General features: G+C 65.7%; 103 protein-coding genes (1 of these 103 running past the window's edge). 48 read left to right on the top strand and 55 right to left on the bottom strand.

The window, feature by feature from the left end:
• Together AvAM_RS13830 and AvAM_RS13835 are read right to left on the bottom strand one after the other, a co-directional pair.
• Positions 1–1,348, bottom strand: partial view of an MFS transporter gene (locus AvAM_RS13830; RefSeq protein ID WP_137747598.1) — the 5' portion only. It extends 233 nt beyond the left edge of the window; only the first 1,348 of its 1,581 coding nucleotides appear in the window; the start codon lies at positions 1,346–1,348; the stop codon falls past the left edge of the window.
• 127 nt (positions 1,349–1,475) lie between these two features.
• Complete coding sequence (locus AvAM_RS13835) at positions 1,476–2,027, bottom strand: MarR family winged helix-turn-helix transcriptional regulator (RefSeq protein WP_137747599.1); 552 nt, start codon at positions 2,025–2,027, stop codon at positions 1,476–1,478.
• 117 nt (positions 2,028–2,144) lie between these two features.
• Here AvAM_RS13835 and AvAM_RS13840 point away from each other — a divergent pair, with 117 nt between their 5' ends.
• From AvAM_RS13840 to AvAM_RS13855, 4 genes are all read left to right on the top strand, one after another.
• Positions 2,145–3,098 carry a Bug family tripartite tricarboxylate transporter substrate binding protein gene (locus tag AvAM_RS13840; protein WP_137747600.1) on the top strand — a complete coding sequence of 318 codons (954 nt, stop codon included), beginning with the start codon at positions 2,145–2,147 and terminating at the stop codon, positions 3,096–3,098.
• A complete protein-coding gene (locus AvAM_RS13845; protein WP_137747601.1) occupies positions 3,095–4,423 on the top strand; it encodes a sulfatase in 1,329 nt (442 codons plus the stop codon). Before AvAM_RS13840 ends, AvAM_RS13845 begins: the two co-directional genes overlap by 4 nt.
• An 84-nt stretch (positions 4,424–4,507) precedes the next feature.
• Positions 4,508–5,479, top strand: a complete 972-nt coding sequence (locus AvAM_RS13850; RefSeq protein ID WP_137747602.1) for a helix-turn-helix domain-containing protein — start codon at positions 4,508–4,510, stop codon at positions 5,477–5,479.
• Between the two features lie 182 nt (positions 5,480–5,661).
• On the top strand, positions 5,662–6,390 hold the full coding sequence (locus tag AvAM_RS13855) for an alpha/beta hydrolase (RefSeq protein WP_137747603.1): 729 nt from the start codon (positions 5,662–5,664) through the stop codon (positions 6,388–6,390).
• Positions 6,391–6,468: 78 nt separating this feature from the next.
• On the opposite strand, the gene AvAM_RS13860 is transcribed toward AvAM_RS13855, so the two are convergent.
• Positions 6,469–7,371 (bottom strand): LysR family transcriptional regulator, encoded by a 903-nt coding sequence (locus AvAM_RS13860; protein ID WP_137747604.1) that lies wholly within the window; start codon positions 7,369–7,371, stop codon positions 6,469–6,471.
• Between the two features lie 160 nt (positions 7,372–7,531).
• On the opposite strand from AvAM_RS13860, the gene AvAM_RS13865 reads away from it, so the two are divergent.
• The 3 genes from AvAM_RS13865 to AvAM_RS13870 are packed head-to-tail and all read left to right on the top strand — an operon-like array spanning position 7,532 to position 9,262.
• The gene (locus AvAM_RS13865; RefSeq protein WP_137747605.1) at positions 7,532–8,512 is read left to right on the top strand and encodes a TerC family protein; all 981 of its coding nucleotides are present in this window, start codon (positions 7,532–7,534) and stop codon (positions 8,510–8,512) included.
• A gap of 16 nt (positions 8,513–8,528) precedes the next feature.
• Positions 8,529–8,690: a hypothetical protein gene (locus AvAM_RS25675; RefSeq protein WP_171012227.1), complete on the top strand. Its 162-nt coding sequence runs from the start codon at positions 8,529–8,531 to the stop codon at positions 8,688–8,690.
• A gap of 11 nt (positions 8,691–8,701) precedes the next feature.
• A complete protein-coding gene (locus AvAM_RS13870; protein ID WP_249368136.1) occupies positions 8,702–9,262 on the top strand; it encodes a DUF2062 domain-containing protein in 561 nt (186 codons plus the stop codon).
• Position 9,263: 1 nt separating this feature from the next.
• On the opposite strand, the gene AvAM_RS13875 is transcribed toward AvAM_RS13870, so the two are convergent.
• From AvAM_RS13875 to AvAM_RS13895, 5 genes are all read right to left on the bottom strand, one after another.
• Positions 9,264–9,692 (bottom strand): hypothetical protein, encoded by a 429-nt coding sequence (locus tag AvAM_RS13875; protein WP_137747606.1) that lies wholly within the window; start codon positions 9,690–9,692, stop codon positions 9,264–9,266.
• A 79-nt stretch (positions 9,693–9,771) separates the two neighbouring features.
• A complete protein-coding gene (locus AvAM_RS13880) occupies positions 9,772–10,740 on the bottom strand; it encodes a tripartite tricarboxylate transporter substrate binding protein (RefSeq protein WP_137747607.1) in 969 nt (322 codons plus the stop codon).
• 101 nt (positions 10,741–10,841) lie between these two features.
• The gene (locus AvAM_RS13885; RefSeq protein ID WP_137747608.1) at positions 10,842–11,099 is read right to left on the bottom strand and encodes a DUF2783 domain-containing protein; all 258 of its coding nucleotides are present in this window, start codon (positions 11,097–11,099) and stop codon (positions 10,842–10,844) included.
• A gap of 26 nt (positions 11,100–11,125) precedes the next feature.
• Complete coding sequence (locus tag AvAM_RS13890) at positions 11,126–12,778, bottom strand: FAD-dependent oxidoreductase (protein ID WP_137747609.1); 1,653 nt, start codon at positions 12,776–12,778, stop codon at positions 11,126–11,128.
• A 27-nt stretch (positions 12,779–12,805) separates the two neighbouring features.
• Positions 12,806–13,765, bottom strand: a complete 960-nt coding sequence (locus AvAM_RS13895) for an MBL fold metallo-hydrolase (RefSeq protein WP_137747610.1) — start codon at positions 13,763–13,765, stop codon at positions 12,806–12,808.
• 142 nt (positions 13,766–13,907) lie between these two features.
• Between AvAM_RS13895 and AvAM_RS13900 the strand changes: the two genes are divergently transcribed.
• Positions 13,908–14,705, top strand: a complete 798-nt coding sequence (locus tag AvAM_RS13900; RefSeq protein ID WP_137747611.1) for an IclR family transcriptional regulator — start codon at positions 13,908–13,910, stop codon at positions 14,703–14,705.
• Between the two features lie 47 nt (positions 14,706–14,752).
• Here the strand turns inward: AvAM_RS13900 and AvAM_RS13905 are convergent, their stop codons facing one another.
• On the bottom strand, positions 14,753–15,640 hold the full coding sequence (locus tag AvAM_RS13905) for a LysR substrate-binding domain-containing protein (RefSeq protein ID WP_137747612.1): 888 nt from the start codon (positions 15,638–15,640) through the stop codon (positions 14,753–14,755).
• A 159-nt stretch (positions 15,641–15,799) separates the two neighbouring features.
• Between AvAM_RS13905 and AvAM_RS13910 the strand changes: the two genes are divergently transcribed.
• The 4 genes from AvAM_RS13910 (at position 15,800) to AvAM_RS13925 (ending at position 19,855) form a co-directional block, all read left to right on the top strand.
• Positions 15,800–17,020 (top strand): CaiB/BaiF CoA-transferase family protein, encoded by a 1,221-nt coding sequence (locus tag AvAM_RS13910; RefSeq protein ID WP_137747613.1) that lies wholly within the window; start codon positions 15,800–15,802, stop codon positions 17,018–17,020.
• Between the two features lie 66 nt (positions 17,021–17,086).
• Positions 17,087–17,947, top strand: a complete 861-nt coding sequence (locus AvAM_RS13915) for a MaoC family dehydratase N-terminal domain-containing protein (protein WP_137747614.1) — start codon at positions 17,087–17,089, stop codon at positions 17,945–17,947.
• Positions 17,948–18,030: 83 nt separating this feature from the next.
• Entirely contained in the window at positions 18,031–19,023 is a 993-nt protein-coding gene (locus tag AvAM_RS13920) for a tripartite tricarboxylate transporter substrate binding protein (protein ID WP_137747615.1), read from the top strand.
• A gap of 4 nt (positions 19,024–19,027) precedes the next feature.
• Positions 19,028–19,855: a CoA ester lyase gene (locus tag AvAM_RS13925; RefSeq protein ID WP_137747616.1), complete on the top strand. Its 828-nt coding sequence runs from the start codon at positions 19,028–19,030 to the stop codon at positions 19,853–19,855.
• A 20-nt stretch (positions 19,856–19,875) separates the two neighbouring features.
• Here AvAM_RS13925 and AvAM_RS13930 read toward each other — a convergent pair whose 3' ends face one another.
• The 6 genes from AvAM_RS13930 to AvAM_RS13955 form a co-directional block, all read right to left on the bottom strand.
• Positions 19,876–21,192 (bottom strand): O-acetylhomoserine aminocarboxypropyltransferase/cysteine synthase family protein, encoded by a 1,317-nt coding sequence (locus AvAM_RS13930; protein WP_137747617.1) that lies wholly within the window; start codon positions 21,190–21,192, stop codon positions 19,876–19,878.
• Between the two features lie 63 nt (positions 21,193–21,255).
• Positions 21,256–21,771, bottom strand: a complete 516-nt coding sequence (locus tag AvAM_RS13935) for a CoA-binding protein (RefSeq protein ID WP_137747618.1) — start codon at positions 21,769–21,771, stop codon at positions 21,256–21,258.
• A 40-nt stretch (positions 21,772–21,811) separates the two neighbouring features.
• Positions 21,812–22,426 carry a thioredoxin family protein gene (locus AvAM_RS13940; RefSeq protein WP_137747619.1) on the bottom strand — a complete coding sequence of 205 codons (615 nt, stop codon included), beginning with the start codon at positions 22,424–22,426 and terminating at the stop codon, positions 21,812–21,814.
• Between the two features lie 47 nt (positions 22,427–22,473).
• Entirely contained in the window at positions 22,474–24,723 is a 2,250-nt protein-coding gene (locus AvAM_RS13945) for a protein-disulfide reductase DsbD (protein ID WP_249368138.1), read from the bottom strand.
• Positions 24,724–24,838: 115 nt separating this feature from the next.
• Positions 24,839–28,669, bottom strand: coding sequence for a DUF748 domain-containing protein (locus tag AvAM_RS13950; protein WP_137747621.1), 3,831 nt, complete (start codon positions 28,667–28,669; stop codon positions 24,839–24,841).
• A gap of 290 nt (positions 28,670–28,959) precedes the next feature.
• Entirely contained in the window at positions 28,960–29,712 is a 753-nt protein-coding gene (locus tag AvAM_RS13955) for an alanyl-tRNA editing protein (RefSeq protein WP_137747622.1), read from the bottom strand.
• Positions 29,713–29,776: 64 nt separating this feature from the next.
• On the opposite strand from AvAM_RS13955, the gene AvAM_RS13960 reads away from it, so the two are divergent.
• Positions 29,777–30,628: a creatininase family protein gene (locus AvAM_RS13960; RefSeq protein ID WP_137747623.1), complete on the top strand. Its 852-nt coding sequence runs from the start codon at positions 29,777–29,779 to the stop codon at positions 30,626–30,628.
• Between the two features lie 126 nt (positions 30,629–30,754).
• On the opposite strand, the gene AvAM_RS13965 is transcribed toward AvAM_RS13960, so the two are convergent.
• The 12 genes from AvAM_RS13965 to AvAM_RS14020 all read right to left on the bottom strand — a co-directional run bounded on the left by AvAM_RS13965 (position 30,755) and on the right by AvAM_RS14020 (position 41,451).
• Positions 30,755–31,426, bottom strand: a complete 672-nt coding sequence (locus AvAM_RS13965) for a histidine phosphatase family protein (protein WP_137747624.1) — start codon at positions 31,424–31,426, stop codon at positions 30,755–30,757.
• A gap of 108 nt (positions 31,427–31,534) precedes the next feature.
• A complete protein-coding gene (locus tag AvAM_RS13970) occupies positions 31,535–33,355 on the bottom strand; it encodes a hypothetical protein (protein WP_137747625.1) in 1,821 nt (606 codons plus the stop codon).
• A 72-nt stretch (positions 33,356–33,427) separates the two neighbouring features.
• The gene (locus tag AvAM_RS13975) at positions 33,428–34,414 is read right to left on the bottom strand and encodes a threonine dehydratase (RefSeq protein ID WP_137747626.1); all 987 of its coding nucleotides are present in this window, start codon (positions 34,412–34,414) and stop codon (positions 33,428–33,430) included.
• Positions 34,411–35,052 carry a LysE family translocator gene (locus tag AvAM_RS13980; protein ID WP_137747627.1) on the bottom strand — a complete coding sequence of 214 codons (642 nt, stop codon included), beginning with the start codon at positions 35,050–35,052 and terminating at the stop codon, positions 34,411–34,413. Before AvAM_RS13980 ends, AvAM_RS13975 begins: the two co-directional genes overlap by 4 nt.
• Positions 35,053–35,058: 6 nt before the next feature.
• Positions 35,059–35,745, bottom strand: a complete 687-nt coding sequence (locus tag AvAM_RS13985; RefSeq protein ID WP_249368140.1) for a VOC family protein — start codon at positions 35,743–35,745, stop codon at positions 35,059–35,061.
• A gap of 23 nt (positions 35,746–35,768) precedes the next feature.
• Positions 35,769–36,644, bottom strand: coding sequence for a PhzF family phenazine biosynthesis protein (locus tag AvAM_RS13990; RefSeq protein WP_137747628.1), 876 nt, complete (start codon positions 36,642–36,644; stop codon positions 35,769–35,771).
• A gap of 168 nt (positions 36,645–36,812) precedes the next feature.
• Positions 36,813–37,676 carry a PhzF family phenazine biosynthesis protein gene (locus tag AvAM_RS13995; RefSeq protein ID WP_137747629.1) on the bottom strand — a complete coding sequence of 288 codons (864 nt, stop codon included), beginning with the start codon at positions 37,674–37,676 and terminating at the stop codon, positions 36,813–36,815.
• Positions 37,677–37,682: 6 nt separating this feature from the next.
• Positions 37,683–38,309, bottom strand: coding sequence for a glutathione S-transferase (locus AvAM_RS14000; protein ID WP_137747630.1), 627 nt, complete (start codon positions 38,307–38,309; stop codon positions 37,683–37,685).
• 6 nt (positions 38,310–38,315) lie between these two features.
• Positions 38,316–39,521, bottom strand: a complete 1,206-nt coding sequence (locus tag AvAM_RS14005) for a PLP-dependent aminotransferase family protein (protein WP_137747631.1) — start codon at positions 39,519–39,521, stop codon at positions 38,316–38,318.
• A gap of 72 nt (positions 39,522–39,593) precedes the next feature.
• Positions 39,594–39,923 carry a DHCW motif cupin fold protein gene (locus AvAM_RS14010; RefSeq protein WP_137747632.1) on the bottom strand — a complete coding sequence of 110 codons (330 nt, stop codon included), beginning with the start codon at positions 39,921–39,923 and terminating at the stop codon, positions 39,594–39,596.
• Positions 39,920–40,840, bottom strand: a complete 921-nt coding sequence (locus tag AvAM_RS14015; protein ID WP_137747633.1) for a DMT family transporter — start codon at positions 40,838–40,840, stop codon at positions 39,920–39,922. Before AvAM_RS14015 ends, AvAM_RS14010 begins: the two co-directional genes overlap by 4 nt.
• Entirely contained in the window at positions 40,837–41,451 is a 615-nt protein-coding gene (locus AvAM_RS14020) for a LysE family translocator (RefSeq protein ID WP_137747634.1), read from the bottom strand. The genes AvAM_RS14015 and AvAM_RS14020 overlap by 4 nt, the downstream gene beginning before the upstream one ends.
• Positions 41,452–41,588: 137 nt before the next feature.
• Here AvAM_RS14020 and AvAM_RS14025 point away from each other — a divergent pair, with 137 nt between their 5' ends.
• On the top strand, positions 41,589–43,070 hold the full coding sequence (locus AvAM_RS14025) for a PLP-dependent aminotransferase family protein (protein ID WP_137747635.1): 1,482 nt from the start codon (positions 41,589–41,591) through the stop codon (positions 43,068–43,070).
• Between the two features lie 22 nt (positions 43,071–43,092).
• On the opposite strand, the gene AvAM_RS14030 is transcribed toward AvAM_RS14025, so the two are convergent.
• From AvAM_RS14030 to AvAM_RS14085, 12 genes are all read right to left on the bottom strand, one after another.
• On the bottom strand, positions 43,093–44,337 hold the full coding sequence (locus tag AvAM_RS14030) for an HDOD domain-containing protein (RefSeq protein WP_137747636.1): 1,245 nt from the start codon (positions 44,335–44,337) through the stop codon (positions 43,093–43,095).
• Between the two features lie 72 nt (positions 44,338–44,409).
• Entirely contained in the window at positions 44,410–45,663 is a 1,254-nt protein-coding gene (gene flgL, locus AvAM_RS14035; RefSeq protein WP_137747637.1) for a flagellar hook-associated protein FlgL, read from the bottom strand.
• 27 nt (positions 45,664–45,690) lie between these two features.
• The gene (gene flgK / locus AvAM_RS14040; protein WP_137747638.1) at positions 45,691–47,667 is read right to left on the bottom strand and encodes a flagellar hook-associated protein FlgK; all 1,977 of its coding nucleotides are present in this window, start codon (positions 47,665–47,667) and stop codon (positions 45,691–45,693) included.
• Positions 47,668–47,683: 16 nt separating this feature from the next.
• Positions 47,684–48,610, bottom strand: coding sequence for a flagellar assembly peptidoglycan hydrolase FlgJ (flgJ, locus tag AvAM_RS14045; protein WP_137747639.1), 927 nt, complete (start codon positions 48,608–48,610; stop codon positions 47,684–47,686).
• Positions 48,611–48,625: 15 nt separating this feature from the next.
• Positions 48,626–49,768 (bottom strand): flagellar basal body P-ring protein FlgI, encoded by a 1,143-nt coding sequence (locus AvAM_RS14050; protein ID WP_137747640.1) that lies wholly within the window; start codon positions 49,766–49,768, stop codon positions 48,626–48,628.
• A 428-nt stretch (positions 49,769–50,196) separates the two neighbouring features.
• Positions 50,197–50,874: a flagellar basal body L-ring protein FlgH gene (locus AvAM_RS14055; protein WP_137747641.1), complete on the bottom strand. Its 678-nt coding sequence runs from the start codon at positions 50,872–50,874 to the stop codon at positions 50,197–50,199.
• Positions 50,875–50,894: 20 nt separating this feature from the next.
• A complete protein-coding gene (flgG, locus tag AvAM_RS14060) occupies positions 50,895–51,677 on the bottom strand; it encodes a flagellar basal-body rod protein FlgG (protein ID WP_063461631.1) in 783 nt (260 codons plus the stop codon).
• 37 nt (positions 51,678–51,714) lie between these two features.
• The gene (gene flgF, locus AvAM_RS14065) at positions 51,715–52,455 is read right to left on the bottom strand and encodes a flagellar basal-body rod protein FlgF (RefSeq protein ID WP_137747642.1); all 741 of its coding nucleotides are present in this window, start codon (positions 52,453–52,455) and stop codon (positions 51,715–51,717) included.
• 49 nt (positions 52,456–52,504) lie between these two features.
• A complete protein-coding gene (gene flgE, locus AvAM_RS14070; protein WP_137747643.1) occupies positions 52,505–53,785 on the bottom strand; it encodes a flagellar hook protein FlgE in 1,281 nt (426 codons plus the stop codon).
• 38 nt (positions 53,786–53,823) lie between these two features.
• Positions 53,824–54,474, bottom strand: a complete 651-nt coding sequence (locus AvAM_RS14075) for a flagellar hook assembly protein FlgD (protein ID WP_137747644.1) — start codon at positions 54,472–54,474, stop codon at positions 53,824–53,826.
• A gap of 18 nt (positions 54,475–54,492) precedes the next feature.
• Entirely contained in the window at positions 54,493–54,897 is a 405-nt protein-coding gene (gene flgC / locus AvAM_RS14080; protein WP_137747645.1) for a flagellar basal body rod protein FlgC, read from the bottom strand.
• 33 nt (positions 54,898–54,930) lie between these two features.
• On the bottom strand, positions 54,931–55,404 hold the full coding sequence (locus AvAM_RS14085) for a flagellar basal body protein (RefSeq protein ID WP_137747646.1): 474 nt from the start codon (positions 55,402–55,404) through the stop codon (positions 54,931–54,933).
• A 222-nt stretch (positions 55,405–55,626) separates the two neighbouring features.
• Here AvAM_RS14085 and flgA point away from each other — a divergent pair, with 222 nt between their 5' ends.
• From flgA to AvAM_RS14100, 3 genes are all read left to right on the top strand, one after another.
• Positions 55,627–56,424 carry a flagellar basal body P-ring formation chaperone FlgA gene (gene flgA / locus AvAM_RS14090; RefSeq protein ID WP_375708157.1) on the top strand — a complete coding sequence of 266 codons (798 nt, stop codon included), beginning with the start codon at positions 55,627–55,629 and terminating at the stop codon, positions 56,422–56,424.
• Positions 56,425–56,517: 93 nt separating this feature from the next.
• Positions 56,518–56,841 (top strand): flagellar biosynthesis anti-sigma factor FlgM, encoded by a 324-nt coding sequence (flgM, locus tag AvAM_RS14095; protein WP_137747647.1) that lies wholly within the window; start codon positions 56,518–56,520, stop codon positions 56,839–56,841.
• 42 nt (positions 56,842–56,883) lie between these two features.
• Positions 56,884–57,258 (top strand): hypothetical protein, encoded by a 375-nt coding sequence (locus tag AvAM_RS14100; RefSeq protein ID WP_137747648.1) that lies wholly within the window; start codon positions 56,884–56,886, stop codon positions 57,256–57,258.
• Between the two features lie 73 nt (positions 57,259–57,331).
• Here the strand turns inward: AvAM_RS14100 and AvAM_RS14105 are convergent, their stop codons facing one another.
• The 9 genes from AvAM_RS14105 to motA all read right to left on the bottom strand — a co-directional run bounded on the left by AvAM_RS14105 (position 57,332) and on the right by motA (position 66,799).
• Positions 57,332–58,048, bottom strand: coding sequence for an RNA polymerase sigma factor FliA (locus AvAM_RS14105; protein ID WP_137747649.1), 717 nt, complete (start codon positions 58,046–58,048; stop codon positions 57,332–57,334).
• Positions 58,049–58,075: 27 nt separating this feature from the next.
• Positions 58,076–58,873, bottom strand: a complete 798-nt coding sequence (locus AvAM_RS14110) for a hypothetical protein (RefSeq protein WP_137747650.1) — start codon at positions 58,871–58,873, stop codon at positions 58,076–58,078.
• Positions 58,866–60,389: a flagellar biosynthesis protein FlhF gene (flhF, locus tag AvAM_RS14115; RefSeq protein WP_137747651.1), complete on the bottom strand. Its 1,524-nt coding sequence runs from the start codon at positions 60,387–60,389 to the stop codon at positions 58,866–58,868. Before flhF ends, AvAM_RS14110 begins: the two co-directional genes overlap by 8 nt.
• On the bottom strand, positions 60,386–62,464 hold the full coding sequence (flhA, locus tag AvAM_RS14120) for a flagellar biosynthesis protein FlhA (protein WP_137747652.1): 2,079 nt from the start codon (positions 62,462–62,464) through the stop codon (positions 60,386–60,388). Before flhA ends, flhF begins: the two co-directional genes overlap by 4 nt.
• Entirely contained in the window at positions 62,461–63,615 is a 1,155-nt protein-coding gene (locus tag AvAM_RS14125) for a flagellar biosynthesis protein FlhB (RefSeq protein ID WP_137747653.1), read from the bottom strand. Before AvAM_RS14125 ends, flhA begins: the two co-directional genes overlap by 4 nt.
• A 231-nt stretch (positions 63,616–63,846) precedes the next feature.
• Positions 63,847–64,467: a protein phosphatase CheZ gene (locus AvAM_RS14130; RefSeq protein ID WP_137747654.1), complete on the bottom strand. Its 621-nt coding sequence runs from the start codon at positions 64,465–64,467 to the stop codon at positions 63,847–63,849.
• 4 nt (positions 64,468–64,471) lie between these two features.
• Positions 64,472–64,858 carry a chemotaxis response regulator CheY gene (cheY, locus tag AvAM_RS14135; RefSeq protein WP_137747655.1) on the bottom strand — a complete coding sequence of 129 codons (387 nt, stop codon included), beginning with the start codon at positions 64,856–64,858 and terminating at the stop codon, positions 64,472–64,474.
• A 72-nt stretch (positions 64,859–64,930) separates the two neighbouring features.
• Positions 64,931–65,863, bottom strand: a complete 933-nt coding sequence (gene motB / locus AvAM_RS14140) for a flagellar motor protein MotB (protein ID WP_137747656.1) — start codon at positions 65,861–65,863, stop codon at positions 64,931–64,933.
• A 75-nt stretch (positions 65,864–65,938) separates the two neighbouring features.
• Positions 65,939–66,799, bottom strand: coding sequence for a flagellar motor stator protein MotA (gene motA / locus AvAM_RS14145; RefSeq protein ID WP_137747657.1), 861 nt, complete (start codon positions 66,797–66,799; stop codon positions 65,939–65,941).
• A gap of 399 nt (positions 66,800–67,198) precedes the next feature.
• On the opposite strand from motA, the gene rfbF reads away from it, so the two are divergent.
• Genes rfbF through AvAM_RS14180 form a run of 7 tightly spaced genes read left to right on the top strand, consistent with a single transcriptional unit; the run spans position 67,199 to position 73,362 of the window.
• Positions 67,199–67,969, top strand: coding sequence for a glucose-1-phosphate cytidylyltransferase (rfbF, locus tag AvAM_RS14150; protein ID WP_137747658.1), 771 nt, complete (start codon positions 67,199–67,201; stop codon positions 67,967–67,969).
• A gap of 5 nt (positions 67,970–67,974) precedes the next feature.
• Positions 67,975–69,042, top strand: coding sequence for a CDP-glucose 4,6-dehydratase (gene rfbG / locus AvAM_RS14155; protein WP_171012228.1), 1,068 nt, complete (start codon positions 67,975–67,977; stop codon positions 69,040–69,042).
• Positions 69,039–69,599 (top strand): dTDP-4-dehydrorhamnose 3,5-epimerase family protein, encoded by a 561-nt coding sequence (locus AvAM_RS14160; protein WP_137747659.1) that lies wholly within the window; start codon positions 69,039–69,041, stop codon positions 69,597–69,599. The genes rfbG and AvAM_RS14160 overlap by 4 nt, the downstream gene beginning before the upstream one ends.
• On the top strand, positions 69,596–70,837 hold the full coding sequence (locus tag AvAM_RS14165) for a class I SAM-dependent methyltransferase (RefSeq protein WP_137747660.1): 1,242 nt from the start codon (positions 69,596–69,598) through the stop codon (positions 70,835–70,837). Before AvAM_RS14160 ends, AvAM_RS14165 begins: the two co-directional genes overlap by 4 nt.
• Before the next feature lie 54 nt (positions 70,838–70,891).
• Complete coding sequence (locus AvAM_RS14170) at positions 70,892–72,016, top strand: DegT/DnrJ/EryC1/StrS aminotransferase family protein (RefSeq protein ID WP_137747661.1); 1,125 nt, start codon at positions 70,892–70,894, stop codon at positions 72,014–72,016.
• Between the two features lie 10 nt (positions 72,017–72,026).
• Positions 72,027–72,677, top strand: coding sequence for a GNAT family N-acetyltransferase (locus AvAM_RS14175; protein ID WP_137747662.1), 651 nt, complete (start codon positions 72,027–72,029; stop codon positions 72,675–72,677).
• A gap of 37 nt (positions 72,678–72,714) precedes the next feature.
• Positions 72,715–73,362, top strand: a complete 648-nt coding sequence (locus AvAM_RS14180; protein WP_137747663.1) for a hypothetical protein — start codon at positions 72,715–72,717, stop codon at positions 73,360–73,362.
• A 32-nt stretch (positions 73,363–73,394) separates the two neighbouring features.
• Here the strand turns inward: AvAM_RS14180 and AvAM_RS14185 are convergent, their stop codons facing one another.
• Positions 73,395–75,593, bottom strand: coding sequence for an acetylglucosamine transferase (locus AvAM_RS14185; RefSeq protein WP_137747664.1), 2,199 nt, complete (start codon positions 75,591–75,593; stop codon positions 73,395–73,397).
• A 123-nt stretch (positions 75,594–75,716) separates the two neighbouring features.
• Positions 75,717–77,213, bottom strand: coding sequence for a flagellin (locus AvAM_RS14190; RefSeq protein ID WP_137747665.1), 1,497 nt, complete (start codon positions 77,211–77,213; stop codon positions 75,717–75,719).
• A gap of 320 nt (positions 77,214–77,533) precedes the next feature.
• Between AvAM_RS14190 and AvAM_RS14195 the strand changes: the two genes are divergently transcribed.
• From AvAM_RS14195 to AvAM_RS14210, 4 genes are all read left to right on the top strand, one after another.
• Positions 77,534–79,030 (top strand): flagellin, encoded by a 1,497-nt coding sequence (locus tag AvAM_RS14195; RefSeq protein ID WP_137747666.1) that lies wholly within the window; start codon positions 77,534–77,536, stop codon positions 79,028–79,030.
• Between the two features lie 201 nt (positions 79,031–79,231).
• Positions 79,232–80,665: a flagellar filament capping protein FliD gene (gene fliD / locus AvAM_RS14200; RefSeq protein ID WP_137747667.1), complete on the top strand. Its 1,434-nt coding sequence runs from the start codon at positions 79,232–79,234 to the stop codon at positions 80,663–80,665.
• Between the two features lie 65 nt (positions 80,666–80,730).
• On the top strand, positions 80,731–81,189 hold the full coding sequence (fliS, locus tag AvAM_RS14205; protein ID WP_137747668.1) for a flagellar export chaperone FliS: 459 nt from the start codon (positions 80,731–80,733) through the stop codon (positions 81,187–81,189).
• A 3-nt stretch (positions 81,190–81,192) separates the two neighbouring features.
• Positions 81,193–81,492 carry a flagellar protein FliT gene (locus AvAM_RS14210; protein WP_137747669.1) on the top strand — a complete coding sequence of 100 codons (300 nt, stop codon included), beginning with the start codon at positions 81,193–81,195 and terminating at the stop codon, positions 81,490–81,492.
• A gap of 281 nt (positions 81,493–81,773) precedes the next feature.
• Here the strand turns inward: AvAM_RS14210 and fliE are convergent, their stop codons facing one another.
• Positions 81,774–82,085, bottom strand: coding sequence for a flagellar hook-basal body complex protein FliE (fliE, locus tag AvAM_RS14215; protein ID WP_137747670.1), 312 nt, complete (start codon positions 82,083–82,085; stop codon positions 81,774–81,776).
• Positions 82,086–82,260: 175 nt separating this feature from the next.
• Between fliE and fliF the strand changes: the two genes are divergently transcribed.
• The 13 genes from fliF (at position 82,261) to fliR (ending at position 93,454) form a co-directional block, all read left to right on the top strand.
• Complete coding sequence (fliF, locus tag AvAM_RS14220; protein WP_137747671.1) at positions 82,261–83,955, top strand: flagellar basal-body MS-ring/collar protein FliF; 1,695 nt, start codon at positions 82,261–82,263, stop codon at positions 83,953–83,955.
• A 24-nt stretch (positions 83,956–83,979) separates the two neighbouring features.
• Positions 83,980–84,975, top strand: a complete 996-nt coding sequence (fliG, locus tag AvAM_RS14225) for a flagellar motor switch protein FliG (RefSeq protein ID WP_094290251.1) — start codon at positions 83,980–83,982, stop codon at positions 84,973–84,975.
• Positions 84,959–85,693: a flagellar assembly protein FliH gene (locus tag AvAM_RS14230; RefSeq protein WP_137747672.1), complete on the top strand. Its 735-nt coding sequence runs from the start codon at positions 84,959–84,961 to the stop codon at positions 85,691–85,693. Before fliG ends, AvAM_RS14230 begins: the two co-directional genes overlap by 17 nt.
• Entirely contained in the window at positions 85,683–87,077 is a 1,395-nt protein-coding gene (gene fliI / locus AvAM_RS14235; protein WP_137747673.1) for a flagellar protein export ATPase FliI, read from the top strand. Before AvAM_RS14230 ends, fliI begins: the two co-directional genes overlap by 11 nt.
• 19 nt (positions 87,078–87,096) lie before the next feature.
• Positions 87,097–87,561 (top strand): flagellar export protein FliJ, encoded by a 465-nt coding sequence (gene fliJ, locus AvAM_RS14240; protein WP_137747674.1) that lies wholly within the window; start codon positions 87,097–87,099, stop codon positions 87,559–87,561.
• Between the two features lie 2 nt (positions 87,562–87,563).
• Positions 87,564–88,895, top strand: a complete 1,332-nt coding sequence (locus AvAM_RS25910) for a flagellar hook-length control protein FliK (RefSeq protein ID WP_249368142.1) — start codon at positions 87,564–87,566, stop codon at positions 88,893–88,895.
• Between the two features lie 208 nt (positions 88,896–89,103).
• A complete protein-coding gene (gene fliL, locus AvAM_RS14250) occupies positions 89,104–89,685 on the top strand; it encodes a flagellar basal body-associated protein FliL (RefSeq protein WP_171012229.1) in 582 nt (193 codons plus the stop codon).
• Positions 89,686–89,703: 18 nt separating this feature from the next.
• Positions 89,704–90,708 (top strand): flagellar motor switch protein FliM, encoded by a 1,005-nt coding sequence (gene fliM, locus AvAM_RS14255; protein WP_137747675.1) that lies wholly within the window; start codon positions 89,704–89,706, stop codon positions 90,706–90,708.
• Positions 90,698–91,141 (top strand): flagellar motor switch protein FliN, encoded by a 444-nt coding sequence (gene fliN, locus AvAM_RS14260; protein WP_137747676.1) that lies wholly within the window; start codon positions 90,698–90,700, stop codon positions 91,139–91,141. The genes fliM and fliN overlap by 11 nt, the downstream gene beginning before the upstream one ends.
• Before the next feature lie 7 nt (positions 91,142–91,148).
• Positions 91,149–91,532, top strand: a complete 384-nt coding sequence (locus tag AvAM_RS14265) for a flagellar biosynthetic protein FliO (RefSeq protein ID WP_137747677.1) — start codon at positions 91,149–91,151, stop codon at positions 91,530–91,532.
• The gene (gene fliP, locus AvAM_RS14270; RefSeq protein WP_249368144.1) at positions 91,525–92,322 is read left to right on the top strand and encodes a flagellar type III secretion system pore protein FliP; all 798 of its coding nucleotides are present in this window, start codon (positions 91,525–91,527) and stop codon (positions 92,320–92,322) included. The genes AvAM_RS14265 and fliP overlap by 8 nt, the downstream gene beginning before the upstream one ends.
• Positions 92,323–92,336: 14 nt before the next feature.
• Positions 92,337–92,606: a flagellar biosynthesis protein FliQ gene (gene fliQ, locus AvAM_RS14275; RefSeq protein ID WP_137747678.1), complete on the top strand. Its 270-nt coding sequence runs from the start codon at positions 92,337–92,339 to the stop codon at positions 92,604–92,606.
• A gap of 77 nt (positions 92,607–92,683) precedes the next feature.
• On the top strand, positions 92,684–93,454 hold the full coding sequence (fliR, locus tag AvAM_RS14280; RefSeq protein WP_137747679.1) for a flagellar biosynthetic protein FliR: 771 nt from the start codon (positions 92,684–92,686) through the stop codon (positions 93,452–93,454).
• A 35-nt stretch (positions 93,455–93,489) separates the two neighbouring features.
• Here fliR and AvAM_RS14285 read toward each other — a convergent pair whose 3' ends face one another.
• Both AvAM_RS14285 and AvAM_RS14290 read right to left on the bottom strand, forming a co-directional pair.
• Positions 93,490–94,119 (bottom strand): response regulator transcription factor, encoded by a 630-nt coding sequence (locus AvAM_RS14285; protein WP_137747680.1) that lies wholly within the window; start codon positions 94,117–94,119, stop codon positions 93,490–93,492.
• Complete coding sequence (locus AvAM_RS14290) at positions 94,116–95,225, bottom strand: ATP-binding protein (RefSeq protein ID WP_137747681.1); 1,110 nt, start codon at positions 95,223–95,225, stop codon at positions 94,116–94,118. The genes AvAM_RS14285 and AvAM_RS14290 overlap by 4 nt, the downstream gene beginning before the upstream one ends.
• A gap of 185 nt (positions 95,226–95,410) precedes the next feature.
• Here AvAM_RS14290 and AvAM_RS14295 point away from each other — a divergent pair, with 185 nt between their 5' ends.
• The 7 genes from AvAM_RS14295 to AvAM_RS14325 all read left to right on the top strand — a co-directional run bounded on the left by AvAM_RS14295 (position 95,411) and on the right by AvAM_RS14325 (position 101,891).
• Positions 95,411–95,857, top strand: a complete 447-nt coding sequence (locus AvAM_RS14295; protein ID WP_063461672.1) for a hypothetical protein — start codon at positions 95,411–95,413, stop codon at positions 95,855–95,857.
• A gap of 49 nt (positions 95,858–95,906) precedes the next feature.
• On the top strand, positions 95,907–96,269 hold the full coding sequence (locus tag AvAM_RS14300; RefSeq protein ID WP_015015796.1) for a response regulator: 363 nt from the start codon (positions 95,907–95,909) through the stop codon (positions 96,267–96,269).
• 40 nt (positions 96,270–96,309) lie between these two features.
• On the top strand, positions 96,310–98,451 hold the full coding sequence (locus AvAM_RS14305; protein WP_137747682.1) for a chemotaxis protein CheA: 2,142 nt from the start codon (positions 96,310–96,312) through the stop codon (positions 98,449–98,451).
• Between the two features lie 55 nt (positions 98,452–98,506).
• Positions 98,507–98,995, top strand: coding sequence for a chemotaxis protein CheW (locus tag AvAM_RS14310; protein ID WP_137747683.1), 489 nt, complete (start codon positions 98,507–98,509; stop codon positions 98,993–98,995).
• Positions 98,996–99,101: 106 nt separating this feature from the next.
• Positions 99,102–100,007 carry a CheR family methyltransferase gene (locus AvAM_RS14315; protein ID WP_137747684.1) on the top strand — a complete coding sequence of 302 codons (906 nt, stop codon included), beginning with the start codon at positions 99,102–99,104 and terminating at the stop codon, positions 100,005–100,007.
• A gap of 63 nt (positions 100,008–100,070) precedes the next feature.
• Positions 100,071–100,781 (top strand): chemoreceptor glutamine deamidase CheD, encoded by a 711-nt coding sequence (cheD, locus tag AvAM_RS14320; protein ID WP_137747685.1) that lies wholly within the window; start codon positions 100,071–100,073, stop codon positions 100,779–100,781.
• A 15-nt stretch (positions 100,782–100,796) separates the two neighbouring features.
• The gene (locus AvAM_RS14325) at positions 100,797–101,891 is read left to right on the top strand and encodes a chemotaxis response regulator protein-glutamate methylesterase (RefSeq protein WP_137747686.1); all 1,095 of its coding nucleotides are present in this window, start codon (positions 100,797–100,799) and stop codon (positions 101,889–101,891) included.
• 135 nt (positions 101,892–102,026) lie between these two features.
• Here the strand turns inward: AvAM_RS14325 and AvAM_RS14330 are convergent, their stop codons facing one another.
• Complete coding sequence (locus tag AvAM_RS14330; RefSeq protein WP_137747703.1) at positions 102,027–103,937, bottom strand: ATP-binding cassette domain-containing protein; 1,911 nt, start codon at positions 103,935–103,937, stop codon at positions 102,027–102,029.
• Positions 103,938–103,984: 47 nt separating this feature from the next.
• Positions 103,985–104,280, bottom strand: a 296-nt coding sequence (locus tag AvAM_RS25805; protein ID WP_212742273.1) for a hypothetical protein, incomplete at its 5' end; no start/stop codon positions are given.

Genomic DNA, 104,280 nt, shown 5'->3' on the forward strand with positions numbered 1-104,280 from the left:
TGGTGTCGAGGAAGGCGGCGTCGGTGCCGGGGGCGATGCGGTAGCCCACTTCCACCGCCACGGGGCCCGCCTCGGGCAGCGGCTCGGCCTCGATGAAGAGTTCGTCCCAGGGCGTGGCCTGGGTCACCTCGTGCAGCGCACCCATGCGCAGCGGCATGGGGCGGGCCAGCAGCAGGCCCACGCCCATGAGCGCGGCGGCCACACACAGCGTGGGTGTGAGGCCCAGGATGTCCGACGCCGCACCCCAGAAGGCCGAGCCGATAGCAAACGCGCCCAGCGCCGCCACCATGTGCATGGCCACGGCGCGTGAGCGCACCCACTGCGGCGCGCTGGCCTGGGTGGCGGTGTTGAAGGTGGACATGGCCGACATCCAGGCCGCGCCCGCAAACAGCATGGCGATGTAGACCACCCCCGTGATCTTGGTGAGGGCCGCCACCAGCATGGCCGCGCCAAACACGATGCCGCCGGTGCCCACGATGACTTCCATGCCAAAACGCGCGCGCAGCCGTCCCAGCACCAGGCCCACGGCCACCGCGCCCGTGCCCAGGCAGCCCATCAGCAAACCGAAGCCCGGTGCCCCGGTGCCCAGGCGCTGGGCAATCACCGGCAGCAGCGCCCACAGGGCCGAGCCTGCAGCGCTGAACGCCATCACGCGCACCAGCTGCGCGAGGATCATGCGCGAATGCCAGGCAAAACGCAGGCCGCTCAGGGTGCCGCCCCACAGGCGCTCGGCGGGCAGCTTGGAGGGTGGGTGTGCCTTGGGCGGCCAGCGGCGGATGGAGTCCCACATCACCAGCGTGGTGGTCACCGTAACGGCAAACACCCACCCGGCGCCCAGCTGGGCAAACACCAGCCCCGCCAGCGTAGGCCCGATGGCGCGCGCCGCGTTGTAGGCAATGCTCACGGCGGTGATGGCCTGGGGCCATTCGTCGCGCGGCACCGGGTCGATGACCGAGGAGTTCCATGCGGGCGTGAGCACCGCCGTGCAGCAGCCGCACACAAACACCAGGAACAGCACCGAAGCCGACCCGCCCCAGCCGCCCAGCACCAGCAGCGTGAGCAGCGCACTGGCCCCCGCCTGCGCCAGCAAAGCGCCTGAGATCAGGCGCCGCCGGTCCGTGGTGTCGGCCAGCACACCGGCAGGCAACGCCAGCAGGAACATGGGCATGAACACGGCTGTCTGCACCAGCGCGGCCAGAAAGGACGACCCCGTCAGCTCGACCATGAGCCAGGCGGCTGCCATGGTCTGCATGCCACTGCCTACAAAAAAGATGCCGCCACAAATCCACAGGCCCCGGAACGCGGGTTGGCGCAGAGGGCTCCACAAAGAGGTCGAGTGCTGGGACATGAGGGCGGGTGGTAGGGCGTGGGTCGTGGTCGGACGGAAAGCGCGGGCGGACCTGCAGGGGTGTTACGAGGCGTCTTGGAGGATATCGCCGTCTCCCCGTTTTGGGGCGCACTGCGGGGGATGTCCCTCAATCCACATGCCGTCCGCCCCGCAGCCGGTAGGTGCGCGGCACATCGGTGCGGGTGGCGACCAGCGCTTCGGCGCGCTGCTGCATGTCGGCCAGGGCCTGGTCCAGGCCCGACACGGCCTCGGGTTCGAGCCCGGCCAGCAACTCCTGGTTGAGCGCCTTGACCTGCGGGAACAGGCCATCGTGCACCGCCTGGCCTGCGGGCGTGAGGGTCAGCACGGCCTGGCGCCGGTCGCCGGGCATGGCGTCGCGGGTGATGAGCTTCTTGGCCAGCAGCGAGGTGATGGCGCGCGAGGTGCGTGCCCGGTCCAGCCCCAGCCGTTGGGCCAGCTCGGCCGGTGGCATGCCCGGGTGTTGCGCCAGCATCATCAGCAGGCCCCACTCCCGCCGGGTGATTCCGTAGCCACCTTCACACAGCCGCACCACCAGGCTGCCCGCCACGGCCAGCAGGCGGTTGAGGCGGTACATCAGCAGGTCGTTGGCGGCCTGCGGGTGGGCCAGCCGGTGGCCGGGCGGGGTGGGTGGTGAGGGGGCCGGTGCAGGCGCGGGCATCAGGGTATTTCCGGGCAATGATTGATTAGATCAATTGATTGTGTGCCCAATACAGTCCGGCCATCCACCCCCCGCGCGGCTGCGCGGGCCCTGCCATCGCCCCTGGAGATTTCGACCATGCGCAAACCCCTTGCTTTTGTGCTGACCGCCACACTCGCCCTGTGCGCCACCCTGGCCCAGGCGCAGGAGACCCCCTTGCGCATCGTGGTGGGTTACGCACCCGGCGGCGCGACCGACCGCGTGGCCCGCATCGTGGCCGACAAGCTGGGCAGCAAGCTTGGCACGCCCGTGATCGTGGAGAACAAGACCGGCGCGGGCGGCCGCCTCTCGGCCCAGGCCGTCAAAGCCGCGCCCGCCAACCAGCCCACGCTGCTGCTGGCCAACCCCGCCGTGATGCTGGTAGCGCCGCTGGTGTTCCCTGACGCGGGCTACGACCCCGAGCGCGACTTCCGCCCTGTGAGCCACGTGAACAGCTACGAATTCGGCGTGGCCGTGGGCAGTGCCGTGCCGGTCAAGGAGCTGCCGCACCTGATGGCCTGGCTGAAGGCCAACCCGGACAAGGCCAACTTCGGCGTGCCCGCCACCGGCAGCCTGCCGCACTTTTTTGGCCTGATGGTGGGCGACGCCGCCAAGGTGCGCGCCGAGGTGGTGGGCTACCGGGGCTCGGCGCCGCTGCTGAATGACCTGCTGGGCGGCCAGGTGCCCGTGGCGTTCGACACGTTTGACACCCTGTTGCCCCAGCACGAGGCGGGCAAGATCCGCATCCTGGCGGTGTCGGGCGCCAAGCGCAGTGCGCTGGACCCCAAGATCCCCACGTTCAAGGAAAGCGGTTTGGACCTGGCCGCCACCGGCTGGAACACCTTTTTTGCCCCCATGGGCATGCCCAAGGCGCAGGCCGAGCGCCTGGCCAGTCTGATCCATGAGGTGATGAAGGACCCGGACACCCAGCGCAAGTTCGAAGCCGCCAAGATGGAGCCCGTTGTGGCAACCATGGCGCAGACCGAAGCGATGCTCAAGGCCTACCGCGCGCAATGGGCGCCGGTCGTGCAGCGCTCGGGCTTCAAACCATGACCACCCGCCCCAACATCATCTTCATCGTCGCCGACGACCTCGGCTATGCCGACCTGGGCTGCTATGGCGGCCGCGATGCAGCCTTTGGCCCCGTGTCGCCGGTGCTCGACCAGCTGGCGGCCGAGGGCCTCAAGCTCACGCAGGGCTACTCCAATTCGCCCGTCTGCTCGCCCACACGTTTTGCGCTCATGACCGCGCGCTACCAGTACCGCCTGCGCGGCGCGGCCGAGGAGCCCATCAACAGCAAGAGCCGGGGCAGCACCACCCTGGGCCTGCCGCCCGAGCACCCCACGTTGCCTTCGCTGCTGCGCGCATCGGGCTACCGCACGGCGCTGATGGGCAAGTGGCACCTGGGCTACCCGCCCGCGTTCGGGCCGCTGCGCTCGGGCTATGAAGAGTTCTTTGGACCCATGTCGGGCGGGGTGGACTATTTCACCCACTGCAGTTCCAATGGCACGCACGACCTGTACCTGGGCGAGGAAGAAAAGCAGCAGGACGGCTACCTCACCGACCTCATCACCGACCACGCGCTCGACTATGTGCAGCGCATGGCTGAGGGCGCACAGGCCGGCACGCCGTTCTTCCTGAGCCTGCACTACACCGCGCCCCACTGGCCGTGGGAGACCCGCGACGACGAGGCGCTGGCGCAGGAGGTGAAGACGAACCTGTTCCACCTGCACGGCGGCAACATCGAGACCTACCGCCGCATGATCCACCACATGGACGAGGGCATCGGCCGCATCATGGCCGCGCTCCAGCGCCACGGCATCGACCGCGACACGCTGGTCGTGTTCACCAGCGACAACGGCGGCGAGCGCTTCTCGGACAACTGGCCGCTGGTGGGCGGCAAGATGGACCTGACCGAAGGCGGCATCCGCGTGCCCTGGATCGCCCGCTGGCCTGCGGTGATTGCCCCCGGCGGCGTGAGCGCGCAGACCTGCATGACCATGGACTGGTCGGCCACCATGCTCGACGCCGCAGGGGCCGCCGCGCATGCGGATTACCCGCTGGACGGCCGCTCGCTGATGCCGCTGCTGCGCGATGCCAACATGATTGACGAGCCCCCGCTGTTCTGGCGCATGAACCACCGAGGCCAGCGCGCCATGCGCCAGGGCGTGTGGAAGTACCTGCACGTGGATGGCAACGACTACCTGTTCAACCTGGCCGACGACGAACGCGAGCGCGCCAACCGTGCGCCCGTGGAGCCCGACCGCCTGAAGGCCATGCGCGCCGCGTGGGAGGCGTGGAACGCATCCATGCCCGCCATTCCTGACGACGCCACGGTGAGCCTGGGGTACTCCGTCAAGGACATGCCGCAGCGCTGAACCCGGCGGGCATGCAAGTTAGCGGGCGGACGGCAGGGCTTGCCCTGTTGCCCGCCAGACACCCTTGCCGGTAGATTGGGCGCCATGCCCGCCTTCGCCCCCGCGCCCTCGTCCCCCACTGCTCTGCGCCAGTGGACCACCGACGTGGTGGCGCCGCCCGCGCGCCTGGACTACTGGGTGGGCGCGATCTGCGAGGCGTTTCTGGAGATGGATTGCAGCTCCCGCGAGGCGCCGCTGTTTGGCGGCGAGCTGCAAAGCCTGCCGGTGGAGACGCTGTCCATCAACCGCGTGCGGGCCTCCACCCAGGATGTGTTTCGCACGCCCGCCGGCATTGCGCGCAGCCGCCAGCTGCCCTTCTACCTGATCGGCCAGGCCGAGACCGCATGGCATGTGCGCCAGGATGGCCATGTGGCCCACCTGCGGCCGGGCGACGTGGTGCTGCTGGATTCGGCCCGGCCGTACGAACTGCACTTTCCCGACGGCGTGCACTGTGTGTCGCTGCAGCTGCCGCGCGCCTGGGTAGGGCAGTGGCTGCAGCAGGCCGAGGCGCCCGGCCCGCGTGTGGCCTGGCGCGACCAGGGCTGGGGCCAGAGCCTCGGGGCGCTGGCCGTGCAACTGGCACGCGACCCGGCCTCGGCGCAGGCCCTGCCGCCCGCCTTGCTGTCCGACCACCTGGGCGCGCTGCTGTGCGCGGCGCTGGAGCCGCCCCAGCCACCCGCCCCCACGGCGGCAGGCAGCCTGCATGCCCATCTGTGTGCGCTGCTGCGGGCGCGCATCGACCAGCCCAGCCTCTCGGCCCCAGCGCTGGCGCAGGAGGCGGGTGTGTCGCTGCGCACCCTGCACCGCGCGTTTGCGGCGCAGGGCCACACCTTTGCGGGCACCTTGCGCGAGTTACGCCTGGCGCGGGCGGGCGAGCTGCTGCGCCGCCCCCAGCTGGCCCATGTGGCCGTGGCCGAGATCGGGCGGCGCTGCGGCTTTGCCGACGCTTCGCACTTCGCGCGCGCCTTCCAGCGCGCCATGGGGGCGTCGCCCGCGCAGTGGCGGCGCGGCGGCTGATTCCGTCTCCCCATCCTCCGAGTCGTTGTTGCTTCGCCTTGCCGTGCTGCGCGGCGGTGAAGCTTTTGGCACACCCTGCACAGCCAGCTGGCACGCACAGTCCATTCAGCACCACCCGGTGTTTCTAAGGTAGCGGCAGGGCGGATAACCCGGTCCTGCAACACAACCCCAAGGAGACACATATGCCAGATACCTATGTCCTGGTCCATGGCGCCTGGCACACCGGTGCCGAGATGGAAGCCACCGCCACCCACCTGCGCGCGCGCGGCCACACCGTGCACTGCCCCACACTCGCGGGCAACCACCCCGGCGACGACCGCGCGGCCATCGGCTTGGCCGATGCGGTGGATTCGCTGGCGGCTTATATCGACAACCAGGGGCTGACCGATGTGCGACTGGTGGGGCACAGCTATGGCGGCATGGTCATCAGCCACATGCCGTCGCGCCTGCCCGGGCGCATTCGCCGCCTGGTGTACTGGAACGCCTTTGTGCCGCAGCCGGGCGAGTGTCTGAACGACCTGGTGCCGCCGCACTACCGCGCGCTGTTCGACCAGGTCGCGGCCAGCAGCGGCAATGCGGTGATGCTGCCGTACCCCATCTGGCGCGAGGCCTTCATCAACGATGCCGATGAGGCCCTGGCGCAAAGCACCTACGCACTGCTCAACCCCCATCCCTACCGCACCTTCACCGAACCCGCGCAGCTGCCCGTGCCGCTGGCCGCGCTGGAGGTGGGCAAGAGCTACCTGAACGCGCAGCAGGACACCGCGCTGCCGCACAGCCTGCCCTGGCACCCGCGCCTGTCGGAGCGGCTGGGCCTGTTCCGCCTGGTGGAGTGCGCGGGCAGCCACGAGCTGTGCTTTTCCGACCCGGCATCGGCGGCGCTGCACATCGAGCGGGCTGGGCGCGACTGACGGGCCGCAGGGTTCTGTGTGCGCTGAGTTTTGGGCTTTTTTGGCCTCTTCCGCCTGATGGGTAAGCGCTGATAGCTATCAATTCAGGAGTGATCCGCTGCTCCCCGCCTCCAGCAGCCGGGTGAGCAGCGGGTGCATCACCTTGCGGGCGCTGTAGATCAGGTGGAACTGCTCCTGCACGTCGGGCGTGGTGCCCACCTGCACCAGCCCGTGGGTCTGCGCCAGGTGCTCGCCCAGGGAGACCGGCGCAGGCATCACGCCCATGCCGGTGGCGGCAAAGGTGCTCAGCAGCGCACTGTCTTCAAACTCGCCCGCGATGCGCGGGCGGATGCGTTCGCGCTCCAGCCAGTGGTCGATGCGCGCGCGCATGGCGGCGTGGTCGGTGGGCAGCAGCACGGGCACCACGGCCAGGCTGTGGGGGAAGCTGTTGGCCGCCGCCTCGGCCCACAGCGGGGGCGCGTACCAGGCGATGGCGCTGGTGCCCAGCAGCTGGCTGGTGGTGCGCAGGGCGGGGTTGGGGGGCGCGGCGCGGTCGGCCAGCACGGCGTCGAGCTTGTGCAGCGCCAGCTCGCCCAAAAGGGGTTGGAACTCGCCCTCGTGGCACAGCAGGCGCAGGTGGGGCTCGTCCAGCACGGGGGTCAGCAGCCGGTGCACGGCCAGCTTGGCAATGCCGTCGGAGATGCCCAGGTTCAGCCGCAGCGTCTGGCCGCTGGCGGCCTCGCGCACGCGCACGGGCAGCAACTCACCCAGCGCAAAGATGTGGTCGGCCTCGTGCAGCGCAGCCACGCCCGCATCGGTCAGCACCAGGTTGCGGCCCTCGGAGCGCAGCAGGCTCACGCCCAGCGACTTTTCCAGCTCGCGCACCTGGGCGCTGATGGTCTGCACGGCCATGTCCAGCCGCTCGGCGGCGCGCGCGATGCCGCCCTCCTTGGCCACCACCCAGAAGTAGAAAAGATGGCGGTAGTTGAAGCTCTGGCTCATGATGTTGGCGTGACGGTTTGGTCAAAAAGGTGGTTGGTTCGTAAAAACAGAACCAATGCTACCAATATGACAGGTTTTAAAGAATCTCCTGCGTCCCTACAGTGCGGGTCTGCCGCTGGGCTAGCGCCCGGCCAGAGCAATACCCCTTTGGAGAAAGAGCATGGAAACAATAGGCACCTGGTGGATGTGGGCGGGTTTTGCCGTCTTTGTGGTGGTGGCGATCGCCATCGACCTCTTGGTGATGGAGCGCCAGGGCGCGCACAAGGTCACGATGAAAGAGGCGCTGCGCTGGAGCCTCTTGTGGTTCTCGCTGGCCTTCGTGTTCGTGGCCATCCTGTGGTGGTACCTGGACGGAAGCCAGGGCCGCGAGGTGGCCAACACGGTGTCGATGCAGTTCATCACCGGCTACCTGGTCGAGAAGAGCCTGTCGGTGGACAACATCTTCGTCTTCCTGATGCTGTTCAGCTACTTTGCCGTGCCGCCGCAGTACCAGAAGCGCGCGCTCATCATCGGCATCATCGGTGCCATCGTGCTGCGCACGCTGCTCATCCTGGCCGGTGCCTGGCTGCTGGCCACCTTCCACTGGCTGCTGTATGTGTTCGGCGCGTTCCTGGTCATCACCGGCATCAAGATGTGGTTTGCCGCCGGGCAGGAGCCTGACATCGCCACCAACCCGGTGCTCAAGTTCCTGAAGAAGCGCATCCGCATCACCGACAAGTTCGATGGCGAAAAGCTCTCGACCATGATCAATGGCGTCAAGCACTTCACGCCGCTGTTTGTGGTGCTGGTGCTCATCGGCACCACCGACATCATCTTTGCGGTGGACAGCATCCCTGCGATCTTCGCGATCACCAGCGACCCGTTCATCGTGCTCACGGCCAACATCTTCGCCATCCTGGGCCTGCGCGCGCTGTACTTCCTGCTGGCTGACCTGGCCAACCGCTTCCACCTGCTGGCCTATGGCCTGGCCCTGGTGCTGGTGTTCATCGGCAGCAAGATGCTGCTCATCGACCTCGTGAAGATCCCGATCGGCTATGCGCTGCTGGTCACCGCCGGGCTGATCGCCGGTTCCATCTACCTGTCGCTGCGCAGCTCGGGCGAAAGCGCCCACGGTGCCCCCGCCCTGCCACCCAAAGACTGAAACAAGGCCACGCACCATGGAACTCTTCGACTCTGTTCTGCTTTTTCTCCTGGGGGGCCTGGTCGCGGCTACCGTCATCGCCCACCGGGCGGGCAATGAGCGGCGCGATGTGCGGCTGCTGATGGGGCTGTCGGCCCTGTGTGGCGCCGGTGCCGCCGCCGCGCTGGCCTGGGGCTGAGAGGGGCGCCGATGCAGATGCTCTGCACCTTGCGCCGCTGGCTGCGTGGGCTGGAGCCCCGGGCGCGTGCCTACCTGGAGCGCGGCTGGCTGTCGCGCTACCAGCCCTGGCTGGAGCAGCGTGCGCTGTTTCGCTTTCAGCGCCAGCCGCTGGCACGCGGGGTGGCGGCGGGCATGTTCTGCGGCCTGATCCCCGGCCCGCTGCAGATCCCGGGCACGCTGCTGGTGTGCGCCTGGCTGCGCGGCAACATCGTGGCGGGTGGCGTGGCCACGTTCTATACCAACCCGCTCACCACCGTGCCGCTGTATGTGCTGGCGTTCTATCTGGGCGCACTGGTCATGCCTGGCTCGCACTCTCTGCCCGAGTGGAGCAGCGTGGTGCCAGGCGGGGACTTCTCGGTGCAGGCGCTGGGCGCCTGGATGCAGGCCCTGGGCACGCCGCTGCTGGTGGGCCTGCCCACGCTGGGGCTGGTGATGGCCGTGCTGGGCTATGCCACGGTGCAGCTGCTGTGGCTGGCACCCGCGCTGCAGCGCAAGCGGCGGCTGGTACGGGGCCAGAAAGCGGCGGGCTAGTTCAGCGGGCTCGCCGATGGGTGTCTGCCGACCGCCACTGGAGTGCGCCGTCGTGGGATTTGTCCGGGACGGGCAGCCCCAGGGGCTTCAGCAGCTCCTCCAGGTCGGCCAGATACGCGGCAGCCTGCCCCCGGGCTGGTTGTGTGATCTGCAGGGAGAACTCCAGCGAGTAGGGAAAGTCGTCGTAGTTGGTGACAAGCGCATGGCGGCCACTGGCCAGCCGCAGCGCAAACTGACGCCCCGCCCGTGGCGCGCCCTGGGTCGAACGAAACCGGGTGCTGCGGGCTGCAAACAACCGTAGCGCGTCATCGAACGGGTGGTTGTAGATATGGCACGGGTAGAGGTTGCAGGCGGGTAGCTTGCGCATGCTGATCCACTGCGGGGGCGCGCAGGCAGTGGCAGCGGCTGGGGGCGTGGTGGCGTCGGGCATGGGGCTCTCGCTGAGTATGGCCGCCATGGTATGCGGCACCGGCGCCACCGGCGCCAGCGGCTGCAACGCCTGCCCTGCGTCAATCCAGCTTCACGCCCACCTTGGTGATGACCCGGCCCCACTTCTCGCGTTCGGTGCGTGCAAAGCTGCCCATCTGGGCGGCCGTGCCGGGCATGGGCTCCACACCCAGCGCCTGCAGCCGGGCCTTGGTGCGCGTGTCGGCCAGGGCCGTCTGCAGCGCCTTGCTGAAGGTCGCCGCCACATCGGCCGGTGCGCCCGTGGGCACCACCAGGCCTTGCCACGCAAACCCTTCAAACCCCTGCAAACCTTGTTCGGAAATCGTGGGCACATCGGGCATGGTCGTCACGCGCTGCGGGCTGGCCACACCAATTGCGCGCACCTTGTTGCCTGCGAGGAACGGGTACACCGTCGCGCTGTCAATCCACATCGCGGGCACCTGGCCGCCAATCACATCCTGGATGGCCGGTGCCGCGCCCCGGTACGGCACGTGCGTGAGCTTGAGCCCGCTCTGCTCACGGAACAGCTCGCCCACCAGGTGGTGCGGGCTGCCCGGGCCGGCGGACGCCCAGTTCACGCCATCGGGCAGGCCCTTGGCCCAGGCCATGAACTCCTTCAGATTCTTGGCGGGAACGTTGTTGGACACCACCAGGAACATTGGAAAGCGCACCAGCAGGCCCACAGGCTGGAAGTCCTTTTCGGCGTTGTAGCTGAGCTTGCTGAACAAGAACGGGTTGGCCGCCAGCGTGGCGAAGTCGGCCGAGAACATCAGGTTGCCGTAGTCCTTGTTGCGTGCGCTGTACTCAGCGGCAATGTTGGTGCCCGCGCCGGGCTTGTTGTTGATGATGATGGTGCGGCCCAGCGTGGCCGACATCGACTCGGCAATCGTGCGCGCCACGATGTCCGAGCCGCCGCCCGCCGCGTAGCCCACCACCCATTCGAGCGGCTTGGAGTCCTGGGCCTGGGCCAGGGGCAGGGTGGTGGCCAGGGCCAGGCCCGCGAGGGTGGCGAGGAAATGTTTGCGCTGCATGGTGTTGTCTCCGTGGTGTTGTCAAAAAGATCAAGGCAAAGCCCGGGCCCTGCACCGTCTGCGCGGTGCTGAAGCTGTGGGGATGGAAAGGATTAGTACGGCTAGGCTGCCACCGCGTGGGTGGGCACCACCGGCGTGACGGCCGGGGTGGTGCGCCGGTCGGCCATCGGCACGGCACTGCCGCGCGCCAGTTGCAGCGCGTGCTGCAGCGTGGTCTGGTCGCCGATGTGGTTGGCCAGCAGCAGCACCAGGCGTGCGTTCATGGCGTGGCTCTCGGGCGTGGAGAGGCCCTGGTGCGCAGCAATCAGCGCTTCATAAAAATCGTCGCAGGCCTGCAGGTTCGGTTGGGTGTTCAGCATGGGCATGTTCCTTGTCGTCTTCCTGGTCAGACGGCTGCGGCCGTGGCACGCGCCAGAGCGCTGCGCACCGCTGCTTCGATGGGCGTGCGCCAGCGCGCGCACACATGCTGGTCGGGCCGCACCAGGTACGCGGTGCGCGGCAGCGCATCCAGCCGCTGCGCCGCCTGCGCCTGTTGGTCGATCACGTCGATGCCGATCTGCAGCACCTTCACGCCGGGCAGGTCACGGGCCCAGGCAGGGGCCGGGCCAAACACGAGCAGCGTGAAGTCCGGCCCCAGCTCGCGCAGCAGCCAGGTGGGCTGGCCTTGTTTGGTCAATGGCGCGTCCAGCAGCACGGCGCCGGGCACCTGTGTGCCCACAAATGCATCGTTGTCGGGCGTGTTCAGGGGCGAAGCATGCAGCGTGGCCGGCACCGACAGGCGGCCGCTGTTGACGATGCGCCGTGCAAACGCATGTTCACGCGCCAGGTGCAGCGCCGCGTCGCGGAACAGGCGGCTCACCTCGCTCTTGGGCGTGATGAAGTCGGTGGCGCGGGTGGAGTTGCACAGGTTCTCGTCAGCGGCGTATTCGCGCTCGGGCCCATAGGTGGCCACCAGCGCTGGGCTGGCGCGGCCCTGGAGCACCCAGTCCAGCTTCCAGGCCAGGTTCTCCGCGTCCTGCACGCCGCTGTTGGCGCCCCGTGCGCCGAAGGGTGAGACGCCATGCGCGCTGTCGCCCGCAAAGATGACGCGGCCGTGCACAAACTGGTCCATGCGCAGGCAGGCAAAGGTGTAGACACTCGCCCAGTCCAGCTCAAACTGCGCCTCCGCACCCAGCAGCGCCTGCACGCGCGGGATGATGTTCTCGGGCTTCTTTTCTTCCTCGGGGTCGGCGTCCCAGCCCAGCTGGAAGTCGATGCGCCACACGTTGTCGGGCTGGCGGTGCAGCAGCACGCTCTGGTTGGGGTGAAAGGGTGGGTCGAACCAGAACCAGCGCTCGGTGGGGAAGTTCGCCTCATCCGCTAGCTTCACATCGGCGATCAAAAAGCGGTCCTGAAAAATGCGCCCCTTGCTTTCCAGCCCCAGCATCTGCCGTGTGGGCGAGCGCGCGCCGTCGCAGGCCACCAGCCATTGCGCGTCGATCTGGTACGCGCCCTCGGGCGTGTCGATGCTCAGCAGCGCGCCGTCTGCGCGGCTTTGCACGGCCGTCACCTTGTTGTGCCAGCGGATGTCGATGCCCGGCAACTGCAGCGCACGCTCCACCAGGTAGGCCTCGGCGTAATACTGCTGCAGGTTGATGAAGGCGGGGCGCTCGTGGCCCTCTTCGGGCAGCAGGTTGAACTCGTACAACTGCTCGTCTTTGAGGAACACCTTGCCCAGGTTCCACGACACGCCCTTGTCCACCATGCGCTGGCCCACACCCAGGCGGTCCCAGATTTCGAGCGTGCGCTTGGCAAAGCAGATGGCGCGCGAGCCGATGGAGAGCTTGTGGTCGTTGTCCAGCACCACCACGCGCTGCCCGCGCTGGGCCAGGTCGATGGCGAGTGACAGGCCCACGGGGCCTGCGCCGATGACCACGACGGGGTGCTGCGCAGGCGTCGTGCGGTCCTGGTCAGGCGAGCGCACATATCCAAAATCGAGGGCCTGCACCTCAGCGCCGTTGGAGTGGAAGGCCTCGGGGGGGATGTCTCTGGGGTTCATTGTTGTGTCTCCTCCAACCTCAGCGGCCTAGCCTTCCAAAGCCTTCCACATTTGGATGTCGCGCTCAGCGGTCCAGATGCGTGGGTCGGGGTATTGCGTGGCCTCGTCGTACGCACGGGTCACGTCAAACGGCATGCAGTGGTTGAAGATCACCCAGTGGCCGTACTTGGGCTGCAACTTGGCAAACGTGGCTTCGTACACCTTGCGCAGGTCTTCGCCCTTGGCTGCGCTCGCCTTCACGCTCTCGTACAGGTCGCTGATGAAGGCGCGTGTGCCCGCCAGGCCCGCTTGCACCTGATCGGGCGTTTGCAGCGCAGCGCCCCGGCCGGGCACGAGCTTTTCGGGCTTCAGGGCTGCGATGTTGTCCAGCGTCTGCGGCCAGTCCTGAAAGTACGCATCGCCCGCATACGGCGTGGCGTCGAACTCCACCAGGTCACCGCTGAACAGGATCTTTTCCTGCGGCAGCCAGGCCACCGTGTCGCCCTTGGTGTGGCCCCGGCCCAGTTGCAGGATCTGCACCTCCAGCTTGCCCAGCCACAGGGTCATCTTCTTGTTGAAGGTCATGGTCGGCCAGGTCAGGCCGTCGGGCACGCTCTCCACGTTCTGGAACAGGCGCGGAAAGCGGCCGATCTCGCTGTCCTTGTCGAACTGGCCGCGCTCCACGATCAGGTCGCGAGTGTCCTCGCTGGCAATGATGTGCTCGGCGCCGTACGCGCTGGCCCCCAGCACGCGCACGGCATGGTAGTGCGAGAGCAGCACGTACTTGATGGGCTTGTCCGTCACCTCGCGGATGCGGCGGATCACGTCCTGCGCCATTACGGGCGTGGCCTGGGTGTCGATGACCATCACCGCGTCGTCGCCAATGATGATGCCGGTGTTGGGGTCGCCTTCGGCCGTGTAGGCATATGCGTGGTCGGAGAGTTTGTCGAAGCTCACCTTCTTCACTTCGAGGTCAGCGGCGGAGGCAAAGGTTTTGACGGTGCTCATGGTGGTGATTTGTTAATGGTGAATGCGTTTATCTAAACGGAATGCGTTGATGTTAGGCAAGAAATTCGTTCATGTCTAACGCATTTGTTTAGGTGTAAACCCGAAGGGCGTATGGATGCTGCGCTGCGTGGACAATCGCCCCATGCCCACCACGACCCCCGACCAGCCCCCCGCCGACGACGAAGACACGCCCCGCAGCCCGCGCGGCATCCAGAGCGTGGAGGTGGGTGGTCAGCTGTTGAAGGTGCTGGCGCGCACCGGCCGGCGCATGGCGCTCAAGGACCTGGCCCGCGCAGCGGACATGACGGCCGCCAAGGCCCACCCCTACCTGGTGAGCTTTGGCAAGCTGGGCCTCATCGAGCAGGACGCCGTGAGCGGCCATTACGGCCTGGGCCCCTTGGCCATGCAGCTCGGCCTCATCAGCCTGCAGCAGGTGGACCCGGTGCGCCTGGCCATTGCCGAGCTGCCCGCGCTGGCCCAGCGCATTGGCTACACCGTGTCGGCCTCGGTCTGGGGCGACAACGGCCCCACCATCATTCGGGTGGAAGAGGGCCCCACGGCCGTGTATGTGGCCATGCGCCACGGCACCACGGCCTCGGTGCGGCACACGGCCACGGGCAAGGTGTTTGCAGCCTTTGGCCCGCGCGAGCGCGCTGCGGCTGCACTGGCGGCCGAAGGGTTTGCGGGAGCACTGGACGAGCCCGCCTTTGCGGCCGAGCTGGAGGCCGTGCGCCAGCACCAGATCAGCGAAGTGACCGACCAGCTCCTGCCCGGCATCAGCGCGCTGGCCACGCCGGTGTTTGATGGGTTCGGGCAGCTGGTGCTGTGCATCGCCGTGATCGGCCCCAGCGCGACGCTGCAGACGGGGTCGGACAGCATTGCAGCCTGCCATTTGCGTGATACCGCGCGCAGCCTGTCGCAGCGGCTGGGAGCACCATAGCGAAGTTGTGGGCTTTTTTGCTCAAAACCTCTTGAGGCGCTGTCTCTTCATTTTTGTTTGCGCAGGATGCTTACAAGCTGTGGCACAAAGGGGTTGATTTGCTCTATGCCTTCCTTAAAGCAGACCTTGAGCCGTCGTTGGGCCCAGGGCTCTTCGATAGCAAGGCAGGCCAACTTGCCGTGATCTCCTCGCCCCATCGCTGACCGTGGCACCACACCGACACCTGCCCCGGACGCCACCAAGCGAGCTATCGCCCGGTAGCCTGATACCTGCACTCGCACATCCAGGCGTGCACCTAGCGCCGCTGCATGGTTCATGAGATAGGTGTGCAGAGCGGCTCCTGATTGCAGGCTGATAAACGGCTGGTCCAGGCAGTCTGCGAACCGCACTGAACGACGGCTCCCCAGTGCGCTTTGCAATGGGGCCAGCAGTACAAGCTGGTCATCGCGGTAGGGAAGGAACGCGAGGCCGATGTGTTCCTCCTCAAAGGCAACAACCCCCACATCCGCGCGTCCAGCGGCCACAGCGGAGACGATGTCCAGGCTCAGCCGTTCCTCCATGGTGATGCGCACAGCCGGGTAGGCCGTGAAGAACTGGGCGAGATCATCGGGCAGGAACGAACTGATGGCATTGTTGTTTGCGAACAGGGTGATATGTCCTGCCAGCCCCTTCGAGAAAGGCTGCAGGTCGGCGTGCATCTGCTCCAACTGAGCAATGCAGCGCCGAGCATGCTCCAGCATCACGTTGCCTGCCTGGGTCAAAGTGACTCCCCGCGCATGGCGTACAAAAAGCGCCGTGCCGACAGCCTCCTCCAATCCCTTGAGGCGCAGGCTCGCAGAGGACGGCGCCAGGTGACAGCGCCGCGCGCCGCGTGACAGATGTCCCTCCTGCGCCACGGCGAGGAAAACCTTCAGGTCGGTGAGTTCATAGCGCATGCTTCGCTGTCTCCGCTTTCACTGTTGGAACGTGTCGATTGGAACCGAACGGTAGCAGGGCCATGGGAGGCTTCTTGACGTCGCTTGTTCGTTTTATGCGAACGATGGTTTTGCAAGAACTCGCTTTTCATGCCGGGACTGCCTGGAGAAACTTGCGCCATGCAAGCAAAAAACTCCTCTGCCCGTAGCAGTTCCTTCGTCTCAGAGACTTCTGTTCGCCCTCTGGACGGCCTCTTGGTCGTCTCCATTGAGCAGGCGCTGGCCGCGCCACTGTGCACTGGCCGACTGGCTGAAATGGGTGCACGGGTCATTAAGGTCGAGCGCACAGAAGGCGACTTCGCAAGAGGTTACGACCATGCTGTCCATGGCAGTTCCTCTTACTTTCTGTGGACCAATCGCGGCAAGGAGTCGCTGGTGCTGGATTTCAAGCAAAGCGCAGATGCCGAGTTCCTGCATGGTTTGCTCGCCCAGGCCGATGTTTTTGTACAGAACCTGGCGCCAGGCGCCCTGGAGCGCGCTGGCTTTGACAGTGCGGGCTTGCGTGCACGGTATCCGCGCCTGATTACTTGTGACATCACGGGCTATGGTGCCGATGGTCCCGCCAGCGGGCTCAAGGCGTATGACCTGCTGGTGCAGTGTGAAAGCGGTCTGGCCGCAATAAGTGGCGCTCCGGAGGCGTGCGGGCGCATTGGCGTGTCGATCTGCGATATCGGTGCAGGTATGAATGCCACCATTGCCGTCCTTTCCGCGCTGGCACTGCGTGAGCGCACTGGTAAGGGATGTGGGGTATCTGTGTCGCTGTTTGACGGTGCAGCCGACTGGATGACTGTTCCCTATCTGCACGAAACCCAGGGCGACGGGGCGCCAGGCCGCCAAGGGCTGAGGCATCCCTCTATTGCACCCTATGGGGCGTACACCACGCAGGATGGCAAGGATGTGGTGATCAGCATCCAGAACGAGCGCGAGTGGGGCATGTTTTGCAGCAGGTTCCTGCTGCAACCAGAACTGGCGGCAGATGAACGCTTTGCCAGCAACTCCGATCGGGTGCGCCACAGGGCACAGCTGGACGCCATCATCGTCCAGGCATTCACTGCGCTTCCACTGCAAGCGGCGCTTGCACGGCTCAATCAGTCCAACACTGCCTATGGCCAGGTGCGATCGGTGGGAGATATGGCGCGACACCCGGCACTGCGCACCTGGTCCATGCCGGTGCAGGGACGGGCGGTGGACATGGTTGCACCGCCCGTGCGCGGCCCCTGGGATCTTGGCCGCTTTGCCCCGGCCCCCGAGCTTGGACAGCACACGGAGGTGTTACGCAGGGAGTTTGCCGAACGGCCAACGGACTTCGACGAAGCGCGTTCTGCCCAGAAGTCTGCCTGACCCGGAAATCGTCGGCTGCTCATTTGCCAGCCCCTTGCACCACGCTGCCATTGGAGAGTCCTTGCCATGAATGAGATCAATCTTGCCTACTTGCAAAACTGGGTGGGCCGCGAAACCACTACCCATGACCTGTTGGCGCCGCGCCACGCCGGTCTGATGGCCGCCACACTCGGACTGTCCCGCGATGCTCTGGGTGTTGGCGCCGCTTTGCCTCCCCTGTGGCACTGGACCTACTTCCTGGAGGGCCTGCCGCCCACTGAGTTGGGGCGCGACGGCCATCCAGCGCGCGGCGGCTTCCTGCCCCCCGTACCTCTGCCCAACCGCATGTGGGCTGGCGGCGTAGTGAACTTTGATGCCCCCCTGCCGTTAGGGGCTGCGGTGGAGAAGCGCTCGCGCATTGCGTCGGTGCAGCACAAGGTGGGGCGCAGTGGCGATCTGGTCTTCGTGACGGTGGCGCATGAGATCTGGCACCAAGGGCAACTGGCGCTCCGGGAGCTTCACGACATCGTCTACAAGTCCGCCGCACCGGCCCATCCCGCTCCACCCGTTGGCGCTGATGTGCCCACCGATGCGGGCCTGCCCATTTCTACCGGTACGCGTACCTACCGACCCGACGCCACGCAGTTGTTCCGCTACTCCGCGCTCACTTTCAATGGCCATCGCATTCACTATGACCTGGACTACTGCCGTGAGGTGGAAGGCTACGACAACCTAGTCATCCATGGCCCGCTCAATGCAACCCTTTTGGCGGCCTGGGCGCAAGAAGTCGCCGGGTGTCCGCTGCGCGAATTCCGCTACAGGGGCCTGCGCCCTGCACTGCTGGGCCAGACGCTGACTCTGCACTGGGGCGAGAGCGCCGGCACAGCCATGGTGTGGGCCACGCTGGAGAGCGGCGCGGTTTCCATGCAGGCCGAGGCCTTGTTTTAGGCGCGCTAGAGATGGCAGCACCTTTCAAGAAACCATGGCTTACGCAACCTAGCAATACAACGAGCACTACCAGGAGACAACCCATGACCACGCCTCGCAACTCTCTTCGCCCAGTGGGCCGCCGCGTTCTGCTCGCCTTGGCGGCAGCCTTTTGCGCCACCTCTGCCTTTGCGAACAGCTACCCTGCCAAACCTGTCACCTTGATCGTGCCCTTCGTGGCTGGGGGGACTACCGACATCGTCGGGCGCATCCTGGCCGATGGGCTAGGCAAAGAACTAGGGCAGCCTGTGGTGGTAGACAACCGTGGTGGTGCGGGCGGCAATATCGGCGCCTCTGTGGTGGCGCAGGCCGTGCCCGACGGATACACGCTGCTTCTTGGGTACAACGGCACCAATGCCATCAACCCGTCCCTGTACAAGAAGATCCCGTGGGACCCGGTCACCAGTTTCGCGCCGATTTCCCTGGTGGCGCGTGTCAACAACGTTGTCGTTGTCAATCCTGCATTGCCAGTGAAGACGCTTCCGGAACTGAGCAGCTACGCCAAAGCCCACCCCGGTCAGGTCAGCTACGGCTCGGCAGGGGCTGGCAGCATTTTTCACCTGGCCGGTGAGATGTATGCCCAGCTGGCAGACCTGAAGATCACGCATGTACCCTACAAGGGCGCGGCCCCCGCTCTGGTCGATCTGATGGCCGGGCAGACGCAGTTCATGATCTCCACCATTCCTGCAGCGCTTCCCCACATTCGCTCGGGAAAACTGCGCGCCATCGCGGTCACTGGCGGGCAGCGTTCACCGTTGTTCCCCGAGCTGCCCACAGCCCTCGAAAGTGGCTACCCTCCGATGATTGTGGATTCGTGGTTCGCAGTTTTCGCGCCTGGCGGTGTGCCCGAGGGGCTGCGCACCCGACTGAATCAGGCCATACACAAGGTGCTGACCAACCCCGAATACACCAAAAGAATGGAGGAGCAAGGTGCGCAGCCCATGCCCTCCAGCGCGGCCCAACTGGCCCGCTTGCTGAATGAAGATATCAGCAGCTGGCGTACCATCATCCGCAATGCCAAAGTCAGCCTGGATTGACCCGATGTGGACCTCCAAGCTGTCCGCGGCCCGGTCGCTGCTGTTTGTTCCGGGCGATCGTCCTGAACGTTTTGCCAAGGCCGCCGACAGTGGCGCGCACGCGGTGATTCTCGATCTGGAGGATGCCGTGCGGATGGATGACAAGGCGCGTGCGCGTGCTGCCTGCCATGCCTACCTGGAGCGGGGTGGTACCGGCCTGGTTCGCGTGAACGCCACAGATACGCCGTGGATCGACGAAGACTTGGCTTTGTGCGGACATCTGGGCGTGGCCGCTGTGGTGGTCCCCAAGGCAGAGGCGCCTGGGCAACTGGACCTCGTGCGCCGGTCTATTGGCCGCCCCGTGCCGCTGCTTGCGCTGGTGGAGACAGCTGCTGGCCTGCAAAACGTTCAACTTCTGGCGCAATGTCCTGGGGTTGTCAGACTGCTGTTCGGTACGGTGGACTTCTGCCTGGACCTGCGCATCGACCACGACATGCCTGACGGTGACCTGGACAACGTGCTGGCGCCTTACCGTGCCCAGATCGTGTTGGCCTCATGTGCTGCCGGCCTGGCGCCCCCCGTGGATGGCGTGACGCTGGACATCCGGGATGCGCAGCGCGGCTTGCACGATGCGCAACGTGCATACCGCACGGGCTTTGGCGGAAAGTTGTGCATCCACCCCTCGCAGATCGCTGCGGTGCATCGCGGATTCGTCCCCGACGCGCGGCGGCTGGAATGGGCCCGACAGGTCACTGAAGCCGCCGCGCGCTACAGCGGGGCGTTCGAGTTCGAAGGGCGCATGGTGGATGCCCCCGTGTTGAAGCGGGCATCCGAGCTGCTTGGAGCGCATTGAGGCTGGCTGCTGCCACAGAGTTACCTGCGCCCCAGCGCCTGGTCGATGTCCCACAGGATGTCGTCCAGGTCCTCAATGCCTACCGACAAACGCACCATGTCCGCGCTCACACCCGCGCGGGCCAGCTCTTCTTCATTGAGCTGCCGGTGTGTGGTCGATGCGGGGTGGATCACCAGCGTCTTCGCGTCGCCGATGTTGGCGAGGTGGCTCAAGAATTCGCAGGCGTCGATGAACTTCTCGCCCGCCGCAGCGCCCCCCTTCACGCCAAACGTGAGGATGCCCGATGCGCCCGGTGTGCCATCCACCGCGCGGAATTGCTTTTGCGCGAGGTCGAAATACGGCGAATCGGCCAGGCCGGGGTAGTTGACCCACGCCACCTGCGGGTGGCTCTGCAAAAACTTCGCCACGGCCAGCGCGTTGCGGCAGTGCTCGCGCATGCGCAGGTGCAGGGTTTCGGCGCCCTGCAGCAGTTGCCATGCGTTCATGGGCGAGAGCACGCCGCCAAAGGTACGGTTGACCTCCATGCGCGCCTTCATCGTGTAGCCAAAGTCGCCAAAGGTCTCGTAGAACTTCACGCCGTGGTACGCGCGGCTGGGCTCCACCATCTCGGGGAACTTGCCGTTGTCCCACGGGAACTTGCCACCCTCCACCACCACGCCGCCCATGGTGGTGCCGTGGCCGCCGATGTACTTAGTGGCGCTGTGCACCACGATGTCGGCGCCCAGGGCCAGCGGGTTGCACAGGTACGGGCTGGCCACCGTGTTGTCGATGATGAGCGGCACGCCGTGCGCATGCGCCACCTCGGCCACGGCCGCGACGTCGAGCACGTTGACCAGCGGGTTGCCGATGGTCTCGCCATACACGGCGCGGGTGTTGGGGCGCATGGCGCGCGCAAAGTTCTCGGGATCGGCAGGGTCCACAAAGGTGGTTTCGATGCCGAGGCGGCTGAAGCCCACGCCCAGCTGCCCCACCGTGCCGCCGTAGAGCGTGCTGGCCGCCACGATGTGGTCACCGGTCTTCAGGATAGCCAGCAGTGCCGCCATCTGCGCCGCCATGCCGCTGGCGCAGGCCAGGGCCGCGCGGCCGTTTTCGAGGCTGGCGATGCGCTCCTCCAACACCGCCACCGTGGGGTTGCTGATGCGGCTGTAGACGTTGCCAAAGGTCTGCAGGTTGAACAGGCTGCTCGCGTGTTCGGCGTTGTCGAAGACAAAACTGGTTGTCTGGTGGATGGGCGTGGCACGCGCGCCGGTCACCGGGTCGGGCTGGGCACCGGCGTGGATGGCACGGGTGCCAAAGCCAAAGGCGCGGTCGGCGCCGGAGGGTGGGTTGGAAGACATGGTTTTTTGAAGAAAAAATGGCCGTTTCCGCGCTATGGATAAGCGGTTGCAGCTATCAAATTGCTAGTAAGGCAGCTGCCGCAAGCGCTTGGCGCTGATCACGCGTGTGTTCACGCCCATCCAGCCCAGGCCACCAAACAGCCGCGCGTGTTCGATCTTCACGCAGCGGTTCTGGATCACCTGCAGCCCGGCAGCCTCGGCGCGCTGGCCTGCGGCCTCGTTGAACACGCCCAGCTGCAGCCACAGGCACTGTGCGCCGATGGTGACGGCCTCCTCGGCCAGTGGCGGGATGTCCTCACTCTTGCGAAAGCAGTCCACCATGTCGATCTTCTGGCCCTGCGCTGCCAGCGCTGCGGCCGCTTCGGTCACGCTGGCGTAGGCCGTCTCGCCCAGGATCTGCCCGCCCTCACGTGCCACCAGCGGGTTGACCGGCACGATGCGGTAGCCATGCGCCTGCATGTACTTGGCGGCAAAGTAGCTGGGGCGGTGCCACTGCGGCGACAGGCCCACCACCGCAATGGTGCGGCAGGCGGTGAGCAGGTGGCGCAGGGTGCTGATGGTGTCGGGGGTGTGGAGCATGCAAACAGTGTACGCATGCCCTCGGGTTTGCAGCGGAGGGTCAGGCCGGCGACTTGTACTTGATGCTGCACCCATACGGCGCCGTCGTCGCCGCCGAAATCGGCTTGCCCGCCAGTGCCTCGGCCAGCCCCACCTTCACATAGTTGGTGGCCTTTTCGATGTCGGCCGGGCGGGCCGAGGGGATGCTGTCGATGCCGCCTGCATACACCAGCATGCCCTGCGGGTTGACGATGTACATGTGCGGCGTGGTGCGCGCGCCGTAGTTCTTGCCCACGGTGCCTTCTTCGTCCATCAGCACGGCGGTGGGGGCGGCTTTGCGCTCGGTCTTCCAGGCTGCGAGCTTGGCGGGCTCCAGGTAGTCGCTGCTGGCTTTTTCGGTGGAGTTGATGGACAGCCACACTACGCCTTTGCCGGTGGCGTCTTTTTGCGTGGCGGGCATGTTGCCGCTGTCGTAGTGCTTGCGCACAAAGGGGCAGCCGGGGTTGGTCCATTCCAGCACCACGTGTTTGCCCTTGAAGTCCGACAGGCGCACGGTTTTGCCGCTGATGTCTTTCAGCGTGAAGTCGGGCGCGGGCTGGCCCACGGTGGCAGCGGCCTGGGCGCCCAGGGCGACGAGGGCGGCGGTGGCGATCAACGTACGGCGAAGCAGCTTCATGGCAGGGTCTCCTGAAGGGGTTGGCGGGTGGTCGAAAGCAGGGCGGGCTACAGCTGGGCAATGGTGGCGCGCACCTCGTCCACGCTGAGCACTTCGGTCAGCACCACCGGCGGTTTGCCAGGGCGGTAGAACACGTACACAGGCACGCCGTTGCGGCCCAGCGATGCCAGGGCGGCGGTGATGGCAGGGTCGCGGCGCGTCCAGTCGGCGCGCAGCAGGGCGACGTTTTTGGTCTGCAGGTCGGCGAGCACGTTGGCGTCGGCCAGCGTGGTCTTCTTGTTGTACTGGCAGGTCACGCACCAGGCGGCGGTGAAGTCCACAAACACAGGGCGGCCCCCGGCCACGATCTGCTCGGCCGCGCCGGGTGCCCAGGGCTGCCAGCCGGTGGCAGAGGATGCCTGGGTCGCGCTTTGCGTGGTGGGCACGTTGGTGATGTGCGGCGCAAAAGACCAGACCAGCAAGGCCATCGCCGCGATGGACACGCTGGCCATCCACACCCGCGCACGCCCGGCCAGCGACAGGGCCCACACCACCAGCGACAGCCCCACCAGCAGGATCAGCAGCGCACCCGCGCCGTCGATGCCGCTTTGCTGGCCCAGCACCCACACCAGCCAGACCACCGTGGCCAACATGGGGAAGGCCATGAGCTTGCGGAAGGTGTCCATCCACGCGCCGGGGCGGGGCAGGGCGCGCGCCACGGCGGGCACAAAGCTGGCCGCCAGATACGGCAGCGCCAGCCCCAGCCCCAGCGCCGCAAACACGGCCAGCGCCTGGGGCGCTGGCAGCGTGGCAGTAAGGCCCAGCGACGCGCCCATGAACGGCGCGGTGCAGGGCGATGCCACGGCCACCGCCAGCACACCGGTGAGAAAACTGTCGGCCACCGGGTGGCGCGCCTGCAGGCTGGCCACGGAAGACGGCAGGAAATGCCCGAACTCGAACACACCCGCTAGGTTGAGCGCGATCAGCGTGAACAGCGCCGCGAGCGATGCGACCACGGCGGGCGATTGCAATTGAAAGCCCCAGCCCACTGCCTCGCCCGCCGCACGCAGGCCCAGCATGAGCGCACCCAGCGCGATGAACGACAGCACGACGCCTGCTGTGTAGGCGACGCCGCTGATGCGGTGCGCGCGCCGGTCCTGCGCATGCTGGGTAAAGCCCACCACCTTGATTGCCAGCACCGGGAACACGCAGGGCATGAGGTTGAGGATGAGCCCGCCGAACAAGGCGCCCAGCAGCGCGGCGGTGAGGGTGAGGGGCGAGGCGCCAGAGCCTGTGGTCGGCGTTGCCGCGCCGCCTGCCTGTGCGGCATTGGCCTTGAGCGCGGCCTCCAGCGCGGGCGACACCGCAGCCACCGACACGCCTTGGGGCCAGGTGCCCAGCACCTTCAGCTCGGCGCGGTAGCCGGTGCGGGTGTCGGGGCCGGTGCCGTGGCCTGGGGCTGCCTGCTCGGCCAGCACCACGGGCATCAGGCTGGGGCTGGCGCTGCGCTGGGTGGACAGGGGAATCTGCGCGGTCCACACGCTGCCGTTCCAGCTCTGCTTCCACTGCGCGGCGTTGTCGATGACCTCGGCGGTTTCGGGGAACAGGTCGAGCGTCTTGCCACGCAGCGCCACGGGCAGGCCCTGCACGCTGACGTTCAGGGTGTTGCCCTCGGCGGCCAACTGCGCCTGGCTGTCGGGCACGATGCCGTTGGTGCCCGCCAGCACCGGCCGGGGATGCGCCTTGGAGGCGGCTTCAAACGCAGCGCCGCTCAGTGCGGTGGTGCTCTGAATGGGCAGCTGCAACGTGAACTCACCCTCTTCCGGGATGCACTCCTTGCGGCACACCAGCCACGAGGCGCGCAGTTTGATCGTCGCGTCCTTGGCCAGAGGGCCGGGGGCGAAGGTGCTAGCCACCGTCACGGGCACCGGCAGCAGCACCGTGCCTTCGTAGCCATAGTTGGCCAGCGTGCCGATGGGGATCTTCTTGGGCAGGGGCCAGGCGATCTCGCCTGCGTCCAGCCCGGCGGGCAAGGTCCAGGCCAGGTCGGTGGGCAGGCCGGAGTCGCCGGGGTTTTTCCAGTAGGTGTGCCACTCGGGCTGGTGGGTGATCTGCAGGCCCAGCCACAGCGGCTGGCCGGGCGCCACGCCCTGCGGCGCATGCGCCAGCAGCTCGGCGCGCACATAGGGCGTGGTGACCACGCTGGTGCCCTGGCCGGTGGTTTTGGGGCTAAATTGGGCGTTTGCGCCCGTCCATAGAGCGCTTGCAGCTATAAAAAAAAGAGTGGCTGCGAAGCGGTGAAGCAGGCGTGAAGGCATGGTGCAGTGTGGGAGCGGGCGGGGCGGGTTTGGTTCCAGCGCCCCTGCGCTCTGCCTGCGGGGCGATCAGACTGGCGGGAGGGGATTCCCCGGAATCCTTCCGCCAGCCAGCCGCCTATTGTGTGGCCAGGCTCAAATCCGCACGCGGGGTCCACTTTTCGGCTTGTTTGCCTGATTTGGGCGCCGCTACAAAAAGCCGTTCCACGGGCAGCTTTTGCGCAACCAGATAGGTGCGGATCGCCTGGCCGCGCTGCGTGGCCAGCTCGGCGGCCATGACTTCGGTGGCGGGTTGGTGGGCCAGCAGCAGGGCCTCCATCTCGGGCACCGTGATTTCCTTGGCCAGCCCGACCAGGTTGCGCGGCTTGGGCATGTCGGCGCGGCGGTACACCTCCTTGAGCAGGGCGGGGTATTCGGCGGCCGACACGGGGCTGGTGTCCGCCGGGTTGGCGCGGCGCTTTTCGGCCAGCACCCGCTGCTGCAGGCTTTCGCGCTGCAGGCCTGTGCGCTCTTCTGGCAGGCTGGCCGTGCCGGTCACGGTGATCTTGAGCGCGGGCCGGTCGGCCAGTGCCTTGGCCACCTTGTCCAGGCTCTGCTGTGCCTCGGGCGTGAGGGCGGCGCTGCCGGGCGCAAAGGGCACATGGTTCATTTCCTCGCCACCACCAAAGGCGCTGGCCAGCAGGCTGAAGGGCGAGGTCAGCGCCTTGCCGATGAGGTTGATGATGATCTTGAAGATCACGGGGCCAACGCGGAACTGCGGGTCATTGAGCGAGCCGCTGATGGGCAGGTCCAGGTCGATCACGCCGTTGCGGTCTGCCAGAAGGGCGACGGCCAGTTTCACCGGCAGGCTGTTGGGGGCGCCCTCCACGGGCTCGCCAAAGGTCAGCTGATTGAGCACCAGCCGGTTGCTGGCGGTGAGCTGGCCGCTGGGCAGCACCTTGTAGCTCACGTCTACGCTGAGCTTGCCACGCTCGATGCCGTGGCCCGCGTACTTGACGGCGTAGGGCGTGAGCGGGGGCAGTTCCAGGTCGCGCACCTTGCCGGTGATGTCGAGCGCCAGGGGCTGTGCCAGCGGGTTGAGCTTGCCGGTGATTTCGAGCGAGGCCGAGCCCTCGGCGCGGCCGCGCAGTTCCAGGTCGGCCAGCACCGGATCGCCGCCGGGCGCCTGGGACGAGAACGCGCTCAGCTTGCCGGTCAGCTCCGAGAGGTTGGCCGCGTAGTTGGGCTTGATGAAAAAATCCGAGAACGCCACCCGGCCATTGACCAGGCTCACCGGGCCGAACTGCACCACGGGCGCGAGCGGGTTGACTTGCGCGACGGCGGCCGGGGCGGAGGCTGCAGATGCTGCTGCGGTGGCTGCGGGCGCAGCCGCTGTGCTGGCGGGGGGCGTATTGGCCGAGGCGCTGGCGGCATTGGCGGCGCGGGCTTCTTCTGGTGTCTTGGCGATGTCGCTCAGGTTGATGCGGCCGACCTCGTTCACGGTAACGCGCGCAAAAAAGTCCACCAGGCTGGTTTCCTTGACCTCCACGCGCGGCGCGGCGCCGGGGGCGGTGGCCACAGCCAGGCCGCGCAGGCTCAGGCTCTTCCAGGCCAGCAGTTCCTCGCCCACCTGGGCCTCGGTCTTGGGGGTGAAGGCGGCCGTGCTGTTGGCCTGCAGGTCTTCGACCACGGCATCACCCGCCAGGCGCAGGCTGACGCCCTTGTCGGACTGCGCCAGCGCCACCTGGCCCCGGTAGCCCACGTCGGCGCGCAGCAGCTCCACTGACAGCTGGCTGGCCAGGTAGCCGTCCAGCGCGTGCAGCGGCAGGCGCGTGGCGTCGAGCTGGCCCTGGGTGGCCAGGGGCTGCAGGGCCAGCGTGCCCTGGTAGTTGATCTTGCCGGGCGCGGCCTTGTTGTTGCCCTTGCCCGGCGCGGCGGCGCGGGCGGTGAGTGTGAAGGCCTCGGGCTTGCTGCCGTCGCTGGACAGGTTGCGGGCGGTGATGCCCAAGGCCGTCACGTCCAGCGCCACGGGGCGCGGCTGGGCGTTGTCGGCCAGCGAGACGGTGCCGCCCTGCAGCGAGAAATCGGCCACGCGCAGCTTCCAGGGCGCGGTGTTGCTGGCGGGGGCTGAGTCAGCGGCTGCGGTGGCACTGCCCTGCGCGGCGGGTGCCGCTTTCAGCCAGCGTTCAAACATCCAGCGCCCGTCCGCGCTGCGCTCCACCGCCAGTTGCGGCTGACTGATGGCCAGCCGCTCCAGTGTGGCGGTGCGTGCGTCCAGAGGCACTTCGGCGCCTGCAATCTCCAGCTTGCCCAGGCTGGCCAAGGTGGTCTTGCCCTGCTTGACGGCCAGTTGCTCCAGCGCCAGGGGGCCCGCCTTGAGGGTCACACCCGTGGCGCCTGCTTGTGCGGCTGCGCCCGTGGGGGCTTGCCAGGTCACACCCACATCACCGCTGAGCTGGCCGGTCACCGTGGGCTCCAGCGACTGGGCCAGGTAGGGCGCAGCCAGTTGCAGGGCCAGGGCGTTCAGGGTGGTGTTGACCTGGGCCTTTTGGTCTGTGGCTTCGCCGGTGAAGCTGAGCGTGCTGCCCTGCAGGTTGAGCCCGCCCTTGAAGGTGAAGGGCTTGGCGTTGTCTTTGGCGAAAGGCAGGGCGATGTCGGCGGCCTCCAGCGTGAGTTCCGTGGCCTGCAGGGCTGCAGCGGGGCGCGTGGTGGCGTCGGCCCAGCGCAGGGTGCCGCCGCGCACGGCGGCGGTGGCCACTTCGACCGCCCAGGCGGGATCGGCGGCCTTGGCTTTGGCATTGCCCGCAGAGGCGGGGGCCGCAGGGGCGGAGGCGGTGCTGGCCCGTGGCGAAGATGCAGCGTCGGCAGATGCTGGCGCTGCAGGTGTGGTGGCCTTGCCCTTGGCGGGCGTTGCAGCCTGCGCAGGCGCTGCCAGTTGCGCCAGGTTGATCTGGCCCGCCGCATCGCGCGTGGCCGTGACCACCGGCGCCGTCAGCTCCACATGCTGCAGGCGCACGATCTGCTCCAGCGGGCGCACATCGGCCATGTCAATCTTCAGGCGCTCGTAGCTCAGCAGGTCGGCGCCCTGGCGGTCGGCCATGCGCACGCCGCTGGCTTGCACGGTGCCGCTCAGCTTCACGGCCATGCGCGGGTGCTGCTCAAAGGCCACCTTCACGTCCGCATCCAGCGTGGCGCTTTGCACCTTCACGGGCAGGTTGGCGGGCAGGTAGCCCAGGTAGGGCGCCAGGTTCAGCCCATCCAGCCGGATCTGCGCGTCGGCTTTGCCGGTCTGCGCAAACGGCGTGCCCTCGGCGGAGGAGTCAAACCGGCTGCCGTCCAGCGTGAACGCCAGGTGGGGCTCGACCTTGACCTCGCGCTGCGAGGGCAGGGTGCTGATGAACGGCACCTTCAGCGTCAGCGCGCGCACCTCGTGGGTCTCGGTGACCGTGTTGTCGATGAAGTCGATGCTGCCGCCCGTGAGCGCCAGGTTGTACAGCGCCAGGCGCGCGGGGCCGGTGTCGGGCTCGGGGTCGTTCTTGGGCGCGGTGACCTTGGCGATGATGTCGTCCACGTCATATCGGCCATCGCCCAGGTGGGTGATGCGCAGCACCGGGTTGTCGATGGTGAAGGCGTCCACCACGGGCGCCAGGCGAAACAGCGATTGCAGCTCGCCATCGGCATAGATGCGGCCAATGGTCAGTTGCGGAGGCCCACCGTCGGCGCCCGCCACGGCCACGTCACGCAGCGCAAATTCGAGGCTCCAGGGCTGAAAGTCGATGCCGCCAATGGTCACCGTGCGCCCCAGTTGCTCGGACGCGATGCGCTCCAGCGGGCCCTTGATCAGCGGTGGAATGGCGAGCCAGGTGACCAGCCACAGGGCGATCAGACCCGCCAGCGCGCGGACGGCGGGGCGGAACCAGCGGTGCTGGCGCAGGGTTGCAAACGAGACGGAGCGCAGGGAGATCGGCATGGCGGCAGGCTAGGGTGGGCGCTGCAGCCCCGGGGCTGGCGAAAAACCAGAGGGGTCGCGCGCGAGCCGCTATTGTCCCTGCAGTGCGTCAGCCGAGGTAAGCCATTGCAACAGGTGGAGGTGGGTGGTTCAAGATTGTTGACAGTGGGGTGCTGCGCTCTGCGCTTCGCTCACTGGGCAAAGCCCAGCACCATCCGGCGGGTGGTGGTTGATGCCAAGGCTTTTGGTGCGGCCTCTCTTGCACTGCGTGCAAATGATTCCGCACCAAAGAAAAGCGCTTTTCGCTTCGTTCACTGGGCGAAGCCCAGCACCACCCGCCGGGTGGTGGCGCTTTTCTTTTCAATCTTCGTCACCACGATGGCGCCAATCTCCGACGTATTGGCCACATGTGTGCCACCACAGGGCTGCAGGTCGATCAGCGGGGCGTCGCCGTCGCCGCCGATGCGGATGGTGCGGATGCGCCCCGTGCCCCGGGGCGGCTGCACGCTCATGCTTTTGACCAGGGCGGGGTTGGCGTCCAGTTCTTCGTCGCTGATCGAGGCCACGGTGAGCGGGTGCGCGGCGGCCACCAGGGTGGCGATGGCGGCGGTCAGCTGCTCCTTGTCCAGCGGGTCGGTCATCGCAAAGTCCAGGCGCGCGTAGTCGGGCGTGATGGAGCAGCCGTTGACCAGCTGCGGCACTACGTGGCACAGCAGGTGGCTGGTGGTGTGCAGGCGCATCATGCGGTGGCGGCGTTCCCAGTCGATGCGGGCGGTGACGGCCGTACCGGGCGTGAGCTGCGCCACACGCTCTTCCTGCCCGGGTGCGGGGATGTGGACGATGTCGCTGGTGGGGTTGCCGTCGGCGTCCTTGCCCTTGCGGGTGTCGGCAATGGCGATCTGCGTGCCGTCTGCCAGCACCAGCACGCCGCTGTCACCGGCCTGGCCGCCGCCCAGGGGGTAGAACACGGTCTGGTCCAGCACGATGCCGGCATCGGCGGTGGCGGTGATGTGGGCGCTGCATTCGCGCAGGTAGGCGTCTTGGCGGAAGAGGTCTTGGGTCATGGTGGCATGTTAGCGGCGCTGCTGGCAGTTTCCCAGGCGCCAACAGCGCCGCTACCATGCACGCATGACTTCTGCCGCATTGACTCCCTTGCCCTCCCGCTTCTGGGCCGACTTGTCCACCCGTGATTTCGCGGCGCTAAAGGCCAGCGGGCAGGCTGAAGAGGTGGTGGCCGTGCTGCCCGTGGCGGCCATTGAGCAGCATGGGCCGCACCTGCCCCTGTCGGTGGATGCGACGCTGCTGCAGGGCGTGATTGATGCCGCGTTGCCGCAACTGCCCGCCGACTTGTCTGTGCTGTTCTTGCCGCCACAGAACGTGGGCCTGAGCCCGGAGCACATCCGCTTCCCCGGCACGCTCACGCTGTCGCCCGCCACGGTGATCGCGCTGTGGACCGAGCTTGGCGAATGTGTGGCCCGTGCGGGCATCAAGAAGCTGCTGCTGTTCAACGGCCACGGCGGCCAGGTGAGCGTGATGGACATCGTGGCGCGCGAGCTGCGCACGCGATGCGATCTCATCGTCTACAGCGCCAGCTGGTTCAGCCTGCCGCTGCCCGACGCGGTGGCGGGCCAGTTCAGCGCCCAGGAGCACCGCTTTGGCATCCATGCGGGCGAGATCGAGACATCGATGATGCTGCACCTGGCACCCGCCACGGTGCACATGGAACATGCGCAAAACTTCCGCTCCAGCTCGCAGAACCGCGCCGAGCGCTACGCCATCCTGGGCAACGGAAAAACCGCCAAGCTGGGCTGGCAGATGCAGGACTACCACCCGGCCGGGGCGGTGGGCCATGCCGCTGCGGCCACGGCCGACAAGGGGCGGGCGGTGGTGGATGCTGCCGCGCAGCAACTGGTGGCGCTGCTGCAGGAACTGCAGGCACTGCCGTTGTCCACCCTGGTGGACGGTGTGGGGCCGCTGTAACAGCCAGGTGGCACGGGCCGTGGGTTGCTCGGGTTGCCGCTGTGCGGCAGGTGATTGATTCGCTATTAAAAATATAGCTATCAATCGTTATCCATAGCGCGGAGACGGCCTGAAAACCTCAGAATCTCAGGCGTGTGTCACCCACCCCGCATGCTCCAGCTCGTTCAGGTGTGGCAGGGTGTTGAACGTCTGCAGCATCAACCGCTTGGGCGCAATCGTGAACTCCGTCACCGCGCTGTTGCGGATGCGCATGTTCAGCGCAATCGTTACTTCGGGCGCGGTGCCCAGCACTTCGCCCACGGCGGTGGAGATGGGGCCGCCGCTGCTCACCAGCAGCACATTCTGGCCCGCGTGGTGGTGGCGCACATGGTCAAGCGCGCTGCGCACACCGGCTGAAAAATCGTTCCAGCTGGGCATGCCCTGGGGGCTGATGACACCGGCCATCCACTGCGCCAGCGCGTCGCACAGGATGCGGAAGTGCGCGCGGTAGCGCTCGGGCGTGTCGGCGGGGCCCAGCGGCTGGGGGTGGATGGCGGCGATCAGCGCGTGGCTGTCGTATTCGTTGAGGCTGGGTAACTGCAGTGCCTCGGGGACGGCGCCCAGGCCCTCCACGATGCCGTCCAGCGTCTGCACATGGCGCTGCAGCGTGCCGGTGATGACGGCATCAAAGCGCTGGCCGCGTTCGCGCCAGAACTGGCCCAGCCGCACCGCCTGCTGGTGGCCAACGGGGCTGAGCTGGTCGTAGTTTTCTGCGCCAAACGAGGCCTGGCCATGGCGCACGAGGTAGAGGGTTCCCATGCGCCGGATTGTGATCAACCCGGCGCAGCGCGCTTGTCGCTAGTGCGACCGGTGCTATCAATTTGAGAGTTTTGGATGCTGCGCTGCAGCAGCCGGATGTTGTCCGGCTCAGAGCAGCGTGGCCAGCCACGCCGACAGCCCGCGCAGCACCAGCAGCCCCACCATCAACCACGCCAGCAGCACACACAGGGCGCCGAATCCCAAGACAAGAGCGCGCCCCTGCCAGCCACCGTTTTTCCACCAGTGGCCCAGCAGCCCGGCGCTCCAGGGGCTGTTGTGCATTTGCATCTGGGGCAGGCGGTGGATGAAGTCGCGGCGCAGCAGCGCTTCGTCAAACAGGGCCTGGCCGTTGAGCCGCAGTGGCACCACCCCCAGGCCGATCAGCAGCTGCTGGCGCGTGCAGGTGACCTGGTGCGCCGGAGCCTGGTAGCGCTTGTTACCCACGCGGGCCTGCACCTGCTGGCCATCGGTGCCGATGCGGATGCTTTCCAGCGCCTTCAGCCTGCGCCACAGGGCCAGGGGCGCGATCGCTGGCACCAGAGCCAGCACTGCCAGGCCATAGGGCAGCCACATAGGGCAAGCTTTGCCGGGGGCGCAGTCGTGCTGGTAGAACATGGGCCATATCCAGTACAGCAGGGCGCCCATGACCCCCAGTGCCAGGGCACTGGTGGCCAGCAACAGGCGGCGGCGCGTGCGGGTGCTGCCGGGCAGCGCCTTGACCATGGTCACCCGGCCGGGTGGGATGGGGAGGGGGCCGTCGGCCAGCGTGGCGGTGGCCGCATCTTGGGCGGTGGTGGTTGTGGCGGCGGCCATGGGCGCAGGGGCTGTTTCGTCCTGCGGGGCGTCGTCGGGGTCGGTTCGCCATGCGGTGCCTTGGAGCTGCCGCAGCTCACCCGCCTTCCAGGCCAGCCACAGGGCCACCAGCATGAGCACCGCCACGCTGCCCAGCAGCAGCGTGGGCATGCGCCGCGACCAGGTGGCCTGGTTGCGCGCCGTCGCCAGCTCTGCCTGGAAGTCGGCGTCACCAAACGGCGCGAGCACCCGCCCGTGCAGGTCCAGCCTGCGCACCAGGAAGTTGCTCATGTCGGTGATCAGCATGTGCTGCTGGAACAGCGCAATCGCGTTCGGGTCCTGCTTCGCGGCCAGGGGGATCACCCGCTCGGGCTGGAGCTGTGGGCTCATCATGAGCAGGTCGGCGTTTTGCATGTCCACGCTGGCCACCAGCACCCACAGCTGCCCGCGCGGGTCTTGTGCCATGGCAAACGGGAACGCGCGCCCGGGTCGCAGGTCGGGGTGGGCGATGGGGTGCTGCTGCCCCATGGTCTTGCCGTCCGGGCCGGTGCGCAGCTGCACGATCTGGTGGCGGTTGGTGTTGGCCACCCACAGTGCGTCGCCCACCTGCAGGGTCTGGTTGGGGAAGCGCATGCCCTGCGCCTCGGTGCGCGCCAGGGCGTAGCGCGCGGTGATGGGGTCGCGCCGGTACACCAGCACACGGTGCCCGGAGGCGTCGGAGACCACGATCTCCGACTCGTCGTCGCTCACCCGCACCCAGCGATAGCCCCGGCGGGTGTCCAGCCCGGCCAGTTCTACGGGCAGGCACTGGCGCTGTGGCAGGTCGCAGCGCACCACACGGCTTTCGTCATGCACCCAGGCCACATGCGCCTGCGTGAACTGCAGGCTGGTCGGGCTGTCGGAAATCTTCAGCTCACCCAGGGGAATCTGCTGCAGCCGCCGGCCTGCGGCGTCGAACTGGTGGAAGGCGCCATGGCTTTCGAGCCAGAGCGTCTCGCCCTGCATGGCGGGCAGGCGGGGCCCGAAGGGGCCGGGGGCGGACAGCCCCCGGTAGATGAACGCGAGAATCAGCAGGCACTGCAACGCGATGACTGCGCGCAGGCCCCAGCGATAGCCGGACGGTGCTTGGCTTGCCATGGACACTCCCTCTCTTGTTATGTCACGGCCACCTTGGTGGTGGCCGTGCGAGGGGCATTGTCCAGCAGACTGTCAGTGCTTGGCGAGGGTGTTTGCAAACATGGGCGCATCCACGTTGCCGCCCGTCAACGCCAGGCCCACGTTCTGGCCTTTCAGGGCATCGCGCTCCTGCAGGGCTGCCGCCAGGGCCGCTGCGCCTGCGCCTTCGGCCACGTTGTGGGTGTCGGTGAACAGGGCGCGCATGGCGTCGGCCACTTCGGCGTCGCTCACCTGCACGATGTGGTCGATGTGCGGGGCCAGCACGGCCAGGGCCTCGGCGTCTGCCACGCGGCAGGCCATGCCGTCGGCGAGCTGGGTGGTGACGGGTGCCTCGACCACGCGGCCAGCGGCCAGCGAGTCGGCATAGGTGGTGGCATGGCTGCTGACCACGCCGACCACGCGCACCGGGTGCTGCAGCGCCAGCTTGGCGGCAATGGCCGAGCACGCGCCCGAACCCTGGCCGATGGGCACGTACACCACATCGAGCTGCGGCACGGCGCGCAAAAATTCCCACCAGTAGGTGCTCACGCCGCGCAGCAGGTCGGGGTGGAAGCTGGGCACCATGTGGGCGCCGCGCTGGGCTGCCAACTGGATGGCGTGTTCGCGCGCTTCCTGAAAGTCGTCGCCGTGTTCGATGAGCGTGACGCCCAGCGCGCGCATGGCGGCATTCTTCTCCACCGAGTTGCCGCGCGGCACGACGATGGTGCAGGCCACGCCGTGGCGGCGCGCGGCCCAGCCCATGCTTTGGCCGTGGTTGCCGCGGGTGGCGCTGATGACCTCTTGGGGCAGCGCGCCGCGTTGGGCGAGCTGATCGAAGTAGGTCAGGCCGCCCCGGATCTTGAACGCGCCCACGGGCGTGTGGTTCTCGTGCTTGAGCCAGCAGTCGGTGCCCAGGCGCTGGCTGAGCAGCGCCCAGCGGTATTGGGGCGTGGCGGGGAAGTCGCGGTACACCACCTGGGCAGCGGCTTCGATGTCGGCCAGGGTGGGCAGCAGGGCGGTGGGGTCGAGGCGGGCGTTCATGCGGTGGCTTTCTTTTCAGTCAACAGTTTGAGGGCGAGCAGACCGAGCACGGTGCCCATGAAGTAGCGCTGCGCACGCATCCAGGCAGCGTTGCGGTTGAGGAATAGCGCCACGCGCGCGGCGCCCAGCACCAGCAGTGCGTTCACGGCGGCGCTGGTGCTGATCTGCACCGCGCCCAACGTCAGGCTTTGCAGCAGCAGCTGGCCGCGCTCGGGGTGCAGGAACTGGGGGAAGAACGACAGGTAGAACATGGCCACCTTGGGGTTGAGCAGGTTGGTCATGAAGCCCATGAGGAACAGCGTGCGCGGGCTGTCGTGCGGCAGGTTGCGCGCTTCAAAAGGCGCGGCGCCACCCGGTTTGACGGCCTGCCAGGCCATCCACAGCAGGTAGGCGGCCCCGGCGTAGCGGATGGCGTCGAACGCGAGCGGCACGGCGGCCAGCAGGGCGGTGAGGCCCAGCGCTGCTGCCAGCAGATGCACAACAAAACCCAGCACCACGCCGGTCAGTGAAATGAGCCCGGCGCGGGGCCCCTGGGTGAGGCTGCGCGAGACGCAGTACACCATGTTGGGGCCGGGCGTGAGCACCAGCACGAGGGCGGCGAGCGCAAAGAGCAGCAGCTCCTGCAAGGAAAACAGCATGGCGATTTACTCCTGGGGGATGGACGAAGTGAGGGTGACGGGGCCCCGGGGGGTGCTCAGCTGCGCCGAGAGGCGGGGCGTGGCACCTGGCGCGACAAGGACGGAGGCCGCCACGCCCACGGCATCGCACGCCGCCTGCAGCGTGGCCGCCTGCGGGTGTTGCAGCGCGAGCTGCTGCAGCTGCACGCCGCTTGCGGGCAAGCTGTCGCAGGGGTGCACGGCGCCCCACTGGATGAGTGTGGGCAGGCAGCCGTCCATCAGGCGCAGGCCGTCGCTGCGCACCGTGATCTGCCACTGCAGCAAGCCGTTGGGCGTGGGGCGGCTGGCGGTGATCACGGCGCCGCGCTCCACGTCCAGCGCCGCCAGCGCGGCGCAGCGCTCGGCCACATCGGGCACGCTGGCCACCCAGTGGATGAGCTGTGGGCCGTGTTGCGCCACCTGTTGCCGCAGGGCCGCGTCATCCATGTCAAACCAGCGCCTTCCGCCCGCTGGTATTGTGGTAGCAGCTCCTGAATTGATAGCAATGATCTCCAGGTAGGCACGCGGATGCGCCGGGCTTGCGACGTTGAAGATGCGGTTGTGTGTGCCCATCAGCGGGTGTTCGCCGCCTGCCGTGGGGGTGATGCCCAGCGTGCGCTCGCACCAGGCCACGCCGCTGACCAGGTCGGCCGCCAGCACGACCAGGTGGTCCACGCAGGGGGGCTGGCTGAGCGCCGTCACAGCAGCACCTCGCCAGCCATGCAGGTGACCGAGCTGCCGCCCACCCAGATCGTGTCGCCGTCCTGCTGCACGTACACCCGCCCGGCGCGGCCCAGGCAGGTGCCCTGGGCGGCCACATACTGAGCGGGGGCCAGCCCGGCGCCGATGAGCCACTGCGCCAGCGCGGCGTTCAGGCTGCCGGTCACGGGGTCTTCGGCCAGGCCGTTGTTGCCGGGGAAGAAGGCGCGCACTTCAAAGGCGATGCCCTCGGCGTCGGTGCTGCCAATCACCCCCACCTTGCCGCGCGGGCCCACTACGCCCACGTCCAGCTGGCCAAGGATGCTGGCGTCCGGCTTCAGCGCCAGCACCTGCTCGCTGCTCGCCAGCATCACGCCGCGCCAGTTGGGGCCGTTGTCGCACCAGGCGTGGTGCAGGATGTCGCTGCGCGCCACGCCCAGGCCGCGCGCGATCAGCGCCACGTCCTCTTCGGCCAGCGGGCCGCTCTTGATGAGGGGCGGCGCGGCAAACGCGAGGCGCTCGCCGTCTTGCCGCAGCGTGACCAGGCCCACGCCACATTCCTGCACCACCTGGCCCGCGACCTGGGGCTGCCCACCGGCCTTCAGCCAGGCGTGGCAGCTGCCCAGCGTGGGGTGGCCTGCAAAAGGCAGCTCGCGCCCGGGGCAGAAGATGCGCACGCGGTAGTCGGCACCGGCGGCGCGGCCTTCCGGGGTGGGGGGCAGCAGGAAGGTGGCCTCGGACAGGTTGGTCCAGTTGGTGAAGTCCTGCATGGCTTCGGTGGTGAGGCCCGTGCCGTCCAGCACCACGGCCAGGGGGTTACCACGGTAGGGCGTGGCGGTGAACACATCGACTTGCTGGAAGGGGCGTTGGTGCATGGTGGGCAGGTCCTTGGAAACAAAAAGCAGTGAAGCGGGGTGGGCCGGGCACGCCGGGGGCTCACCGGGGGCGTCCCGGTGGGGAATGGGTTGTGGTGGCTCGGCCCGCGTTGCGCGCGGGGTCCAGGTCTAATCAGCCGCTGGGGCGTGGGGCAGGGCGGCGCGGGCTCATAGCAGCACCGTGCCTTCAATGCAGGTGACGGCGCGGCCGCCCACCCACAACTGGTGGTCATCGTCCTGGCGGATGTGTACGCGGCCCGCACGGCCCAGGCATTCGCCCTGGGCCACCAGGTAGCTGCGGGGGGCCAGGCCGTCGGCAATCAGCCACTCGGCGAGGCTGGCGTTGAGGGTGCCGGTGACGGGGTCTTCGGGGTTGCCCATGGGCGCGGCAAAGGCGCGCACCACGGCGCCCGGCTGGCTGGTGTTGCTGGCCGTGGGGCTGACGTGGATCACGCCCACATCCTGGCCCAGGTCCTTGAGGCGGGCGTGGTCGGGGTGCAGGCCCAGCACGGTGTCGGCGCTGTCGAGCAGCAGGCCCAGCCACACCGGGCCGTTGTCGAGCAGCTGCGCGCCCAGAATCTGCTGCGGGCGCAGGCCCAGGGCACTGGCAATCAGGGGCACCAACGCGGGGCTGGGCGCGCTGCGCTTGAGCGGTGGTGCCGCAAAGGCCAGGGTGCCATCGGCGTGCGCAATGCGCACCAGGCCCAGCGCACATTCCTGGATCACCATGCCGCTTTGGCGCGGGGTGTTGCCCGCCTGCAACCAGGCATGGCAGGTGCCCAGCGTGGGGTGGCCCGCAAAGGGCAGCTCGCCATTGGGGCTGAAGATGCGCAGGCGGTAGTCGGCCCCGGCCGCGCGCCCGGCGTCGGTGGGAGGCATCAGAAAGGTGGTTTCCGACAGGTTGGTCCAGGCAGCAAAGCGGCGCATGTCGCTGTCGCTGAGGCCGTCGGCGTCCAGCACCACGGCCACGGGGTTGCCGTAGCCGGGGCGGTCGCTGAACACGTCGATCTGCTTGAAAGGGCGCTGGTGCATGGCTGCTTAGGAAAGTGGCTGGTCCAGTACGCCCCGGGCGCCGGGGCGGGTGCTGACCGTGTTGTACCACCGCTCCAGGTGCGGCCGCGCGGGGCGCGCCTGGGGCAGGCCCCACCAGCGGTGGATTTCGCAGCCCACCGGGATGTCGGCCATGGTGAAGCGCTCGCCCGCCATGAAGGGCTGGCGCGCCAGGTGGGCATCCAGCATCGCCATCAGCGGCTCGGTCAGGGCGACCGATGCGGCAATGAGCGCCTCATTGCGCTGCGCGGCGGGCGTGCGAATCCACTGCAGGAATGCATCGCGCCCGGCGGGGTTCAGCGTGGTCTGCTGCCAGTCCATCCACTGTTCGGCGGCAAAACGCGTGGGCAGGTCTTCGGGGTACAGGTTGCCCGGCGAATGCCGGGCGCACAGGTAGCGCACGATGGGGTTGGACTCCCACAGCGTCACGCCCGTGTCTTCGTCTTCGATCAACGGCACCAGGCCGTTGGGGTTGAGGCCCAGGTAGCGTGCCTCGCGCACGATGCCAAACTGGCCGCCCGCGTCGGTGCGCTGCAGCGTAATGCCCAGCTCCTGCGCGGCCCAGACGACCTTGCGCACGTTGATGGACGACAGGCGGCCCCAGAGCCTCAACATGGTGAATCAGCCCTTGTTCTCGCGGATCGCGGCGGCCAGGGCGGCGATGCCGGTGGCGATCTGCTCCACGGTGGAGGTCACGAACGACAGGCGCAGCGTGCGCGGATCGGCGTTGTCTGCATAGAAGGCCGCACCGGGCACAAAGGCCACGTTGCGTTCCACGGCCTTGGGCAGCAGCTCGATGGCGCTCATGCCTTCGGGCAGGCGCACCCACAGGAACATGCCGCCGTCAGGGCGGTTCCAGTGCACGTCCAGGCCCGCCATTTCTTGGGTCAACGCGGCCAGCATGGCCTCGCACTGCTGTTTGTACAGCGCGCGGATTGTGGGCACATGGCGGTCCAGGAAGCCGTCCTTCATCACCTCGGCCACCAGGCGCTGGTTGTAGCCGGGGGTGTGCAGGTCGGCGGCCTGCTTGGCCTGCAGCAGCTTGGGATACACGGCCTTGGGGGCCACGACGAAACCCAGACGCAGGCCGGGGGCCAGCACCTTGGAGAACGAGCCCATGTAGATGCAGCCTTCGGGGTTGCGGGCCGTGAGGGGGGCGGGCGGCGGGTTGTCGAACCACAGGTCGCCGTAGGGGTTGTCTTCCACCAGCGGCAGGTTCAGCTCGGCGGCGGCCTTCACCAGCGCGGCACGGCGGGCTTCGCTCATGGTGCGGCCCGTGGGGTTCTGAAAGTTGGGCAGCACGTACAGGAAACGCGCCTTGTCAGCGCCTGTGCCGATCTTGGCTTTCAGGTCGTCGATGAGCACGCCTTCGTCGTCGCTGGCCACGGCCACCACGGCGGGTTCCATGGGCGTGAAGGCCTGCAGCGCGCCCAGGTAGGTGGGGGTTTCGACCAGCACGCGGCTGTTTTCGTCGATCAGCACCTTGGCGATCAGGTCCAGCGCCTGTTGCGAGCCGGTGGTGATCAGGACCTGGTCGGCATCCACGTCCCAGGGCAGGAAGTCGGCAATCGCCTGGCGCAGCGGGCCGTAGCCTTCGCTGGCGGCGTATTGCAGGGCGCCAGGGCCGTCGTTGGCCAGCACGGCGGCGGAGGCGGCGGCAAAGGCCGACACGGGGAAGGTCTTGGGCGAGGGCAGGCCCCCCGCCAGGCTGATGATGCCGGGCTTCTCGGTGACCTTGAGGATTTCGCGGATGACCGAGGGGTTCATGCGCTCGGCGCGGCGTGCCAGGGTCCAGGTGCTGGTCTGTGGAAGGTCGTTCAGTTTCACTCTCGTTCTCCTAGGGGTGGTGCCCAAGTGGCCACCCGCGTTGCAAAATCAATCACGCCAAAAAATCAAAGCTCAGTCCACCACAAACAGGGTGGCCCCCTGGGGTGCCGTGGACCGGTGCGGTTCTGCATTGTCCGCCACCTGGTAGCTCATGCCCGCTGTCAGGGTGAACTGGCGGCCGTCCTGCAGTTCAGTGTGCAGTTCGCCGCTCAGGCACAGCAGCACATGGCCTTTGACGCACCAGTGGTCGGACACATAGCCGGGTGTGTACTCGACCATGCGCACACGCACATCGCCAAATGTCTGGGTGCGCCAGAAGGCCTGGCCCGCCTGCGCGCTTTTTTCTTCGCGCGGCACGGTCGCCCAGTCGGTGGTGGCAAAGGGGATGTTGCTCATCTTCATGTGGCGGGTCTTTCTGCGGTGTGGACAGGCATGCGCTTGCCCACAAAAACCGTGGCAATCACGGCAACGGCAAACACCAGGGTGACGGCATCCAGGTGTTCGCCCAGCAGCGGGACGGCAAACAGCAAGCTCAGGAAGGGCTGCACCAGCTGGATCTGGCTGACCCGCACGGCACCCAGCGCCAGGGCGCGGTACCACGCGAAGAAGCCGATCCACATCGAGAACAAGGCCACGTACAGAAAGCCTGCCCAGCTCATGGCGCCAATGCTGGAGGGCACGGTGGGGGCAAACCACCAGGCGACTGGCAGCGTGAGTGGCAGGCAACACACCAGCACCCAGCAGATCACCTGCTCGGCCCCCAGGCGGGGCGTGAGGCGGGCGCCGCCGATGTAGCCCAGCGCGCCCGTGGTCATGGCAATCAGCAGGTAGATGTTGGCCGCGCCCAGGTACAGCCCTCCCGCACGCCACACCATGAAGCCCAGCACCAGGCCGCTGCCCAGCACCGCGCAGGCCCAGAAGCCTGCCGAGGGCCGCTGTCGGTACCACAGCGCACCGAGCAAAGCGGTGGACAGTGGCAGCAGGGCCGTGACCACGGCGCCGTGGGTGCTGGGCACGTGGCGCAGCGCCAGCGCCAGAAACAGCGGGAAACCCACGATCACGCCAAACGCGGTAATGCCCAGCAGCGGCCACTCGGCCCGCACAGGCCGGTTCAGGCGCCCCTGCGCGTGTTGCCACAGCAGGTAACCGATGGACAGCAGCCCTGCCACGGCGGCACGGCCAAAAGTGACAAACCAGGGGGACAGCTGCGGTGCGTCGGTGGAGCCCACCGCCAGTCGCGTCATGGGCAGGGTGGCGGCAAACAGCGTGACGCCAACCAGGCCCCAGAGCAGCGCTTCTTTTTCCTGTGAGCGGTTCATAGCGTGAGCATCCAGTAGGCAGTGAGCACCAGCACCAGGGCCAGCGCACGGTTGAACCACAGCAGGCGTGCGCCCTGGGCCAGCCACTGGCGCAGCAGCGAACCCACCAGGGCATAGACAAAGTTGCTCGTGAACGCAAACACCATCATCACGCCGCAGATGATGGCCAGGCGCTCGCCGGGGTTGGTGGCGGGCTGACCGGCCGCGTTGACCACCCAGCCCGCGCTGAGCGTGAGCGCCAGCATCCAGGCCTTGATGTTCACGAACTGCAGGCCCACGCCCTGCCAGAAGGTCACGTTCAGGCGGTGGCTGTCCACTTCGGTCAGCTGCCCGGCGCGGCTGAGCTTGAAAGCCAGCCAGAGCATGTAGGCCACGCCCAGCAAGGTCACGGCCCAGCGCAGGGCGGGCACGCCGGTGATGAGGGCGCCCAGGCCCAGGCCGCTGCCCAGCATGAGCAGCGTCCAGCCCGCTGGCACGGCCAGGCAAAAGCGCAGCGCGCGCTTGAGGCCCAGGTTCGCCGCCAGCGCGGTGGACAAGGTGGTGTTGGGCCCCGGCGAAAAGCTCATGGCGGTGCAAAACAGCAGCAGGGCAGTGAGTTCGGCGGCGCTCATGGGGAATGGCAGGGGGTTCTTGTCGGTTGTGTGGGTTCAATGTAATCTTGCAAACCAATACATCACCAGTACAGTCATTCAGCGCAGTGCTGAATCTGTACTGGTTGCGAAGACAGTACACCGCCCGGGGCCTTGCCATGTTGATGAAATCTTCCACCCAGTCGCTCACCGAGCAGTTGTCGGCCCGGATCTCCGAGCGCATCCGCAACCGCCTGCTGGCACCGGGCGCGCGCCTGCCGTCGGTGCGTCAGTGTGCGCAGCAAAACGGGGTGAGCCCCTCCACCGTGGTGGCTGCGTATGACCAGCTGTTGGCGCAGGGCCTGGTGGAGGCGCGCAAGAACCGGGGCTTTTTTGTGCGCGAGAGCGGCCGTGCCGCCCACGCGGCCGACGAAGAGGACGTGCCGCCCGTGGACCCGGGGCTGGAGAGCGCTGCCGCGAACTGGAGCACGGCCCACTGGTTTGCCGCACGGGCCGCAGGGCGTCGAGGGGTGTCACCCGTCAATGCCACGGCGCTGATACGCGGCATGTTCCACAAGGTCAGTGACAAACCCCAGCCCGGCATGGGCGTGTTTCCGCCGGACTGGCTGGAGTCCACCTTCATGCCCGCCGCCGTGCGCAAGGTGACCAGTTCGCGCAGCCTGCAGGACTTTTCACTGCAGTACGGCGAACCCCTGGGCGATGCGGGCCTGCGCCGCCTGCTGGCCAAGAAGCTGGCCACGCTCAATGTGCACACCGCGCCCGAGCACATCATCACCACCGTGGGCGCCACGCATGCGCTCGACATCGTGAGCCGCACGCTGCTGCGCCCCGGTGACCCGGTGATGGTGGAGGAGCCCGGCTGGGCCGTGGAGTTTGCGCGCCTGGCTGCCCTGGGCATGCACATCCTGCCTGTGCCGCGCCGCGCAGATGGCCCTGATCTGGAGGTGATGGCCCGGTACTGCGAGGTGCACAAGCCCAAGTTGTATGTGAGCGTGAGCGTGTTCCACAACCCCACGGGCTACTGCCTCACGCCGGGCAGCGCGCACCGCATCCTGCAGTTGGCCAACCAGCACAACTTCCATGTGGTGGAGGACGACACCTATAGCCACATCGCGCCCGAGCACGCCACACGCCTCACCGCGCTCGATGGCCTCTCGCGCACCATCTACGTGAGCGGCTTTGCCAAGATCCTCGCGCCCAATTGGCGCATCGGTTACCTGGCTGCACCGCCCACGCTGGTGGAGCAATTGCTCGACACCAAGCTGCTGGCCACGCTCACCACCCCCGCGCTGCTGGAAAAGGCCCTGGCCCTGTGCATCGAGCAGGGCCAGCTGCGCCGCCATGCTGAGCGCATCCGCACCCGGCTCGATGCGGCGCGTGCGCGCAGCGTCAAGCTGGCGCTCAGCGCGGGCTGCACATTTGCGGCCGAACCCGTGGGCCTGTTTGGCTGGGTGGAAACGGGGGTGGACACCGATGCGCTGTCACAGCGCATGCTGGACGAAGGCTACCTGCTCGCGCCTGGTGCGTTGTTTCATGCTGAGCGCAAACCCAGCACGCTGATGCGCATCAACTTTGCAACCACGCAGGATGCGACGTTCTGGCGCATCTTCGAGCGCGTGCGGGCTGAGCAGGGGCGGTGAGCAGGCGCGGCGAGTGGGGCGCTCAGCGCCCGGCGGCAGGACGTTCGACTTCCAGGTCGGCCAACACGCGCAGCAGCGCGCGGTTGACCTCTTCCAGGTCCATCTCATAGGTCTCGCAGAGCTGGCGGATCGCGCTGGCGTCGTCGGTCTCCAGCGCGCAGGCCATCTGCAGGCCGCTGGTGTAGGGGCCGGTGCGCAGCACGGTGGCGTCGTAAATGCGCTCGGACAGCGGCAGGCGGCGCAGGATGGTGCCCAGGGGCTCACCGAGCAGCTCGTCCAGCTGCGAGAACAGGCCACACAGGTAGATCTCGCGGCGCAGGTCGTTTTCGATGCCAGCGTCCAGCAAGTGGGCGGTGAGCTGGGCGCGGATCAGCATGGCTGCGCGCACGGGCAGCATGTTGGGGTCGGTGCTGGCGTGGGGCAACTGGTCGGACAGCCAGCGCTTGATGGAGCTGTAGCCCATCATCACCAGGCCCCGGCGCAGCGAGTCGATGCCGGTGCGCAGGCCTAGGGCCGCCGAGTTGGTGTAGACCATGAAGCGGTACGCGAGCAGCGGGTCTTCGCCCATGATGTCTTCAAAGGTCTCCAGCGACTGCTCCGCATCGATGGCCTTCATGAGCTTGAAAATCACCGCGTGTGACGGCTGCTGCGGGTGGTGGCGCATGCTGTAGAGCACGTCTTCCGACGGCCAGCCCGCCAGGGCCATGGCATTGCCCTGGTCCAGGCAATGCTCCATGAGCGCGCGGCTGGCCACGTTTTCATACATCTGTCCGGCCAATACCGGGCTGGCGGCGGCCCGGGCGGGGGCTGCTGGGGCCCCGGGGCGCGCGGGGGCCGTCTGCAGGGCCGCCACGGCGTCCTCGGGGCGCAGGGTCAGTAGGCTGTTGTCAAAGCAGCGCGCAATCTCGGGCTCGGGGAGCTTGTTGGCGTCGCCGCGCCACACCAGGCGCAGGCCCCGCTGGTGCGCGGCCTTGACGCGGGAATAGATGGCCGAGTCCGAGAGCCAGTCGCCCCGCACCTCGATCCAGGGTGCGCCGCGCGGCGCGTTTTCGAGCAGGTCGCACAGCAGCTGGCGCGTCTGGGCGGAGATCAGCAGGGGCGGGGAGCTGGCAGACCACAGCTCCTGCAGCGTGCGCAGCAGGTGGCCGGCATCGACCACCGCTGTGGCCTCGTTGTGTGCATACAGCTGGATGCCCGCGAGCTTGCGGGCCCGGTTCCACAGAGGGCGGTAGCCCAGAATCAGGCTGCCAAGGACAGATTGGACCATGTGCTCTCAGGCGGTTGTCTCGTCGTTGGGGCCTGTCCCCTGCCCGGATTGTGCGGCGTGGGAAGACCCGCTTTAACTGATGAAATTGAACAGCGACAACTTCTGAACCTGGGCATAGGACTTGAGCGCTGCCTCGTAGCCCACCTGCTGGTTCTGGAAGTCCGAAATGCCCTTGATCATATCGAGATCCTCGGCGCGCGAGCGGTCGCCTTCGAGCTGGATGGAGCGCTTTTCCTGGTCGCCCGTGATGCGGTCGGCGCGGTTGAGCAGCTCACCGGCATAGCTGCGCATGTTGTGCACGCGCTCCAGCCCGATGTCGATGTTGGCCAGCGCCTGCCCCACGGCCTGGATGGCTGCGTTGTTGTTGGAGGAGTTGCGGATGCCGTTGATCGCGCTGTCCAGCGTGCTGAACATGCTGGCGCTGGGCTGCAGGGTGATGGTGTCGCCGTTGGCTGGGTTGCCTTTGATGTCAAAGCTCAGGCCAGGAATGCCAGGTACCGTGATCGTCACAGGCTTGTCGCTGGGGTAGTCAGGCACCACCACTGGAGCGGACACTGCGCCCGTGGTGGTGTTGGTGATCGTGTAGGTGGCCGTGCTGGTGCCAGTGGTGGCACCCGGGCCCACGGCGCTGAAGGTGATGGTGTAGCTGTCGCCAGTGATCAGGCTCTTGTCCCCTGGCGTGATGGCCGTGGTGGTGAGCTGGCGGCCCACCGGAATGGCGCTTACACCGGCGGTGTAGACGCCGTCGCGGTTGGGGTCGAACATGAAGGCCGAATCGCCGTCCAGCGCCCCGGGGAGGGTCACTCCCGTACTGGCCGTCTGACCGGGCAGGCCCTCGAAAGTGTAGTCCGGCGAGCCGTTCTGCGGGCCCAGGAAGGGTGCCAGAGCGCTGCCCAGCGCGCTCAGAAGCGGGATGCCATTGGTATCCTTGCGATTGGCAACCGCTAGCAGTTGCTCGCGCAGGCCCTGGAGCTGGTTGGCTACCGTGACGCGGTCGTTGGGTGTCATCGCAGCATCACCTGCGCTCACCACCAGTTGGCGGAACTGCTGGATCAGGTCCACAGCATCACCCAGCGAGGACTCTCCCTGAGAAATGGCATTGCGCTGGGTCTCCAGCGCGCGCTGCTCGGTCTGGATGCGTGCCAGGCGGTTGAGCGCACGCTCGGCCTGGGCGGCCGACACGGGGTCGTCACTGGCCCGCACCACGCGCTTGCCCGAGGTGAGGTTTTCCTGCAGGTTGGACAGGTTGGTCTGACGCGTGCCCAGGTTGCGCAGGGCGTTGTCGTACATGTTGGCAGTGCCAAGGCGGTAGATGCTGTTGCTCATGTCGAACTCCTAGCTCCTGGATGGCGATCAGCGGCCCATGCCCTGCAGCAGCGAGTCAAAGATATTCTGCGCAATCTGGATCATCTTGGACGATGCCTGGTAGGCCTGCTGGTACTGGATCAGCCGGGCGGCCTCTTCGTCGAGGTTCACGCCCGACACCGCTGTGCGGTCGCGCTCCAGGTTGGTGGCGATGGTGGTGGACATTTCGGCCGCAAACAACGAACTCTGCGTGCGCGTGCCCACCTGGGCGATGGCGCTGGCGTAGCCGTCAGAGAGCGTGGACTCGTCAAACATCTTCACATCACGCAGCCCCATCAGGGCGCTGGCGTTACCCGCGTTGCGGGTGAAGGCATCGCCGTACTGGGGGTCCAGCGCATTGCCGATGACTACCGTATCGCCAGTCTTGGGGCTGCCCTGCAGCTTGATCTCCCACCCGTTGATGGAGATGGGCGCACCCGATGTGTAGGGCTGTGCAGCGGCCAGCACGGTCGGTGGGGCGGTGCCCCGGTCGAGCACGTCGTAGGTCGTGGGTGGGCCGGCGGTGAACTGCAGCTGCACGCCGCCCAGGATGGGTGGGAGGGCGGCGGGGTTGGCATTGGCGGGCAGCACCAGCCCCGGCGGATTGGGCAGGCCCGTGGCCTTGAGTCCCCCCAATTGCATGGTGCCCCCGTTGGCGGTGCCCATGGCGGCATTGATGGGGTTGGCAACGGCCAGATCGCGTGGCGAGTACACCAGCGCCTGGATGTTGTTGGCCGCCGTGCTGAACGGCTTGAACAACATGCGCTCGCCCGGGTTGCCGGGCGTGGTCAGGTTGAAGTTGAGCCCGTCGATCTGCAACGTGGCCAGGTTGGCGGCGCTGGTGAACGGGGTGGCTTTGCCATCGGACAGGCGCACGACCTGGCCTGCCGTACCGGTGGTGAAGCGGATCTCGTAGTCAGAGGCCGCAAACTGGGTGGGGCCCGTGAACGAGACGGTGCCCACGCCCGCGCCATTGGTGTAGCCCGGCATGCTGGCGGGTAGTGAAAACAGGTCTGTGCCCGGCACGCCGTCGAGCGTCAGGCCCAGGTTCTGCTGGTCGTTCATGGTCATGCCGATGGCCATGGCCATGCGGCCGAGCAGGTTGCGCCCTTCCGTCAGGTCGTTGTTGTTGAAGCGCAGCAGGCCCGAGACCGAGCCGCCACCCAGTACGTTTTCGTCCATCTCCACCGGGGGCGCCCCGGTGCGGTTGAAGAACAGCTTGATCTGCCCGCTGGCGGGGAACTGGGTGGCATCGTCGATGGACAGGCTGGAGGCCGTGGTGCCCAGCACCAGCGGCTGGCTACCCGCTACAAACAGGCCTACCGTGCCATCGTCGGCCGGGATCTGCGTGGTCTGCACATACTGGTTGATGTCGCGGATGATCTGGTCGCGCTGGTCCAGCAGGTCGTTGGGGCTCTGGCCGTTGCCGTTGGCGCGTGCAATTTGCTCGTTGATTCCGGCCATCTGCTTGGCCAGTGCGTTGATGGCCGTGACGCTGCTCTGCAATTGTTCGGTGACGGTGTACTGAAGTTCGTTCAGGCGGTCAGAAGCAGTGCGCATGCGCGCGGCGGTTTCGTCAATGCGCGTGAGCACGACTGTGCGCGCCGTGATGTCTGTCGGGGCGCTCACGACGTCCGTGAACGCATTCATCATGTCGTTGATGGCGGCGCCCAGCCCGGCCGTGCCGCCGCTGAACACCTCCTGCAGCTGGCGCAGGCGCTCGGCCCGCACGATGTCTGCGGCCTGTGTGGAGCCCGCCGCCGCCGACTGGCGCGTGAGCAGCTCGCTCTGGTTGCGCAGGATGGTTTGCACATCCACACCCTGGCCGATGTAGCCGCCGCCGGTGAACTGGCCCTGCACGGTTTGCAGCACCACGGTCTGGCGCGAATAGCCGGGCGTGTTGACATTGGCGATGTTGTGGCCCGCCGTCTGCAGGGCCACCTGGTTGGCGAGCAGGGCGCGGGCGCCGACGTTGAGAAGACTCATGGCTTACCTCGCGTTCTCAGGCCTGGGCGCGTTGTGTACGCAGCACGCTGTTAATAGCGCCGCTGAGCTTCTTGGCGTATTCGGGGTCGGTGGCATAGCCCGCCTTTTGCAGCGCAGAGGCATAGGCCATGGCCGAGCCAGACTGGGCGACGGATTCGGCCTTCTCGTAGCGCGGGCTTTCCTTGATGAGGCGGGCGTAGTCGCGGAACGAATCTTCGTAGGAGTCGTAGGCGCGGAACTTCGCCGTCACCTTCTGGGCCTTGCCGTTGATGTATTCGGTGGTGGTGATCTCGGCCACCTTGCCCGTCCAGCCCTTGCCCGCCTTGATGCCGAACAGGTTGAACGAGTTGGAGCCGTCCTTGTGCTTGATCTCGCTCTTGCCCCAGCCGGTTTCGTGCCCGGCCTGGCCCAGCATGAAGCTGGCGGGGATGCCGCTCTCTTGCGCCACGCGTTCGGCGGTGCCGGAGAGGTGCTGCACAAAACCGTCGCGGCCTTTGGGCGCCTGGAGGGTCGCCTCGGCAGGTGTGCTGCCGCTGGCGGCCGGGGCCGTGGCGCGGGGCAGGGAGGACTGCAGGCTCAGGGTGGAAGGCACCGAGAACGTGGTGTCCGCACCGCCCATCTGGCGCGAAAGCTGGCGTGCAATGGCTTCAGAAAGACCGCCCTGCTGGCCCGCCATGTTCACCGACAGTTGCTGGTCCAGCATGTCCTGGCCCAGGTTGGCCTGCTCGCCTTCCATCAGGCCGGATTTCATCGTGGCGTCGCGCATGCTCTTGATCAGCTCGCGCATGAAGAGCGACTCGAACTGCTTGGCCACCTCGCGCGTGGTCTGCGCGTTGTTGGCCGTGCCCGCGTCGTACTTGAGCGAATTGAGCGAGCGGATGTCCACCGCCAGCGCATTCGAGGTGCTGCTGGTGGTGTTGGATGAAGGCAGGGTGAGGGCCATGGTTGCGCCTCCGGGTCAGATCACTTCCAGTTCGGCGTTGAGCGCGCCGGCAGCCTTGATGGCCTGCAGGATGGCCAGCAGGTCGCCCGGCGTGGCGCCCAGCGCGTTGAGCGCCTTGACCACGTCGGCCAGCTGGGGCGAGGCGGGCACCTGGATGATGTTGCCCGGCTCCTGGTTGATGCGGATGTCGCTCTTTTGCTCCACCACCGTCTGCCCCTGCGAGAACGGTGCGGGCTGGCTGATGACGGGAGTTGAACTGATGGTGATGGACAGGTTGCCGTGCGCGATGGCGCAGGGGCCGAGTGTGACCGCCTGGTTCAGCACCACCGAGCCGGTGCGGGCGTTGATGACCACCTTGGCGGCGGGCGTCATGGCGTCGAGCTGCAGTTCCTCCAGGTCGGCGATGAAGCCCACGCGGGCACCGGGGTCGATGGGTGCACGCACCTGCACGGTGCGGCCGTCCAGCGCGGTGGCCACGCCATTGCCCAGCTTGGCATTGATGGCCTGCACCACGCGGCGCGCGGTCTGGAAGTCCGAGGCGTTCAGGCCCAGGCTGATGGTGTCGCCCTCATTGAGTGGCGTGGGCACGGCGCGCTCGACCTGTGCGCCCTGCGGAACGCGGCCTGCGCTCAGGTGGTTGATCTGCACCTTGCTGCCACCTGCGGATGCGCCTGCGCCGCCCACCACCACATTGCCCTGGGCCAGCGCATAGATTTCGCCATCGGCGCCGCGCAGCGGCGTGACGATGAGCGTGCCGCCCTTGAGCGACTTGGCGTTGCCCATGGAGGATACGTTCACATCGATCATCTGCCCGGGCTGGGCAAAGGCAGGCAACTGGGCCGTGACGATCACCGCCGCCACGTTTTTGAGCTGCAGCTGGTTCGCCGAGCCAGGCGGCAGGCTGATGCCCATCTGCTGCAGGTAGTTGGACATGGCCTGCGTGGTGTAGGGCATCTGCGTGGTCTGGTCGCCCGTGCCGTCCAGGCCCACGATCAGGCCATAGCCCGTCAGCTGGTTGGATCGCACGCCTTGCACGGCCGCCACTTCCTTGATGCGCAGGGCCTGGGCGGGCCCGGCCAGGCAGGCGGCCCCCAGGGCCAGCAGCAGCCACAGCGCGCGCACCATGCGCTGCAGGGGGAGGTGGGACAGGGCTTTCATGGCACCGATTGTGGGCGGCTCCGCCAGAAACTAAAACCCGAAAAGCAGCCGGTTCACCGGTCTATTGCGTGGGTTTCGGGGCAGGGGAAAGCGGTCGGTACGCCTACTGCGCGCCGGGCAGGCGCCAGGGCTGTTCTGCTGCGGAAAATATGAGAAAAAATGGCCGTTACCGCGCTATCAGTGCGCGTTTATTGCTATAAATAATATAGCAATAAACTCAGGCTGATACTGCAGCCACAACCGTCCCAAAGCCCGGTGTCCGTCAAACTGGCGCGGCCCCAGCGCGGCCCCAGCGCGGCCCCAGCGCGGGCCGCCGCGCAAGGGCCGCCCCGCAAGGGCCGCCCCGCCGCGCTGGCGGCGTCCCCCTCCCTTAGCGCGCAGCGCGTGGAGAGAGGGGGAAGGCGCGCTGCGCCTCAGGGGGTGAAACCCTAGAACGGCGTGATGGTATTGAAGAACCTGTTCATCCAGCCCATGACCTGGGCTTCGTTCTGGGCGCCTCGGCCCCGGGATTCGACCCGCACATTGGCAACCTGGGTGGAGTTGACGATGCTGCCCGGCTGCATCACGCGCGGGTCGATGGTGCCCGAGAAGCGCAGCACGTCCACGTTCTGGTTCACGCCGATCTGCTTCTCGCCGGTCACGACCAGGTGGCCGTTGGGCAACACGTCCACCACCGTGGTGGTGATGGAGCCGGTGAAGGTGTTGGCGCTTTCGGTGCCGCCCTTGCCAGAGAAGGTGTTTTCCGAGCCCGCGCCCAGCGTGGTGACGTCGCTGAGCGACTTCTTCACGAAGGGCAGGTTGGTGATGCCTGCCTTGGCTTCGGAAGTGCGGTCCACCGTGGACGAGGACTTCTGGCTGGCCGTGACGTTCTCCACGATATTGATCGTCACGTTGTCGCCCACCATGCGCGCGCGGCGGTCTTCGAACGCGGGGCGGTAGCTGGCGTTGTGGAACAGGCTGCCAGTGACCGGCGGCGGTGTGCGCGGCGTGGTCGTGGCAATGGGCGGCGGCGTGGTGGGCAGGATGTCCACGGGCGGCGGCGGCGATAGGGTGGCGCAGCCTGTGGCCAGCAAGGCCAGGGTGGTGGATGCGATCAGGTGCTTCATGGCGGTGTCCTTCCTGGTCATCACAGCTGCGACAGCTTGGCCAGCATCTGGTCGGAGGTCTGGATGGCCTTGGAATTCATCTCGTAAGCGCGCTGGGTCTGGATCATGGTGACCAGTTCTTCCACCACGTTCACGTTGGACGCTTCCAGAAAACCCTGCTTCAGGATGCCCAGGCCGTTGGTGCCGGGTGTGCCCTGCTGGGGCTGGCCCGAGGCGGCCGATTCCTTGAACAGGTTCTGGCCGATGGGCTCCAGGCCTGCGGGGTTGATGAAGGAGGACATGGCGAGGTTGCCCAGCGGCTGGGGCTGGGTGTTGCCTGGCACGGTGGCCGACACCACACCGTCTGCGCTGATGCTCACGCTGGTGGCGTTGGCGGGCACGGTGATGCCGTTGGCCACGGGCAGGCCGCTGGAGTTGACCAGGCGGCCCTGGGCATCGACCTGGAACGAGCCGTCGCGCGTGTAGCCGATGGTGCCGTCGGGCATGGTCACTTCCAGGAAACCGTTGCCGTTGATGGCCACGTCCAGGTTGTTCTTGGACTCCTGCAGGCTGCCCTGCACGAAGTTGCGGCTGGTGGCCACGGTGCGCACGCCCAGGCCCAGGTGCAGGCCGGTGGGCAGCTGGTTTTGCTCGGTGGTGTTGGCGCCCACCTGGCGCAGGTTCTGGTAGATCAGGTCTTCGAACACCGCGTTGTTGCGCTTGTAGCCGGTGGTGGAGACGTTGGCCAGGTTGTGCGAGATGACGTCGAGCTGGGTCTGCTGGGCAGACATGCCGGTCTTGGCGATCCAGAGGGAGTTGATCATGGTGCTTCCTTTTGGCGTGGCAGCGCGGGGCGTGGCCTCAGCCGTTCATGCTCAGCAACTGGCTGGCGGTCTTGTCGTTGGTCTCGGCGGTCTGCAGCAGGCGCATCTGTTGCTCGAACTGGCGTGCTGCGGCAATCATCCCCACCATGCTTTCCACGGGGTTCACGTTGGAGCCTTCCAGCGCACCCGACAGCATGCGGGCGTTGGCATCGTTAGGCATGGGATCGCCCGATGCGGTGCGGAACAGGCCGTCGTCGCCGCGCTTGAGCGGGTCTTCGGCCGTGGGGGTGGCGAGCTTCAGGCGGCCAATCGCCTGCGCGGGCTGGCCGGCGGTCTTGGCGGTGATGGTGCCGTCGGAGCCCAGCGAGACATCCGCCCCCGGGGGGACGTCGATGGGGGCGCCGCCGTCGGACAGCACCGGCAGCCCGGTGGGGGTCAGGAGCTGGCCGCCCGCCGACACCTCGAAGCTGCCTGCGCGGGTGTAAGCCTCGATGCCGTCCAGGCCCTGCACGGCGAACCAGGCGTTGCCTGCGGCCATCGCATCGAGGTTGCGGCCTGTGCGCTGCACGGGGCCGGGGGTGTTGACGTAGCCCGAAGTGGCCTCCAGCGCAAACACCCGGGTCTTGGCGCCGTCGCCCTGCAGCGGCACGGACCGGAAGGTGGACATCTCGGCGCGGAACCCGCCCGTGGACGCGTTGGCCAGGTTGTTGGACAGCACGGCCTGCCGGTGGGCAGCAGCGTTTGCGCCCGTCATCGCGGTGTAGATGATGCGGTCCATGGGGGCTCTCCGGGGTCCAGGGTGGGGTCAGTGAAGGTTCAGGAGCAGATCAGCGCAGGTTCACCAGGGTGGACATCACCTGGTCTTGCGTCTTGATGGTCTGGGCGTTGGCCTGGTAGGCGCGCTGGGCGGTCATCATGTTGACCAGCTCCGCCGTGAGGTCCACGTTGGAGTCTTCCAGCGCCCCCGAGCGCAGCGAGCCGAAGTTGCCATCGGTGGCGGTGCCCGCCACGGGCTGGCCCGATTCGAACGTGGCCACCCAGTTGTTGCTGCCCACCGAGGCCAGGCCCTGCGTGTTGCGGAAGCTCGACAGCGCGAGCTGGCCTTCGGCACGGGTCACACCGTTGGAGTAACGGGTCATGATCATCCCGTTGTTCTCGATGTTGATGCCGGTGAGCTCGCCCGAGGTGTAGCCGTCCTGGCTCAGATTGGACACGGCGAACTTGGTGCCGAACTGCGTCACCTTGTCCAGGCTCACGTCCACCGTGTAGGTGGGCAGGTTGTTGGGGTTGGGCGGCGTCGGGTTGACGGTGAGCGGCAGCGAGAAGCCTGTGGCGGGCGGTGTTGCCACCGGGCCAGTGATGGCGCCGTTGTTGTCAAACGTGATCTGGCCGATGGGCGTGGCCACCACCGGAGGCACAGCCGTGGGGTCGTCCAGTGCGTCGTATACGTCCCAGGTGTTGTCGGTGGCAGTCTTCTGGAAATACAGGCTCACCGGTTTGGCCACGCCCTGGCTGTCGAATACGTTGATCGAGGTGCCATAGGTAGCGCGGGGGGTGGCCGGGATGGGCGGCGTGGCCGCCGGGTCGCCAGCAGCATCTGTGGCGCGGGCGTCCAGATTGAAAGCCGCAGTGATTTTTGTGGTCTGCTTGGCAGGGATGGGTTCAGCGGTGGGGAACACCATGGGGATGGGGTCTGTGCCTGTGCGCAGGCCGGTGACTGGATCCACCGGGTAGCCCATCACCGAAGCGTTGTCGTTGGTGATCATGTTGCCTTCCTTGTCCAGCTTGAAGTTGCCGGAGCGGGTGTAGGCAGGCGTGCCATCGGGCAGCGTGAGCGTGAAGAAACCGTTGCCGTTGATGGCCACGTCCAGGCTGTTGCCGGTGATCGTGAGGTTGCCCTGGGTGAACTGCTGCGCCACAGCAGCCACTTCCACGCCGATGCCTGCATTGGAGCCCCCTGCAGAGCCGATGGCGGAAGCCACCATTTCGGCAAACTCGGCCCGCGAGGCCTTGAACCCGACGGTGTTGGAGTTGGCAATGTTGTGCCCGATGACGTCGAGGTTTTTGCTGGCGGCATTCAAGCCCGACAGGCCTTGCTGGAAACTCATGGTGTTCTCCTGATGGGGGCGAAAGGTTTCGGGCCGGGTTAGACCAGGGCCTTGATCTGGCTGTAGTTGATGGTTTTGCCGTTGGCCAGCGTCAGCTTGAGCTGGCCGTCTTCGGCGCCTGCGGCCGTGACCTTGGACAGGGCCAGCGCCGTGCTCGACAGCTTGGTGGAGCCGTTGACCGCCGTGACACGGAACTGCAGCGCATCGGTGGAGCCGGTGTACTTGCTGGCATCCCACTCGAAGGTGTGGCGGCCCGCCGCCTTTGCGCCCAGGTCGATGGTGTCCACCACCTGGCCACCGGCGGTGGTGACCTCGATCTTCACGTTGGTGGCGGCCGACGGCAGCTCGAAGCCGCCCTTGCCCGCCTTGTCGGCCACGGCGAGGCTGGAGCCCTCGGTCATTACGTTGCGCCCGATGAGTGCCGTGCCCTGCATCACCTGCAGCGAGTTGAACTGCTCGGCCATGCTCTGCATGGTCTGATTGAGCTGCTGGATGCCCGTCACGGTGTTGATCTGCGCGATCTGCGAGGTCATCTGGGCGTTGTCCAGCGGGTTCATCGGATCCTGGTTGTTCAGCTGCGCGACCAGCAGCTTGAGGAACCGGTCCTGCGCGGCGGCGGGGTCGTTGGCGTTGGCCTTGGTGTTGGTCGAATCCGTGACCGTGGGGGCATTGGTGGCGCCGAGAATCATGGTGGTGTCTCCCTGGAGTTACTGACCCATCTGCAGGGTCTTGAGGAGCAGCGACTTGGCCGTGTTCATGACCTCGACGTTGTTCTGGTAAGAGCGCGAGGCCGAGATCATGTTGACCATCTCTTCCACCGCGTTCACGTTCGAATGTGTGACATAGCCCTGCTCGTCAGCCGACGGGTGGCTGGGGTCGTGCACCCGGCGGCCGGGCACATTGCTTTCGCTCATCCCGCTCACGCGCACGCCAGCGGCGCTTTCGGCGCCCATGGTTGCGGTCTGGAACACCAGCTGGCGCGCTTTGTACGCCTTGCCGTCGGGGCCCGCCACGGCATCGACGTTGGCCAGGTTGCTGGCCACCACGTTGAGCCGCTGCGACTGCGCACTGATGGCGCTGCCGGAGACGTTGAAGATGGAGAACATGGACATGGTGTGGCTCGCTTTCTGGGCTGCGCGGCTGGCTTACTGGCCCTGGATGGCGCTGAGCATGGTTTTGGCGCCGCCGTTGATGAAGCGCAGCGTGGCTTCGTACCGCACGGAGTTGTCCACGAAGTTCGCGCGTTCGCGGTCCAGGTCCACAGAGTTGTTGTCCAGGCTGGGCTGCGTCTGCACGGCATAGCCCAGCGCGCCCTGTCGGTCGATGCTGGCGGTGGTGGCCACGGTGGGTAAGGGCATGTGGCGCGGGTCGGTGGTGCCCGCCGTGCCATGCGATCCGCTGGCGGCCAGGCGGGTCACGCCCGAACCCGTGCCCGTTCCCGAACCAGAAGATCCGATGCCCGTGGCTTCACGCAGGGCATCTCCAAACTTGAAGTCGCGCGCTACGTAGCCGGGCGTGTCGGCGTTGGCAATGTTGCTGGCGATGGCGCGCTGGCGTTCCGCACGCAGCACCAGGGCGTTGCTGTGAAAACTCAGCTGGTTGGTCATCTTGTCAAGCATGTTTGCCTCACACCGTGGTTGCAAAGTCGCCAGCCCCAGGGGCTTTTTTGGCGTTGCCTGATTATGGAAACCGCCGCTTCTTTCTAAAGCGCGAAGAGCGTGGAAATGGATGGGCAGTTCCGGGTTTTGGGCGGGCGTCGCCTGCCTATAGTTCCTGGTGTGAAATGGCCCTTGCCCCCGGTGGGTCGGCCATGCAATGCCACCCGATGCCCAGGAGGCCCCATGTCCATCCGCCCCCGTTTCTTGTCGTCCCGCTCCGCTGCATTTGTTCGCGCCCCCGCGCGGCGCCGTGCCGGTGCGGCTTGGTGGGCCCTGTGCCTCGTGATGCTGGGGGGCTGGGCCTTGGGCGCAGGCGGTGCTGCGCAGGCCCAGGCGGCGGGGGATCCGCCGGCAGACCTGGGGCCCCTGACCCAGCGCTGGCTGGATGACACCCTGGCGCGCAGCGCACCCACCGGTCTGCCCTTGCGCATGGAAGTGAGCGTTGGCTCACTGGATTCGCGTTTGCGGCTAGCGCCTTGCGCACGCGTGGAGCCCTACCTGCCCGCCGGGTCCCGTCTGTGGGGGCGTACCCGCCTGGGGCTGCGATGTGTGGAGGGCGCCACCGCCTGGAACGTGTTTCTGCCGGTCACCATCAAGGCGTTTGGCCCGGCATGGGTGCTGACCGGCAATGTGGCGCCTGGTGCGGTCCTCACTGCCAACGACGCCACCGAGGCCGAGGTGGACTGGGCCGCCGAAACCGCACCGGTGATGGCCAATCCGGATCACTGGGTGGGGCAGGTGGCCGCGCGCCAGCTGGTGGCGGGCCAGGCCTTGCGCCAGAGCATGGTGCGGGCCCCCCAGCTGTTCCGCGCGGGGGCCCAGGTGAAAGTGGTGGCCCAGGGGCCTGGTTATGCAGTCACGTCGGCAGGGCAGGCGCTGTCTGCAGGTGCTGTGGGGCAAACTGTGCGCATCCGCATGGATAATGGTCGGATCGTTAGCGGAATTGTCAATGAAGGTGGGACAGTGGACGTCACTCTTTAATGACGCCTCGGTGATAAATGGCTAAAGTCCGGGCCAAACGGGTCGAAAACATTGCTACTGTGCCCCACATCATGCGGGGTGGTGGAGAGAGCGATGAAGATAGGTCAAAAACCGGAACTCCCGGGCGCATTGGCGCAGACGGGGCTTGCCAAGCAAGCCAAAAGTCCTGCCAGCGCTGCTGAAGGAGCAACCAAAGACGCCCTGGCTGCTGCGTCCACCGCCGGTGTGCCCGTCACGGTCTCCATCGCCGCCCAAAGCCTGAATCCCGCCTCCCGCGTGGCAGGGGATTTTGATGCGGGCAAGGTCAAGGCCGTTCGCGCTGCCATTGAAAAAGGTACGTTCTCCGTCGATGCTGAGGCCATCGCCGACAAGTTGTTGTCCAACGCCCAGGAGATCCTGACCCGTTCGCGGGGTTGAGCCCCACTTGGCAGGCTGGCGCGATCCATCGCACAATGCGCCATGTCGCTGGAAGAATCCCTCTCGGCTGTCGAACAGCTGATCGATAAAGTCTCCGCCGCTCTTCTCGCGGCAGATCACTCCTCCCTGGAACAACACAGTGTGGCCCTGCGTGACGCAGCGGCCCAGTTTGCGCGTGTGCTGGAGCAATCCGCTGCGCAGAGGCTGCCTTTGCCTGCGGCGGCGCAGAAGCGGGTGGCGGCCATCGGCGACATGCTGGTGGTGCAGCGCGAGAACCTGGCACGCCTGTCGGGGGTGACGGACCGCCAGGTAGCGGGCCTGTTGCCACCCTCCAATGCCGCATCGACCTACGGAGACGGGTTGTCAACGCGCGCGGCCAAGCCAGGCGTGGCGCGTATCTACCGTTCTGCTGGCTGATTGGGCTGTGATTCTCCGCTCCAGCGCTGCCCTGGCAGGTGCACGGGGCGTTGTGGGGCGGCCGTGCGGGGTATCAATGCGCGCGCATCTTGGCGCGCAGGCGGGCGATGGATTGGCTGTGCAACTGGCACACCCGGGATTCCGTTACGCCAAGCACCGCCGCGATCTCCTTGAGATTCATGTCGTGCTCGTAGTACATGCCCATGATGTGCTGCTCGCGTTCGGGCAGGCTCTTGATGGCGTTGACCAGTGACATCTTGAGCCGCTGGTCGCGCAGCAACTCGACCGGGTCGGCATCGGCATCGGCGACATGGCGGTCCAGAAACCCGTCGTCATCGTCGTTGCCATGGGTCATGTCTTCCAGGTACACCAGCTGGGTGCCTCGGACCTTGCCCAGCAGGTTCTGATAGTCGGGCAGGCTCATGCCCATTTCGCTGGCGATTTCTGATTCGAGCGGGCTGCGGCCCAGCTTCTGCTCCAGCCGGTGCACCGCGTGCTCGATGTCTTTCTGGCTCTTGCGCGAGCTGCGGCTCATCCAGTCGCCCTCGCGCAGTTCGTCGAGCATAGCGCCCCGGATGCGCTGAGTGGCAAAGGTCTCGAACTGCACGCCCTGGGCCACTTCGTAGCGCGAAAGCGCTTCGGCCAGGCCCATCATGCCGACCTGGATCAGATCATCCAGTTCGACATTGGGCGGCAGCTTGGCGATCATGTGGTGCGCAATTCTCCGGACCAGCGGGACATGCTGGCGGATCATCGCATCACGATCGAGCTGGCCTTTGGCGGTGTACATCAGATCAACTTCTCCGGACAAATCAGATCAATGGCTCCGGACAAAATGCGCAGGCAGGCCAGTCAGGTTGCTGGGGGGCAGCGCAGTCAGCGATCCGTTCATGGTGCCCGCATTTTCCAGCAGTTGCAAGGCCAGGCGCTGAAGCTCCTGGGGGCTCTGGGTGGCGATGGTGGTGGTCCGCACAGGCCCGCCCAGGTGGCGCTCCGCGCAAGCCTGCAGCGTCATCAGCTGCGACTGGGCCTTGCGGCGCTCTGCCGCCGTGTTGCTGTGCAGCAAAGCGGCCACCATGCAGGGCAGTCCGGTGTGCAGGGCGATCTGCTTGAGGCTCTTGTAGCTGTTCATCACACCCGCTGCACCGCCGCCCATGACCACCAGCGGCACCGTGGCGGTGTGGGTCAGCAAGGGCCCCAGGGTGGCGGCGGGGGCGTGGATCACCATCAGACCGTAGGTTCGGAAGTAGGGCAGCAAGCCCTCCATGGGAGAACGCGTGGTATCGCCCGCTGTGCGGCTGAGGTGCTGCAAGCCCTTGGCCGCCGGGATCACGGCAAGCGAGGATGCCGTGGCCCCCAGGTTCAGGTGGGCGCCGTCGTTCCATGAAGCGTGTTGCAGCAGGTGGAGGAGGCCTGGGCTGTCGTCGGTCTCGTAGGCCGTGCCGTCCAGCACCACCACGGGGTAACCCAGCCGCTGCAGGCTGGCGCAGATCTGCCAAAGCGTTTCCAGGCCGCTGCCGGTGTTGCCCTGACTGGCCACGGCCAGCATCCGCAGCTCGGCCTGGGGTGTGAAGCTGTGCAGCCCGGCGGCCTGGTGAAAGCCCAGATCAAGCATCGACGAGTCCCCCCTCGGTGATGGTGTCGGGCGAGTGCGAGAAGAAGAAGTTCAGGTCGGTGGCCTTGGGGTCGAACGCCGACTTGGCCGGGGCGCGCATCGAGGTGCTGATGAGCTGTTGGGCGTTGGCACGCTCCCAGTCTTCGGGCACACGCTGGCCATTGGTCACGCCGCGCAGCACCATCTGGTGGCGGATCAGCGCGTCGATCGCGGGGCCCAGCTTCACGGCCTCGTCCACTTTGGACAGGATGGCCTGCTGCGAGCCGTCGGTCTTGAAGGCGGTGAGCACATCGTCCAGCGTATCGCCATGGCAGCCCGCGTTGAGCACCAGCAGGCGGTTCACGTGGGGCAGGTCCAGCACGTCCAGCATGTCGCGCTTGCGGGGGTCGCGCGGGGCGACGCCGGTGGTGTCAATGAGCACCATTTTCTTGCCAGACAGCAAACCAAGCAGGTCTTGCAGCGCGGCGCGGTCGTGCGCCAGGTGGGCCACGATGCCCAGCATGCGGCCATAGGTGCGCAGCTGCTCATGCGCGCCCACGCGGTAGGTATCGAGCGTGATCAGGCCCACGCTGCCGGGGCCGTGGATGCGCGCGCACATGGCGGCCAGCTTGGCGGTGGTGGTGGTCTTGCCCACACCGGTGGAGCCCACCATGGCAAAGATGCCGCCCTGTTCGTACAGCGGGGGCTCGGCCTGGTCGGTCTTGAGATTGCGCTCCAGCACCTCCATCAGCCAGCGCACCGATTCGGCGGCCGACAGCTCTTCGGGCATGCGTTCCAGCACCGCGCGCGCCAGCGAAGGCGAGTAGCCCGCGCGGATCATCTTGAGCATGAGGTTGGACTGGATCGGGTTCTGGCGCGCCTGACCCAGCCAGGCCAGCGTGTTGAAACGGTCTTCGATCAACTCCTTCATGGAGTGCAGCTCGTTCATCAGGCTTTGCTGGTTGTTCGACTGGATCAGGTGGGCGTTGGACGCTTCCTGCCGACGGCGGGGCGGCTCTGGCGGGATGTCCATGGGGATGGTGCGCAGCGGGTTGTGGCGCGCCACGGCAGCCGCCGGGGCGGGCATGCGCTCGCGCTCGCGTTCAGGCTCCTGGTCGCGGCTGCGCTCCGACAGCGTCGGTGCTTCCGCAGCGCCATGCAGGGCTTCGTGGCGGCGGCGCAGCATGCGTTCGCGCACGTAGTCCTGGAAGGACAGCGTGCTCATCGCCAGCTGTTCGGTGTCTTCTTCCACCGGGTTGCGGCCCAGGCCTGCCAATGCTGCCTGGCTGGCCAGGTTGCTGGCGCGAGCAGGTTGCGCGTTGCGGGGGCTGCTGGGGGCCAGCAGCGGCGCACTGGAGGTATTGCCTGCACTACCACCGCCGTCCAGGGCGGAGAGCGTGTCTTCGGCCGTGGCCACCACTTCGACGCCATTGGCGGTCGGGCGGTTGGACAGGATCAGTGTGCCGTCGCCAAAGGCCATGCGCGCCTTGGCCAGAGCCTCCCGGGAGGTGGGGGCGGTAAAGCGTTTGATGTTCATGATGCACCTTTAAGGATCGGCCCAATACGGATGGTGTGGGTCTCTGGAATTTCACTGTGCGCAAGCACCTGCAGGCGGGGCGCCACGCGGCGCACCAGGCGGGAGATGGCATTGCGGATCTGGTCGGGAACCAGCAGGCAGGCGGGCAGGCCCATCTCTTCCTGCTTGAGGGCCACTTCGGCCGCCTTCTGCGTGAGGATGTCGGCCACGCCGGGGTCGAGCGCAGGGCCTGCCGTGTTGCCCAGGGCCTGCACCAGAAGGCGCTCCAGCCCGGGTTCGATGGCGATGACGTTGAGTTCGCGTGTGGGGCCGTAGATTTGCTGGACGATGGCGGGCGACAGCGCAATGCGCACGCGGCGGGCCAGCTCGACCGGGTCGGAGACCGCACCGGCATGTTCGGCCAGCGTCTCGATGATGGTGCGGATATCGCGGATGTGCACAGACTCCTCCAGCAGCAGCTGGAGGACTTTCTGGAACGTTGCGATGGAGACCATTTTCGGGACCACTTCTTCGATGAGCTTGGGAGCCAGCTTGGCCACGTGTTCCACCAGTTGCTGCGTTTCCGTGCGACTGAGGAGCTTGGCTGCCTGCACTTGCATCAAGTGTGACAAATGGGTGGCCATCACGGTTTCGGAATCAACGACCGTAAAACCCGCCATTTGTGCGGCTTCCTTCTGCCGGTCGTCGATCCAGTGTGCTGGCAGGCCAAAGGCTGGGTCGGTGGTGGGCGTGCCGATGAGCGGCGTGGTGATGCCGCCGGGGTTGATGGCCAGGAACATGCCGGGGAAGGCCTCGCCTTCGCCCACCACCACGCCGCGCAGCGTGATGCGGTAGCCGCTGGGTTTCAGTTCGAGGTTGTCGCGCACATGCACGGCGGGGGGCAGGAAGCCGACCTCCTGCGCAAACTTGCGGCGCACGCCCTTGATGCGGGTCAGCAGGTCGCCTTGGCGGCTCTTGTCCACCAGACTGATCAGGCGGTAGCCCAGCTCCAGGCCCAGCAGGTCCACGGGCTGCAGGTCGTCCCAGGTTGCTTCGCCGTCGCCCACAGGGGCCGGGGGCGCTTCGACTTCCGGCGGTACCTTCTGGCGTTCGTGCAGCAGCCAGGCGCCGTAGCCCAGCAGGCCGCCCATGGTCAGGAACACCACGTGGGGCATGCCGGGGATCAGGCCCAGCAGCACCAGGATGGCCGCTGTGACGCCCAGCACGCGGGGCGACATGAACAGCTGCTGCACGATCTGGCGGCCCATGTCGTGGTCCTTGCCCACACGCGAGATCACCATGGCGGCTGCCACCGAGATCAGCAGGCCGGGGATCTGTGCCACCAGCGCATCGCCAACCGCCAGCAGGATGTAGCTGTCGGCTGCCTTGCCCGCCGACAGGCCGTGCTGCAGCATGCCAATCGCAAAACCGCCCACGATGTTGATCAGCAGGATCAAGATGCCGGCGACGGCGTCGCCGCGCACGAACTTGGAGGCACCGTCCATCGACCCAAAGAAGTTGGCTTCTTCGGCCACCTCGGCGCGGCGGCGCTTGGCTTCTTTTTCGTCGATCAGGCCTGCGTTCAGGTCGGCATCCACCGCCATCTGCTTGCCGGGCATGGCGTCCAGGGTGAAGCGCGCCGACACCTCGGCAATGCGCTCGGCGCCCTTGGTAATCACCACGAAGTTGATCACCACCAGGATGGCGAACACGATCAGGCCCACCGCAAAGTTGCCGCCGATCAGGAAGTGGCCAAAGGCCTCGATCACCGCGCCTGCGGCGCCTGGGCCGGTATGGCCCTCGAGCAGCACCACGCGGGTGGAGGCCACGTTCAGCGACAGGCGCATCAGCGTGGTGAGCAGCAGCACCGAAGGAAACGCAGCGAAATCCAGCGGGCGCAGCATGTAGGCCGCCACCATCATCACCATCAGCGCCACGGCGATGTTGAGCGTAAAGAACGCGTCCAGCATCCAGGGAGGGATGGGCAGCACCATCAGCGCCAGGATGGCCACCACCAGCAACGGGGCCGACAGCCCCTGGAGGGCGCCGGCATTGGAGCCCGCCCATTGCTGTAAAGACTTTACGGAGGTGTTCATGCGGCAGCACCTTGCACGGGAGTGCGGTTCAGCGGATCGAGTTCAGGCGGCACATAGGGCTCCACCAGGCTGTCGGGCATGCGGCCTTCGCCGCGCAGGGCGGCCTTGAGGCGGTACACATAGGCCAGCACCTGGGCCACGGCGGTGTAGAGCGTGGCGGGGATGGCCTGGTCCAGTTCGGCGTGGGCATACAGCGCACGGGCCAGCATGGGCGACTGCAGCACGGGCACGTTGTGCTCGCGGGCCACGTCACGGATCTTCATGGCGACGAGGTCGGTGCCGCGCGAGATGACCTGGGGAGCACTCATGGTCTTGTCGTCGTACTTGAGCGCCACCGCATAGTGGGTGGGGTTCATGACCACGAAGTCGGCCTTGGGCACGGCGGCCACGCTGGCGCGGTCGGCGATCTCGCGCTGCTTCTGGCGGATGCGGCCCTTGGTGTGCGGGTTGCCGTCGGATTCCTTGTGTTCCTGCTTGACCTCTTCGTGCGACATCTTGAGGCGGTCCTTGAAGAAGAACGCCTGCAGGGGCACGTCCACCAGCGCGGCCAGGAACACGACCAGCAGAAGCAGGCTCATGCCCGAGGTCAGCCAGTCGGCCACTTGCCGGATGGCCAGGGGCGAGGGTTGCAGCACCAGCATGGCCACGGCCTCGATGCTGTTGCCGATGAACTTCCAGGCCACCCAGGTCAGGATCGCGCTCATGAGCACCATCTTGGCCACGTTGGCCATCTGCTGCTTGGAAAACAGGTTGGCCAGGCCCGAGATGGGGTTCAGGCGGTTGAACTGGGGGGCGATGGGCTTGGTGCTGAGGATCCAGCCGCCTGCGCCGATGGCGCTGATGACGGCGGCTGCGCTGGTGAGCAGCGCAAACGCCATGCTGGCCGCCGCACCCACGATCACCATGTCCTGCAGGCGCTGGAGCATGGTGCCCGGCGCCATGACGGTGGCTGCGTTGAAAGCCAGCTGCTGGCTCATGGCCTTTTGCAGGTGGTCCATGAGCTGGGGGGCCATCAGCAGCATGCAGGCCGCGCCAGCGCCCAGGATGGCCAGGTGCGACAGATCGCGCGAGCGTGCCCCTTGGCCGTCTTCGCGCGCTTTCTGCAGCTTGCGCTCTGACGCGGGGAGGCTTTTTTCTTGGCTGGATTCCATGGTGGCATGACGGCGCTGGTGTCATGCCATTGTCGTGAGCGACCTGGAAATCTAAAGCTGGATAAGGGGGCTGCGGCCCCCTCTTTTCCGTGCTGCCGCCGGTGGTGCGAGCGGCGCCCGGGAGCCCGCCAGGGGGCGCTCAAGCCAGGAGGGTAATGCTAAAAATGATAGCTACAAACGCTTGATGGACACGCGCAGGCAGCCATTTTTAATGGCAAAACCTGGCGTTGATCAGAATCCCAGGCTGGCCAGCAGGTCGTCCACCTGCGACTGGTCGGTGACCACGTCGGGGGTGTTCTCCGGGTCCACCACCGGGCCTTGCAGGTGAACGGGCTTGGCCTCAGCCGCAGGCACCTGGGCGGTGGGCGGTGCGGTCTGGATAAGCAACTGCACCAGCTGCTCTTCGATGGTGGCCGCCAGGTTCACCACACGCGCAATCACCTGGCCGGTGAGGTCGTGGAAGTCCTGCGCCATCATGATCTCGGTGAGGTGCGTGTCGGCTTCCTTGGTCACACGCTCCACGTCGGTCAGGAAGTTGAAAATTTCACCCTTGGCCACGGCAGCCACCGGGTCGGCGACCAGCGAGCCGACGACCCGCCGCGTCTCGGCGGCGATGAAGTCGTGCTGGGCCTTGGCCTGCTCCACGCGACTGAGCACTTTTTCGGCTGCTTCGCCGGTCAGGCGGGCGATGTAGGACAGGCGGCTCTGCGCATCTGGCAGTTGGCCCATCGAACCGCGCAGCTTGTCGGCGTAGCCGAGCTCGTTGAGCGAATCGTGCAGCTGGCGGGTCAGCAGGCCAATCTTGTGGTGTACATCGGCAGGCGGCTGGCTGTGGTCCGGTGTGGCATCCATGATGTCATAACCCCATCTTCTTCAGAATCAAGGTCACCTTTTCTTCGAGGGTTGCCTTGGTAAAGGGCTTGACGATGTAGCCTGCGGCACCCCCTTGGGCGGCGGCAACGATGTCTTCCTTGCGGGCCTCGGCGGTCACCATCAGCACGGGCAGGTGTTTGAGTTTGTCGTCCTTCTTGATCTCGGCCAGCAACTGGAACCCGTTCATGTTGGGCATGTTGATGTCGGTCACCACGAAGTCGAACTTGCCGTTGCGCAGCTTGTTCAGGGCTGCCACGCCATCCTCGGCCTCGTCGGCATCGGCAAACCCGCTTTCTTTGAGCAGGTTGCGCACGATGCGTCGCATGGTGGAGAAGTCGTCAACGATCAGAAAACGAAGGGCTGTGGTCACTTGGGACCCTTTCGGTCGAGAATTACTGTAGGCATTGTCATGGGTGGCAGGTTAGGTGACAAGTCGTAACTGTTACCTGCGTGGGGGGGGATTTTCCCGCTTTTCATTCAGCAGTTCTGTCGAAGTGATTTCGGGGATCCCTTTGCCCATGAGACGTTCTTCGGCTTCGCGGGTCAACACCGTGATGGTGATGCGCCGGTTGGCGGGTGCGCGCGGGTTGTTTGGCTCCAGCAGGTCGCTGGCCGCCAGGCCCACCACACGGCCCAGTTTAGCGTCTGGCATGCCGGCCGAGACCAGTTCGCGCCGCGTGGCGTTGGCGCGGTCGGCCGACAGCTCCCAGTTGCTGTAGCCGCGCTCGCTGTTGCCATAGGGCACGGCATCGGTGTGGCCCGCCAGGCTGATGCGGTTTTCCACGCCCCCAAGCGCAGAGCCGATCTCGCGCAGGATGTCGCGCATGTAGGGTTTTACCAACGCACTGCCGCTGTCAAACATGGGGCGGTTCTGGTCGTCGATGATCTGGATCTGCAGGCCGTCGGGGGTGATGTCGATGCGGATCTGCGACTTGTATTCATTCAGGCGCGGGTTTTCGGTGATGAGCGCGTCGATCTTGGCTTCCAGGGCCTTGATGCGGTCCAGGTCCTGCTTGGCGCGCTCGGCCCGCGCAGCGTCGATGCTCATGCGGCGCTGCTTGGCCTCTTCCATCTCGGCGCGCCGCACCTGTCCGTGCACTTTGGCCAGGTCGTTGCCGCCGCCCGGAATCACGCTGGAGCTGTTGCCCGAGCCGTCCCCACCGGTCATCGCCACCTTGAGCGGCGACGCGAAATACGCCGCAATCCCCTGCAGCTCGCCCTTGGCCGTGGAGCCCAGCAGCCACATCAGCAGGAAGAACGCCATCATGGCCGTCACGAAGTCGGCATACGCGATCTTCCAGGCGCCGCCGTGCACGGCGTGGCCGCCTTTCTTGACGCGCTTGATGATGATGGGCTGTAGTTTCTTTTCTGCCATGGCGCTCAGGGATCAGGTGGGGTGTTCGCTGCTCCTGGTGAGGGACGGGGTTGCAGTGGTTATCTGTTCTGGTGACTACTTCTTCCCCTTCACATGCCCCTCCAGCTCGGTGAAGCTGGGGCGGACATCAGAGAAGAGTACCTTGCGGCCGAATTCGATGGCTGTGGCTGGGTTGTAGCCCTGCATGCTGGCCAGCAGGGTGGACTTGATGCACTGCAGTTCCTTGGCGGCGTCTTCTGTCTTTTGTTCGACCAGGCCGCCCAGGGGCTCCACCACACCGTAGGCCAGCAGAATCCCAAGAAAGGTGCCCACCAGCGCCGAGCCGATCATGCCGCCCAGCACGGAAGGCGGCTGGCCCACCGAGCCCATGGTGTTCACCACCCCCAACACGGCGGCCACGATCCCGAAGGCGGGCAGGGCGCCGGCCAGCCGGGCCAGCGCGGCCACAGGGGCATGGGCCTCCTGGTGGTGGGTATCGATTTCGCTGTCCATCAGCGCCTCGATCTCATGGGAGTTCAGGTTGCCCGACACCATCATGCGCAGGTAGTCGGTGGTGAACTCGATCACATGGTGGTCGCTGCCCACCGTGGGGTATTTCTTGAAGATTTCGGACTCATGGGGCGCCTCGACATCTTTTTCGATCGCCATCAGCCCTTCCTTGCGGGCCTTCTGCAGGATGTCATAGAGCATGGCCATCAGCTCCATGTAGCGCGCCTTGGTGTATTTGGACCCCTTGAGCGCCATCGGCAGCGCGGCCATGGTGGCCTTGATCACCTTGGGCTGGTTGTTCACCACAAACGCGCCCAGGGCGCCACCCAGGATGGTGATGATCTCGAAGGGCAGGGCCTTGAGGATCACGCTGATGTTCCCGCCGTGCACGATGTACACGCCGAAGATGCAGCCGAGACAGACGACGTAACCAATGATGACGAACATGCTTTAGACGTGTTGGGCGGCTTCGCAGCGAGGGCGGTCACAGCCGTGGTGTCAGGGCTGCCCGCCAAGGGTTTACCGAAGGTTACTGCAAATGTATCGGATTGCTGAGCACGAAATGCCGCAAGAGAACTGCCAAAACGGGGCTTCTTGGCGGAATGGCGCGGGCGCTGTCTCCGGTCGGGGATAAGCGCCGCGCACCACCAGAACCTGCATAAAAAAGGCCGTTTGCGCCTGATAGTCAACAAGTTGTTGCTATCTAAAGAGTAGCAATATGGCGCCTGAGAAGGCCCCTGGCCCCGTGGTGCCGCCGGGACCACCCCGGCCAATCCCTGCATTTGGCCCGTTTTTCCGCAGCCACAACACCTTTTGGCGGTGCAGGGGCTGCACTATGCTGAGGGCATGAAAGCCGTACTGCTCGCGGGGGGCCTGGGCACCCGCATCTCGGAAGAGTCGCACCTGCGTCCCAAGCCCATGATCGAGATCGGTGGGCGGCCCATCCTGTGGCACATCATGAAGATGTATGCCGCCCATGGCGTCAACGACTTCATCATCTGCCTGGGCTACAAGGGCTATGTCATCAAGGAGTACTTCGCCAACTACTTCCTGCACATGTCGGACGTGACCTTTGACATGGCCAACAACCGCATGGAAGTGCACCACCGCCACGCCGAGCCCTGGCGCGTGACGCTGGTGGACACCGGCGAAAGCACCATGACCGGAGGGCGCCTGCGCCGGGTGCAGGAGTACCTGCCGAACGACGAACCCTTCTGTTTTACCTATGGCGACGGCGTGGCCGACCTCGACATGACCGCGCAGTTCGCCTTCCACCGCGCCCACGGCCGCCAGGCCACGGTGACGGCGGTGCTGCCTCCGGGGCGTTATGGTGCCCTGATGCGTGATGGCGAGACCGTGGCCGGGTTCGAGGAAAAACCCCGTGGCGATGGCGGCTGGATTAACGGCGGCTTCTTTGTGCTGCAGCCCGAGGTGATCGACCTCATCGATGGCGATGCCACCAGCTGGGAGCTGGAGCCCATGGCCCGCCTGGCCAGCAGCGGCCAGCTGCGCGCGTTTGAGCACACCGGCTTCTGGCAGCCCATGGACACGCTGCGCGAGAAAAACCAGCTCGAAGACCTGTGGCAATCGGGCCGTGCGCCCTGGAAATGCTGGTGACCACGATGCGCCCTGATCCCGACTTCTGGCGCGGCAAGCGCGTGTTGCTTACCGGCCACACCGGATTCAAGGGCGCGTGGCTCGCCCTGTGGCTGCAGCGCCTGGGCGCGCAGGTGACCGGCGTGGCACTGCCGCCCGCCACCGGGCCCAACCTGTTCACCCTGGCCCAGTTGGGCCAGGCGGGCGCGGGCATCGAGAGCCATTTTTGCGACATCCGCAGCCCCCAGGCCCTGGCCATGCGCGTGCGCGCCGCCCGGCCCGAGGTGGTGCTGCACCTGGCCGCGCAGGCGCTGGTGCGGCCCGGCTACGCGGCGCCGCTCGACACGTTTGCCACCAACGTTATGGGCACGGCCCATGTGCTCGATGCGCTGCGCGGCCTGCCCGAGGCGCGTGTGGCGCTGGTGGTGACCACCGACAAGGTCTACCGCAACCGCGAATGGGCCTACCCCTACCGCGAAGACGACCCGCTGGGCGGGCACGACCCCTACAGCGCCAGCAAGGCCGCCGCTGAACTGGTCACAGCCAGCTACCGCGATGCCTTCCTGGCTGCGCAGGGTGTGGCCGTGGCCACCGCCCGCGCAGGCAATGTGATTGGCGGTGGCGACTGGGCGCAAGACCGCCTGCTGCCCGACGCCGTGCGCGCCTGGGAAAAGGGCGAGACCCTGCACATCCGCCGCCCCCAGGCCACGCGCCCCTGGCAGCATGTGCTGGAGCCGCTGGCCGCTTACCTGCGCCTGGCCCAGCGCCTGTGGGAATCGCCCGCGCTGGCCGGGGCCTACAACTTTGGCCCACTGCCGCACGAGGCGGCCACGGTCAAAAATGTCATTGAATTGGCATCTTCCGCCTATCCATCAAGCGCTACCAGCTATGAAAATGAGAGCGAAGGGCCGCACGAAGCCGGCTGGCTGGCGCTGGAAACCGCCCACGCCCGCCAGGTGCTGGGCGTGGCCCCCCACTGGTCGCTGAACACCGCCGTGGCTCGCACCATGAACTGGTACCGCCAGCAACATGGCGGCGCCGATGCCCGCGCGCTGTGCCTGGCCGACATCGACGCCTGGGAGGCCCGCCCATGAGCCGCCTCGCCCTGGCGCCTTTGCCCCTGGCGGGGCTCTTTCGTGTGCAACGCCAGCCGCTGGTGGACGAACGCGGTTTTTTTGCGCGCTTGTTCTGCGCCGATGAACTGGCGGGCGCCGGCTGGACGGGCGCCGTGGCCCAGATCAACCAGAGCTACACGGCATTGAAAGGCACGGTGCGCGGCATGCACTACCAGAAGCCGCCGCACGCCGAGATGAAGCTGGTGAGCTGCGTGCGCGGCGAGGTTTGGGACGTGGCCGTGGACCTGCGCCAAGGCTCGCCCACGTTTTTGCACTGGCATGCCGAGCACCTCTCGGCCGACAACGGGCATGCGCTGCTCATCCCGCCCGGGTTTGCACACGGCTTTCAGGCGCTGAGTGACCATGCCGAGCTGCTGTACTGCCACTCGGCCGCCTACGCGCCCGCCGCCGAGGCCGGGCTGCACCCGGCCGACCCGCGCCTGGCCATCGCCTGGCCGCTGCCGCTGGGCCCGATCTCGCCGCGCGACGCGGGCCAGAGTGCGCTGACCGAAGAATTTGAAGGAGTGCGCCTGTGAAGTGCCGACACTGCGGCAGCCCGCTGCAACTCACGTTCCTGGACCTGGGCAGCGCGCCCCCGTCCAACGCCTACCTGGCCGAGGCCGCGCTGCGCGCGCCCGAGACCTGGTTTCCGCTGCGCGTCCTGGTCTGCGAAACCTGCTGGCTGGTGCAGACCGAAGACCACGCCGGGCGCGAAGCGCTGTTCACCGACGATTACGCGTACTTCAGCTCGTTTTCGTCGTCCTGGCTCGCCCATGCCCAAGCCTATGTCGAGGCGATGCGCGAACGCCTGGGCCTGACCGCTGCGAGCTGCGTGGTCGAGGTCGCGTCGAACGACGGCTACCTGCTGCAGTACGTGCAGGCTGCGGGCATCCCCTGCTACGGCGTGGAGCCCACCGCCAGCACCGCAGCGGCGGCCCGCGCCAAGGGCATTGAGGTGGTGGAGCGCTTCTTTGGCGTGGCCCTGGCCGATGAGCTGGCCCGGGCGGGCCGCCAGGCCGACCTGATTGCCGCCAACAACGTGCTGGCCCATGTGCCCGACATCAACGACTTTGTCGGCGGCTTCACGCGGCTGCTCAAGCCCCACGGCGTGGCCACCTTCGAGTTTCCGCACCTGCTGCGCATGGTGGAGGGGTGCCAGTTCGACACGGCGTACCACGAACACTATTCCTATCTGTCGCTCACGGCGGTGCAGCGCATCTTTGCGGCCAATGGCCTCGTGGTGATCGACGTGCAGGAGTTGCCCACCCACGGCGGCAGCCTGCGCGTGTTGGCCGCCCGTGCCGACGCAGTGGGCCACCCGCAGGCCAGTGCCGAGGGCGCCGCGCGCGTGCAGCAACTGCTGGCCGCCGAGGCGGCGGCAGGCATGCTGGGCGCTGGTTTTTACAGCGATTTCCAGGCCCAGGCCATACGGGTCAAGCGCGAGCTGCTCACTTTTTTATTGCAATGCCAGGCCGACGGCACCACCGTGGGCGCCTACGGCGCGGCCGCCAAGGGCAACACCCTGCTCAACTTTGCGGGCGTGCGGCCCGACCTGCTGCCCTACGTGGTGGACAAGAACCCGGCCAAACAAGGCCAGTACCTGCCCGGCAGCCGCATCCCGGTGGTGAGCGAGGCGCACCTGCGCGCCCACCGGCCCCAGCGCATCCTGATCCTGCCGTGGAACCTGCGGCACGAAGTCAGCGCCCAGCTCAGCGACATCCGTGATTGGGGAGGGCGGTTCGTCACCGCTGTTCCCCGTCTGGATGTCTGGTAGCCGCCCCCCTGTCGCCACCCCAATTTCCATCAGACACCCACGAAGGAGACCACCATGATCCCAATGTTCAAACCCTTGATCGAGCAGGAAGAAATCGATGCCAGCCGCGAATCGCTGGAGCTGGGCTGGCTCGGCATGGGCAGCTACGTGTCCGGCTTTGAAAAGAAGGTGAAGGAGATCCTGCAGGCGCCCGACAGGCATGTGGCGGCGGTCAGCACCGGCACGGCGGGCCTGCACATCGCGCTGCTGCTGGCGGGCGTGGGGCCGGGCGACGAGGTGATCGTATCGGCCTTCAACTGCTCGGCCGACTACCAGGCCATCACTTGGGTGGGGGCCGACATCGTGTTCTGCGACTGCGCTGACGATACGCTGGAGTTGGATCTTGCCAAGGCCGAGTCCCTGGTGGGGCCGCGCACCAAGGCCATCATCGTGATGGACTACGACTGCATCATCAGCGACCACGACGCCATTGCCGCCTTTGCCGAGCGCCACAAGCTGCGCGTGATTCACGACGCCGCGCACTCGTTTGGCTCCAGCTACAAGGGGCGGATGGTGGGCAGCTTCTCGGACATCTGCGTGTTCAGCCACGACCCGGTCAAGACCGTGACCTGCCTGGACGGCGGCACTATCGTTGTGCGCACCGAAGAGGAGCTGCGCCGCGTGCACGAGCTGCGCCTGCTGGGCATGCAGCAGCCCGCCGAGGTGATGTACCAGAACAAGCGCGCCTGGACTTTCGATGTGGAGCGCGTGGGCTTTCGCTACCACATGCTCAATATGCACGCTGCCATTGGCCTCGCGCAGCTGGGCAAGCTGGATGTGATCAAGTCGAGCCGCCAGGCGGCATCGCGCAGATACAACGAGAAGCTGCAGGGCATTGCCCAGGTTCGCACGCCTCCCACGGACTTTGCGGACGTCAACCCGTTCCTGTACTACATCCGGGTGCCCGCAGAGCACCGTGATGCGCTGCGCGACTTTCTGAAGGCCAACGGCGTGGACACGGGCATCCACTGGCAGCCAGGGCACTGGTTCTCGCTGTGGAAGGACTGCCGGGCCGGAGACCTGTCCGTGACCGATGAGGTGGGCAAAGGCATTCTTTCGCTGCCGTTGCACTCGCGCATGCCGCTGGAAAACGTGGACACCGTGGCCGAGCAGGTGCGCCGCTACTTTGCCCAGGTGTGAAGAGGTTGCCATGACTTCGCCAACGCCTGGACAGCAGCTTCTGGCTGCCATCAAGCAGACGGCCCGTGCGGGCGAGACCGGGCTGGTGCTGCCCGTGGGGCAGCCGCTCGCGGCGGTGGTCCGGCCGATCGCCACCGTTCCCGGCCACATTGATGCCGTCGATGCGCAACTGCTCACCGACTGGCGCAATCGCCATGTCAAATCCTTCCTGACCGAATTTGTCTCGACCCCTGAGCGCACTGCCGCCTGGCTGGCAGGCGCGGTGCACCAGAACCCGGGCAAGATGCTGTTCATGGTGGAAACGCTGGACGGCGAGCGCGTGGGGCACGTGGGGCTTGGCTTTATCGACTGGCAGCGCGGCTATGGCGAGGCGGATGCCATCGTCAGCGGCGGGGCTTCCCCTCCGGGGGTGATGAAGGCGTCGTTGCTGGTGCTGATGCGCTGGGCGCGCGACGCGCTCGGGCTGCAGACGCTGGCCGTGCGGGTGCGGTCAGACAACCCGGCGGTCGAGTTCTACCGCAAGGTGGGCTTCCAGGAATACCAGCGGGTGCCGATTGTGGCCAGCACCGTCCCTGGCGGGGTGGACTGGACGGAGGACCCGCAGGCCGTCGATGCACCGGCCAGCCTGGTGTACATGCAATTGCATCTGCCCCAGGCCTGAGCTGGCCGAGGGCGCTGGGGAGGAGAGGAGGCTCTGCATGGAAATCTTGCGAATGGACCGTGCGCAGCTGGTGCGCTACGTGGCGCAGCAGCTGCACCACACGCTGCCTGACGACTTTGACCCCCGTGCGGACATCGACGCACACCTGGACGAAGCCCTGGCTCGCCTGCACGGATGCATCAATGCCGTGCGGCCCTGGCGGCAAGATTGCTTTGACCCGCTGCATTCCACGCAGTACTGCAGCTTTCTCTACTTTCTGGCCAACACCATCTGGCGCCGCACGGCCAGCACCGACACACCCACGCGCCTGTTTTTGCTGAACAAGGCCTTGAACGGCATCGATCTCTTCTACGAAATCGAGATGCCGCCGGTGTTTTTCATCGGACATTCCGTCGGCATCGTCTTCGCCAAGGCCACCTATGGCAACTTTCTGGTGATCTACCAGAATTCCACCGTCGGCAAGAACCATGGGGTGGCCCCGGTGCTGGGAGAGGGGGTCATCATGTACCCGGGCACGGCCATCATCGGGCGGTGCCAGGTGGGCGATGGCACGGTGCTGGCGCAGGGGGCCAGCCTGGTCAATACGGACTCACCGGGGCATTGCACCGTGTACCGTGGCGACGCTGGCCGGGCGGTCTTCAAGCCCACCCGGCACAACGCCCTGCACGACATCTTCCGTCTCTGACTCTCTGACTTTCTGACTTTCTGACCTTTGCGTCAGGCGCCTTCAAGGCCCATTCCCATGGCCTGCGTTGCATATTGAAGGTAGGTGACCGCGAACTCGGTGTGCCCATGCGCGTGCTCCACTTCGGCAAGGCATGCCAGGGCCACGGGATCGTGTGGCACGGCGTTGAGCACTTTCTCTGCCAGCTCGGTCACTGCCACCCAGTGGCGGTCTGTGATCCGGGGGGCGGATTCGCCCGTCGGCCGGGGCGGTGCGGCCGACCGTGCTTTTTCCACCAGGTTCTGCAGGCTTTGGTGCGCCGCTTGCAGGCTGACCCGCTGGCCGGGTTTCAAGCCGACGCCCGGGACCGGGGGCTGTTCCCACTCTGGCGGGAACTGGGATATCCATTCCTGGAGGGCCTGCTCTTGCGCCTGCGGGTCAGAGGGATGCTCCGCCTGCGCCAGCCACTTCAGCCACATGACCCGCAGGCCTTCGCCAAAGTGCCTGCAGTAAAGGTCTTCACGCATGAGCGCCGAGTTCTCCACCTCGCTGCGCAGGCTCAGCCGGAGCGCATTGAGCGCCTGGGCATCCGCTGCCAGGCCCGAGGCGATGCGCACATAGTCGTCAGGCCCTTCTGCCAGCCACTCAGTGCGCCCCAGGTAGTTGAGCATGCCCACGCCCATGCGGCTCTTGAAACTATCGCCCATCATGGAAACGATGGGCACGGCCATCCACAGCACATCGAAGGTGGTGGTGCCGCCGGTCAGTGGGAATGGGTCAAGCGCGATATCGATGCGGTGGTAGGTCAGGTACTGGTTGTCCTGGTTGAGCGGCACCAGCTCCAGCCGCGAAGGCGGGAGTCCCAGACCCTCGCACCGATCGCGGTAGGCCTGTGCAAACTCGGGTTTGTCGAAGTTTTTCCCCTCGATCAGCAGGCGCGAATGGGGCACGGCGTCCAGAACCCGCCCCCACAGCGCCAGCACCTCATCGGTCAGTTTGCCCAGGTTGTTGCAGGAGCCGAAGGTAATGAACCCGTTGTCCATCACCGGCGAGGGGCGCACCTGGTAGCGGGGCTGGTAACGCCACAGAGGGTTGCGGCTCATGGGCCGGTAACAGGCAAACAGCGTGGGCAGTCGGTACAGCTGCTCTGTGTATTGGTCGTCGGCGTTGGGGGGGTCGGTGATTTCGTCCGTGAACTTGTAGTCCACGGCTTGCAGGCCAGTCGTTGCCGGGAAGCCCAGCCAGGACACCTGCAGCGGCGCAGCCTTGTGCGCGAGGATGAGCAGGCCGTTGTTGCCCGTGTGGCCCGCCAAGTCCACCAGAATGTCGATGTTCTGGGCGCGGATGGCCTCTGCCTGTTCCTGGGGGCTGAAGCCGGACAGGCGTACGAAGTGGTCAACATGGCACTCCACCCGATCGGTGACATGGTCGCCTTTGGGGAACAGGTAGAAGGCATACACCTCGAACTGCCGCCGGTCCAGCTGCGCCAGCAGCCCCTCGACCGAGTACATGACGGCATGCATGCGGAAGTCGGGTGACAGAAACCCGATCTTCAAGCGGCGCCAGGGGGCGCCGCGGTGGCCCTCAAAGCTGGGCCAATCGGGGCGCAGCGGGGGCTCAAACACGTTGCCAAACTGACGGGCGGCCTCCGACAGCTGCGTCGCGCTTACCTGCGGGTCCGCCAGCATGAACAGCAGCCTGTTGGTGTAGTTGCCAGGGTCGCTCGGGTTGAGTGCGATAGCCCGTTCGCAATCCTGCACCGCCTCGCGCACCTGGCCCAGCTCTCGGCGGTGAATGGCGCTTTGCATCAACGCACCGACCGTCAGTGGCACGGAGTCAGACAGCGCGAGTGCCTTTTGGCTGGCCTCAAATCCCTTGCTGTGCAAGTTGATCAGATAGCAACACTCGGCCAGCTTGATCCAGGTGACGGCCTGCTCGGGGCGCAGTTCGCAGACTTTCTCAAGGTGCGGAAGCGCGTCGTAGTTGCGTGCTTGCTCAATCAAGACATTGGCGTAGTTGATGAGCAGCTCGGCATCTCCGGGCCAGTACACATAGGCTTGCCGGTAGGCCTTGAGGGCCTCGTCGAATGCACGCTGCTTGTGGAGCGAGAAGCCCAACAGCCGGTGTGCACCGAGGTGGCGGCCATTTTTGCGCAGAATTTGGCGGCACAGCCGCGTCAGCAAAGGCCAGTCTGCGGCGGTGAGTGCCGCATGGAGGCGGGGATCGTCCTGGGCGGTGTGTTTGGATTGCACGTGACTGCCGATCTACAAGCTAAGGAGCGGGGGCGCTGCACAGTGTGCCATGTGAAAAAGGGGCCCGGTGGGGCCCCTTTTGTTGCGTTGCTGGCCCACTGCGCAGCATGCGGGCCGGGTCCATCACTTGAGCAGCGACAGCACGCCCTGCGGGATCTGGTTGGCCTGGGCCACCATGGCCGTACCGGCTTGCTGCAGGATCTGGGCGCGCGACAGGTTGGCCGTTTCTGCCGCAAAGTCGGCGTCCTGGATGCGCGAGCGCGATGCAGACAGGTTTTCGGACGTGATCTGCAGGCTGGCAATGCTGGTTTCAAAGCGCGATTGCAGGGCGCCCAGCTTGGCGCGTTCGCCGTTGATGAAGGCCAGGGCCGAGTCCACCGTCTTGAGCGCGTTGGTAGCGTTGCTGAAGGTGGTCACATCCAGATTGGCCACAGCTTGCAGTGCAGAGCCACCGTCATCCAGCTGGGTTGCGTTGGTGGAGTCCACCGCGAACGACTTTTCCGAGTCCAGGACGATGTAGCCGCCTGTATTCACCATTTCCGCAACCGTGTTGGTACCGAGCGTCCTGGCCGTACCGTTGGAGGCTCCTGCCGCATCGTAGCCCGTGATCGTTACATCGGCGGCGTTTTGAATGGTGGTGTCGCCGATGACGATGTCATTGCCGGTGGCATTGGTCAGGACGATTTGCGTACTGTCTGGGCTCAGCGAAGCATTGATGCCCGTCTTGGCAGCCTGGTCGTTGATGGCAGACACCGCTGCCGACAGGCGGTCAGTGCCCGTAGCGGAGGTCAACGTGAACGATACGGTCACGGCTGCAGCAGACCCGGCATTGTCGCCCTGCAAAGTCAACGAATAGGAACCAGCGGCAGACATACCGCTCAACCGCACTTCGGTGCGGGCCGTCGCCGTCACACCCGTGGTGGCCTTCATACCATTGATCTGGTCGGCTGTTGCCTTGGCCGTAGCGTTCGAGCCCGCTGCAATGCTGTTGGTGCCCAGGTAGCCGCTGATGGCAATGGTGCCGGCCGCTACGCCATTGGAGGTCGCGCCCGCTGCCACAGTGGCCTGCGCGCCAACGCCCGAGCCGTTCGATGCCACGTTCTGGTTGTTGCCATACACCGTAGTGCGCAGGTTGGCCGTTGCTGCCACGATGGTCTGGTTGGCGTTGGCGCCCACCTGGAACTGCTGCGTACCAAAGGTACCGTCCAGCAATTTTTGGCCGTTGAATTCGGTCGTTTGCGAAATTCGGTCAAGTTCTGCCACCAATTGGCCGACTTCCTGTTGCAGGGCTTGGCGGTCGCCTGCGCTGTTGGAGGCGTTGGCCGATTGCACGGCCAGCTCACGCACACGCTGCAGGATATTGCCGGCCGACCCCATGGCGCCTTCCGCCACCTGGGCCAGTGAGATGCCGTCGTTCGCATTGCGAACAGCCTGGTTCAAGCCCCGGATCTGGCTGGTGAAGCGCTCGGAAATCGCCAGGCCGGCGGCGTCGTCTTTGGCGCTGTTGATGCGCAGGCCCGACGACAGGCGCTGGATGGCTGAGTTGAGCGACATCTGGCTGGTGCCCAGATTGCGCTGCGCTGTCAGCGAGCTGATGTTGGTATTGATGGTTGCTGCCATGGCGAAACTCCTTAACGTCGCAAGACGGATCTGTTTGCCGGTTCAAGCGCACCCGTCCGGCTGTCAATGAGGGAACGATGGGTGAATTGTGGGGATGCCACTTTTTTGTGTTAGCCCGATAAGCGGTCAAAAAGTCCCACAACTTGTGCGTTTGACCCTCAAGTTTTCCGGCGGCCACCCGAAAACACTCTCAACGGACCGTGAGTGGCCCGCCGTTCACCAGATGGCCCGCAGCTCTGGGAACCCAGGAGGCCAGCATGGTGCTGGCGCCCCGGCTGGCGGCAACGCCATATTCAGTCAGTTCTTTCAGGAGATTTGCAATGGCTTCCACCATCAATACCAACGTGGCTTCGCTGACCGCCCAGCGCAACCTGGGCATGAGCCAGACTTCGCTGAACACGTCCATCCAACGCCTGTCGTCGGGCCTGCGCATCAACAGCGCCAAGGACGACGCTGCGGGCTTGGCCATCTCCGAGCGCTTTTCCAGCCAGATCCGGGGTCTGAACCAAGCGGTTCGTAACGCCAACGACGGTATCTCCCTGGCTCAAACCGCTGAAGGCGCGCTCAAGGCGTCCGGCGACATCCTGCAGCGTGTGCGTGAGCTGGCCGTTCAATCGGCCAACGCCTCCAACAGTGCAGGCGACCGCCAAGCCCTGCAACAGGAAGTAGGTCAGCTGGTTTCCGAACTGGACCGTATCTCCCAAACCACGGAATTCAACGGCCAGAAGCTGCTGGACGGCACCTTTGGTACGCAGCAGTTCCAGGTGGGCGCCAACGCCAACCAGACCATCGTGGCGGCCACGGCCAACCTGCGCACTGGCGTGTACGGCAACAACCAGAACGTGGCATCCAACGGCTCGGGCATTGGCGCGCAAGCCACGGTGGCAGCGGGCGCAACGTCCAATGGCGTAGCGGCCGGCACCATTGCCATCAGCGGCTACCTGGGCACCAACAGCATTGCAGCGGGCTCGAATGCCACGGCCAAGGCAACGGCCGACCAGATCAATGGTATCAAGGCCACCACCGGTGTGACGGCTACTGCCCGCACCGAAGTGCGCTTGGGTGGCATGGCCTCGGCCGGTTCCTATTCGCTGACCTTGCAGGGCGACAATGTCGGGTCTGCTGCAGCCGTGACCGTGTCGTTCACGTTGACCTCCGCTACGGGTACCGACCGCCTGTCGGCTGCGGTGTCTGCCATCAATGACCAGTCTGCCAAGACGGGTATCAATGCTTCGCTGAGCTCGGACGGCACGCAAGTGATTCTGACCAACGCTACCGGCAATGACATTGTGGTGGGTGATACCGCCACTGCCAGTGCTGCCGATGTGACCGTCACCGGCTACGATGCTGCGGGCGCCAGCAATGGCACAGCCCGGACGCTGACGGCCAATACTGCTGCAGAAATGGTGAATACAGGCGGCTACATCGTCCTGGACTCGGAGAAGTCGTTTGCTGTGGACTCCACTACAGCAACCCAGCTGGATGACGGTGGCTCTGCACTGCAAGCTGTGGCCAATCTGGATGTGACCACCTTCAGCAACGCTACCAACGCGCTCAAGACGGTGGACTCTGCCCTGGCCTTCATCAACGGTGAACGCGCCAAGCTCGGTGCTTTGCAATCGCGCTTTGAAACGTCGATCAGCAACCTGCAGGTGACATCCGAAAACCTGTCTGCCTCGCGCAGCCGTATTCTTGACGCCGACTTCGCCGCCGAAACGGCCAACCTGTCGCGCGCCCAGATCCTGCAACAGGCCGGTACGGCGATGGTGGCCCAGGCCAACCAGCTGCCGCAAGGTGTGTTGGCCCTGCTGCGTTAATAGGCAGCGGGCATGGCAGTCAGGGCGTTGCAGCGCCCTGAAGTGGCCCAGGCGGCGGCAGATTTCTGTCGCCGCCCTTTGGCTTTTTGGGACAGCGGGTGCCAGGACCGCTGGATAAGACGGGTTTCCTGGCGTGTTTACGGACGTTCTTGATCGCCGTTCGGCGCCATAATTTCCGTTGAACCAGTTCAGGAGGTTGGTATGGCCACGATTTCATCCCCAGGCGTTGGTACGAACGGATTGGATGTCAAGAACATCATTTCCCAGTTGGTCGCGCTGGAAAAAAAGCCCCTGGATACGCTGAAGCTGCAGGCAGCGACAGTCAACACCAAGATTTCCGCTTTCGGCCAGATCAAGTCGCTGGTGTCTACGCTGCAGGATGCGGCGAGCAAGCTCACCAGCGTGACGGGCTGGAACGGTGTCTCCACCACCTCGTCGGACTCCAAATACGTTTCTGCCTCTGCCGTGGGGGGAACCCTGCCCACCACCTTCAGTGTTGAGGTGCAAAGCCTGGCCAAGGCGCAGGCCACTGCGTCGGCAGCCCTTTTGCCCGTGGGAGGGGCGCTGGGTGCGGGTACGCTGCGGCTGGAGCTGGGCAAGTGGAGCGTAGCGCCTTCGTCGTTCACGCCGGGCAGCGGCCAGCCGGTGGATATCGCGATCAGCGCGAGCGACAAGCTTTCTGACGTGGCCAGCAAGATCAATGGCTCCAACGCCGGGGTGACGGCCTCGATCCTGTCGGATGCATCCGGCGAGCGTTTGTTGCTGCGCAGCAAGAGCACCGGTGAGGAGTTCGGCTTCCGGTTGAGCGTGATGGAAGGCGGCGACACCGACCCTCAGAGCGCAGGCAACACCGATGCCACGGGCCTGTCGCGTCTGGTCAATGGCTCCACCGTCACACAGGCGGCTGCCGATGCCAAGGCCACGGTCAACGGGATTGCCGTGTCTTCGGCCACCAACACCTTTGCCTCTACGATCTCGGGCGTGACCTTCAAGGCGGAGCAAATCACCACGGCCCCGATCGAAATCACCGTGGGAAAGGACAACACGGCCATCCAGTCCAACATCGACGGTTTCGTGAAGGCCTACAACGCCATCAACGAACTGCTGCAGGAGGCGACCAAATACGACGCGAAGACCAACTCGGCAGGCTTGCTGCAGGGTGACTCGACCACAGTGGCGCTGCAGAACTCGCTGCGCAGCGCGATCCAGTCGGTCACCTCTGGCGGCGGCGGGTTCCAGCGCCTGGCCGATGTCGGCATCACGCAGCAGTTGGGCGGGAATCTGGCTGTGGACACCACCAAGCTCAACAAGGCGTTGGCCGAGAAACCGGACGACGTGAAGAACCTGTTCCGCAACACGGGCGGTGGCGCGGCCGACGGGATCGCGGTGCAGCTGAAGGCGCTGACCACCAACCTGCTGGCCAATGACGGCTTCTTCAAGTCGAAGGATGCCACCCTGCAGTTGAGCCTCAAGCGCAATGCCCAGGACCAAACCCGCGTGAACGAAAAGGTTGACGCATTTGAAAAACGCATCACGCAGCGCTATAACTCGCTGGACAAGCAGTTGAGCAGCCTGAATGGGTTGAATGCCTACATCTCGCAGCAGGTGGCGGCCTGGAACAAATCGACGGGCTAAACAGAGGCTTCAGTTTTTCTGGCGCTAGCCGATAACTCAAGTAATACCTCGGAAGGATTGTCAGCATGTTCAGCGCCTACAGCCCCCGTGCAGCCAACGCTTATCAGCGCATCAATGTAGAGACCAGCATGCACACGATCGACCAGCACCAGCTGGTCAGCCTGTTGTATGAGGGGGTTCTGAATTCCATCGCCACGGCGCGTGGTTCCATGGCACGGGGCGACGTGCTGGGGAAGGTCAACGCCATTGCCAAGGCGGTCCGCATTCTTGAGGAGGGCCTGAGCACCTCGCTCGACAGGGTGGACGGTGGCGAGTTGGCCGAAAATCTGGGCGCGCTGTACGACTACTGCATGCGACGCCTGATCCTGGCCAATGCCCGCAATGACGATGCGATCATGCAGGAAGTCATGCGCCTGATCGAGCCCGTGGCCCAAGGCTGGAACGACATCAAGAAAACCGGTGCTGCAGCTGCTTCAGCCAACCCGCCCTCCGCCACTGGCCAGCCCATGCTTGTGGAGGCGTAAACCATGTCCCACATGTTGATTGACTATTACAAGGCGATTGAAGACAGCAGCGCCAAGATGCTGGAGGCTGCCCGGCTGAAGGACTGGGACGGTGTGGTGCGCTACGAGGGCGCCTGTGCCGTGCTGATCGAGCAGCTGCGCTTCAAGTCGCAGGAGCACGAGTTGCTGCCCGAGCACCGCCGCGAGAAGACCCGCATCATGCAGCGCATCCTGCGCAACGATGCCCAGATCCGCTGCCTGGCTGAGCCCTGGCTGGCGCAGTTCGAACACCTGTTCGACGGCCAGCCGCAGATGATGCACTGAGGCGTGCGCTGAGCCCCAAAAAAAGCCGGCCTGGAAAGGTCGGCTTTTTTATTGGGGAAAATGGGCTTCTCCGCGCTCCCATCAAGCGTTTTTTGCTATCAAATTAGGAATTCAGTGTGGGCGCTATCACTGGATGCGAGCGCGCGCCCATGTCAGGGATGCCGAGCAAGGGCCGCCCCGCAGCGAGGGCATCGTCCCCTTGTCCCCAGCGCGCAGGGCTGTGAGAGCGAGGGGCGGCGGCGCAGCCGCTCAGTGGGGTGCTGCTGCGTGGGGTGCCGCTGCTATACCTGCATGTTCATGATGTCGGTATAGGCCTGCACCATGCGGTTGCGCACATGCAGCGTGGCCTGAAAGCCGATCTGGGCCTTCTGGATGGCCACCATGGTTTCTTCCAGGCTCACCGAGGGGTTCTCCAGCTGAACCTCCCGTTGCAGTTCGGATGAGCGGTTCTGTGCCGCGCTCACCGACTGCAGGGCGCCTTTGAGGGCGCCGGAAAATCCCACTTCGTTGCCGGTTTCCTGGGGTGCCGCGGCACGGCGCGCCACGCCTGCGCCCGTCAGGGGGGCGGTAGAGCTGGAGATGCGAAGGTCCATGGCGGTATCCGTAGGGAATGGCGGTATGCTGCGTATCCTAGCCACCGCCCTGGCGTCCATCCCCCTGAAATGATGGTCAAACGGGCGGCTTATCCAGCGAACATGGTGGAGGCGTGACCGAATAATCGACACCACGCTAGGTCTGTTGCCGGACCTGCTTTACTGGAAAAGCAAGATGTCTGCTGTTGCTGAAGTCCCTCTCAATCCGCTCCCGCCGCCCGCCAGTCCCAACTGGCTGCAGCGGCTGTCCGCCCTCGACCGGGCGCAGCGCATGCGGCTGGGCGTGGGCGTGGCGCTGCTGGTCGCTGCTGCCGTGGCTGCCATTGTCATGGGGCGCCAGCCCGACTACCGGGTGCTGTTCGCCAACCTGAACGACAAGGATGGCGGCGCCATCGTGGCCCAGCTGTCGCAGATGAATGTGCCCTACAAACACTCCGAAGGGGGCGGTGCCATCCTGATTCCGGCAGACCGGGTGCACGACGTGCGCCTGCGCCTGGCCACCCAGGGACTGCCCAAGGGCTCGGTGGCTGGTTTCGAACTGATGGAATCCAGCAAGTTCGGGATGACGCAGTTTCAGGAGCGCCTGAACTTCCAGCGTGGCCTGGAGGGCGAGCTGACCCGCTCCATCCAGGCGCTGTCGTCGGTACAAGGTGCGCGCGTGCACTTGGCGCTGCCCAACCAGAACGGGTTCTTCCGCGAGCAGCAAAAGCCCTCGGCATCGGTGCTGGTGAGCCTGCACCCCGGCCGCATCCTGGACCGTGCCCAGCTGGCTGGCATCGTGCATTTGGTGGCTTCCAGCGTGCCAGAGTTGTCTCCCTCGGCCGTCAGCGTGCTGGACGACACGGGCAAGCTGCTGTCGCAGACGCCCGATACCGCCGCCGGGGCCGAAGTGAATGCGCAGCAGCTGCTGTATGTGCAGCAGATCGAGCAGCAGTACACCCGCCGCATCATGGACATCCTTGAGCCCGTGGTGGGCCGGGACAACGTCAAGGCCCAGGTCACGGCCGAAGTGGATTTCACGCAGACAGAGTCCACCTCCGAGCAGTTCCGCCCCAACCAGACGCCCGACTCCAGCGCGGTGCGCAGCCAGCAGGTGCTGGAGAGCCGGGGCAGCTCCAGCAAGACCGCCACGGGTGTGCCCGGCGCGGTGGCCAACCAGCCACCCGCACCTTCGACCGCCCCCATCAATGGCGCGAACCCCGCCCCCAATGCCGGCGGCCAGCAGGGCACGGAAGAGCAGACGAACAAGCGCGAGTCCACCACCAACTACGAAGTGGACAAGACCGTCCGCGTCACGCGCGGCAGCACAGGCGCCGTCAAGCGCCTGAGCGCGGCCGTGGTGGTGAACTACCAGTCTGGCGAGGACAAGGGCAAGCCGATCACCAAGGCGCTCACGCCCGAACAGATCGAGCAGATGACGGCCCTGGTGCGCGAGACCATTGGCTTCAACAAGGATCGGGGGGACTCGGTCAACCTCATGAACACGCCGTTCCAGGTGGCTGCGGTGCCTTCCACTGACGTTCCGCTGTGGAAGCAGCCTGAGGTCGTCGATCTGGCCAAGACCTTTGCGTGGCCGGTGGGTGCGGTGCTGTTTGCTGCGCTGGTGCTGCTGGGCCTGGTGCGGCCCGCACTCAAGGCGCCTGCACCAGCCAAGGCCAGCGCCGCACCGGTGCCCGGTGGCCAGCTCGATGCCCTGGAGGCCGACACGCCCGAGCGCCCCGCGCTGCCCGCACCGTCCAGGAAGGACGAAGCGGTGCCCGCGACCCCCGAGCAACTGCGCCTGGAAGACGCGCGCGTGCTTGCCAAGGAGAATCCGGTCGCTGTGGCGAACATTCTCAAGACCTGGCTCAACGGCGACGCCGCCGCCTAGCCACCGATTGCACGGACTCCCACCATGGACGACCAAGGCCTTCACGATGCCGCCATCATGCTGATGTCCCTCGGCGAAGAGGAGGCGGCCGAAGTATTCAAGCATTTCTCGCCCAAGGAAGTGCAGAAGCTGGGCGAAACCATTGCGCGCATGCGCTCGGTCTCGCGCGAGAAGGTGGACGAGGTCATCAACAAGTTCTCGAACGCTGCAGCCGCACAAAGCCTGCTGGTGTCCGACACGGGCAACTATGTGCGGGCTGTGCTCAAGCGCGCCCTGGGCGATGACAAGGCCGGGCTGCTGATCGACCGCATCCTGCAAGGGGGCGATGTCTCGGGCATCGAGAGCCTCAAGTGGATGGACCCGCTGTCGGTGGCCGAGCTGCTGCGCAACGAGCATCCGCAGATCGTGGCCGCCATCCTGGTGCACCTGGACAGCGACCAGGCCTCGGGCATCCTGATGCATCTGACAGACCGCCAGCGCAGCGAAATCCTGTTGCGCGTTGCCACGCTCGAAGGTATCCAGCCCACGGCCCTCAAGGACCTCAACGAGGTGCTCTTCAAGGTGCTGGCGGGCGGCGACAAGATCCGCAAAAGCTCGCTCGGGGGCGTCAAGGCCGCCGCCGAAATCATCAACCTGCTGGGCGGCAACATGGACGCCGTGGTGCTCGAATCCATCCGGGGCTACGACCCGGACCTGGCCCAGAAGATCATGGACAAGATGTTCGTGTTCGAGGATGTGCTAAAGCTCGACAACGCCGCCATCCAGTCTGTGCTCAAGGAAGTGGCGTCCGAGACCCTCATCGTGGCGCTCAAGGGCGCCGTGCCCGAGCTGCGCGAGAAGTTTCTGTCCAACATGTCGTCGCGTGCCGCCGAAGCGCTGCGCGAAGACCTGGAATCCCGTGGCCCGATGCGGCTGTCCGAAGTGGAAGCGCAGCAGAAGGAAATTCTCAAGACGATCCGGCGCCTGTCCGATGAAGGCCAGATCGTGATCGGAGGCGGCGGTGATGATGCCTTCGTCTAACAACCAGCGGTCGTATTCGCGCTTCATCCCCAGCGAGGAAGTGGGCGACTTCAAGGCGTGGAAGTTCAGCGCGGTGGACGGCTCGGACCTCGTGGAGCCCGTGCCGGAGCCGGTGGCGGAAATCCCGGTCGAGGTTGATGAAGCCGCGCTGCAGGCGCAGCAGGAGCTGCTGCAGCAAGCCAGCGACGACGCCTATGCCGAGGGTTTTGCCCGGGGTCAGGCGCAGACCGCGCTGGAGTGGCAGCGCCGCATGGACGACTACATCGCCCAGCAGGGGCAAGAGGCCGCGCAGCGCCTGCAGGGGGTGTTGCAGACATTGGACGCCAGCCTGATCGACATGCAGCAGCAGATGGCCCAGCAGCTGCTGGAATTGGCATGCGACATTGCGCGCCAGGTGGTGCGCCAGGAGCTGTCCGTCAACCCCAACGCCTTGCAACCCGTGGTGCGCGAAGCTGTGGGCATGCTGCTGACCGAGGGGCGGCCCGCCACGGTGCGTCTTAATCCGCTCGATATGGAGTCAGTGGCACAACCGTTGCGTGAAGAGCTGGATGGGCCGGGGGTGCAGTGGATTGCGGATGGGGCCGTGCGCGCTGGCGGTTGCCTGGTGGAGTCTGCAGGCACGGTGGTGGATGGCAGCCTGGACAAACGCTGGCAGCGTGCCATTGCTGCCCTGGGCCTGCAGTCGCCCTGGGACGAGGGAGAAGGCGATGAGCGCTGAGGCTCCCTCTGCCTGGACGCGTTTCATGGACGACGCGCGTGAGCGCGTAGCCGAAGGGGCGCCGCTGGAAACGCGTGGCACGCTCACCCGCTTGACGGGCCTGGTGCTGGAGGCCGTGGGCATCAAGGTGCCGGTGGGATCCCAGTGCATGGTGCAGATGCCGGGCCGGGAGCCGGTGCTGGCCGAGGTGGTGGGTTTTTCCGCCGACCGTGCGTTTTTGATGCCAGCGGGCGACATCCACGGCCTGTCGAGTGGTGCCAGTGTGTTTCCGGCCGCGCCCTACATTCCTATCCCCCGCCTGGGCGAGCCGCCCCGGCCTGTGCAGCGTGCGGGCGTGCTGCGCCTGCCCATGGGCGACGGGTTGCTGGGGCGCGTGGTGGATGCCCAGGGCCTGCCCCTGGACCATGGCGGCCCGGTGCAGGACGTGGCGGCCGAGCCCATGGGGCGCCGACAGATCAATGCCATGGACCGTGACCCGGTGCGCGAGCCGCTGGACACGGGCGTGCGAGCCATCAACGCCCTCTTGACCGTGGGGCGTGGCCAGCGTCTGGGCCTGTTTGCAGGCTCCGGGGTGGGCAAGAGCGTGCTGCTGGGCATGATGGCCCGCTACACCCGGGCCGACGTCATCGTGGTCGGTCTCATTGGCGAACGGGGCCGCGAGGTCAAGGAGTTCGTGGAAGACATCCTGGGCGCCGAGGGCCGCGCGCGCTCGGTGGTGGTGGCTGCACCTGCGGACGCACCGCCGCTGCTGCGCATGCAGGGCGCGGCTTATGCCACGGCCGTGGCCGAACATTTCCGCGACAAGGGGCAGCATGTGCTGCTGCTCATGGATTCGCTCACCCGCTATGCCATGGCCCAGCGCGAAATCGCTCTGGCCATTGGCGAGCCGCCCGCCACCAAGGGCTACCCCCCGTCGTGTTTTGCCAAGCTGCCCGCTCTGGTGGAGCGCAGCGGCAATGGCCTGCACGGCGTGGGGTCCATCACCGCTTTCTACACCGTGCTGTCGGAAGGTGACGACCAGCAGGACCCCATTGCCGATGCGGCGCGCGCCATCCTGGATGGGCACATCGTGCTGTCGCGGGCACTGGCCGAGACGGGGCACTTCCCGGCCATCGATATCGAGCAATCGGCCTCCCGGGTGATGCACAACGTGGTGTCGCGCGGGCACTTTGACCTGGCACGCAACTTCCGCGCCGTGTACTCGCGCTACCAGAAGAGCCGGGACCTGGTGCAGGTGGGTGCCTACATGAGTGGCTCGGACCCTGCGCTGGACGAGGCCATCCGCCTCCAGCCGCAGATGGCGGGCTTTTTGCAGCAGGACATGTTCGAGGCGGCCTCCATGGACCAGAGCGTGACGGCCATGGCCTCGGTGCTGGACCGCTGACCGCCACGGGTAACCCGCCATGTCCAGCCTGAACTCCCTCGCCGTTGCCGTGGATGTGGCTTCCCGCAAACGGGATGCCGCACGCAAGGTGCTGCAGGACGCACTGGCTGCGCAGCAGGCGGCGCGTGCGCAACTCGACCAGCTGGAAGACTACGCCCGCGAAACCGAGTCCCACTGGGGGGTGAAGGCCGACACCGCCATGCAACCCGAAGTGATGTACCACCACTACCAGTTCATGAACCGCCTGGGCCATGCGGCCAGCATTCAGACGGGGGTGGTCAGCGACCAGGCGGGGCGGGTGGAGAGTGCCCAGCGCGCGTTGCTTGAGGCGGAGTTGCGCCTCACCAGCCTGCGCAAGGTGGTGGACAAGCGGCGCCACGATCTGGAGCTGCAGCAAATGCGCAGAGACCAGAAACAGACCGATGAACGGGCCGCGCTGCAGTACCGCAGCGCAGGCCAAGGGGCCCAGGGCCAGGAGCATTGACCATGGAACAGACAAAAATTTCCTCAGGGCAGGGCGGCACACACGCAGCCCACGCCACGCGGGCGAAAACGCCTGCGCAACAGCAAGGAACGGACGCTGCGGATGCAGCCTCGGCAGGGGGGTTTCTTGCGTTGCTGGCTGCGCTCGACGACGTGTCTGCAGAAATGGCTCCGACGGACCTCGCTGCAGGTCCCGCGCAACGGGATATGGATGCTGCGGCCATGGCGGCCTGGCAAGGGCTGTTTTCGCCAACCCAGAATGACCTTTCCAACACGGGATTGGTGCGGCAGGCCGACGGGACGCTGCGCCCGGAGTCCTTGGTGAACGGGGTGCTGGCAGGCACGGGGGCTGCGGGCGACATGGCGATGAACGACCCGCTGGTCAACGGAGGGCTGCCCCAAGGGCTGGTGGCCGAGACGGCAAAACTCGACACTTCGGCGGATTTCAAGGACCTCAAGGAGACACCAACCCAAAGCACGGTGGCTGGATTTGGCCGCAGCTTCTCGCGCATGCTGGGCACCCAGGCCCAGCGGGTGGGGGGGGCTGGAGGGGCGGAAGTTGCCACGGGTGCAGCCTTGGGCGCGGACGCTGCGCAGCGCCATTCCGCGTCTCAGGGCGCTGCGGCGGCGCTCGCCCAGGCCACTGGCGAACGTGCGACCGTGGGAGCGCTGGTCGCGAGCGCCGTAGCGGAGCGCGGCGTTGGTACGCCCGCATCTCCAGAGGGGCGTGACATGGTCTTCGCTGGGGCCGACAGTTTGCTGGCGGGTGTGGTGGCCGCCAGAGGGGCGGAGGCTGCGCCTGGCGGGCGCCCTGGCGAGGGGAATGCCGGAGGCGGCGGCTGGTCCGATGGCGCAGCGGGTATGTCTCCCCTGGAGCATGGGAACACCGACAACACTGCCGTGTTTGTGGACCCTGCTGCAGCCGGAGCCGAGGAGCAGGTGGCCGATCAGGTGGCCTACTGGGTCAACCAGAAGACGCAGAACGCTGAGCTGACGCTCAACCGGGACGGCCAGCCTGTGGAGGTTTCCGTGTCCCTGTCCGGCAATGAAGCGCATGTCACCTTCCGCAGCGACCAGGCGCAGACACGCGAGATGCTTGATCAGAGCATGGCCCAGCTGCGGGATCTGTTGCGCAGTGAAGGGCTGGTGCTGTCGGGTATGTCGGTGGGGACATCGACACGGGATGGCGCAGGCCCGCAGGGCGGTGACGCGGGGCAGTCCCGTGGCCGCGACGGCGCCCGCCAGGCCCAGGTGCTGTCGAGTGCGCCGGTCGGCACCGCATCGCTGGCGCGTGACGGCAGTGGGCCCGACCGCAGCGTGGATATTTTTGTGTGATCTTTTCACGCCAGGTGGGGAGGGCAGCGCAGGCTGCCACCACCAGCGCACCCCCGAGTGCAAGGGGGCGAGCGCGGTGAATGCCATGGTTTTGGGCTTTTATTCTGGCTATTATTGGTTACACCCCCGTCCAATAATGGGCCATCCGGCTTTGCTTGCACTTTGATAGCGCAAGTGTGGCCTGCTCCCTACCGCAAGGAACACCATCGTGTCAGCCAATCCCCCCGCAGCGGCCCCCGCGAAAAGCAAGAAGATGCTCATCATCATCATCGGCGTCGTTGTGGCGGTGCTGGTGATTGGTGGGGGTGCTGCGGCTTGGTTCATGACCCGCTCGCACGGGGATGAAGAGGAGGGTGGTGGTGCACCCGCTGCCCGCAAGGAGGCGCCCAAGGTGGCCCCTACTTTCCTGCCCATGGAAAACATGGTGGTCAACCTGGCCGATCCTGGCGGGGATCGGTTTGCCCAGATAGGCATCACCCTGGAGCTGGAAGACGCCAAAACCGCCGATCAGGTCAAGCTGTACCTGCCGACCATTCGCAGTGGCATCCTGATGCTGGTGTCCCAGCGCACGTCGTCCGAGCTGCTGATGCGCGAGGGCAAGGAGAAGCTGGCCGCCGACATTCGCCGTGAAGTCTCCCGGCCCCTGGGGTATTCGGTGCCCACCGAGCGTGAACGTGCGCGTGCAGCTGAGGCCGACCAGGATGGAGAGGCTGAAGACCGCCCGGCGCGCAAGCGCACCGAGCGCAATCCCGTGCTGCGGGTGCTCTTCTCCAACTTCATCATTCAGTGACACGGGCAAGGACCAGCCATGAGTGATTCATTTCTTTCGCAGGAAGAGGTTGATGCCCTTCTCGAAGGGGTCACTGGCGAAAGCCAGAAGTCGGTCGAGGAAGTGGCCGAAGCGGGGTCCGTACGCAACTACGACATTTCCAGCCAGGAACGCATCGTCCGTGGCCGCATGCCGACGATGGAAATCGTCAACGAGCGGTTTGCGCGCAACTTCCGCATCGGGCTGTTCAATTTCATCCGGCGCAGCCCGGAAATTTCGGTGGGCACAGTGTCCGTACAGCGCTACAGCGCCTTTCTGCGCGAGCTGGCAGTGCCGACCAACTTCAACATCGTGGCGATCCGCCCCCTGCGCGGGAGCGGGCTCATCGTGTGCGAGCCCTCGCTGGTGTTCGGCATCATCGATACGCTGTATGGCGGGGTTGGCAAGTTCCAGACCCGGATCGAGGGGCGCGATTTTTCGCCCACCGAGCAGCGCGTCATCAACCGGCTGGTGGATGTGATCTGCACGGAGTACAAGAAAGCCTGGCAGGGCATCTACCCGCTGGAGCTGGAGTACCAGCGCTCGGAAATGCAGCCCCAATTCGCCAACATCGCCACGCCCAGCGAAATTGTGGTGTCCACGGCCTTCCAGCTGGAAATCGGCGACCTCTCCGGTGCCATCCATGTCTGCATGCCGTATGCCACGCTGGAGCCGATCCGCGATGTGCTGTATTCGTCCACGCAGGGCGATTCCATCGAGGTGGACCGCCGGTGGGTGAACGTGCTCAAGCGCGAAATCCAGTCTGCAGAAGTCACGCTGGTGGCGGAGCTGGCCAAGGCCGACGCCACGGTGGAGCAGTTGCTGGCCATGAAGCCAGGTGACTTCATCGAGCTGGACCGAGAGCCCCGCATTCGGGCATCGATCGGAGGGGTTCCTATTTTTGAATGCCAGTATGGAACCCACAACTCCAAGTACGCCATCCGCATTGAAGAATGCTTGCGTAATTCGGACATGAGCTGGCTGGGAGAGAAAAATGGCAACTGAAGAAGACAACAAGGACGCAGGCGCAGAAGACCCGTTTGCGGGCTGGGCCGAGGCGCTGGAAGAGCAAAAACGCACCGACGACAAGCCTGCGGACGCAGAGCAGGGTGGCCCGTTGTCCGGCGAGCCCGTGCGGCCGTTTTCCGGCTCCGCAGGTTCGGACGGAACCGTCAACGACATCAACATGGTGTTGGACATCCCGGTCCAGCTGTCGGTGGAGCTGGGGCGCACCAAGGTGCCGATCAAGTACATCCTCCAGCTGGCGCAAGGCTCGGTGGTGGAGCTGGATGCGCTGGCAGGCGAACCCATGGACGTGCTGGTCAACGGCTACCTCATCGCCCAGGGCGAGGTGGTGGTGGTGAACGACAAGTTCGGTATCCGCCTTACCGACGTGGTGACCCCGTCCGAACGCCTGCGCCGGGTCAGCCGTGGATAGTGGGAGCATGACCCAGACCCTGCTTGTGGTGGTGCTCTTTGTGGGCGCCATGGCCGCGCTGCCCTGGCTGGTGCGCCGCGTGCAGCAGCGCCATGCTGCTGGCGGCGTGGCTGCAGGGGCTGCATCGCGTGTGGTGTCAGCCGTGGCGGTGGGGCCGCAGCAACGGGTGGTGACTGTCGAGGTCGGGCCCGAGCACGCGCGCACCTGGCTGGTGCTGGGGGTGACGGCGCAGCAGGTGAGTTGTCTGCATGTGTTGCCCGTATCGCCCGTGCCTGTGTCGGCCATGGCCGGTGTAGGCGCCGGGGTGGTGGAGGCGCCTTCGTTTGCGCAACAGATGGCAGCGGCTGCCGCAGCCACGGTCCCGGCCCCTGAAAAGGCGAGCCATGGTTGACCGATTGCCAACGCGCGCACCGGGCTGCAAGGGGAGGGCTTGGGGGTTCTGGCTGCTGGCCGCCCTGGCGGGGATAGCGGGGCTGGGGGGGCAAAGCCCGGCGTTTGCGCAGGCGGCCGGAAGTCTGCCCCTGGTGGTGGGCAGCGGCCCCACGGGCACCAGCTATTCGGTGCCGATCCAGACGCTGCTGTTTTTTACCGCGCTGTCCTTCTTGCCTGCCGTGCTGCTCATGATGACGGGCTTCACCCGCATCGTGATTGTGTTGTCCCTGCTGCGGCAGGCGCTGGGCACGCAGTCTGCACCACCCAACCAGGTCATCATCGGGTTGTCGCTGTTCCTGACCTTTTTTGTGATGGGCCCCACCCTGGACCGTGTGTACCAGGAGGCCTACGTGCCCTACACCAACAACACCATCACCTTCGAGCAGGCGCTGGACAAGGCCGAGGCGCCCATGCGCGGCTTCATGCTCAAGCAGACGCGGCAGTCTGACTTTGCGCTGTTCTCGCGGCTGGCCCGCCTGGACCCGAGCGTGACGGCAGAGACCGCCCCGATGCGGGTGCTGGTGCCGGCGTTCGTCACCAGCGAGCTGAAGTCGGCGTTCCAGATCGGCTTCATGATCTTCATCCCCTTCCTGGTGATCGACATGGTGGTGTCGAGCATCCTGATGTCCCTGGGCATGATGATGCTGTCGCCGGTGCTGGTGGCCTTGCCGTTCAAGCTCATGCTGTTTGTGCTGGCGGATGGCTGGAACCTGCTGATTGGCTCCCTGGCCGCCAGCTTTGTAACCTGAAGGAGGAGCACACGATGACTCCGCAAGTGGTACTGACCATCGGGCGTGATGCCCTGACCTTGCTCTTGATGATCTCCATGCCGGTGCTGGGGGTGGTCATGGCGGTGGGTCTGCTGGTGAGCATTTTCCAGGCCGTCACCCAGATCCATGAGGCCACCTTGGCGTTTGTCCCCAAGCTGATCGCTGCGATGGTGGTGTTTGCCATCGCCGGGCCCTGGATGCTTAGCACGCTGGTGGACTTCATCCGGCGAACCATCGAGTCCATTCCGTCGATGATTGGCTAGATTTTTTTATCAAAATATGCCTTCTGCGCCTGTCCATCAAGCGCTTGTAGCTATCATTTTTATAATTTTCTAGCGCCATGATCACCTTCAGCGAAGCGCAGATCATGGCCTGGCTATCGCCCATTCTGTGGCCGTTTCTGCGTGTCCTGGCCCTGTTCTCGGTGGCGCCGGTGTTCTCGATGCGGGTGATCCCCATGCGCGTGAAGATCGGGCTGGCGTTTCTGGTGGCGCTGTGTGCCCAGGGGGTGCTCGGGGAGCAGCCGGTCATCAGCGTCAACGGCCGCGAGGCCCTGGGTGCCGTTGCGCAGCAGGTGGCAGTGGGCCTGGCCATTGGGTTCTCTGTGCGGCTCGTGTTCGCTGCCGTGGAACTCGCGGGGGAAATCATTGGATTGCAGATGGGGCTGAATTTCGCCTCTTTCTTCGATCCTTCCTCCAACGCGCAAATCAGTGCGGTGGCGCGCTTTTTTGGGCACATGGCCACGCTGCTGTTTGTTGTGATCAACGGCCACCTGCTGATCCTGATGGCGGTAGTCAAAAGCTTTGACCGTTTCCCGGTCAACGGCAACTTCCTGCAGGCGCTGGCGCAAATGCGGCTGCACGAGCTGGGGGCGTCGCTCTTTTCGAGTGCACTCTGGATTGCCTTGCCCATGATTGCGCTGCTGCTGTTCGTCAATCTGACGATGGGCGTCATCTCCCGGGTGGCGCCGCAGATGAACATCTATGCGGTGGGCTTTCCCGTCACGCTCACCGTGGGCATGCTGGGCATTGCCGCCACGCTGCCCATGCTGGAGCAGCCCGTGCTGGCGCTGATGCAGCAGGCGGTAGACCTGTTTGCCGCGCAGCGATAGGGGTTGCACCAAGGCGTGGGAGGCGCCCCGTTTGCTCAGACCAGCTGGTTGCGGATGGCGTAGACGGTGAGTTCGGCGTTGTTGGACAGCTTGAGCTTTTCCAGCACGCGCGAGCGGTACACGCTCACGGTCTTGGGGCTCAGCATCAGTTCTTCGGCAATGTCCGACAGCCGCCGCCCGGAGGCGATCTTGATCAGCGTCTGCAGCTCCCGCTCGGACAGCGTGGTATGCAGAGCCTCGGGGGTGGGCTGGGCCAGGCTGTCCGCCAGCATCTGGGCCACTTCTGCGGTGAGGTATTTGCGACCCTGCATCACCGTGCGCACGGCCGCGATCAGCTCGACCGGGTCCCCCGCCTTGTTGGCATAGCCCTGCGCGCCCGCCTTGAGGCAGCGCAGCGCGTACTGGTCTTCGGGGTACATGGACACCACCAGCACCTTGATGGCGGAATGGGTCTCCCGCAGGCTGGTGAGCACTTCCAGGCCGCTGCGGCCCGGCATGTTCAGGTCCAGCAGCAGGACATCACAGGCGGCGGTGCGCAGAACCTCGCGCAGCTCGGAGTAGCCGCCCGCTTCGCCCGTGACCTGGATATCGGTCGCCTCGGCCAGCGTGTCGCGTATCCCGCGCCGCAGAACGGCATGGTCGTCGCACAGGACCACATGAATCACATCGCATCTCCCGGGACTGTTGGTGGGTGCGATGGTAGCGGGATGGACAGGATGACCGACGTCCCTTGCCCTGGCCGGCTGCTGATGTCCAGCCAGCCGCCCACGGTGCGCGCCCTCTCCTGCAGGCCCTTGAGCCCGAAGGCCTTGGGCTTGTCGAGCATCTCAGGGGCAATGCCCCGCCCGTTGTCTGCCACCTCCAGGGTCAGAACCCCTTCCTTGTCGGAGAGATCGATGTCCACCTTGCCGGGCTGGGCGTGTTTGGAGATGTTGGTCAGGGCTTCCTGCGCGGTGCGGTAGGCCACCAGCTGGATGTCTGCCGGGGTGTTGATGGTGTCGCTGCTGCTCTGCAGGCGGGTGGGGACACCGGTGCGGCGTTCGAAACCGGCGGCCAGCCACTGCACGGCCGCCACCAGCCCCTGCTCCAGAATGGGGGGGCGCAGGTTCATCATGATGCGCTGGCTGGCACCGATGGCATGCTGCAGCATGTCGGCCGCCGAGCTGGCATGTTCTTGCATGGCGGCGTCCGTGCTGTGGCGGCCGATCCAGGCCACGTCAAAGCGCACTGCAGTCAGTGCGCCGCCGATGTCATCGTGGATTTCGCGCGCGATGGACGCACGCTCCTGTTCGATGGAGGTTTGCAGGTGCTCCGCCAGCTCCGCCAGTCGGCGCTGGGACATGGCCAACTCGGCAACCGCCTGCTCGCGCATGCGCCGGGCCTCATGCACTTCCAGTGCACGTGCGATCACGTGGGGCAGGCGCTGAATATCGTCCTTGAGCAGGTAGTCGGCCACGCCCAGCCGCATGGCGTCTACGGCCGCCGCCTCGCCGATGGCGCCCGACAACAGGATGAAGGGCGGGTGTTGAGGCTTTTGCGCCACATGTGCCCACGCATCCAGTGCCGTGAACCCTGGCAGGCGGTAATCTGCCAGGATGATGTCGAACGATCCGGAGTCGGTGAGCCGCTGGAATTCGGAGAGGGTGTCTACCTGGCGCAACTGGCACTGGAGCCCGGACCGCCGCAGCGTTCGTCCCGCAAGTTCGTGATCAGCCAGTGAATCTTCGAGATGCAGGATTTCAAGGGTCTGGTCTGATGTTGCAGTGACCATAGGAGCGCTATCATAGGATACAAATTGGAACAAACAAGGGTGTTTGTCCCGTTGGGGTGGTTTCGGCGTCGGCGTCCAATGGGCGCGGATGCTACGGTGTGCACAAAGCTTGGAAGTCTTTGACGCATGTATCGTAGTCCCGTGTTTTTGCGTGCTTTGCTGCTACGTGCTGCGATGGAGAAACGATGCAATCTACGCTAACAACGCCTGGAGGGCCTGCAGTCCAGGTTCCCGTCATGGTGGCGGCGGAACTGCAGGACTCCTTGCTGGTGGTGATGCACGACCTTCACCGCCTGGAGGGGCTGCTGAACCACGCCACGGACAATCTGCTCGAGCGTTTCGGCGAGGCCAATGCGATGCTGACCGACGCGGTGGTCTCGGACTCTCCCGAACTGGTGGCGGCGCGGGCTGCGCTGCGCAGCGCGGTGACGGAGTTGCAGTTCCAGGACATGGCATCCCAACTGATCTGGCATACCACCAAGGTGCTGCAGGGTTGCGCTTTTCGCCTGGCCTCGGAAGCCATGGGCCATGAAGATGGCGAAGACGCGGCGCCTTTTGCAGAGATGGCGCCAGACAGGCCGAACCCTGTCACCCAGAGCGAGATGGATGCAGGTTCGGTGGACCTGTTTTGACCTTCACATCATTGGTTAGCCTATATATTCAAGTCAGTTGGAGCCATACATGCAATCGATCCTTGCCGTAGATGATTCACCTTCCATGCGGAAAATGGTGTCGTTCACCCTCACGGGCGCCGGCTATCACGTCGTGGAGGCAGTGGATGGGCAAGACGCCCTTGAAAAAGCCGAGACGCACAACATCGATCTGGTGCTGGCAGACCAGAACATGCCCCGGCTCGATGGCATTGGCCTGACCCGCAAGCTGCGCGAGCACCCCAAATTCAAAACCATTCCCATCCTGATCCTGACGACGGAGTCGAGCGACCAGATGAAGCAGGCTGGCCGCACTGCCGGTGCGACGGGCTGGCTGGTGAAGCCTTTCGATCCCAATCGTCTGATCGAAGTCATCCAGAAGGTGATCCGCTGAGCCGGGTTGACTGAGACCATCAAGTACACAGGAGCCCACCATGGCGGAAAGCTACCAAGAAGGATCGGGTGCAGGCGCTGACTTCGACCTGAGCCAGTTCTATCAGATATTTTTCGAGGAAGCGGGCGAGAACCTCGACCAGATGGAGCAGATGCTTCTGGATCTGGATCTGAGCAGTGCCAACGATGAAGAACTCAACGGCATTTTTCGCTGTGCACATTCGATCAAGGGCGGCTCTGCCACCTTCGGGTTTTCCGACGTTGCGGAACTGACCCACCAGATGGAGTCGCTGCTGGACCGCCTGCGTCGCCATGAACTGCAGCCGATTCCCCAGATGGTGGATGTGTTGCTGGAGTCTGCCGATGCGTCGCGCAGCCTTCTTGCCCGGCACCAGGCCGGTGGCCAGGGCGAAGCGGTTTCCACGACCTCCCTCGTGCGCCGCATCAGCGACCTTGCAGCGGGCCTGGTGCCCAGCGATGCTCCCGCTGTCGCAGCGCCCCCCCCACCGCCGCCTCCACCGGCGGCCGCTGCGCCAGCACCTGCGCCCAAGGCTGCCACCCCCGCCGTGGCCGGGCAAGCCCGTCAACTCGAAATCCAGATCGGCCCCCTTGAGCGGCCAGCGCAGGCAGACGCCATCAAGGAGCTGTTCCGCGACATTCCTGGCCTGGGTGCCATTCGTGATCTGCCCGCCACCGAGGCCAACACGCGCCTTTTTGCGGTAGAGACCAGCTCCACCAACGACGATCTCCTGGATCTGTTTGCTTTCCACGTGTCCAAGGAGCAGGTGTTGATCCGTGACGCTGGGGCTGCCGCAGGTGAGCCTGCTGCAGAGCCGGTAGACGAGGACGCCGCGTTGGCGGTAGATACATCCGGTGGCGAGACGCCGTATGGCTTCTTCAACGGCGCGCCCGGCGCACCCTCTGAGGCCTCGCAGGCAGTCACCCAAGCCCCCGCCCAGGCCGCCCCCAAGGCCGCAGCTCCCAAAGCCGAGCCCAAGGCGGCCATGCAGGCGCAAATGGAGTCCACGACCATTCGGGTCGATGTCAAGAAGGTCGATCAGCTCATCAACTTGGTGGGCGAGCTGGTGATCACACAGGCCATGCTGGCGCAGAACAGCCGCGGGCTGGATGCCGGGCTCTACCAGCAACTGCTGGCCGGCCTGGCCGACCTGGATCGCAATACCCGGGACCTGCAAGAGTCGGTGATGTCGATCCGCATGATTCCCATGTCCATCGTGTTCAGCCGCTTCCCGCGCATGCTGCGCGATCTGGCCAACAAGCTGGGCAAGAAGGTGGAACTGGTCACTCTGGGTGAAGCGACCGAGCTGGACAAGGGCTTGGTCGAAAAGATCACCGACCCGCTGACCCACCTGGTGCGCAACAGCTGCGACCATGGCATCGAAATGCCCGCAGACCGCCTGGCCAAGGGCAAGTCCGAGCACGGCACCATCACGCTGTCGGCTTCCCATCAGGGCGGCTCGATCGTGATCGAAGTGCGCGACGATGGCCGGGGCCTTTCCCGCGAAAAGATCCTGAGCAAGGCGCAGGAGCGGGGCATTGAAGTGTCCGAACAGATGAGCGATGCCGAGGTATGGCAGCTGATCTTTGCCCCAGGCTTCTCCACGGCGGATGAGGTCACCGACGTGTCCGGGCGCGGTGTGGGCATGGACGTGGTCAAGCGCAACATCGCTGCGCTCAATGGCTCGGTGGAGATCGACTCGGCCGAGGGCTACGGCATGAAGGTGTCTGTGCGCCTGCCGTTGACACTGGCGATCATGGACGGCATGTCGGTCGGGGTTGGCGAAGAGGTGTACATCCTCCCACTGTCTTCCGTGGTCGAGTCGTTCCAGGTCAATGCCGACGACGTGAGCACGGTGGCACAAGGCTCGCAGCTGGTGAAGGTGCGCGACGAGTACATGCCCGTGATCGCGCTGGAGAAGATCTTCCAGGTTCCTCGATTCGATCTCAACAAATCCAGCAACATCATGGTGGTGGTCGAGGCCGATGGCAGCCGTGTGGCGCTGCTGGTTGATGAGCTGCTGGGGCAGCACCAGGTGGTGGTCAAGAACCTGGAGTCGAACTACCGCAAGGTGCCCAATGTGTCAGGCGCCACCATCCTGGGAGATGGCACGGTGGCGCTGATTCTGGACACGGGTGGCCTGGTGCGCCGGGCTCGCCACTGAGGATTCAAGCGTCTGGCCTATTGGGCCCGGCGCTGTCATGAAAGGAGAATGCACCATGAGTGTGATTGGTAAGACGGCAGACGCAGCGCCGACAGGTGCTCGTGAATATCTGACATTCCGCCTCGATCAGGAAGAGTACGGCATCGACATCCTGAAGGTGCAGGAAATCAGGGGCTACGAGCCTCCGACGCGCATCGCCAATGCGCCCGATTTCATCAAGGGCGTGACCAACCTGCGCGGGACGATTGTTCCCATTGTGGACATGCGCCTGAAGTTCAACTGCGCGCAGGCCGACTACAACAGTTTCACCGTGGTCATCATCCTCAACCTGCGCAACCGGGTGGTCGGGATCGTGGTGGACTCCGTCAGCGATGTGATGGAGCTGACGCCCGAGAGCATCCGCTCGGCGCCTGACATCGAGAGCGCCATCGACAACAGCTGCATCCTGGGGCTGGGGTCGGTGGGTGAGCGCATGCTGATCCTGCTTGACATCGAAAAACTCATGTCGAGCGTGGATATGGGATTGGTAACCGCCAACGAATAGGGCGCAACGACGGTCAACAACCATTGGTGGCCCAGGCACATGTCGGGTCGCAGGCCGTGCTTGCGAACCTTTTGGAGCGAACAGGATTTCCCTTCGGACGATCAATATGGCCCACACCACCAGTGCCTCCGTTTCAGCCCGGTCTGCCCCTTCGCGGGTGGATCCGGCCTACGCTGCAGCGGAGGCCCCCTCGGGGCCCTTGGCCCAGGGCCGCGAGTTTGTCTGGACCAACGCAGACTTCGCCCGCGTCCAGGCGCTGATTTACCAGCGCGCCGGCATCAGCCTGCACGACGGCAAACACGCCATGGTCTACAGCCGGCTGTCGCGCCGGCTGCGGGACACAGGGCACACCAGCTTTCACGAGTACCTCAGCTGGCTTGAGAACCACGATGGGCCGGAGTGGCAAGAGTTCGTCAATGCGCTCACCACCAACCTGACGGCCTTTTTCCGCGAGCAGCACCACTTCGAGATCTTTGCATCGCATCTGCGCTCCAAGCCCTCGGCCAATTGGAAGGTGTGGTGCAACGCGGCGTCTACCGGTGAGGAGCCGTATTCAATCGTCATGACGGCCTTCGAAGCGCTGGGTGCCAATGCCTCATTCAAGCTCACGGCCAGCGATATCGACTCGCGAGTGCTGGCCACAGCCGCGCAGGGGGTGTACCGGCTGGATGGTCTCAAAGGGGTGAGCCCGGAGCGCCTGCAAAAGTTCTTTTTGCGGGGCAAGGGCGGCAACGCAGGCATGGTGCGCGCCAAGCCCGAATTGCGCCGGGTTATTGACTTCATGAGCGTGAACCTCATCCGCGATGACTGGCCTTTCAAAGAGCCCTTTGACGTGGTCTTCTGCCGCAACGTGATGATCTACTTCGATGCGCCCACGCAGCGGAAGGTGCTGGAGCGTATCCACCGGGTGCTCAAGCCGGGGGGGATGTTGTTTGTCGGCCATGCCGAAAACTTCAGCGAATCCCGCGATCTGTTTACCCTGCGTGGCAAGACGGTGTACGAGCGCCGTTGACCTGTCCATGTTGTCTTGCAACCAGCACCCATGACCAGCATCCAAGCAGGCACATCTTCCCCCATGACCACCACCCCAGGCTCATCTGAACGGCGCCGCGCACCGCGCATAGCGCCCCTGAGCGCGGATATCTACGCTGCGGGTGCTGCGCCTGCGCGCGAGTCCTCGTTGCAGGAGCTCAAGGCGCACAGCCGCAAGCCGGGGGAGGCATCGTTTTTCTACCTGGACCACCACTTCCAGCACAACGCCGTGAAGGTGCTGCCGGGGGAATACTTCGTAGCGGATGAAAGCATGGTCATCATGACCGTGCTGGGCTCCTGTATTGCGGCCTGCCTGTGGGACAGCCGTGCGCGTGTGGGGGGGATGAACCACTTCATGCTGCCCGATGGTGACCTGGCAGATGCGTCGGGGCGATACGGTTCCTACGCCATGGAGTTGCTCATTAATGAGATGCTGAAGATGGGGGCGCGCCGCGAAACCATGCAGGCCAAGATTTTTGGTGGCGCACAGGTGATGCACAACTTCACCACGATGAACGTGGGCGAGCGGAACACCAATTTTGTGCTCAACTACCTGCACACAGAGCGCATTCCCATCGTCTCGGAGGATGTGCTCGATATTTACCCGCGCAAGGTGGTTTTCTTCCCGGTGACGGGGAAGGCCATGGTCAAGCGCTTGGCCCATGCCCATCCCGAGGCCCTGGCCCAGGACGCACGCGGCAATGCCGCTACGGTGGCCAAGTCCACTGCCGGTGGTTCTGTTGATCTGTTTTGAGGAAGGTTTGCGTTAATGAGCAGGAAAATCCGGGTGATCGTGGTGGACGATTCGGCGCTGGTCCGCAGTCTGCTGTCCGAGATCATCAACCGGCAGCGCGACATGGAGTGCATTGGCACGGCCAATGACCCTTTGGTGGCGCGCGAGATGATCCGTGAGCTGAATCCGGATGTCATCACGCTGGATGTCGAGATGCCACGCATGGATGGCATTGATTTTCTCGGCCGCTTGATGCGGCTGCGCCCCATGCCGGTGGTGATGATTTCCACACTGACCGAACGCGGGGCTGAGGTCACGATGAAAGCCCTGGAGCTTGGTGCCATCGATTTTGTTGCCAAGCCGCGTGTGGGCCTGGCCAGTGGGCTCAATGACCTGGCGGCCCAGATCGTGGACAAGATTCGCGTGGCAGCCGTGGCACAGGTTCGCCGCGCGCCGGTGCGTGAAGCGGCACCTGCGGGTGGTGGGGCAGCGCACGCGCCCGCACCGGCGTCTGCCCTGTTGGGTCGGCTGTCCACGGAAAAGCTGATCTGCATCGGCGCGTCCACGGGGGGGACAGAGGCGATCAAGGAAGTGCTGGTCCAGATGCCGGCCGACTCACCCGCCATCGTGATCACCCAGCACATGCCCCCGGGGTTCACCACCAGTTTTGCGGCCCGGCTGAACGGGCTGTGCCAGATCACGGTGAAAGAGGCTGTCAATGGCGAGCGCATCTTGCCGGGCCATGCTTACATTGCGCCGGGTGGCACGCAGTTCCATGTGGCACGCAGTGGCGCCAACTACGTGGCCGTGGTCGATGACGGCCCCCCGGTCAACCGCCACAAGCCCTCGGTGGAGGTGCTCTTCAAATCCGCGGCTGCCGTGGTGGGGCGCAACGCCTTCGGCATCATGCTCACCGGCATGGGCAACGATGGTGCCGCTGCTATGCGCGAGATGAAGGACGCCGGGAGCTACAACTATGTGCAGGACGAGGCGACCTGCATCGTCTTCGGCATGCCGCGCGAGGCCATCGCCCATGGGGCGGCCGATGAGGTGTTGCCGCTCGGCCAGATTGCTCCAGCGCTGATCACACGCTTGCGCGGCGCGACAGACCGGCTGCACCACCGCATCTGAGGTTCTGCGCCTACCCTCGGTGCATGCAGCGCGGGTGGCCGTGGGGGCTGCCTGGGGCTGCGGCCCACATGTGGCACGCTGCCATTAGCGCCGCTGCCTGTTTGATACCCATGCGAGCGGCGAGGCACACCATCTTCAGGCGGACAGCTCCGTCCATCGCTCCAGGGCCGCCATGAGTTCGTCGTCGATGGTGGCGGCCCGGGCCGTCATCTCGGCGGCGCGCGCCGGGTCTTTGCCGTACAGGGTTCCGTCTGCCAGCGCGTCCTGCAGCACCTTCTGTTCCGTTTCCAGTGCGGTGATCTGGCCAGGGAGCTGCTCCAACTCCCGCTGTTCCTTATACGAAAGCTTCTTTTTTGATAGCTGCTCAGGCTTATCTGGCGCGCGGGAGGGGCTGTTTTTGCTTGAGTTTTCAGCAGTGGATGGTTTGTTGTTAGCTGCTGCAGCAGCGGCTGATGCCTGAATCGCCTTGCTGCGTTTGGATTGCGCCAGCCAGTCTTGCACCCCCCCTTCGTATTCACGCCAGAGCCCGTCGCCTTCAAAGGCAATCGTGCTGGTCACGACGTTGTCGAGGAAGGTCCGGTCGTGGCTGACCAGAAACACGGTGCCTTCGTAGTTCTCCAGCAACTCTTCCAGCAGGTCCAGGGTGTCGATGTCCAGGTCGTTGGTGGGCTCGTCCAGCACCAAGACATTGGCAGGGCGTGCAAACAAGCGTGCCAGCAACAGCCGGTTGCGTTCGCCGCCTGACAAGGACCGCACAGGCGAGTGCGCGCGGGCCGGTGAAAACAGGAAGTCGCTCAGATAGCTCTTGACGTGTTTGCGCTGGTTGCCGATTTCAATCCACTCACTGCCGGGGCTGATGAAATCCTCCAGCGTCGCATCAAGGTTCACGGCATGGCGCATCTGGTCAAAATAGGCCACCTGCAGGTTTGCCCCCTGGCGTATCGTGCCCGTATCGGCAGGCAACTCCCCGAGAATCATCTTGAGCAGGGTTGTCTTGCCTGCCCCATTGGGGCCAATCAAGCCCACCTTGTCGCCCCGCAGGATCGTGCCCGTGAAGTTGCGGACAATCGTTTTGTCGCCAAAGGCTTTGCCCACTCCCGTCAACTCCGCCACGATCTTTCCCTGGTAGCCGTTCGAGCCGCCCGTGGCCACATCCATGCGCACACTTCCCACCACATCGCGGCGGGCCTCGCGTCGGGCGCGCAACTGCTCCAGGCGGCTGATGCGGCTCTGGCTGCGGGTGCGGCGGGCCTCCACCCCCTTGCGTATCCAGATTTCCTCCTGGGCTAGCAACTTGTCGGCCTTGGCGGCAATCACTGCCTCCTGGGCGAGCTGTTCTTCCTTTTGTATCTGGTACTGCGCAAAATTGCCTGGGTACGAACGCAATTGCCCCCGATCCAGCTCGACGATCCGGGTGGCGACGCGGTCCAGGAACGAGCGGTCGTGGGTGATGGTGACAACGCTGCCTGGAAAGTCCAGAAGGAGGTCCTCCAGCCACTCGATGGAATCCAGGTCCAGGTGGTTGGTAGGCTCGTCCAGCAGCAGAACATCGGGTCGGGCAACCAGCGCCTGGGCCAAGGCAACCCGCTTCTTGGTTCCTCCTGACAAGGTGCCGACTACGGCTTCCGGGTCCAGGTGCAGGCGTTGCAGCGTTTCTTCTACACGCTGCTCCCAGTTCCACGCGTCGTAGGCCTCGATCTCTGACTGCAAGGCATCCAGATCCAAGCCATCGGCGCCAGACAGATACTGGTCGCGGATACCGATCACCCGCTGCAGGCCCTCTGACGCAGCCTTGAATATCGTGGCCGCCGGGTCCAGTATGGGTTCCTGGGCGACAAAGGCGATACGCACCCCTTGCTGAACCTGCAGCACACCGTCATCGGCCTTGGCCAATCCTCCCAAGATCTTGAGAAGCGATGACTTGCCGGCACCATTGCGGCCAATAAGGCCAACGCGCTCGGCGGTCTCCAGGGAAAAGCCGGCGTGGTCCAGCAGTGCGACGTGCCCAAATGCGAGTTGGGCGTCCAATAGGGTGATAAGTGCCATAGGGGCAGGATTATCGGCGGCAAGCGAAACCAGGGGGCTGCTGCCTCTCACCCGCCTGGGTGCAGGTCAGGACGATGAGTGTGTAGCGAGCCTATTCTGCCCAGGAGCGCCGCCAAGGGGTTTGCATGGCGCCAGACGAAAAACTGTGCGGGATGTTGCTGCGACTCTTCAACCCATGCTATAGTCGAGGGCTTCGCTTCTGAAGCACTTGTTTTGGCAATCTGATTGTCTGGTGCGGTGCTCGGTAGCTGGTGGTGATGCTCTTTGGGGTTGTGCTGCTGGTGATCGAAGAGGTTGAAGAAAAGTTTTGTCTTTGTGTCTGGGTGCTTAAAAACTCGGTATA

It is taken from the genome of Acidovorax sp. NB1 (genome assembly GCF_005405905.1).
Taxonomy (GTDB): Bacteria; Pseudomonadota; Gammaproteobacteria; order Burkholderiales; family Burkholderiaceae_C; genus Acidovorax.

Coding starts and splice junctions, on each gene's coding strand:
- AvAM_RS13835 (WP_137747599.1), bottom strand. CDS start 2,027: ATGCCCGCGCCTGCACCGGCCCCCTCACCACCCACCCCGCCCGGCCAC.
- AvAM_RS13840 (WP_137747600.1), top strand. CDS start 2,145: ATGCGCAAACCCCTTGCTTTTGTGCTGACCGCCACACTCGCCCTGTGC.
- AvAM_RS13845 (WP_137747601.1), top strand. CDS start 3,095: ATGACCACCCGCCCCAACATCATCTTCATCGTCGCCGACGACCTCGGC.
- AvAM_RS13850 (WP_137747602.1), top strand. CDS start 4,508: ATGCCCGCCTTCGCCCCCGCGCCCTCGTCCCCCACTGCTCTGCGCCAG.
- AvAM_RS13855 (WP_137747603.1), top strand. CDS start 5,662: ATGCCAGATACCTATGTCCTGGTCCATGGCGCCTGGCACACCGGTGCC.
- AvAM_RS13860 (WP_137747604.1), bottom strand. CDS start 7,371: ATGAGCCAGAGCTTCAACTACCGCCATCTTTTCTACTTCTGGGTGGTG.
- AvAM_RS13865 (WP_137747605.1), top strand. CDS start 7,532: ATGGAAACAATAGGCACCTGGTGGATGTGGGCGGGTTTTGCCGTCTTT.
- AvAM_RS25675 (WP_171012227.1), top strand. CDS start 8,529: ATGGAACTCTTCGACTCTGTTCTGCTTTTTCTCCTGGGGGGCCTGGTC.
- AvAM_RS13870 (WP_249368136.1), top strand. CDS start 8,702: ATGCAGATGCTCTGCACCTTGCGCCGCTGGCTGCGTGGGCTGGAGCCC.
- AvAM_RS13875 (WP_137747606.1), bottom strand. CDS start 9,692: ATGCCCGACGCCACCACGCCCCCAGCCGCTGCCACTGCCTGCGCGCCC.
- AvAM_RS13880 (WP_137747607.1), bottom strand. CDS start 10,740: ATGCAGCGCAAACATTTCCTCGCCACCCTCGCGGGCCTGGCCCTGGCC.
- AvAM_RS13885 (WP_137747608.1), bottom strand. CDS start 11,099: ATGCTGAACACCCAACCGAACCTGCAGGCCTGCGACGATTTTTATGAA.
- AvAM_RS13890 (WP_137747609.1), bottom strand. CDS start 12,778: ATGAACCCCAGAGACATCCCCCCCGAGGCCTTCCACTCCAACGGCGCT.
- AvAM_RS13895 (WP_137747610.1), bottom strand. CDS start 13,765: ATGAGCACCGTCAAAACCTTTGCCTCCGCCGCTGACCTCGAAGTGAAG.
- AvAM_RS13900 (WP_137747611.1), top strand. CDS start 13,908: ATGCCCACCACGACCCCCGACCAGCCCCCCGCCGACGACGAAGACACG.
- AvAM_RS13905 (WP_137747612.1), bottom strand. CDS start 15,640: ATGCGCTATGAACTCACCGACCTGAAGGTTTTCCTCGCCGTGGCGCAG.
- AvAM_RS13910 (WP_137747613.1), top strand. CDS start 15,800: ATGCAAGCAAAAAACTCCTCTGCCCGTAGCAGTTCCTTCGTCTCAGAG.
- AvAM_RS13915 (WP_137747614.1), top strand. CDS start 17,087: ATGAATGAGATCAATCTTGCCTACTTGCAAAACTGGGTGGGCCGCGAA.
- AvAM_RS13920 (WP_137747615.1), top strand. CDS start 18,031: ATGACCACGCCTCGCAACTCTCTTCGCCCAGTGGGCCGCCGCGTTCTG.
- AvAM_RS13925 (WP_137747616.1), top strand. CDS start 19,028: ATGTGGACCTCCAAGCTGTCCGCGGCCCGGTCGCTGCTGTTTGTTCCG.
- AvAM_RS13930 (WP_137747617.1), bottom strand. CDS start 21,192: ATGTCTTCCAACCCACCCTCCGGCGCCGACCGCGCCTTTGGCTTTGGC.
- AvAM_RS13935 (WP_137747618.1), bottom strand. CDS start 21,771: ATGCTCCACACCCCCGACACCATCAGCACCCTGCGCCACCTGCTCACC.
- AvAM_RS13940 (WP_137747619.1), bottom strand. CDS start 22,426: ATGAAGCTGCTTCGCCGTACGTTGATCGCCACCGCCGCCCTCGTCGCC.
- AvAM_RS13945 (WP_249368138.1), bottom strand. CDS start 24,723: ATGCCTTCACGCCTGCTTCACCGCTTCGCAGCCACTCTTTTTTTTATA.
- AvAM_RS13950 (WP_137747621.1), bottom strand. CDS start 28,669: ATGCCGATCTCCCTGCGCTCCGTCTCGTTTGCAACCCTGCGCCAGCAC.
- AvAM_RS13955 (WP_137747622.1), bottom strand. CDS start 29,712: ATGACCCAAGACCTCTTCCGCCAAGACGCCTACCTGCGCGAATGCAGC.
- AvAM_RS13960 (WP_137747623.1), top strand. CDS start 29,777: ATGACTTCTGCCGCATTGACTCCCTTGCCCTCCCGCTTCTGGGCCGAC.
- AvAM_RS13965 (WP_137747624.1), bottom strand. CDS start 31,426: ATGGGAACCCTCTACCTCGTGCGCCATGGCCAGGCCTCGTTTGGCGCA.
- AvAM_RS13970 (WP_137747625.1), bottom strand. CDS start 33,355: ATGGCAAGCCAAGCACCGTCCGGCTATCGCTGGGGCCTGCGCGCAGTC.
- AvAM_RS13975 (WP_137747626.1), bottom strand. CDS start 34,414: ATGAACGCCCGCCTCGACCCCACCGCCCTGCTGCCCACCCTGGCCGAC.
- AvAM_RS13980 (WP_137747627.1), bottom strand. CDS start 35,052: ATGCTGTTTTCCTTGCAGGAGCTGCTGCTCTTTGCGCTCGCCGCCCTC.
- AvAM_RS13990 (WP_137747628.1), bottom strand. CDS start 36,644: ATGCACCAACGCCCCTTCCAGCAAGTCGATGTGTTCACCGCCACGCCC.
- AvAM_RS13995 (WP_137747629.1), bottom strand. CDS start 37,676: ATGCACCAGCGCCCTTTCAAGCAGATCGACGTGTTCAGCGACCGCCCC.
- AvAM_RS14000 (WP_137747630.1), bottom strand. CDS start 38,309: ATGTTGAGGCTCTGGGGCCGCCTGTCGTCCATCAACGTGCGCAAGGTC.
- AvAM_RS14010 (WP_137747632.1), bottom strand. CDS start 39,923: ATGAAGATGAGCAACATCCCCTTTGCCACCACCGACTGGGCGACCGTG.
- AvAM_RS14015 (WP_137747633.1), bottom strand. CDS start 40,840: ATGAACCGCTCACAGGAAAAAGAAGCGCTGCTCTGGGGCCTGGTTGGC.
- AvAM_RS14020 (WP_137747634.1), bottom strand. CDS start 41,451: ATGAGCGCCGCCGAACTCACTGCCCTGCTGCTGTTTTGCACCGCCATG.
- AvAM_RS14025 (WP_137747635.1), top strand. CDS start 41,589: ATGTTGATGAAATCTTCCACCCAGTCGCTCACCGAGCAGTTGTCGGCC.
- AvAM_RS14030 (WP_137747636.1), bottom strand. CDS start 44,337: ATGGTCCAATCTGTCCTTGGCAGCCTGATTCTGGGCTACCGCCCTCTG.
- flgL (WP_137747637.1), bottom strand. CDS start 45,663: ATGAGCAACAGCATCTACCGCCTTGGCACTGCCAACATGTACGACAAC.
- flgK (WP_137747638.1), bottom strand. CDS start 47,667: ATGAGTCTTCTCAACGTCGGCGCCCGCGCCCTGCTCGCCAACCAGGTG.
- flgJ (WP_137747639.1), bottom strand. CDS start 48,610: ATGGCCCTCACCCTGCCTTCATCCAACACCACCAGCAGCACCTCGAAT.
- AvAM_RS14050 (WP_137747640.1), bottom strand. CDS start 49,768: ATGAAAGCCCTGTCCCACCTCCCCCTGCAGCGCATGGTGCGCGCGCTG.
- AvAM_RS14055 (WP_137747641.1), bottom strand. CDS start 50,874: ATGAAGCACCTGATCGCATCCACCACCCTGGCCTTGCTGGCCACAGGC.
- flgG (WP_063461631.1), bottom strand. CDS start 51,677: ATGATCAACTCCCTCTGGATCGCCAAGACCGGCATGTCTGCCCAGCAG.
- flgF (WP_137747642.1), bottom strand. CDS start 52,455: ATGGACCGCATCATCTACACCGCGATGACGGGCGCAAACGCTGCTGCC.
- flgE (WP_137747643.1), bottom strand. CDS start 53,785: ATGAGTTTCCAGCAAGGCCTGTCGGGCTTGAATGCCGCCAGCAAAAAC.
- AvAM_RS14075 (WP_137747644.1), bottom strand. CDS start 54,474: ATGATTCTCGGCGCCACCAATGCCCCCACGGTCACGGATTCGACCAAC.
- flgC (WP_137747645.1), bottom strand. CDS start 54,897: ATGTCCATGTTCTCCATCTTCAACGTCTCCGGCAGCGCCATCAGTGCG.
- AvAM_RS14085 (WP_137747646.1), bottom strand. CDS start 55,404: ATGCTTGACAAGATGACCAACCAGCTGAGTTTTCACAGCAACGCCCTG.
- flgA (WP_375708157.1), top strand. CDS start 55,627: ATGTCCATCCGCCCCCGTTTCTTGTCGTCCCGCTCCGCTGCATTTGTT.
- flgM (WP_137747647.1), top strand. CDS start 56,518: ATGAAGATAGGTCAAAAACCGGAACTCCCGGGCGCATTGGCGCAGACG.
- AvAM_RS14100 (WP_137747648.1), top strand. CDS start 56,884: ATGTCGCTGGAAGAATCCCTCTCGGCTGTCGAACAGCTGATCGATAAA.
- AvAM_RS14105 (WP_137747649.1), bottom strand. CDS start 58,048: ATGTACACCGCCAAAGGCCAGCTCGATCGTGATGCGATGATCCGCCAG.
- AvAM_RS14110 (WP_137747650.1), bottom strand. CDS start 58,873: ATGCTTGATCTGGGCTTTCACCAGGCCGCCGGGCTGCACAGCTTCACA.
- flhF (WP_137747651.1), bottom strand. CDS start 60,389: ATGAACATCAAACGCTTTACCGCCCCCACCTCCCGGGAGGCTCTGGCC.
- flhA (WP_137747652.1), bottom strand. CDS start 62,464: ATGAACACCTCCGTAAAGTCTTTACAGCAATGGGCGGGCTCCAATGCC.
- AvAM_RS14125 (WP_137747653.1), bottom strand. CDS start 63,615: ATGGAATCCAGCCAAGAAAAAAGCCTCCCCGCGTCAGAGCGCAAGCTG.
- AvAM_RS14130 (WP_137747654.1), bottom strand. CDS start 64,467: ATGGATGCCACACCGGACCACAGCCAGCCGCCTGCCGATGTACACCAC.
- motB (WP_137747656.1), bottom strand. CDS start 65,863: ATGGCAGAAAAGAAACTACAGCCCATCATCATCAAGCGCGTCAAGAAA.
- motA (WP_137747657.1), bottom strand. CDS start 66,799: ATGTTCGTCATCATTGGTTACGTCGTCTGTCTCGGCTGCATCTTCGGC.
- rfbF (WP_137747658.1), top strand. CDS start 67,199: ATGAAAGCCGTACTGCTCGCGGGGGGCCTGGGCACCCGCATCTCGGAA.
- rfbG (WP_171012228.1), top strand. CDS start 67,975: ATGCGCCCTGATCCCGACTTCTGGCGCGGCAAGCGCGTGTTGCTTACC.
- AvAM_RS14160 (WP_137747659.1), top strand. CDS start 69,039: ATGAGCCGCCTCGCCCTGGCGCCTTTGCCCCTGGCGGGGCTCTTTCGT.
- AvAM_RS14170 (WP_137747661.1), top strand. CDS start 70,892: ATGATCCCAATGTTCAAACCCTTGATCGAGCAGGAAGAAATCGATGCC.
- AvAM_RS14175 (WP_137747662.1), top strand. CDS start 72,027: ATGACTTCGCCAACGCCTGGACAGCAGCTTCTGGCTGCCATCAAGCAG.
- AvAM_RS14180 (WP_137747663.1), top strand. CDS start 72,715: ATGGAAATCTTGCGAATGGACCGTGCGCAGCTGGTGCGCTACGTGGCG.
- AvAM_RS14190 (WP_137747665.1), bottom strand. CDS start 77,213: ATGGCAGCAACCATCAATACCAACATCAGCTCGCTGACAGCGCAGCGC.
- AvAM_RS14195 (WP_137747666.1), top strand. CDS start 77,534: ATGGCTTCCACCATCAATACCAACGTGGCTTCGCTGACCGCCCAGCGC.
- fliD (WP_137747667.1), top strand. CDS start 79,232: ATGGCCACGATTTCATCCCCAGGCGTTGGTACGAACGGATTGGATGTC.
- fliS (WP_137747668.1), top strand. CDS start 80,731: ATGTTCAGCGCCTACAGCCCCCGTGCAGCCAACGCTTATCAGCGCATC.
- AvAM_RS14210 (WP_137747669.1), top strand. CDS start 81,193: ATGTCCCACATGTTGATTGACTATTACAAGGCGATTGAAGACAGCAGC.
- fliE (WP_137747670.1), bottom strand. CDS start 82,085: ATGGACCTTCGCATCTCCAGCTCTACCGCCCCCCTGACGGGCGCAGGC.
- fliF (WP_137747671.1), top strand. CDS start 82,261: ATGTCTGCTGTTGCTGAAGTCCCTCTCAATCCGCTCCCGCCGCCCGCC.
- fliG (WP_094290251.1), top strand. CDS start 83,980: ATGGACGACCAAGGCCTTCACGATGCCGCCATCATGCTGATGTCCCTC.
- AvAM_RS14230 (WP_137747672.1), top strand. CDS start 84,959: ATGATGCCTTCGTCTAACAACCAGCGGTCGTATTCGCGCTTCATCCCC.
- fliI (WP_137747673.1), top strand. CDS start 85,683: ATGAGCGCTGAGGCTCCCTCTGCCTGGACGCGTTTCATGGACGACGCG.
- fliJ (WP_137747674.1), top strand. CDS start 87,097: ATGTCCAGCCTGAACTCCCTCGCCGTTGCCGTGGATGTGGCTTCCCGC.
- AvAM_RS25910 (WP_249368142.1), top strand. CDS start 87,564: ATGGAACAGACAAAAATTTCCTCAGGGCAGGGCGGCACACACGCAGCC.
- fliM (WP_137747675.1), top strand. CDS start 89,704: ATGAGTGATTCATTTCTTTCGCAGGAAGAGGTTGATGCCCTTCTCGAA.
- fliN (WP_137747676.1), top strand. CDS start 90,698: ATGGCAACTGAAGAAGACAACAAGGACGCAGGCGCAGAAGACCCGTTT.
- AvAM_RS14265 (WP_137747677.1), top strand. CDS start 91,149: ATGACCCAGACCCTGCTTGTGGTGGTGCTCTTTGTGGGCGCCATGGCC.
- fliP (WP_249368144.1), top strand. CDS start 91,525: ATGGTTGACCGATTGCCAACGCGCGCACCGGGCTGCAAGGGGAGGGCT.
- fliQ (WP_137747678.1), top strand. CDS start 92,337: ATGACTCCGCAAGTGGTACTGACCATCGGGCGTGATGCCCTGACCTTG.
- fliR (WP_137747679.1), top strand. CDS start 92,684: ATGATCACCTTCAGCGAAGCGCAGATCATGGCCTGGCTATCGCCCATT.
- AvAM_RS14290 (WP_137747681.1), bottom strand. CDS start 95,225: ATGGTCACTGCAACATCAGACCAGACCCTTGAAATCCTGCATCTCGAA.
- AvAM_RS14295 (WP_063461672.1), top strand. CDS start 95,411: ATGCAATCTACGCTAACAACGCCTGGAGGGCCTGCAGTCCAGGTTCCC.
- AvAM_RS14300 (WP_015015796.1), top strand. CDS start 95,907: ATGCAATCGATCCTTGCCGTAGATGATTCACCTTCCATGCGGAAAATG.
- AvAM_RS14305 (WP_137747682.1), top strand. CDS start 96,310: ATGGCGGAAAGCTACCAAGAAGGATCGGGTGCAGGCGCTGACTTCGAC.
- AvAM_RS14310 (WP_137747683.1), top strand. CDS start 98,507: ATGAGTGTGATTGGTAAGACGGCAGACGCAGCGCCGACAGGTGCTCGT.
- AvAM_RS14315 (WP_137747684.1), top strand. CDS start 99,102: ATGGCCCACACCACCAGTGCCTCCGTTTCAGCCCGGTCTGCCCCTTCG.
- cheD (WP_137747685.1), top strand. CDS start 100,071: ATGACCACCACCCCAGGCTCATCTGAACGGCGCCGCGCACCGCGCATA.
- AvAM_RS14325 (WP_137747686.1), top strand. CDS start 100,797: ATGAGCAGGAAAATCCGGGTGATCGTGGTGGACGATTCGGCGCTGGTC.
- AvAM_RS14330 (WP_137747703.1), bottom strand. CDS start 103,937: ATGGCACTTATCACCCTATTGGACGCCCAACTCGCATTTGGGCACGTC.